Here is an 89,795-nt window from a genome sequence, read left to right on the forward strand (position 1 = left end):
GTGGGGGGGGACGGATTCGAACCATCGAAGGCGGAGCCGGCAGATTTACAGTCTGCTCCCTTTGGCCACTCGGGAACCCCCCCAGGGGYTTTATGCTTTCACAAGCAAAACTCAGAATGTTTTCCCAACACGTTTTCTAAGTTGTTCTCACCGCTAATTAAAGCGTYGAGAGTTRTATGGTGGGGGGGGACGGATTCGAACCATCGAAGGCGGAGCCGGCAGATTTACAGTCTGCTCCCTTTGGCCACTCGGGAACCCCCCCAGGGGGCACTTTTATCACCTTCCTAAGAAGATAAACCTAAGTGATGCTTTCCCAACGCGTCACTCAAGTGCGGAGCGCATCATAGCAAAACCGTAAATGCTGTAAAGAGTTTTCTTGGTATTTTAAATCGAATGCTGACTTTTTGGGCAAAGGTGATAGTAAATAACCATTTTGGTAGAAAGGGAATGCTCTAAACGTTTGGTTTGTTTTCTATTATTTACACTACTTGACGTTATCTATAGTTAGGAAGAGGTACTATATTGAAAGTTCATATTTTGAAGATTTAGAAAATGAAAAATAAAATAATCATAAAGATCTTAGCGTTGTCTATTCTCGTTTCAGCCTCATCGACGCAAGCAAAGAGACCTTCGGGTCCTCAGGCTGTGACGGTCATTACCGAAGAGGTTCAAATTCACCAGATTTCTCAATCATTAACGCTAGTTGGTAAGTTAGAGGCTAAGCAGGCAGTTGTTATCTCACCTGAGGTTGCCGGTAAAGTGACACAAATACCGGTATCAGCGAATCAGAAGGTCAAGCAGGGTCAATTGTTAATTCAGCTAAATGATGACAAGGCAAAGGCTGCTCTTAACGAAGCGCGTGCTTATTTAAACGATGAAAAACGTAAGTTGGCGGAATTTGAACGCTTAGCTAAGCGTAATGCCATTACTCAAACCTCAATCGATGGTCAAAAAGCGAGTGTTGAAATTGCTCAAGCCCGCTTAGATGCGGCTAAAGCGAATCTAAAAGATCTTAATATATCCGCTCCATTCTCCGGCACTATCGGCTTTATTGATTTAAGTCGAGGCGAATTAGTTTCTGCGGGTAGCCAGCTAGTCACTCTCGATGACTTATCTGTGATGCAGTTAGACCTTCATGTACCAGAACGTTACCTTTCTCGCTTAAGTCAGGGTATGAAGGTGGAGATCACGACTTCAGCTTGGGGCAACCAAAGCTTTGAAGGTGAATTGGTTGGTATTGATTCACGTGTGAATATGGAAACACTTAATTTGCGCGTTAGAGTTCATTTTCAAAACCCTGAAACTCTTCTTAAACCTGGCATGTTAGCGTCTGCAAGTATGGCCTTCCCAGTAATAGAAGCGCCCATTATTCCGGCGCAAGCATTGGAATACTCAGGTACTAAGCGCTTTGTCTACGTGATTGGCGATGATAATAAAGCTAAACGAACGGAAGTGGTCCTTGCCGAGCGTGTCGAGAATCAAGTGGTTATTGCAGAGGGCGTAGAGATTGGCGAGAAGATCGTTGTTCAAGGGATTGTTAACATGCGTGATGGTGTGTCGGTAAAAGAGCTGAATATTGAAGAGAGTGCATTGGAAAAGGAAACTAACTAATGTTGTTATCTGATATATCGGTGAAACGCCCCGTAGCAGCATTAGTGCTTAGTATGCTGCTATGTGTCTTTGGCATCGTATCATTCTCTAAGTTGGCCGTAAGAGAGATGCCCGACATTGAGTATCCGGTCGTTTCAATTAATACGACTTATAAAGGGGCATCTGCAACCATTGTAGAGAGCCAAATCACCACAGTCTTAGAGGACCAACTCTCAGGCATTAGTGGTATTGACGAGATTGTTTCTACAACGCGAAATGGCTTTTCTCGTATCACCATCACCTTTGATCTCGGTTATGACCTAAATTCAGGCATCAGTGATGTTCGAGATGCGGTAGCAAGAGCTCAGCGTTCACTGCCCGATGAAGCCGATGACCCACTGGTATATAAAAATAATGGCTCTGGTGAACCGTCCATATATATTAATCTAAGCTCATCTGAGATGGACCGTACTCAGCTCACCGATTACGCTGAGCGTGTGCTAATAGACAGGTTCAGTCTTATCTCAGGCGTGAGTTCATCGAATTTATCGGGTGGCTTGTACAAGGTTATGTACGTCAAACTTAAACCCGAAGTAATGGCTGGCCGAGGTGTTAGTGCTGGGGATATTACCTCTGCACTACGTCGAGAGAATATCGAGAGCCCAGGCGGTGAAGTGAGAAATGACTCAATTACCATGTCTGTTCGCACGGTTCGCGCCTACAGTAAAGCAGAAGATTTCGAATATTTGGTGGTCAAGAGAGCCAGTGATAACTCCCCAATTTATCTAAAAGATGTTGCTGATGTGTACCTTGGCGCTCGAAATGAAAACGCCTCATTTAAAGCCAATGGTGTGGTTAACTTGAGCATTGGTATTGTTCCTCAATCGGATGCCAATCCACTTGATGTGGCAAAGCTAGTTCGCAAAGAGGTGGACGATATTCAACAGTTCTTGCCTAAAGCGACAAATTTGGTGATTGATTATGATGCGACGATTTTCATTGAACGCTCTATAACTGAGGTTTACACCACGCTGTTTATTACTGGCGGCTTGGTAGTGCTGATCCTGTATATCTTCATTGGGCAAGCTAGAGCAACGCTTATCCCAGCGATTACCGTTCCCATCTCATTGATATCGTCATTTATAGCGGCGTACTATTTTGGTTTCTCAATCAACCTTATCACGTTGATGGCACTGATCCTTTCGATTGGTCTGGTGGTGGATGATGCTATCGTCGTGATTGAAAATATCTATCACCATATTGAACAGGGAGAGACACCACTGCTTGCCGCCTATAAAGGAGCAAGAGAGGTAGGCTTTGCGGTTGTCGCGACGACAATGGTTCTTGTGATGGTTTTCTTGCCGATTTCATTTATGGACGGCATGGTAGGGCTATTGTTTACTGAGTTCTCGGTACTGCTTGCGATGTCGGTGATCTTCTCATCTCTGATCGCTTTAACCTTGACCCCAGTATTAGGTAGTAAGATTCTAAAAGCCAATGTGAAGCCAACGCGCTTTACTCTATTGGTTAATCGCGTATTCGCTTTCTTAGAGAGTAAATACCGTGGTTTATTGCAATATGTCATCCGATTTAGGTGGCTCGCACCCATTGTTATTGTTGCTTGTTTGGGAGGCAGCTTTGCCTTGATGAAGCAAGTGCCTGCACAACTTGCTCCAACCGAAGATAGAGGGGTGATATTTGCCTTTGTTCGTGGAGCAGATGCAACCAGTTACAACCGAATGTCAGCCAACATGGACATCGTGGAAGAGCGTTTAATGCCACTTCTAGAAGAGAACTACCTTAAATCATTTAGCGCAGAAACCCCGGCTTTTGGTGGCAATGCCGGTGACCAAACGGGCTTTGTTGTCATGGTATTAGAAGATTGGAATGAGCGTGATGTGACTGCGACAGAAGCGCTTGCTAAGGTGAGAAAGGCACTGTCGGGCATTCCTGATGTGCGTATTTTCCCATTCATGCCGGGCTTTAGAGGCGGTTCAAGTGAGCCTGTTCAATTTGTACTGGGTGGCGCTGATTACGAAGAGCTGCAACAGTGGGCGAATAAGCTCAAAGATCTGGCTGAAGACTCACCAATGATGAACGGCACCAACATCAACTTCTCAGAGAAAACCCCTGAACTGGTGGTGAATGTTGATAAGCAGCGAGCCGCAGAGCTTGGCATTAGTGTTTCAGAAATATCTGAGACTCTAGAGATCATGCTTGGTGGGAAAACTGAAACGACCTTTGTTGAGCGTGGTGAAGAGTACGATGTCTACCTTCGTGGCGATGAAAATAACTTCAACAATGCAGCAGATCTTAGCCAGATCTATCTACGTACTAATCAAGGCGAGTTGATTACGCTTGATACCGTCACCAGTATTGAAGAAGTCGCATCATCAATCCGTCTATCCCACTACAACAAGCAGAAGTCGATCACATTGACGGCCAACGTTGAGGATGGTTACACACTCGGTGATGCACTAAATTTCTTGGATGAAAAAGCGATCGAGTTGCTACCGTCTGATGTTTCAGTGAGCTACTCGGGTGAGTCAAAAGACTATAAAGAGAATCAATCGAGCACATTGATTGTTTTTGGTTTGGCGATGTTGGTGGCGTATTTAGTTCTAGCCGCTCAGTTTGAGAGTTTCATAAATCCAATGGTGGTGATGTTTACCGTACCTATGGGAATTTTTGGTGGATTCTTGGGGTTGGTTGTTATGTCTCAAGGGCTCAATATCTATAGTCAGATCGGTATGATCATGCTGATCGGCATGGTAACCAAAAATGGCATATTAATTGTCGAGTTTGCCAACCAACTGCGTGACCGAGGTGTTGAGTTTGAAAAGGCAATTGTTGATGCATCGGCACGTCGTCTACGTCCAATCATGATGACAGCATTTACCACGCTTGCAGGTGCTATTCCATTGATACTATCGACAGGTGCAGGTTACGAAAGCCGTGTGGCTGTTGGTACGGTGATTTTCTTTGGTATGGGCTTTGCCACACTGGTGACACTGTTTGTGATTCCTGCGATGTACCGCCTGATTTCAATCACAACACATTCACCGGGCCATGTAGAAGCAGAGCTAAATAAAGCGCTGCAACATGATGTAAAAGCGCGTAGTGCTCATTAATTAAATTTGTCCGCTTGATAGGACTGTAGATACAAAAATGGCTCGCGAATATGCGAGCCATTTTTGTTGGGAATCTTGTTAAAACGATTTCGTTTTAACCGTAAGTCACAGTATAGCGGGTCGGCTTGTGATTCATTGCCAATACGACATTCAATGCTACCGCACCTAATAAAGACAGACCAATCACCATTGGCGATACAAAGAAAACGGACGTGAACAAAATAGCCATATCGATGACCATCTGAGTTTTACCTACTGAAATACCAAATCGGTCTTGGATCACCAAGCACAGTACGTTGAAACCTCCAAGGCTTGAGCGATGTCTAAATAGAATTAGCATACCCAGCCCCATAAGAATCCCGCCTGCGACAGCGCAGTAGACTTCACTGATTGTATCTAGGGTAATAACTAGATAGAGGTGGTCAGCAAAAACAGATACCAGAGCACCGGAAATAGCACTATTAAACGCAAAGCGTTTACCGAATCGTTGCCATGCTAATAGATAGAAAGGGCAATTGATTAGGAAGTACAAAGTACCAAAAGAGATCGAGACAACTTGGCTAAGTAGCAATGCAAGGCCTGTCGTCCCGCCAGTCAGTAAATGTGCGGATTGCAGAAAGAAAACGCCCTGAGCGACTAAAAATGTGCCGGTGAGAATAGCGATCCAATCTTCTTTACGTGAGTGTTTTTCCATCAACTTGATTTTCTTCAGGGATATAATGGGGCGAATAGTAGAGAAAAGATGATCTTTTCGGTAGATAGAGAGGGTAAATTAGGGTAAACCTATGTAATTAACGTTTTACAGGGTGTAAAACAGAAATTTGACACTAACTCGGCTGATATACGAGGTTAGTCGCGCAAGCATGATAAACCTTGTAGGCCATTATGAATAAACTGCATGATAAAAAATGATTTTACTCTTTATGATATAGATCAAATTATGTAGAATGCTTTTCATCAATTCGACCTACGTAAACGTTTGCGCATGGTCGTTATGTGCTTTTTTTGAAACTTTCAGTACTATCTGAGTCAGGAGATACAGATGCTAACACGTGACATGAATATTGCAGATTATGATGCAGACCTATTTGAAGCGATCCAAGAGGAAACGGTTCGCCAAGAAGAACATATTGAGCTTATCGCTTCAGAAAACTACACAAGCCCACGTGTAATGGAAGCACAAGGTTCTCAACTTACCAATAAATACGCTGAAGGTTACCCAGGTAAGCGTTACTACGGTGGTTGTGAGTATGTTGATAAGGTAGAGACATTAGCAATTAATCGTGCATGTGAGCTATTTGGCGCAGAGTACGCAAACGTGCAGCCTCACTCTGGTTCTCAAGCAAACAACGCTGTTTACATGGCACTGCTTAAGCCTGGTGATAAAGTTCTAGGTATGAGTCTTGCTCACGGTGGTCACCTAACTCACGGTTCACCAGTTAACTTCTCAGGTAAGCTTTACGATATCATCCCTTACGGTATCGATGAGAAAGGCCAAATCAATTACGAAGAGATGGAAGCTCTAGCGGTTGAACATAAGCCTAAGATGATCATCGGTGGTTTCTCTGCTTACTCTCAAATTTGTGATTGGGCGCGCATGCGTGAAATCGCTGACAAAGTTGGTGCATATTTCTTCGTTGATATGGCTCACGTTGCTGGTCTGATTGCTGCAGGTGTTTACCCAAACCCAGTACCGCACGCTCACGTTGTAACAACAACAACACACAAAACGCTAGCGGGTCCTCGTGGTGGTCTAATCCTTTCTTGTGAAGGTGAAGATCTGTACAAGAAGCTAAACTCTGCTGTATTCCCTGGTGGACAAGGTGGTCCTCTAATGCACGTTATCGCTGGTAAAGCAGTAGCGTTCAAAGAAGCACTTGAGCCTGAGTTCAAAGAGTACCAAGCACGCGTTGTTGCTAATGCAAAAGCGATGGTTGCCGGTTTCCTAGATCGTGGTTACAACATAGTTTCAGGTTCAACTGAAAACCACCTGTTCCTTGTTGACCTAATCGACAAAGATATTACAGGTAAAGAAGCCGATGCAGCACTGGGTTCAGCTAACATTACTGTAAACAAAAACTCAGTACCAAACGACCCACGTAGCCCGTTTGTAACGTCAGGTATCCGTGTAGGTTCTCCTTCAATTACTCGTCGTGGTTTCACTGAAGCTGATGCTAAAGAGCTAGCTGGCTGGATGTGTGACATTCTAGACAACATTGGTGATGAGTCTGTTGTTGAAGCAACGAAAGCAAAGGTACTCGAAATTTGTAAGCGTCTACCTGTTTACGCATAATTTCGTTCTAAACGATTCTATTTCTGTGTCAAAGGTGCTCATTTACTAGCGTAAACTCCGCGCCTTTTCCTTGAACTAGATTCGTTTAGTTAGAAACCTGAATTGAAGAGCTTCCAATTAGGAGGCTCTTTTTGTATGTGATGGATATAGAAAGACCAGCTCTTAGTTGAGAGCTGGTCTTTATTTTTTGTGATAAAGAGGAGGCTAATCGCTACTCTTTATTTAGAGATGCTCAGCAATGTGCCTGATTTGCACTGGAACGAGTAATATTTACGGCTTTCATTGAACTTGCCAAGGCCTTCACCATCACAGTAGTCGATATTGATATCACGCATGACTTCGAGTGTTTTTTCTGAAGTAAGAGCAAATTTAGAACCGTCTGAACAGACGATACGGACACGGCCATCATCACTGACTGAATAGATATCAACCTCGGTATTACAAAGCTCGAAAGAGGCTTCTCTAAAGTTATCTTGCTTAGTGTTTGAAGCGCAACCGGCAGTAACAGCAGCGATCACAAGTGCTAATAATCCAAATCTATTCATGATTGTTCCTCGACTATCACAACGGATAGGTAAATGTTATTCCTTAAGTTTCTTAAGCCTATCTATTTAATGGAAGAGTTTCAATCTTGAAGCTGATTAATTTAACGATTAGGCAATAGCTAGCTAGGAAAAGCTGAGACAAAAAAGCCGATGAAATCATCGGCTAGTTTGGGTTTGTTTTGGACGGAAGGTTAACCTGAAATGGTTATTTAACTTCCTTTCCTTGTGCTTGCATATCAGCATGGTAAGACGATCTTACAAATGGGCCACAAGCCGCATGAGTAAAGCCTAGCTCCAAAGCGATTTCTTTAAGCTCATCAAATTCTGCAGGCGGAACATAACGTTCAACGGGTAAGTGGTGACGGCTAGGTGCTAGATATTGGCCTAACGTCAGCATAGTAACGCCGTGTTCACGCAAGTCTTTCAGTACTTGAACGATCTCTTCTTTGGTTTCACCAAGCCCCATCATAACCCCTGATTTTGTTGGGATCTCTGGGTGTTGCTGTTTGAATTTCTGAAGAAGTTGTAGTGACCATTTATAGTTTGCACCCGGACGAGCCTTACGATAAAGGCGTGGTGCAGTCTCTAAGTTGTGGTTGAATACATCGGGTGGATTGTCTTTTAGCAGCTCAAGAGCAATATCCATTCGGCCACGGAAGTCAGGAACTAACGTCTCAATATGGATGTCTGGGTTTTGCTCTCGAATGGCTTTATTACAATCAGCAAAGTGCTTAGCACCACCATCACGAAGGTCATCTCGATCCACTGACGTAACAACAACATATCGAAGCTTCATATCTTTGATAGTTTGAGCCAGTTTCTGTGGTTCATCATTTTCAACAGCGAGTGGACGACCATGGCCAACATCGCAAAATGGACAGCGACGAGTACAGATGGCACCCAAAATCATAAAAGTAGCAGTACCGTGGTTAAAGCATTCAGCAAGGTTAGGGCAAGAGGCTTCTTCACATACCGAGCTAAGATTGTTTTTACGTAAGGCAGATTTAATATCTTGAATACGCTTGCTATCAGAAGGGAGTTTGATCTTCATCCATTCTGGTTTACGTAGAATCTCTTTTTGCTCACTTGGCATGTTCTTAACTGGAATTAATGCCATTTTATCAGCGTCTCTGTACTTAACGCCTTTTTCCATTTGAATTGGTTTGCTCATGCTTTACTACTTCTCGTTAAGGGCTTTAGTGCAAAATTCGACATGCTCATAGTCTAGTAATGCTACGAGTTCTTCTATTAGTTGTTGTTCGACTACTTGTAACTGTTTCGGGCCGCCTAATTGGCTAACCTGAGCCATTTCCATCCCTTGATAACCGCAAGGATTAATACGCAGAAACGGTGATAAGTCCATATCAACATTAAGCGCTAATCCATGAAAAGAGCAGCCTCGACGGATTCTTAATCCTAGTGAGCAGATCTTTTTATTGTCTACGTAGACACCCGGAGCATCGGGCCTAGCCGAGGCATCGATATTGTATGCTTTGAGTGTGTTTATTACGAGATTCTCAATGTGTGTAACGAGATCTCGCACACCTAATTTCTTACGTCTTAGGTTAATAAGAAAGTAAGCCACAAGTTGGCCGGGGCCGTGATAAGTTACTTGCCCACCACGATCACTTTGAACAACAGGAATATCACCGGCTGCTAGGATATGTTCGGCTTTGCCTGCTTGACCTTGGGTGAACACTGGGTTGTGTTCAACGAGCCAAATTTCATCGCTACTTTCATCGGTTCGATTGTCGGTAAACTCATGCATCGCTTGCCATACCGGTTGGTAATCTTGGCGACCAAGTTGTTTTACGACCAATTGATTTCGCATTCCGCTTTCCGTAGTGATTTATAAAGTTATCGCATTATAAACACATTCACTAGTTTGAACTACATATTGATAACGACAAATTAACTGAGTGAAGGTGATACTTTATTATCCGATTGATAAATAACAAAAAAGCAGCCTAGGCTGCTTTCAATATTTTTTTAAAGTTTAAACTTTATTATAGCACCATACGAACGATATCGATTTCACCTAACTCTTTGTATAGAATTTCAACCTGCTCGATAGAGGTTGCAGTGATGTTTATCGATACTGAATTATAAGTGCCTTTAGCGCTTGGTTTCACAGCAGGGCTGTAGTCACCTGGAGCATGGCGTTGAATGACTTCTAATACTAACTCTGGTAATTCAGGTTTAGCGTAACCCATCACTTTAAAAGTGAAAGAACATGGGAATTCAAGCAAGTCTTTTAGCTTTGCATCTGAATTAATGTTCATAATTATGGCGACTCCAAGTTTAAATAGCTTTTAGGGAACGCATATTACTGCCAATTGGTAGTGATCTCAAGGCCGGTAGCATTGCGCATAAAACGAAAAAAGCCGCTACAACACATAGGTGTAAGCGGCTTTTGATTGTAAGTTTAGGTTATATTTAGAATAAACCTTTAAATAGTAATACGAGGTAATCCCAAAGGCGGCTAAATAGACTGCCTTGATTAACATCTTCCAATGCTAAAAGTGGGTATTCAGCAACATCATCACCGTCTAGCTGGTAGAACAGCTTTCCAACTACGTCACCTTTGCTGATTGGAGCTTCAAGCTCACTTTCAAGAACAAAGCTTGCTGTCAGGTTTTTGGCTTGACCACGAGGTAGAGTAACAAACGTGTCGACATCAACACCCAGTGCTACTTTATCTTTGTCACCCATCCAGATCTTTTCTTCAACGAAGGTTTCACCTGCAGTGTGTGGTGCAACTGTTTCAAAGAATCTGAAGCCATAACTTAGTAGTTTTTTGCTTTCAGTTTTACGAGCATTGGCATTTTTTGTGCCCATAACAACCGCAACCAAACGCATTTTTCCTTCGGTTGCTGAGCTTACTAAGCTGTAACCTGCGTTACTCGTATGGCCGGTCTTAATACCGTCAACGTTCATACTCTTATCCCATAACAAACCATTACGGTTATATTGGGTGATGCCGTTGTAGGTGTATTTCTTCTCTGAGTAAATACGGTATTCATCAGGAACATCACGGATAAGTGCTGAACCTAAAAGCGCCATATCATACGGAGTTGAGTAGAGGCTAGAGTTATCTAAACCGTGCACGTTGCCAAAGTGTGTATTAGTCATTCCGATAGAGCTTGCCCAAGCGTTCATCAGATCAACAAAGGCATCTTCAGAACCTGCAATATGCTCAGCCATTGCAACACAAGCATCGTTACCTGATTGAATAATAATGCCGCGATTTAGATCTTCAACAGTGACCGTTGTACCGACTTCGATAAACATCTTTGAAGAGTCAGGGAAGTTTTTCGCCCAAGCATTTTCACTAATAGTTACTTCATCTTTAAGCGATATATTACCGCTTTCAAGTTCCTGACCAATGACGTAACTGGTCATCATTTTAGTTAGGCTTGCAGGAGATAACTTAGTATTCATCTCTTTTTCAGCAAGAACTTTTCCTGAGTGAAAATCAAGAAGCACGAAACCCTTTGCCGCAATTTGAGGCGCGTCAGGAACAACTATTGGGTTTGCAGTAGCAGAAGTCGCTACGACGGAAGAAAGAGCAATCGAGCATGTAAGAATGGTATTACGTAGTGATATTTTTTTCATGATGAATACAAAATTTCTATTTTAACTGTCCGTATCTTAACAGAAACCATCTTTCACACCAGTGTCGCGTGTAAGACAGTGATTATGAAGCCGGATTACTGAGAGGCTGCGTGTTTTTTTATGAACGCAGAGGTATATCCGAGCACCTTAACTTGCTCTAGAGTTTTCTGAGTCAGAGCATAGTCATTAAATGGACCTAAGAATACGCGATGCATTGATTTGTTTGATTCAAGAAAGCTGTCGACAGACAATTTACTTGCAAGCTCATTGGACAGATCGACCGAGCGATCATGATGCTTTGAGGTAGCAACTTGGACGACATAATTAGGCAAAGCATTCTGTTTATGCGCTGATTCTGGTCGTTCAACCGTAATGACTTCAATTTTTACATTGGCAGTCCCGGTATTTACGACTTCAAGCTTATACGCTGCGGCATAGCTTAAATCGATAATTCGACCATCATGGAAAGGGCCGCGGTCATTAACACGAACAACCGTTGTCTTACCATTATCAGTGTTGGTGACTTTAACGTAACTTGGGATTGGCAGCGTTTTATGGGCCGCCGTCATGGAGTACATGTCATAGATCTCGCCATTTGAGGTGAGGTGTCCATGAAACTTTTTGCCATACCATGACGCCTTCCCTTTTTCTTTAAAGCCCTTTGTATCTCTGACTATCTCGTAGTGGTTTCCACGCAGTGTATAATTGCTATTGCCACCTAGGCTGTAAGGCTCATATTGGGGAACAGCATCTTCAATATGCTCGACCGAAATTGGTTTTTGGGGTGCTACATCATTGTCGATACTATAACGACTTGATGAAGAGCAGCCAGCAAGAAGGATACTGATGGCTGCGAATACGATTAACTGTTTCTGGTTCATTAGCTTCTTGATCATTAACTATGTTGCCTTTGAGAATGCATTTCGGTGTGTATGGATAGACATCAACATGCCAAAGCCTGCCATTAGGGTCACCATGGAGGTACCACCATAACTGATTAGAGGCAGAGGAACGCCAACGACAGGTAAAATTCCACTTACCATGCCGATATTTACAAAAACATAAACGAAGAAGCTAAGAGTGATACTTCCTGCCATCATGCGGCCAAAGGAGGTTTGAGCTTGGCTTGCTAGGTATAAGCCGCGGCCCATGATAAACAGATATATGGTTAATAGTGCCAAAATACCTATCATTCCCCACTCTTCAGCAATTACGGCAAAAATAAAATCGGTATGGCGTTCTGGCAAAAACTCTAGTTGAGATTGAGTGCCTTGTAGCCAGCCTTTGCCTGAAATACCTCCAGAACCGATCGCTATCTTACTTTGTATGATGTGGTAGCCAGCACCCAAAGGATCGGACTCGGGGTTAAAAAGGGTCCTTACGCGCACTTTTTGATATTCACGCATTAAGAAAAACCATAAAACTGGGGCAAAAGCACTAACACACACACCCGCAGCGAAGATTATCTTCCAACTGATACCAGCTAAGAAAATAACGAAAATCCCTGAAGCGGCGATTAGAATTGAAGTCCCAAGGTCGGGTTGTTTTGCAATTAATATCGTGGGTACAAACAACATAACCAAAGATATAACGATAGTTTTAAAGCTTGGTGGTAGTGATCGCTTACCTATATAGCTTGCTATCATTAAAGGAACGGCAAGCTTTAGAAGCTCTGAAGGTTGAAAGCGGATAAAACCGAGGTTTAGCCAGCGTTGAGCACCCTTTGAGGACTCACCGAAAAAGAGCACTCCAAACAGTAACACAAGCCCGCAAAAAAAGAGAAAGGGGGCAAGGGATTCATAGGTTCGCGGGGATATCTGAGCAAGTACCACCATGACGCCAAGCGCCAACGCCATGCGCATTGCTTGTCTATCCATCATGGCATAGCTTTGACCACTGGCGCTATACATTACGACGAGGCCAAAGGCCATTAATACCAAGATGCCAAGTAGTAATGGTAGATCGATGTGAAACCTTTGGAAAAAGGCTCGATTTTGCCCTGTTGCAGGATCAAAATTCATTATTCTGTTTCCTTTTGATCGCCAATGATGGCGTGGTCAAAAATACGTCTAACAACTGGGCCACCATTACTTGAACCACCACCTGCATTTTCAAGAACGACTGTAACCACAAACTCAGGGTTGTCGTATGGGGCAAAGCCTGTGTAAAGGGCGTGATCTCGAAGGTGCTCTTCTAATTCGTCAGCGTTATATTCTTGGTCTTCAGCAAGACCAAACACTTGCGCAGTACCGGATTTTCCGGCGGTGACATAGTCCATATTTCTAAAGGCTCGGCGCGCGGTGCCTCGTGTCCCGTGATTAACTAAGCGCATTCCATCTGTCGCAATGTTCCAATAGCGTTCTGGTACACCGGTAATTGGGGGGTAAGTTTCAAAATCTTCAAGTTGCTGAAGGTCGAACTGCTCACCATTATCGATTGTTGCACGAAGTAGGTGAGGGGCGGTCACTTCACCATGATTGATTAATACCGAAGTTGCCTTCGCTATTTGCATTGGTGTTGCTGTCCAATAACCTTGACCAATTCCGACGGGAATGGTGTCACCTTGATACCAAGGAGTGCGGTGGCGAGCCATCTTCCAATCACGAGTTGGCATGTTTGCTTTACTTTCTTCATGGATATCAATGCCGGTATATTCTCCAAACCCGAACATTGCCATCCAACTAGAAAGTCGGTCGATCCCCATGTCATAAGCAATTTGGTAGTAAAATGTATCAACAGATTCTTCAATAGACTTGGTTATATCGACGACACCGTGTCCCCATCGCAACCAGTCTCTAAAGGGACGAGTTTTAGAGTTCGGGATCTTCCAGTACCCAGGATCATTACGTGTTGTCTTAGTTGTGACAACGCCTTCTTGCAAAGCTGCTACTGCGATAAAAGGTTTAACAGTTGATGCTGGTGGGTAGATCCCAAGTGTTGCTCTGTTGACCAGTGGGCGGTTATTGTTTGTAAGTAATGCGTTGTATGCCTTGCTCGAGATACCGTGAACAAAGGCATTAGGGTCGTAACTAGGGCTAGAAACCATGGCCAGCACGCCATTATCTTTCGGGTCTAAAACAATGGCTGATCCACGGCGACCATCAAGTAAATCATGAACATAGAGCTGTAAATTAATATCGAGGTTTAAAACGATGTCTTTACCCGGAACTGGCGGGACATACTTCAACGTACGGATGATTCGCCCACGGCTGTTTACTTCGACTTCTTGGTAGCCTGCGAGCCCATGTAATTTATCTTCGTAGAAACGTTCGATGCCTAATTTACCAATATCACGCGTCGCTTGATAATTTGAGGCTTTCTCTTCTCTGACTAATCTTTTTATATCGCGATCGTTGATGCGAGATACGTAACCGATCACGTGTGTGAGCGCTTTACCATAAGGGTAAAAACGTTTTAAGTTAGCGGTGACAGAGACGCCAGGGTATTTATGTTGATTGACTGAAAACTTGGCTACTTGCTCTTGAGAGAGCTGAGTTAATATAGGCACGGAGTTGAAACGGCGAGTTTGTCGTCTTTCTCGATTGAATGCTTCAATGCGCTCAGGTGTGATTTCCGGTAAAAGAAGCTGCAGCTGAGCAATCGTGTCAGTGAGGTCTTCAACTTTCTCTAACGTGATCTCTAAATTAAAAACAGGTCGATTTTCTGCTAGTAAAATACCGCTGCGATCATAAATGAGCCCACGGTTTGGCGCGATAGGCACCACTTTGATTCGATTATCATTGGATCGAGTTTTGTAGTCTTGAAATTGATTAACTTGAATGTTGTATAGATTAGCGAGCAAAACGCACATCAGCAGGACAATACCTACAAATGAGACAAGAGCACGGCTTTTAAATAGCTGTGCTTCTGCATGGTGATCTCTTATTTGGCTACGCTTACGCAACATTAGTCTTATTCTCGATAATAGCAGCACAGTCGATATTAGCTGTACATGCGATAAAAACAGTACATCTGTTAAAGACGGTACTGTCGATAATCATGGTGTTGTGGTTATGAAGTTACTCTCGATGATAAGGATGGTTAGCGGTAATGCTCCACGCTCTATACAGACTTTCAGCCATTAATACACGGACTAAAGGGTGAGGGAGAGTTAAAGGGGAGAGAGACCAACTCTGCTCTGCTGCTGCTTTACATGCTGGTGCTAACCCTTCAGGTCCACCAATTAATATAGAGACATCACGCGCATCGAGCTTCCACGCTTCTAGCTGTTGAGAAAGCTGCTCGGTATCCCAGCGCTTTCCTGGAATATCTAGAGTAACAATCCGATTGCCCTTTGGTACAGCCGCAAGCATTGCTTCACCCTCTTTTTGTAGGATGCGTGCAATATCTGCATTTTTTCCACGTTTGCCGGCGGTTATTTCAATTAACTCAAGTGGCATATCGTGTGGGAAGCGTCGGCGATACTCTTGAAAGCCTTCTTCGACCCATTTCGGCATTTTTGTCCCAACGGCAATCAGCTGTATTTTCACAAATTAGCCCCAGAGTTTTTCTAGTTGGTATAGATCGCGGTGCTCTTCTTGCATCACATGCAACATAGTAGACCCCATATCAACAACGACCCATTCACCTTCTTTCTCGCCATCCATTCCAAGCGTTTCTAAGCCTGCAAGTTTAACTTGATTTGCGACATGCCCAGCAATAGAGGCTACATGGGTTTTTGATGTACCAGTACAGATGATCATGTAGTCGGTAATACTTGATTTACCTTGTACATCGATAGTTTTAATGTTCAGTGCTTTCATGTCATCTGCTTTATCAGCAAGAAAATTATTTAGTTCTTCGCGTAACAAAAGATCATCCTCAAAGGTAGTGATAGGTATTTTTTCGACCGAGCAGTATAGCACGCTTTTAATGGCAGACCGCTAGATTGATAGAAGGCTGACATATCTCTAAGCTTAACTGATGCAATGTTGGCCAAGGTGAGGTCTCATATTGAGTCTTGGTCAAAATCTCACACTGTGCAAGAAGTCTCAACCTTTGCTGTAAACTTGAAATGGGCATTCTTGATAGTGCGCTATTATAAAGCGGGCGCTTAGACTGCCAGATACGATGCTTGTCGAACACTTGACCTGCCGGTGCTGTTTTGAGTTCGAGTTGCAACTTTAATAACAACATCAACTCTTTTTGAACGGAACGTATTAAAATAACGGGCTCGACTGTTTCTGCTTCGAGTTGTCGTAGAATTCGTTGCGCACGTTTTGCTTTGCCTGCAAGAAGGGCGTCTACCCAATGAAATGGTGTGAAATGGTTGTGGCGGCTTAACGACTCTTCCAAACGAATAAGAGTAAGTTGACCGTCTGGATAGATAAGCGCCAGTTTTTCTAAGCTTTGAGATAGGGCAAAAAGGTTACCTTCATGCCACTGTGCAAGCATTTGTCTCGCTTCAATGTCAGCGACTAAACCTAGAGCTTGGCATCGAGCCTGAACAAATTGTGGCAACCGTTGTATATCCGGCGTTAAGCAGCTTACCCAACAGCCTTGCGTATTATAAGTTTTGAACCATTTTGCGTTCTCTTGAGCTTTGGTTAGCTTGCTTCCAATAATAATCAAAAGAATATCAGAATGAAGGGATGATGCTAGCTCAACGAGCTCTTTAGAGTGCGAAGCGCTGACGCCTGCTTCAGGGACTTCAATCTCGATGACCTGTCGACTGGAAAATAGGCTGAGTGCGTGGCAACAGTCATGAACATCATTCCAGTTGAGGCTATTATCAAGCGTAAAGCGGTGATGTTCATCAAAGCCTTCAGACTGAGCCTTAGTTCTGATCGCCTTGTGAGACTCTTGAATCAGTAATGGTTCATTACCAAACAGCAAATAGACAGAATGAAGTTGTCTATTAAGTTGGTCGGCTAATTTGTCTGCATAGATCCGCATTGATAAAACCTACTGCTCGGTATTGGTGTCAGTATCAATTTCGATATTTTCTTCGAACTCAAGAGTTGCTTCCTCGGTTACAACTTTTTTGTCATCAAGAGTTTGCAGCTGACGATTAAATACTTCAGTAATACATTCATCTTCGTAAGTTTTGCTGTTTGGAACAAATTGCTCTTCAAGACAGCGCTCATGAAGCTCAATATCAGCTCTTAAACGAGCCATTTGGCGAATAATTTGAGTTGATGCAAGCTTACGCATTTCATCTTCAATCATGTCACGTTCAACTGATTTTGCTAATGCAGTTAACGGGTTATCGAGGTAGCTACGAGTGACACTGGTTGAAAAAGTTTTCTCGCCGACTTCAGGAATAGTGACTCGGTATGAAGCATAAAATGTGAGCTCTATTTCAGCGGCACGAGTATTTTGGTAAAGAGAAAGTGTACGCTCCCCAACACCTTCACCTAGCAAGTGGATATTTGGTGTATCTTCACTTGGAGTTACTAGCTCAACATCGTTAAGGCGGAATTGGTTTTTAACTACACGTGTGAAGGTGCTGTATTGATCATAACTGGTGACAGAAATGGTTGATAGCTCTTCTGGTACGGAGTAGTCGCCTCTTAATTGAAATCCACAAGCGGAAAGAAGGCTCGCGGTTAATACGATACAAGCGAGTTTAAATGAGTTAGAAGTCAGGCGCATTTGTAGGAGGCTCTCATTAATTAAAAAACTTATCTAATTGCTCGTGTTTCGTAAGACGAATCGAGCGATTAGATAAGTAAGCAGAGTGAGTGAACACCCTGCTTGTTTTATATAGTTTTCGACTAAATTAGTTAGCAACGATATTTAGAAGCTTACCTGGTACGTAAATCACTTTACGGATAGTTAAACCATCTAAGAATTTAATTGCATTCTCATCGTTCAGACCAAGCTCTTTCACTGCTTCTTCTGTAATATCAGCGGCAACCTGAAGTTTCGCACGAAGTTTACCATTGATCATCACAACAATAGTTTTCTCGTCTTCAACTAAGGCTTTCTCATCGAATGTTGGCCATGTTGCTGAATCTACATTTGATTCACCAAGAGCCATCCACATTTCGTAAGAGATATGCGGTGTCATCGGGTAAAGCATACGAACAACGGCTTTCAGTGCTTCATCAAGAATTGCACGGTCTTGTGCATTAGCTTGAGGCGCTTTCGCTAGTTTGTTCATTAGCTCCATGATGGCAGCGATTGCCGTGTTGAAGGTCTGACGGCGGTCAATATCATCCGTCACTTTCGCGATAGTCTTATGAACATCACGACGAAGTGCTTTTTGGTCGCCAGACAGTGAAGCAACATCTACAGATTCAGCCGCACCTTTTGAAGAGTGTGCATGAACCAGTTTCCAAACACGTTTCAGGAAGCGGTTAGCACCTTCAACGCCTGACTCTTGCCACTCAAGTGTCATATCCGCAGGGGATGCAAACATCATAAATAGACGAACGGTATCCGCGCCGTATTTATCAACCATCTGTTGTGGATCGATACCGTTGTTTTTCGACTTAGACATTTTAATCATGCCTGAGTGCGCAACGTTACGACCTTGGTTGTCTACTGCTTTTTCAATTCGACCTTTACCATCACGTTCGATTTCAACATCTGTTGGAGCAATCCACTCCTTAGTGCCTTTGTCGTTTTCGTGGTAGAACGCATCTGCCAGTACCATGCCTTGGCAAAGTAGCTTCTTGTATGGTTCGTCAGACGTTACGTAACCTGCGTCACGTAATAATTTGTGGAAGAATCGAGAGTAAAGCAAGTGCATACATGCGTGCTCGATACCGCCAATATATTGGTCAACAGGTAGCCAGTAGTTTGCTTTTTCTGGGTCTAGAATATCATCAGCTTGTGGAGAACAGTAACGAGCGTAGTACCAAGATGATTCCATGAAGGTATCAAATGTGTCGGTTTCACGTAGTGCAGGCTCACCGTTGAACGTCGTTTCTGCCCAAGATTTATCTGCTTTGATTGGGCTTGTAACGCCATCCATCACAACATCTTCAGGAAGAATAACTGGAAGTTGATCTGCTGGTACTGGGTGAACTTGACCGTCTTCCGTTGTGACCATTGGGATTGGAGCACCCCAATAGCGCTGACGAGATACGCCCCAGTCACGTAGACGGAAATTGACTGTTTTCTTGCCTTTGCCGTCTGCTTCTAATTTCGCTGAAATAGCATCGAATGCAGCTTGGAATTCAAGACCGTCGAACTCACCAGAATCAAACAATACGCCTTTCTCAGTATAAGCCGCTTCAGAAATGTCTAGTTCAGAACCATCTTGTGGTTTGATTACTGGAATGATGTCGATACCGTATTTCGTTGCAAATTCGTAGTCACGTTGATCGTGAGCAGGAACCGCCATTACCGCACCTGTGCCGTAATCCATAAGAACGAAGTTAGCGACGTAAACAGGAACAACGCGACCGTTAAGAGGGTGGATAGCCGTTAGGCCGGTATCCATACCTTTTTTTTCCATTGTTGCTAATTCAGCTTCTGCAACTTTGGTGTTGCGACACTCTTCAACGAATGCTGCAAGCTCAGCGTTGTTCTCAGAAGCTTTCTCTGCAAGAGGGTGACCAGCAGCGATACCTACGTAAGATACGCCCATTAGCGTATCAGGACGCGTGGTGTACACTTCTAGAGGCGCTTCTTCACCGTTAACGGCGAAAGATAGCTCAACACCTTCAGAGCGACCAATCCAGTTGCGTTGCATGGTTTTCACCATTTCAGGCCAACCGTCAAGATTGTCTAGGTCATCAAGTAGCTCTTGAGCGTACTCAGTGATCTTAATGAACCACTGTGGAATCTTTTTTTGCTCTACTGGTGTATCACAACGCCAGCAGCAGCCGTCTTCTACTTGCTCATTAGCAAGTACAGTTTGGTCATTTGGACACCAGTTAACAGAAGAGGTCTTTTTGTAAACTAAGCCTTTCTCGTAAAGCTTAGTGAAGAACTCTTGTTCCCAACGGTAGTACTCAGGGGTACATGTCGCGAATTCACGGCTCCAATCGTAACCAAAGCCTAAAAGTTTAAGCTGGTTTTTCATGTATTCGATATTTTCATATGTCCACGGCGCAGGAGCAGTGTTGTTCTTCACTGCTGCATTCTCTGCTGGTAGGCCAAATGCATCCCAACCGATTGGTTGCATTACATTTTTACCCTGTAGGCGCTGAAAACGAGAAACCACATCACCGATGGTGTAGTTGCGCACGTGACCCATGTGCAGTCGACCACTTGGGTAAGGGAACATGGAGAGACAGTAGAATTTTTCTTTATTTGGGTCTTCACTTACAACAAAGGTCTTGTTGTTGTCCCAGTGCTGCTGAACTTTTTGTTCAATATCTTGCGGGTTATATTGCTCTTGCATCGATGATATCCGGTTATCTTGGAATTTGTGAGTTCGGTTAGAACAGATACGAGTAGATCGACATAGAATACCTAAAGGAGCGAAGTACAACAATAGCCAATCTGCTTGAAGGGGTCTGTTATGCCAAAACATAAAGCTGGTTACGAAGAGATGTTCGAAGAAGTTGTCGATACATTGAAAAGTAGCCCTGAAGAAATTAACCATGTTTTTGAAACGTCGGCTAAGGTAGTCAGTGCTGCTAACGACATGACTAAAGATGAATTATCCTTGATCTCTGCTTATCTAAAGTACGATTTTAAGGAGTTTGCTGACAACTATGAAGAGAGCAAGGGCAGCCCATTTTCACTAATGATCTCAGATTCGATTTGGCAAGGGCTACTAGATATTACGGACCGAACTAAAGTTGAATGGGTGGAGTTATTTCAAGATCTTGACCATCAAGGGCTGTATCAAGCTGGGGATATGATAGGACTTGGGATACTAGTGTGTGATGAGTGTGGGCACAAGGTGCAGTACAACCACCCGACAACGGTTATTTCATGTACAAAGTGTGGTCATACAGGATTTAGTCGCCAAGCATTAAAACCTTAGCTTTTAAACTCCGAGTGTTTCAATGCAGTTAGTCGATGCCTTACTTTGAGTTTTAAATAGTAAGGCACCGACAATACTGTGTATCGTCAGTGCCTTATTTTCAATATTCCATTTATGAATTAACTTTCGTTACGAGTGCTCAATTTACGCGCAGTGATTCCTGCCAGAACTAAACTGACTAAAACCCAAATATACAACGGCCACGTTCCAAGGTTTCGATACGGAGTTTGACCAGAGGTAGAGTGCATAGTGGCTTTTAGAACGACTGTTTCAAATTGTTCAACCTGTTCAATGATATTACCTTTGTAATCAGTTACTGCAGTGACACCATTATTGGTTGAACGTATTAGCGGCTTGCCCAGTTCACGGGCTCGCATTCTCGCTATTTCCATGTGCTGTAAAGGTCCAATTGAATCGCCAAACCAAGCATCGTTAGAAAGAGTCAGAATAAAGTCGGTGTCATCGGTGATGTTTTGTCTGACCTGCTCGTTGAAAATAATCTCATAACAGAGCGCTGGAGCCATGTGGCGGCCATTTGCAACAATATTTGGCTGAACAAAGTCTCCTCTACTGAATGAAGACATAGGCAGATTGAAAAACGGTGCTAATGGTCTGAGTATACTTTCAAAAGGAACGAACTCACCAAACGGCAATAGATGATGCTTGTGGTATCGCTCACTTGGGTCATAGCTGTATTCTCCGTACGGTGTCGCACCAATGGCAAGTACACTGTTATAGAAATCGTTATTATCACCCTTGTTAACGACACCAGTGATAATTGCACTTTGATTTTGTTTTGCCGACTCGTCTAGGTTTCGTAGAAACGATGGAATTTCAAATTCAAAAGCAGGGATTGCCGCTTCAGGCCAAATGATGACGTCAGCGTCCCAGTTTTCACGACTATAATCGACGTACTTCATAATGGTTGGCCAACGTTGACTCGGCAGCCATTTACTCGCTTGATCTACATTTCCTTGGATCAGTGCGACTTTCGTTGTTTGATCTGGATTTGGAACAACCCAATCTACATTTCTAAGTCCAAAACCCGAGAATAAAACCACAGTCGGAATCAGTAATATTGACCATGAGCGCTTTAAAATAGCAAACGCAAATGCTGCCGAAGATAGAATAAGCAGTAAGGTGATAAGTTCAACGCCACCGATCGGTGCAAAGTTTGCCAGTGGGGAGTCTATTTGACTGTAGCCAAGCCATAACCACGGAAACCCAGTCATTACCCAGCCTCTGAGCCAATCAGTAATTAGCCATAACGCGGGTGCAGCTAGAAAGAAGCGATGCAGACTAGCTACAGGAAAAAATCGATTCATTGCCCAAGAAAAAAGCCCGCTATAGAGTGCCAAATAGCCAATGAGCAGTGCCATTAATGCAATACCCGCTATTTTAGGCATTCCTCCGAAGACATCTATGCTGATGTGAACCCAGCTAATTCCTGTTGCAAAAAGGCCGATCCCCCAAGCGTAACCAATGAAAAAGCCACGCTTTGGTGATTGCCCCTGAAGCAGCAATAAAAGTAGTAGAGGGCTAACAATGGCCAGTGGCCAAATTTGATAAGGGGCGAATGAAAGGGTTGTTAAAGCGCCAACAAAAACGGCCCCTAAAGGCCGTATTAGGCGATGAATAATCTGGTTAGTCATCTATTGTTTTCTCGGTAAAGCTTTTGCGAAAATATAAAGTAAGTTTACTCTTCCATCGGTTGAGGAAGTGGTTCTTCATCGGGAACGGTAACTTGTAATTGCAGTACGCGACGATTATCAGCGGCTGCTACTTTAAAGGTGTAGTGGTCAATTTCAACCACTTCTCCGCGCGATGGCAAGTGACCTAAAGTGCTCATAACAAGTCCTCCAACGGTATCCACTTCATCATCACTGAAGCTTGTTTGGAAGGTATCGTTAAACTCTTCGATTGTTGTTAGCGCTTTGACAGCAAACGTGTGTTTACTCAGCTTACGAATTTCGACTTCTTCTTCATCATCAAACTCGTCTTCAATTTCACCAACGATCTCTTCTAAAATGTCTTCGATCGTTACCAAGCCAGAGACGCCTCCAAACTCATCAACGACAATCGCCATATGATAACGTTCTTCACGGAACTCTTTAAGCAAACGATCAACACGTTTACTCTCAGGAACAACAACTGCTGGGCGAATAACTTGCTCGATAGTAAAAGGAGCGCTGCCGGAGCCTAAGTATTTTAATAAGTCTTTGGCGAGCAGAATACCTTCAACATGATCTTTATCTTCGCTGATCACTGGGTATCGAGAGTGTGCTGCATCCGTGATGAGGGTTATGAGCGCATCAAGATCATCGCTTTTATCCACGGTGACCATCTGCGAACGAGGTATCATGATGTCACGAACTCGCATTTCAGATATTTCCATAACACCTTCGAGCATATCGCGCGTGTCATGGTCAATTAAATCATTTTCTTCAGAGTCTCGAATTACATCAACCAGTTCTTGACGATCTTTGGGCTCTGCTTGAAAAAGTTGTCCAATACGTCCTAAAAAGGACTTTCTACTCGGACCTTCAGCCTTTTCTTTTTTACCTTCCGGCGAAGGGGGAGGATTCTCTTCGTTCATTGTTTCTCATATCTATAACGCTATCAAAAGTGTGATAGCACACATGATGCCTGCGAAATTTAGCGCACTCGAAGGCATATATTAATAACTATGTTTAGTTTTTAGCAATCTTTACGACTACTTTAAAGCTTCTCATCTATATATGGGTCGTTAAAGCCCATAGATATTAAAAATTCGGTCTCTAGAGACTCCATCTCTTCTGCTTCTTCATCATTAATATGATCATAACCTAGCAGATGCAAGCTACCATGTACAACCATATGCGCCCAGTGTGCCATCAAAGGCTTATTTTGTTCCTGAGCTTCTTGCTCGACGACTTGGCGACAAATAATCAAGTCTCCAAGAAGGTCCAGCTCAATACCTGGTGGCGCTTCGAATGGAAAAGATAGCACGTTTGTTGGCTTGTCTTTTCCTCGGTATTGATGGTTCAGTTCATGGCTCTCTTGCGTATCTACGATACGAATTGTGACTTCAGCTTGAGATTGAAAGTTTGTCACAGCTTTGCTTAACCACAGATGAATATCAGCCTCAGAAGGCAAACCTTTTTCATCTTCTACTGCGACCTGTAGATCTAGTTCAATGCTCATGACTTGTTTGGCTCTTGTACTTTTGACGATGCCTGTAAAGAAGTTTGAGATGCTGTTGCTTCTGCTAATGACGCTTCACGCTCTTCGCGACGGCGTTTTTCATACTCTTTACGCTCTTTCTGATCTTGTGTTTCCCATTTTTCGTAAGCATTTACGATACGAGCTACGACAGGGTGGCGAACAACATCATCGGCCAGGAAGAAGTTAAAGCTTATCTCATCGACATCATTTAATACTTCGATAGCGTGTCGTAATCCAGAGCGTGCGCCGCGAGGTAAATCGATTTGCGTAACGTCACCGGTAATGACGGCACGTGAATTAAAGCCAATACGAGTTAAGAACATTTTCATCTGTTCAACGGTAGTATTTTGGCTTTCATCAAGAATGATAAAGGCATCATTTAATGTACGTCCGCGCATATAAGCAAGAGGCGCTACTTCAATAACGTTACGCTCTATCAGCTTCTCTACTTTTTCAAAACCAAGCATCTCGAACAGAGCATCATAAAGGGGACGTAGGTACGGGTCGACTTTCTGGCTAAGATCACCAGGAAGAAAACCTAGCTTCTCGCCTGCTTCAACCGCAGGACGAGTAAGTAAGATTCGACGGATCTCTTGTCGTTCGAGCGCATCGACAGCCGCCGCAACAGCAAGGTATGTCTTACCTGTACCTGCTGGCCCTATACCAAAACTAATATCATGGGTGACCATGTTGACCAGATATTGGCCTTGATTTGGCGTACGAGGTTTAATGACACCTTTTTTGGTCTTGATAAAGACTTCTTTACCATGATCCAGAGTTGACTCTTCTGTTTGCTCAAGGATGCCTGACTGTTTCACATTTAGGTGAATATGTTCTGGTTCAATATCAGGGATATTGCCACGAACTGGCGTTGTATCGACATAAAGTGTTTTTAGGATATCAAGTGCAGCTGCAGCGGTATGAGGCTTGCCAACGATGGTGAAGAAGTTATTTCGATGGTTGATTTCAACGCCCAGTCGACGTTCTAAATGCTTGATATTGTCATCGAAAGGACCGCATAAACTAGCCAGTCGGCGGTTGTCTGAAGGTTCTAGATTAATTTCTAGTGTAACGATTTTATTGCTCAATGTTGCCTCACTGTCTGATCATGATAAAGAAGCCCAATCCACATTAGGCTTCTTTTGACATTTTAGCTTATGGTGTAAAAGTCGCTACACCTAGATCGTCTTCTCTGCGGGTCTTTTCTATCATTTCTGACGGAGAGGTCACATTGCGAAGATCCATTTCACTCTCAGATCTAATAAATTCACCACGTAAAGAGTTCGTCATCACGTCGGTAATTTTCACATCAACAAACTGTCCAATAAGATCGGCAGAGCCTTCGAAGTTTACCACTCGGCTATTTTCGGTGCGTCCACGAAGCTCCATAAGATTTTTCTTCGATGGACCTTCGACCAGAATACGCTGTTCAGTACCAAGCATTAGGCGAGAGAAACGCATAGCTTGGCTGTTAACTTGCTGCTGCAGTTCCCACAAACGATCTTTCTTAGTTTGTTCAGGAATGTCGCATGGGTAATCAGCTGCAGGTGTGCCAGGGCGAGCTGAGAAGACGAAGCTAAAGCTCATATCGAAATCGACTTCTTTGATAAGCTTCATAGTGTCTTGGAAATCCTTATCGCTCTCACCTGGGAAAGCAACGATAAAGTCAGAACTAATTTGAATGTCTGGACGCGCTTTACGCAGCTTACGAATAATTGATTTATATTCGATAGCAGTGTGAGGGCGCTTCATCATAGTAAGAATACGATCACTACCACTTTGTACGGGCAAGTGTAAAAAGCTAACTAGCTCTGGGGTATCTTCATAAACAGCGACGATATCGTCAGTAAACTCAAGCGGATGGCTTGTTGTAAAACGAATACGATCAATACCATCGATAGAAGCAACAAGACGAAGCAGATCCGCAAAAGAGCAGATATCACCATCGTGCATAGGGCCACGGAAAGCGTTAACGTTTTGCCCTAGTAGGTTGACTTCACGTACACCTTGTTCTGCCAGTTGTGCCACTTCAAAAAGAACGTCATCCATTGGACGGCTAACTTCTTCGCCACGCGTGTACGGTACTACGCAGTACGTACAGTACTTAGAGCAACCTTCCATGATCGATACGAATGCAGTTGCGCCATCAGCTCTTGGCTCTGGTAAGTTATCGAACTTTTCAATTTCTGGAAAAGAGATATCCATTACTGGCGCTTCGTTTGACAGCGATGATGCGATCATCTGTGGTAAGCGGTGCAGTGTTTGTGGGCCGAAAATAACGTCGACAAATGGTGCTCGTTTACGAATGTGATCGCCTTCCTGAGTTGCTACACAACCGCCGACGCCAATAACGACGCCTTCTTTTTTATCTTTTAGTGTTTTCCAACGACCAAGCTGGTGGAATACTTTCTCTTGCGCTTTTTCACGAATAGAACAGGTATTGAGTAGAAGTACATCTGCCTCGTTTGGATCTTCGGTTAGTTCGTAGCCATTGGCAGCATTCAAGAGGTCAGCCATTTTTGATGAATCGTATTCGTTCATCTGACAACCCCAAGTTTTAATTAGTAGTTTCTTACTCATCTCTGTTCGCTCGATCGTTAGTTTAAATTAAGGGAGCAAATCGCCCAGTACTTTTCCACCCTTAACACACCTGAAAAACGGGTTTGGGCGGAAAGCCGCGTATTGTACTGCTTTCAATACAGGCTGACCAGTGGTTAGGCAAAATCAAACAATCCAGAATATGAGATATAAATAACCACTAATGAAGTTATCTAATGAGGCTTCCATTATGGTGATGAAAACGTACAATAAATTTTCAGCGAATAGCTTTGTTTTATGACGGTGTTGGTTAATAGCATATGAAAAAGTACGAAATTGCAGTGGTGGGTGGTGGTATGGTCGGTGCCGCTGTTGCTTTAGGGTTTGCCAAACAAGGTCGTGAAGTGGTTGTTATCGAAAATAAGCAGCCAGAAAATTATGACGCTGAGCAGCCACATGATATTCGCGTCTCAGCAATTTCTCATGCGTCTGTTTCGTTACTGCAGCGTTTGGGCGCTTGGCAACACACATTAGCAATGCGTGTTTGTCCATACAAACGATTAGAGACATGGGAACATCCAGAGTGCAGAACTCGGTTCCATTCTGACTCTCTTGGATTAACAGAGCTTGGCTATATTGTTGAAAATCGCCTGATTCAGCTCGGCCTGTGGAAAGAGTTCTCTAACCATTCTAATTTAACGGTGCTTTGTCCTGAGCAGCTGAAAGGTATTGAATTTGGTAGCACTAATTTAGTGACACTTGAGTCCGGCGAACAATTCGAAGCTGAATGGGTTATTGGCGCGGATGGTGCAAACTCTCAAGTTAGGCAGCTCGCTGGAATAGGTGTTACTGCGTGGGATTATCGACAGCATTGCATGCTAATCAATGTGGAAACGGAAAAAGCTCAACAAGACATTACTTGGCAGCAGTTTTTGCCATCAGGTCCTCGCTCGTTTCTCCCCTTACCGGGTAAGAATGGTTCACTAGTATGGTATGACTCACCTAAGCGTATCCGTCAGCTTAATGCGATGGACAACGACACACTTAAAGAACAAGTCCTAAGTCACTTTCCTGCTGAACTTGGTGATATTAAGGTGATAGAGAGTGGGTCATTTCCATTAACTCGTCGCCATGCACAGCAGTATATTAAAAATCGATGTATTTTGGTTGGCGATGCCGCGCATACGATTAACCCTTTAGCAGGGCAGGGAGTCAATCTTGGTTTTAGGGATGTCGTCGCGTTACTCGATGAAACGGAAGAGCAGGTGATTGCTTCCGAGCACTTAGTTAAGTATGAGAAACAGCGTCGTCGTGACAACTTGCTAATGCAGACAGGAATGGATGTTTTCTACAAAGGATTTCGCTCTCAAAATCCAGTAACCAAATTAGTGAGAAATGGCTTGCTGAAATTGGCAGATAATTCTGGTGCGCTTAAAAATGAAGTATTGAAATATGCGGTTGGTTTGAAGTAGAGCTACTTTGTAAATCTGCATGATTAACAGATATAAAAAAACGCTGCAAGAGGCAGCGTTTTTTGTACTCGTTGTAATTAAGTAATGATTACTTAGTTACACGTAGTACAGGATTTTCGCCAACAGTTACAGAACCAGAAAGCTTGTTTAGCTCTTTGATTTCGTCCATGTTAGAGATAACAACAGGTGTTAGTGTTGATTTCGCTTTCTCTTCTAGAAGCGCTAGGTCGAAAGTGATGATAGTGTCACCAGCTTTAACAGATTGACCTTCTTCAGCAACACGAGTGAAGCCTTCGCCTTTTAGTTCAACAGTATCGATACCGAAGTGAACAAATAGCTCAACGCCATCGTCAGACTCAATTGAGAATGCGTGGTTAGTTTCAAAGATCTTACCGATAGTACCGTTAACTGGAGCTACCATTTTGTCGCCAGCTGGCTTAATCGCGATACCGTCACCAACGATTTTCTCAGCGAAAACCACATCTGGCACATCTTCGATATTTACGATTTCACCTGAAAGAGGTGCGATGATTTCGATTGCACCAGCATCAGCGCTGTCATCAGATACAAGCTTCTTAAGTTTGTCAAACAGACCCATTGTGTCATGCTCCTAACGTTTAGTTTTATTCTGTCGAAATATAGTATACCAATCATAAACAATAGACGACTACTTTTAGTCGCCTATATCTATTTGTCGCTTATGATAATGGGTATAAGCAGATTATTGAGTTTTTTCCGCAATGAACTTATCTACACACGCTTCAATTTCAGCAGCGGTTGGTAGAGAAAGTGCTTCTTCAGCCATTTTCTTCACTTCAGCGAAGTTAGAGTTACGGATAACTTTCTTCACTTTAGGGATAGAGATACCGCTCATTGAGAACTCATCTAGACCCATACCAAGAAGAAGCAGCGTTGCACGCTCATCACCCGCTAATTCACCACACATACCAGTCCACTTGCCTTCTTTATGAGAAGCCTCGATTACTTGTTTGATAACAAGAAGAACCGCTGGAGATAGTGGGTTGTAAAGGTGAGAAATCATCTCGTTACCACGGTCAACTGCTAGTGTGTACTGAGTTAAATCGTTAGTACCGATAGAGAAGAAAGCCACTTCTTTTGCAAGGTGGTGTGCGATTGCCGCTGCAGCTGGTGTTTCAACCATAACGCCAATTTCGATCTCTTCATCAAATGCATGACCTTCAGCACGAAGTTCAACTTTGTACTCTTCGATAGCTTTCTTAAGCTCACGAATCTCTTCGATAGAGATGATCATTGGGAACATGATGCGTAGTTTACCGTGTGCAGATGCACGTAGGATACCACGTAGCTGATCGCGTAGAATTTCACGACGGTCCAAGCTGATACGTACTGCACGCCAGCCTAGGAAAGGGTTCATCTCTTGTGGAAGATCCATATAAGGAAGATCTTTATCGCCACCGATATCCATAGTACGGATAATCACTGACTCACCGTTCATTGCTTCAGCGACTTCTTTGTAAGCAACGTATTGCTCTTCTTCAGTAGGAAGTGCTGTACGGTCCATAAATAGGAATTCAGTACGGTACAGACCAACACCTTCGCCACCGTTACGTAAAATACCATCACAGTCTTTTACCGTACCGATGTTGCCACAAACTTCTACACGGTGTCCGTCTAGAGTTTCAGCGTGTAAGTCTTTAAGTTTTGCTAGCTCAGTCGCTTCTGCTTCAAAATCAGCTTTGATTTTTTTAGCTGCGTCTAGTTCAGCTTCAGAAGGATTGATGATGATTTTATTATTCATCGCATCTAGCACAAGCATGTCACCGTTCTTAACTTGCTTAGTGATATCGTTAGTACCAACGATAGCTGGAAGCTCAAGTGAACGTGCCATGATTGAAGTATGTGATGTACGACCGCCGATGTCACATGCGAAACCAAGAACGTAGTCTAGGTTGATTTGCGCAGTTTCTGATGGCGTTAAATCGTAAGCAACTAGGATAACTTGCTCATCGATATCACTTAGTGAAACGATGTTGATGCCTAGTGCATTTTTAACAAAACGTGTACCGATATCGCGGATATCCGTTGCACGTTCTTTTAGGTATTCGTCGTCTAGAGATTCTAGAGCACATGCTTGCTCTTCGATAACGGTGTAAATCGCGTTATCAGCATGCATTTTGTCTTTCTTGATGAGTGCTAGGATTTCTTCCTCTAGCTCTTCATCTTCAAGAAGCATGATGTGACCTTCAAAGATCGCCTCTTTTTCTTCACCGAACGTTTCAAGTGCTTTTTGCTTGACCGTTTCTAACTGTGCTGAGGATTTGTTACGTGCGTCAAAGAAGCATTGAACTTGAGCTTCGACTTGGTCGTCTGAAATAGTGTGAGTATTTAGGACAATTTCATCTTCTTGAAGAAGTAGTGCTTTACCAAAAGCAATACCTGGAGATGCTAGGATGCCTGAAATCATAGCCTTACCTTAAATTGGTCAACTGTAAACGGGAGAGTATAACTAAAAGTGCTAACGATAAGTTGTAGCTCATATATTAACCTATTTCCAATAAAGCCATTTTGTTTCCACAAAATGGCTTTAAAAATAGGAGGCTGGATTAGTGAAGCTGATCCATTAGTGCTACTAGGTGGTCAACAGCTTGTTGAGCTTGAGGGCCTTCAGCTGAAATTGTTACTTTAGTACCTTTAACTAGGCCAAGAGTTTGTAGCTTGAAAAGGCTTTTCGCGCTAGCACTTTTGCCGCTAGAAGTCACAGTGATGTCCGCGTCAAAACTTTTAGCTTCTTTAACGAACTGTGCAGCCGGACGAGTGTGAAGGCCATTTTCTGCTGTGATTTCTACTTGCTTCTCGTACATGTTATTACCCCAATTGATTTATTTTTTGTTAGTTTATTAATCTAGATTTAGCTTAACTCGTTCAACGATTTTCTGCTACCTGAGTAACGTCGTTTGCGTGTCAGAACTGATACTTGATTAAAGTTATGCAATCACGAATTCAATCTATGCTGAAATTCGTCATCGTCTAAATATGTTTATTGCTTCTTTATTTTGAAGCGAAAAATAAAACAGGCTTGATAGTACCAAAGGTGCGGCAAGGATCAACAAAAAAGCCCCTAAAAGGGGCTTTTTTATCTCAAATATTGATTTGACCACATATTACTGTTGGTTCTCTTTCTCACCAAAGATACCTGCAAATAGTGCCGTACTTAGGTAACGTTCACCTGAGCTTGGTAGTACAGTTACAATGGTTTTTCCTTCAAATTCAGGAAGTTCTGCTAGTCTATTCGCTGCGACAACCGCTGCGCCAGAAGAGATACCAGCAAGGATTCCTTCTTCTTCCATTAAACGTTGAGCCATTGCGATAGCTTCTTCAGAAGTTACGGCTTCTACTCGGTCTAAAAGCTCTAAATCTAGGTTTTCTGGAATGAAGCCAGCACCAATACCTTGAATTTTATGCGGAGCAGGTTTGACCTCTTCGCCAGCAAGTACTTGCGCGATGACTGGAGACTCAGCAGGTTCAACAGCAACAGAAGTGATTGCTTTGCCTTTTTCACCTTTAATATAGCGGCTTGTACCTGTGATAGTACCACCAGTACCAACACCTGCAACGAACACATCAATCTGGCCGTCAGTTGCATCCCAGATTTCAGGCCCAGTTGTCTTTTCGTGAATTTGTGGGTTAGCAGGGTTGTTGAACTGTTGAAGTAGTAAAAACTTGTCAGGATTAGCTGCAACAATTTCTTCGGCTTTTGCGATTGCGCCTTTCATGCCTTTTGCCGCTTCTGTTAGCTCAAGTTTTGCACCCAGAGCTTTAAGCAGTTTACGGCGCTCAAGGCTCATTGATTCTGGCATAGTAAGAGTAAGCTTATACCCACGAGCTGCGGCTACGAATGCCAAGGCAATACCTGTATTACCACTGGTTGGCTCAACAAGTTCAACACCCTCTTTAAGTGTGCCTGCTTTTTCAGCTTCCCAAATCATGTTCGCGCCAATACGGCATTTAACACTGAAGCTAGGGTTACGTGATTCTACTTTAGCAAGTACTTTCCCATTACTTACTTTGTTCAAGCGTACAAGTGGAGTGTTACCAATAGTTTGTGAATTGTCTTCGTAGATCTTGCTCATGTCGATGTTCCTTCATTACACGTTTTGTGAATACGTTTAGAAGAATATGCGCTAAGTAAAAAACGGAAAAGGATTAAAAAGTTATAACATATAGAAGCAAAGCAGGTTATTAAGCATATGCGCCAGTAAACAAAGGATTTACTAGCGCGTCAGAGACTTATTGATTTTGCTGTTTATATTCCGCTACCCACATAGCCGTTGCCCCGCACACTGCGACAGGCATAACAATGAGGTTTAGGATTGGAATGGTGGTAAATACGGCAACAAGGGAACCAAAGCTATAGGTTTTAGTTTGATTTTGTTTCAAATTGTTACGCATTTGTTTGAATTCAATTTTGTGATTATCAAAAGGGTAGTCACAATACTGAACTGATAGCATCCATGCGGTAAATATAAACCAAACAAACGGACCAATTGTCTGCCCGAGTGCGGGGATCAATAGAAGAATGAACAGGCCAAGAGCTTTTGGAATAATATAAAGCAGCTTTCGCCACTCTCTTGCAAAAATACGCGGCAAATCTTTAACTAAAGCAAGAAATCCATCTTCATTTATCGCATTACCTATCAAATGCTCTTCTACTTTTTCTGCAAGCAACCCATTAAAGGGCGCTGCAATAAAGTTAGCAAGTGTACTAAAGAAATAGGAGAAAGTGGCTAAGATGGTAATCACAATCAATGGCCAAAGTATGTAGCTTAGCCATGAAAGAAACTCAGGGAGTTGTCCCATCCACTGTGTTACCCAAGCGTCCATATTAGAGAAGAGGTAAAACAGTGCGCCGCCTACGAGAAAAATATTAGCTAATAGCGGAAAAAGAACAAAACGGCGAATGCCGGGTGTTAAGGCTAGCTCTATACCGTAGAAAAAGTAACCGAATCCGGAGCGTTGTGAAGATTTAGAGTCCATTCAAAAATATACCCACTTTATGTTGTAGCCTCTATTCTACTTAACTCTATCAATAAGAAAAGAGGCCTAAATTCTAATGTAGGTTGAACTTATTGCATTAAGTTGTTCTAAATTAGTCGATAGTTTTGGTAGAGTAGCGTTAGTATTCATGTTTTTTCCCTTGATGCGAACGCTATAAACGCTGTTCGGTCACTATTTTTATCATCAAGTTATTGAGAGTTAAGTATGCAGGAATTGCGATTCGTACTTATTATTGTCGGCGCACTGGCGATAGCCGCGTTACTATTTCATGGTCTTTGGACAAGTAAAAAGGAAGGGAAAGCCAAGTTTGGTGATAAACCTCTAGGGAAAGTGAATACCAAGAGTGAAGAGCCTAAAGCCACACCAGAGCGTGGTTTCGCACCCGAAGATGATTTTGAAGTGGTTCGTAAAGAGCGTAAGACACCTAGTTTTGAAGCACAACATGATACGGGCATCGACCCACTGTTTGAAGCTGACCCACTTGTCGATAACTACGAATCGGATGGCGAGTTATTAGTTGATGCTGAAGTTGAGGATGATATTCCTTCTTTCAATGCCATTGGCGATGCTGAAGAAGCGGTATCTAATAAGTTCTCTTCTCCGCTTGAACCTAAAAAATCAGTAGCGAGCCTTGTTGATGAAGCGCCTATGACAGTGAATCAAGACGCAGCTAAACCAGATGAGTCAAATACTGCAGAGGTAGTGTCTGAGCCAGAAATGGAAGTGATTGTTTTAAATGTCCATGCAGCAGGAGACATCCCGTTTGTCGGCACTAAGCTATTTAATAGCATGGAAAAAAATGATTTACGTTACGGTGAGATGGATATATTCCATTATCACGTAGATGCATCAACGAATAGTAAGGTTTTATTTAGTGTGGCGAATATGATGCAACCCGGCACATTAAAGCATGACGACCCTGCTCAATATTCGACAATGGGCATTTCATTCTTTATGACACTGCCATGTTGTGGTGATCCTGAGCAGAACTTTAATTTAATGCTTAGAACGTCGCAGCAAATTGCTGATGACTTAGGTGGAAACGTACTGGATGATGGCCGTAATTTGATGACGCCCGACCGTTTGTCTGCTTATCGTCGTCAAATTCAAGAATTTAAAACAGCCTTACCTGCTTAATGCTAAAATAATCGTATAAGATTTTAAGAAGAGAGGCTCCTTAGTGGGGCCTTTTTTATTGTCGTTATTGAAACAACGAATTACCAGTTTAGAGAATACTATGTCTGATTTAGTCCATGACAAACTAACCACGCTCAAGAACACGCTCCATTACCATGCCGTTAAATACTATGTTGAGGATGCGCCAGAGCTACCCGATGCAGAGTACGACCGTTTAATGAGAGAGTTGCTAGAAATAGAAGAGAAGCACCCGGATCTCGTATCAGTCGACTCTCCAAGTCAACGTGTAGGCGGTAAACCTTTAGATGGGTTTGAGCAAGTGACTCATGAAATGGCGATGCTGTCTTTGGACAACGCCTTTGATGACGCAGATCTCGAAGCATTCCAGAAGCGTGCAAATGATAGATTGAACGCTGAGCGGGTAGAGCAATATTGCTGTGAGCCAAAGCTTGATGGGCTAGCAATCAGTCTACTCTATGAAAATGGGATACTCGTTCAAGCGGCGACACGTGGCGATGGCGCTACGGGTGAAAACGTCACCGAAAACGCGCGGACCATTAAAGCGATTCCACTCAAGTTGCAGGGTGAAGGTTGGCCCGAGCGTATAGAAGTACGTGGTGAAGTCTTTTTACCAAAAGCTGGGTTTGAAAAACTCAACCAAGAAGCGCTTCGCAAAGGCGACAAAGCTTTTGTTAATCCACGAAATGCCGCGGCAGGTAGCCTTCGCCAGCTAGATTCAAAAATTGCAGCAATGAGGCCATTAAGCTTTTACGCATACAGCGTTGGTATTGTTGAAGGTGGGGAGTTATCAAACAGCCATTATCACCGTTTTATACAGCTGAAAGGCTGGGGTTTGCCGATGTGTAGCGAGACAAAGCAAGTAACGTCTCTAGATGACGTGAAAGCTTATTATAAAGACATATTGGAACGCCGTGACGATCTGGAATACGAAATTGATGGCGTTGTTATAAAAGTTGATGCTATTGAACAGCAAGAAATACTTGGATTTGTTGCAAGAGCGCCAAGGTGGGCTATTGCCTATAAATTTCCTGCACAGGAAGAGTTAACGGTATTAAATGATGTCGAGTTTCAAGTAGGTCGAACTGGTGCCATTACGCCAGTCGCCAAACTTGAGCCAGTATTTGTGGGTGGTGTGACGGTCAGTAATGCGACACTGCACAATGCTGATGAGATTGAACGCTTAGGCGTGAAGATCGGTGACACAGTCATCATTCGTAGAGCGGGCGACGTTATCCCACAAATCGCATCGGTAGTACTTGAACGTAGAAGTGATGTTTGTAGAGAGATAACCTTCCCTACACAATGTCCTGTTTGTCAGTCTGATATAGAGCGTGTTGAAGGCGAAGCCGTTGCTCGTTGCAGTGGTGGCTTAATTTGCCAAGCGCAAAGAAAAGAGGCGTTTAAGCATTTTGTCTCTCGCAAGGCACTTGATGTCGACGGTTTAGGGGTTAAGGTCATTGAGCAGTTGGTGGATAAAGAGATGGTATCGACACCGGCTGATCTGTTTAAGCTTTCGGCGGGAGTATTAACTGTACTCGATAGAATGGGGCCAAAATCGGCGCAAAATATCGTTGCTGCGCTGAATAAAGCAAAAGAGACCACACTTTCTCGATTCATCTATTCGTTAGGTATTCGTGAAGTTGGTGAAGCAACAGCGAATAATTTAGCGCAGCACTTTCTTACGCTAGAGGCTATTCAAGTCGCGTCTCACGAGCAATTACTCAAAGTGGACGATATTGGTGAGATTGTTGCAGCGCATATAACAACATTTTTTGCTCAAGATAAAAATGTACAAATTACCGCCGATCTTGTAGAACAGGGTGTTCATTGGCCCGATCTCTCTTTGACTGATGATAGCTCACCAAAACCTTTGGAAGGTAAAGTGGTGGTATTAACAGGCTCACTATCTCAGTTAACCAGAACGGAAGCGAAAGAAGCGCTACAGCAATTAGGTGCAAAGGTGACAGGTAGTGTATCTAAGAAAACAGATATGTTATTCGCTGGCGCAGCAGCTGGTTCTAAACTTGCCAAGGCACAAGAGCTTGGTGTCGAAGTTAAATCAGAACAAGATTTGGTCGATTTAATGGGTTAATCTCAATATAAAAATAGATAAAGATAAAAAAAAGACATCAAATCTAGAGGTTTGGTGTCTTTTTTTATGTCTGAAATATAGTGGTGAGAAATCGAGTTATTCATGCATTTTAAAATAGAGTGACATTGTTCAAACTATTAATTACTGGGTGCTACTCCAAAAGATCTATGCGATCGACTTCAAATTAATTAGACTGAGTGTGATTTTAACTTGTTGTTTTTATTTGACTTAATGATGATTTGTTTAAGTTCATTTTATTTATCGGATCTTGATCACTAACTTGAGGAAAGTTTGGGCTGGCTCATATTTTTTTAGATAAAAATTAAGTTCTCATTGATATTTTTTGATGCAAAGTTAGTCTGTAACTCATGGATACACGGTGTGTATGCAGGAAATAAGAAAATCAAAAATTAATGACTAATTTAGATTTTCGACATAGGAATTGTTTTCTCCCTTCGGCGGCCAACTTAAGGCGAGAAATATAAAAAGCTATATATCCATTTTTTAGGAGTTTTTCCATGGACAACAAAATGTTTAAACGCACTCTACTAGGCGCAGCTGTTGCAACAGCAATTATTGCTGCTCCTGTTACTTTTGCTAGTACGGAATCTGCAGCTGGTGACCAATATGTTGAAGTATTAAATGACTTCGTAGAAGGTGCATCTGTATCTGGTATTATTGTTTCAGATACTCGTTACCGCTCAAAAGATACCGGTGATGGTTATAAAGCTGGTCAAGATTACTCAGATTATAATGTAGCTCTTAACCTATCATCTGGCTTCCATGATGGTTGGTTAGGTGCGGATGTTGGTGGTTACTTCTCTGGTTCTCTATATAACTCTACAGGTTGTAGTGAAATCACACTTTGTGATGGATGGGATCGTAGTGGTGATTCATTGAAAATGACCACAGCAGCTTTGAAATTTAAAACAGGTGAAGCAGTAACGAAAGTTGGTTACATTCAGTCTCACGGTATCGGTACGGTAGGCAATGTATGGTCATTTGTTCCCGGTACATATCGTGGTGCTAGCGTAGTTGCCCCTGCAGGTGATTGGACTCTAGGTTATATTTACGCAGATGAACATAGTGCACCGTGGTGGGAAAATACTACTAAGATGGCTAAGGATGCCGATGGTAACTTTGAAGGTGAAAGTGCATTCAATAACTTACACTCAATTGGTGCAAATGGCGCAATTGGTAGTGTGGCACTTAATCTAGGTTTAGGTTACGCAAGTGTTGGTGCTGGTGAAAGCAATACATCGTACAAATTTAAAGCAGCACTACCACTATTTGAAACCGCTTCAATTGCTTATGACTTCTATGGAGTTAGCTCTGATACACAATATGATGGTTTAGGTGCTACACATGGTCTAACTTACGCTCAAAGCTTCGATGCAGTAACTTGGAACTCTGAGATTCAATATGCAAGTTCTAAGAATGACACTGCAGTAACTCCTCGTACAGTTGGTGCTTACGGTCAAAACAACGGTACATTTAGCCTTTGGTGGAATGCACTATCTGACTTTGATCAATCAGGTCAACTATCTTGGTTCAACAAACTATCTTACAACTTCGGTGACGGCTGGTTTGTAAATGGTGGTGTTGTTGTAAGTACATTGGATGAAGATGTTTCTTCTTACGGTAATGAGTACGCATTTACTGGTGACGTAGGTTACTCACTACAGTCTGGTGCACTTAAGGGGTCTACTCTTAAACTTCACGTAGCACAAGTTAGTCGTGATATGAACGATGGTTCAGATTTCGCGTGGTCTGACGTTCGTTTCCAAGTATTTATCCCATATAACTTCTTATAAGTTTAGTTGTGTGAAAAAAAGCGAGCCTTGGGCTCGCTTTTTTATTTATAGCACTTTCCCGTCAAAAATTTTACAGTACGTTATTGGCACATACTTAATTACGCCTTTTACTGTCTCACACTTTACGATAGGCCCCATCGGACCATGACCAGAGGTTTCCCCCGAAATCGCTAAATGGCTAAATAGTGAACTCGATAGTACAAATATAGCAATTGCTACATACTTCATCGTTTCCTCCTCGTGTGTAACTCTCTCTTACGAGACAAATATAAGCTTAGACTAGGTAGAACCAATACTAATTTTTCACTAGATATTAACTAAAATGATGTGTTTGAGAGTCCTCGTAAGGCATTGATAACGTGAATCTCTTTTCACGGGCGGAAAGACTGAGTCAAATTTCTTATTTGTAATTGCTAGTAATTTAGATACTTAATTTTACGAAATTAGTAATTGATTTTTATTATCAAACAAAAGGTTGGAGATTAAAGAAAGGAAGTAGTGCCGCCAGTTCATTTTGTAACGACACTTTTGTTAAAAAATAGGAAATATATTTCTGTTTTCTATTCTGTAGCTTTGATTTTTAGTGTAATACCTTCAACATCGACAATTGTAATTCTAGATCCCTTCATAATGTTACTTTCAGATCGTGCCATCCAGCTGGTGCCATTTAGTTCTATTCGGTTTTTACCTGCTACAATATCTTCCTCTAACACAAGAGTCTGTCCAACCAGCTGCTTTTGCTTTTGGTTTAAGTCTCGGCTTTGGTCATCTTTAGTATCTGCTTTTAACTGTCTGCGCCACCAAAGCCAGGTGGTAATGAGTGAGAATACGCCAAAGGAGACCCATTGAAGTTGCCAGCTCATTGGTAGGCTAGTGAAAATTACCCCAACGATGAGTGCTGAAATTCCTAGCCATAGGAAGTAACCAGCCGTTCCCAGTAGTTCCATAGCAAGAAGCGCTAGGCCAAAGGCTAGCCAGTGCCAATGATTGATTGAATCTAAGAATTCCAACACGATATCACCTATTTATCTTTAGAAGAGTCAGCTTTAAACATTTCCGCAATTCCAGCAACAGAGCCCATCAAGCCTGTGGCTTCAAGTGGAAGCATTATGATTTTGTTATTTTCAGCTTGGCCAATTGATTTTAGAGCATCAGTATAGCCTTGCGCTATAAAGTAATTAACAGCTTGCATGTCGCCTTGAGCTATTGCTGTCGAGACCATTTCGGTCGCTCTTGCTTCGGCTTCAGCTGCACGTTCACGAGCCTCTGCTTGTAAAATTGCGGCTTGTTTGTCACCTTCGGCTTTTAATATTTCAGATTGTTTGTGACCTTCGGCTTTTAATATTTCCGCTTGTCTTACGCCTTCTGCTGACAAAATATCCGCACGCTTATTACGCTCGGCTTTCATTTGTGCATTCATCGCAGCGGTAAGATCTGCAGGTGGTTGAACGTCCTTAATTTCTATACGAGTGACTTTTACGCCCCATGGGTTTGTGGCTTCATCAACTATCGACAATAGCTTAGTATTGATCATATCTCGTTGACTGAGCATCTCATCAAGCTCCATCGAACCAAGAACAGTACGAATATTGGTTAACGTCAGGTTGCGAATAGCATGGGCTAGGTCGGTAACTTCATAGGCGGCTTTTGCTGCATCGACGGCTTGAATGAAACAGACCGCATCAATGACGACATTCGCGTTATCCTTAGAGATAACTTCTTGTGCTGGGATATCTAGTACACGTTCCATCATGTTGATCTTTTGTCCAACTCGGTCGATGAATGGGACGATGATGTTTAAACCGGGCTGAAGTGTTTGAGTGTACCGGCCAAAGCGTTCAACTGTCCAATTGCTGCCTTGAGGCACTGTTTTAACTGCCGAGGCAATGATGGCAATCGCGACAAATATGAAAAAGCCAATGGTGATTAGAGAGTCAATAGGCATAACAATTCCTTATGGGGTCTGTTGTATAGTTTGTCACCTATACTAGCGCAGTTTCAATATGGAGTTGTGAAGAGAATCGTGATTTTTTAATGACTTAAGGCCAAAGTCACGACCTTAAGACATTATTTGATGAGTATTGAATAGTTCTGTTGAATTGGTTGTTAATAGAGCAGTGAATAAAGCTGACGTCGATATTTTCCTGCGATTGCACTGGTTTGGCCCAGTGCACTTAAAATGTCCATAATTGTTTTCTTCAACTCACCATCGTGAACATTCAAATTTGATTTTAAATGTCCCCATAAAAGTTCTAGCCCTTCCTCTGATCGGCTCACTTGGTGGTATTGGAGTGCAAGTTCACAAACAGTCGCGTAATCATTTGGGTCTTTGGCTAGTGAAGACTCAAGTGCTTGAATTTCAGGGCTATCAGCCGCTTGCTTATGAAGTTCTAGCTTTGCTATTAGGGTTTTATAATAGTTGTCTTGATATTCTAGTGGGATAATAGCTAACTGCTCCTCAGCTAAATCGAACTGCTGTGTTTCAAGCAAGCTTTCAGCGATCGCTAGTTTTACTTCTGGCTTTGATTTTATCTCATCACTTAGCTCATTAAACAGTGCTAATGCTTGTTCATATTCGTTTGTTTGCATTAGCTCAATAGCTTTATTGAGGTTCAGTTCATCTTGGCTAGGAAGATGTTTTGCAAGCATCTGTTCAATGGCGGCAATTTCCTGAGGACCACCCATTCCATCCACTGCTTGGCCATTGATAAATAGTGCAATCGTTGGCAACGCTTGCACACCAAATTGAGAAGCGATCGCTTGTTCTTGTTCACAGTTAAGAAGTGCTAACGTATATGCGCCGTTGTATTGCTGAGTGAGCGCTTGAAGCTGCGGAATGATCTGCGCACTATCTTGGCTCATTGGTGCCCAGAAGTGAATAAGAACTGGGGTTGTTGTCGAGCCTTCAAGAATCTCTCTGAAGTTTTGCTCATTCATTTCAACAATATAAGGTGATTGCATTTGTCGCTATCCTAGGTGATCCGATCTATTGCTAATAGAAATAGGGTCTAAAAGGTGATTTATCAAGGGGAAACCAAAAATGCCGCTTAAACAAGCGGCATATAGGGAGTCACTATTTTCGGATACAGCAATTGTTGGGGCTGTAATAGATAGGGCCTTGGAGGCAAGCTAAAACAAAATAAACAAAGTTAGTGTAACGCATACACCAAGCATATTGAGCTGAGTTAATGTCATTGAATTTTTCACCTGATCTAATGTTTTATGTAACATTTTTGTATGTTTCATAAACAATATGACAGAGATCTATGACGGTTTCATTACAGGTCAAATTTTAAGCCGCTTTTTGTAGTAGTTTATCAAGCCAACGATTTGGAAGTAGCCTCTTTAATACCGCGAATACTTTGGTTGGTGTTGTTACCCGATAACGAAGCTTTGGCCTAGGTGATTCCAGTGCGTGAATTAAAGGGGGTATACATGCCTCGGGAGGAAGTACGAAGGCATTGCTAGATGTATCGTTATTTAGCCTAGACTTTTGCAGGGCATAAGCTTCATGATGGACGCTATTTATCGGATCTATCCACTTTTCAAATGCTTTAAGTGCATTGGCTCGAAACTGAGTCTCTATCGGTCCGGGCTCAATCAATGAAATATGAATATTTGTTCCTGAAAGTTCAAGCCGCAATGTATCACTCCAACCCTCAATGGCGAACTTAGATGCGTTATAGGCACCTCGATACTTCATTGCGGCAAAGCCAAGTATTGAACTGTTTTGAATAATTCGGCCTTCTCCATTATTACGCATAGCTGGGAGAAGTAGAGTTGTTAGTTGGTGCCAGCCGAAGAAGTTGGCTTCAAATTGCGCTCGAAGTGATTGTGTTGGAAGATCTTCAATGGCACCGGGTTGTCCGTAGGCACCATTGTTAAACAAAGCGTAAAGTTGATGGTTTGATATGTGTAAAACGGATTCAACAGCGGTGTTGATGGATTCTTCATCACTAAGATCAAGCTGAATGCAAGTGATGCCTTGCTGAATTAGACGCTCTACATCTTGCTTTTGGCGACATGACGCAATCACCTTATATCCGCGTTCTTTAAGAGTTTTTGCTGCTGTTAGCCCAATGCCAGAAGAACAGCCTGTTATTAATACCCATCGACTCATTTGAAATACACAGTAGTAGAAAACAACGGATAGAATAGTCGATTAATTATAAGGTTGTAATAGGTTTTTAAAAGCAGGCTCTATACGTGAATAATTAAAATGAAAGCCAAGGTCAGTTAATTTTTTAGGCTTGCATCGAGTGCTATCTAAAAGAAGTGTTGAGCTTTCGCCAAGCAATAAACGAATGAGCCATTTGGGTGTAAACAAAAAATGTGGGCGGCCTAAGGTTTTAGCGAGCATTCGACTGAAGTGAGCATTCGTTACCGGGTGAGGGGCAGTAAGGTTAAATGGACCGTCGGCATGTGGAGTATCAAGCAAGTGGATGATAGCGCGAACCATATCAGTCATATGGATCCATGGCATATATTGCTTTCCTGAGCCGATTGAACCGCCAATGCCACATTTATAGGCTGGTAGCATTTTTAATAGTGCTCCGCCTGTAGGGTGAAGTACTAAACCCGTTCGAATTATGCATACTCGAGTGTGTTCAGAGCGTGCCCGTTTAGCGATGCTCTCCCACTTCTCACAGACTTGGTGCGGAAAACCTGATTGATTGACATGTAAAGACTCATCAAAAGGATGAAATTGTTGATCGCCGTAATAGCCAACAGCTGAACCACTAATAAAGATAGAGGGAGGGGTTGTACTTGCGTGGATAAGTTCGACTAATCTTTCAGTTATGCTCCAACGGCTATGAGTAATATGTTTTTTTTGAGTTTTTGACCAACGCTTACTCGCGATAGGTTCGCCAGCAAGATTAATAATGGCATCAAAGCCATTGAGGTCGTGAAGATCATCAAGAGAAGTGAGAAATGAAAGAGTGGTATCGTTTATATGAGAAAGTCGTTTTTTTGCGTGCTCTACATCGCGTGTTAGAGCCACTATTTCATAAGAGGCTAAATGCTTTAGCAACTCTTGACCGATAAAACCTGTGCCACCTGTAATTAATAGCTTCATTAGGCCTCCTGCTTTCATAAGTATAGTAACGTTATGTTATATGCCATAGTTTCGTGCCATTCATGGGGTTAATAACAGTTAACGTTACAATAAATATCAGTTTTATTTCCACCTCGTTACGTTAATCACATCATACATCAATTCTATTTGCCATGATGATAAAGCTCATTTATTTCATGGAGATTGAATGAACGGTCTAGTCGCACTATTTAAGTCAATGCTCACAAGCTTCAGAGACCTTTTACCCATCATTGCTGTTATCAGCTTTTTCCAGCTAGTGGTATTGCAAGAACCTTTACCTAATCTTATTTCGATTGTCTTTGGATTGGCGCTTGTCGTCCTGGGTTTAACGTTTTTTATTTTTGGTTTAGAGATGGGGCTATTTCCCATTGGTGAATCCATGGCACAAGCCTTCGCGCGTAAGGGGAGTGTATTCTGGCTATTGGTTTTTGCTTTTTGTTTGGGGTTTGGTACTACGGTAGCTGAACCTGCGTTGACGGCTGTAGCAAACGAAGCGGCCGAGGTCGCGGCAGAAGGGGGGGTCATTACTAATTCTGACGAGGAGATGGATTCCTATGCGAGCGGGCTGCGTTACACCGTTGCTCTATCTGTTGGTTTTGCAATTTTGATTGGTGTATTAAGAATCCTTAAAGGGTGGCCAATACACTATATGATCATTGGTGGTTATATTGGTGTCGTTATACTCACAGGTTTTGCTCCAGAGCATATTATTGGCATTGCTTACGACTCAGGCGGCGTGACAACGTCAACCATTACTGTCCCTTTGGTCACGGCTTTAGGCGTCGGTTTAGCCTCTGCAATTAAAGGTCGAAACCCAATGCTTGATGGGTTCGGCTTAATCGCTTTTGCCTCTTTATTACCAATGATGTTTGTTATGGTTTATGGAATGGTGCTGGGATGATCACAGTTGACCATTTTATAAATACGTTTGTAGATACCATCATCAATGTCATTCCTATTGTCACCATATTATTTGGCTTTCAAGCTGCGGTGCTGCGTCGTCCTGTCAATAACTTACCTCATGTATTATTAGGCTTTGTTTATGTTCTTTTAGGTCTGTCTTTATTTCTTATTGGTTTAGAGCTCGCTTTGTTCCCTTTGGGGGAAACAATGGCACAGCAACTTACCGCTCCTAAATTTCTCAATGAAGTTCGAATTTCCCTCGGAGAAAAACTCTCTTGGATTGATTACTACTGGGTCTACTTGTTTGCATTTCTTATTGGCTTTAGCACGACGGTCGCTGAGCCATCTTTGATTGCCGTTGCAATAAAGGCCAATAAAGTTTCCGGTGGCAGTATTAGTGTGAACGGCTTAAGAATTGCAGTAGCTCTAGGCGTGGCATTTGGTATTGCACTTGGAAGCTATCGAATTGTTGTTGGGGATCCAATTCATTATTACATCATTGGTGGTTACGCCATTGTTGTTATTCAGACCTTTTACGCGCCTAAGTTAATTATTCCACTCGCGTACGACTCTGGCGGAGTGACAACGTCTACAGTGACGGTTCCATTAGTGGCAGCGTTAGGGCTAGGTCTAGCATCAACGGTCCCGGGACGAAACCCTGTTATTGATGGGTTCGGGTTAATTGCATTTGCAAGCCTATTTCCAATCATTTCGGTTATGGCGTACGCACAAATTACACAAGCATTAAATAAAACGAAAGTATCAAAGGAGAAATCAGATGCGCTTTAAACTCATACTAGCGTTTGTTGAAGATAGTAGAACCGATATCGTCCTTGATGCGGCTAGGAACGCAGGTGCGACAGGAGCGACGGTTATAAATAATGCCAGAGGGGAGGGGCTCAATAAAAAACGTACTTTCTTTGGCTTAACCTTAGAGGTTCAAAAAGATGTACTGCTGTTTGTTGTTGAAGAACACTTGTCTAGGCACATTTTAGAAACGATCAGTGAGGTCGGTGAATTTGATGCCGAATCAGGTCAAGGTATTGCAGTTCAAATTGATGTGGAAGATGCGGTCGGTGTCGCTCATCAAATGGAAACATTAACCAAAGTTGTCGAGGATGAATTATGAATAAACATGAAAAAATTCGAGTGCGGGACGTTATGGCGAATACCTACGTCATGGTGGATGGCTTAACGACGGTGAATGAGGCAATTACGTTAGCTAGACAAGGTTTAGTTAAAGCTTTGATTGTTAATAAGCGCCATGACGACGATGAGTTTGGTATCGTGTTGATGAATGATATTGCTAAAAAAGTTCTGGCTAGAAACCGCTCTCCCTTAAGAACCAATGTATACGAAATTATGACCAAACCAGCGTTGTCTGTTGATCCAGATATGAATGTTAAATATTGTGCTCGTCTGTTTGAGCGATTTGGTATCAGCCGTGCGCCAGTGATTGAAAATGGCGAGGTGATTGGTATGGTTAGCTACAATAATATTGTGGTTAATGGCATGGCAAGAGATGACGAACGGCTAAATAGAATTTAGAATATGCCTCATATTATTTGAGGAGAGATATCAATGGAATTATTTTTTGCATCCGATTTACATGGAAGCTTGCCTGCGACTCAACGAGTATTAGAAAAATTTGAACAGTCAGGTGCAGATACTTTAGTTTTACTAGGGGATGTTCTTAATCATGGGCCAAGAAACCCTATACCTGAGGGCTATGCTCCTGCTGATGTAGCGACGCTGCTCAATCAGTATGCCGATTCGATCATTGCAGTGAGAGGAAACTGTGATAGCGAAGTGGATCAAATGTTGCTGAGCTTTCCAATGATGACAGACTATACATGGCTGTTATTAGAGTCAGGGCAACGAATGTTTATCACCCATGGGCACTTATATAACTCAACAAAGCGTCCACCATTAAAGATTAATGATCTTATGGCATTTGGACATACCCATATCCCAGTCGCTGAAAAAGATGATGGTATTATCTTGTTTAACCCAGGCTCGGTTACATTTCCAAGAGATGGTCATCCGGCAAGTTATGGTTTGTATTCTGACGGTGAGTTACAAGTGATTAGTTTTTCAGGTGATGTAATATCAGCGTGTAAATGCACATGTTAACATCATTTATGATTATTTAGAGTAAACTCCTAACCCAAGCTCGTTTAATTGGATAGTCACGTTTGGTGACTGCATTATTTAGATAACGAGCTTGATACCAACCGCAAACGTTAGGATCTCAAAGCAAACCTTGATGGTTTTATTACTCCTTTTTAGAGCGATGTGAGCGCCAATACTGCCCCCTAAAAAAGAGCTGAGCAGTAGAATTGGGATCCATTGCCAATAAATGGGCGCGCCTGCCGCTGCAATGCTCATTCCGCCAATACCATTCCAGACGATTCCCACGCACAACATCGTATAAGCGACGGATTGCTTATAGCTTAAACCAAACCAGCGAACTAAAAATAGAGTAACCAGTAAACCAGATCCCGCCGTCAATGAACCGTTAATAATGCCTATTGTGAAGAGTCCTAGCGCACCAATAAAAAAACCGATGGGTGTTCGGTTGGTGGGTTCTTCAATGTGACCTAACGATTTTTTTAGGCGGGAATATATACCTAAGCACAAAATCATTACACCAAGTGTTTTTGTTGCAATAGCTTCAGGAATTAGTAACACAACATTGGCGCCAAGAATGACGCCGAAACAACCAGTAATCGTAATGAAGAGTGCAAGTCGAAGGTTGCATGTCTTATTTTTTATATGGGTGTAAGCAGCGCCAAGCCCTAACGCAACACTGGCGATTTTGTGGGTGCCAAGAGCGATAGAAAAGGGCAGACCTAGAAAAATAAGCAGAGGGAATTGGAGTAATCCTGCGCCACCTCCAGACAGAGAGGCTAGGGTATTGGCAATGAGTGACCCAATAAAAAGAATGGAAGCATCGAAAATGTTCATTGAGATCCTTCTCAGGCTTGCTTAGTCTAAAAACAAAAGGGAGACAATCGTCTCCCTCTAACTGCTAATAGTCATAATTGTTTAATTGGTAAACAATACCGTTGAACCGTGACTCAGACTAGTCAGTAGCAGCGTTTTATCGTTGACGATGTCAATTCGGCGACTCTGTTGAGCATCCATTTTGAATAGTTGGGTGATGAGCTTTAATTGATCTTCAGTAAAGTCTTTGGTCTGTGCCGATGAAACATCCTTAAACTCTTTTGGTGAAACTAATAAATAGTTATCACTGATATCCCATTCACCCGTTTCTGATATGTTAATCATCGTTTCAGCATCGCTATTTTCGACCATAAGTCGAACAAGAGACACGCGAATGTATGTGCCGTTTGGCAGGTACTTAACGTTTGAGTTTACTTCAGCACGTCGTAATGGTCCGACAGAATCCTCAACTGTGTGAGAGATCTCTGTGATCATTCGTGATTGCCACTCATGAGAAGTAAGAACCTGTTCCACTTTAAGGTCACTTCCCCAGTATAACCAGCTACTAAATATAACCGATGCTGCAAGAATTATGGCAGCGACTTTTTGAGTCATCATTTTATCCATTACTTACACACCTTCTTGATATTAGGGTTATTCCAAATGATACGAACGCTCTTGTTGTTGGCTGAGCTTTCTATGTTATGAATGTAGTTCAAAACGATCTGATCATTTTGACCGCCGGTGGCAATAATCTGACTTGGTACTAGCTCACCGTTGTGTACTTCTAAATAATTATTAACGCACGCTTCAAGAGAAGGTAACCATTGCCCCATTTCTGGGTGGTTCATTGGTGTCATAACAGGAACATCCTGAAACGTAGCGAGTTCTCTAAACTTAGTCTCACTAGGCGTTGTAAATAATGTGACAGCCAAAGGTAGGAAAACAGCAATAGCTAATAAAAGGTTGGTAATGAATCTTGTTGGCTTAGCGACTTTGAAGTTAGGCTCAATACGGGGTATCGCCTTATCGTCAGGGGATTCGTTAGCGACGCTGTCTGAAATAGGTGTTGTAATTTCAGCTACGGGGGTATCGTCAACAGCAGTCGAAAAGGTATCTTTAGCGCCAGCTAGAGCGGTGGTGAGTTCAACCGAACAGATCAGTTGGTAGCCGCGCTTTGGTACTGTTTTTACAAACAGAGGTGATTTTGTTGAGTCCTTCAACATTTTTCTCAGCGTTGAAATCGCTTGAGTTAGGCTCGAGTCATCCACTTCAAAACCTTGATCTCGCCAAACAAATTCATGTAACTCGTTACGAGTAATCACTTCGTTTGGTCGCTCACATAGTAACAAAAGAATACGGCTTTCATTGCTACCTAATCGAACTAGATCAGTATCACTTTCTTGATCTACTAATGAGTTGTTATTCGGGTCAAAAGTAAACCGGTCTGCGAGGATAAACTTTGTGCCTATATTGCTCATTGGACTCTTCTTATTTATACAAATTGTTGGGGGTAAACGCTCAGTTTGAATGTCAATGAATGAAACATCAAATGAATGGCTTTAGTTTCTTTGATAAGTTTCGCGCCTAGGATAAACAAAAATCATAAAAAAAACAGTGTTTTTATGATTTTTGACCTTGAATTTACAATTGTCATCCTCATGTTAACTATCAATGCGCCCTCTATAGGGATGTAAATCAATCAATGAAATATACCGAATCACGGAGCTAATATGAGCGATACGGCAACAAGCAATAAAGAAACGCGTGGCTTTCAATCTGAAGTAAAACAGCTACTTCACCTAATGATTCACTCTCTGTATTCAAACAAAGAAATCTTCCTACGAGAGCTTATTTCGAATGCTTCTGACGCATCAGACAAACTTCGTTTCCAAGCGCTTTCAGATTCAAGCTTATACGCTGGTGATGCTGACTTAGGCGTTAAGTTATCGTTTGATGAAAAAGCAAATACATTAACTGTGTCTGATAACGGCATTGGTATGACTCGTGATGACGTTATTGAACACCTAGGTACGATAGCTAAATCGGGCACTGCAGATTTCTTCTCAAAGCTTTCTGAAGATCAAGGTAAAGACTCACAGCTTATCGGTCAATTTGGCGTGGGCTTCTATTCTGCATTTATTGTAGCTGATGCAGTTACTGTTCGTACTCGCTGTGCAGGTCTAGCATCCGATCAGGCTGTTCAATGGCACTCTGCTGGCGAAGGTGATTACACGATTGAAGACATCACCAAAGAAACACGCGGTACCGATATTATTTTACATATGCGCGATGAAGGAAAAGAGTTCCTTTCTGAATGGCGTGTACGTGAGGTCATTAGCAAGTATTCAGATCATATTGGCATTCCAGTTTCTATCTTAACGACAGTGAAAGACGAAGAAGGCAAAGAGACAGAAGAGACAAAGTGGGAGCAGATAAACAAAGCTCAAGCACTATGGACTCGTAATAAGTCTGACATCTCGGAAGAAGAGTACCAAGAGTTCTATAAGCATGTTTCTCACGACTTTGCGGATCCTCTACTGTGGAGCCACAATAAAGTTGAAGGTAAGAACGATTACACAAGCTTGCTTTACATCCCAGCAAAAGCACCTTGGGATATGATGAACCGTGACCACAAGTCAGGTCTTAAATTATACGTACAGCGTGTATTCATTATGGATGACGCAGAGCAGTTCATGCCTTCATACCTGCGTTTCACTCGTGGTCTTATCGACTCTAACGATCTTCCGCTGAACGTATCTCGTGAAATTTTACAAGATAACAAAGTAACACAGTCTCTACGCAACGCTTGTACTAAGCGTGTACTAACAATGTTAGAGCGTTTAGCTAAAAACGAAGAAGAGAAGTACCAAAGTTTCTGGAAAGAGTTCGGTCTAGTACTAAAAGAAGGGCCTGCTGAAGACCATGCAAACAAAGAGAAAGTAGCGGGTCTACTACGCTTTGCATCGACAGAAGTTGAATCTTCGGATCAAACTATTGGCCTTGCTTCTTATGTTGAACGCATGAAAGAAGAGCAAGATAAAATTTATTACCTGACAGCTGATAGCTATGTTGCTGCGAAAAACAGTCCTCACCTAGAGCAATTTAAAGCGAAGGGTATTGAAGTTATCTTAATGTCTGACCGCATCGATGAATGGTTAATGAACTACCTGACTGAATTTGATGGTAAGCAGTTCCAATCAATCACCAAAGCAGGTCTTGATCTGACTAAGTTTGACGATGAAGCAGAGAAAGAACAACAAAAAGAGACAGAAGAAGAGTTCAAGTCTGTTGTAGAGCGTACTCAAGCTTACCTTGGTGACCGTGTAAAAGAAGTTCGCACAACGTTCAAGTTGGCAAATACACCAGCGGTTGTCGTTACTGATGACTTTGAGATGGGCACTCAAATGGCGAAGCTTTTAGAAGCGGCAGGCCAAGAAGCGCCTCAAGTAAAGTACATCTTTGAGCTTAACCCTCAACATGATCTTGTTAAGCGCATGGCTGATGAGGCTGATGAACAAGCGTTCGGTGGTTGGGTTGAAGTTCTTCTTGGTCAAGCAATGCTTGCAGAGAAGGGCTCAATGGAAGATCCGTCTCAGTTTGTAGGCGCGATCAACAAGCTTTTGACTAAAGTGTAATAGCATAATCAGTATGAAAGCTCGCCTAGGCGGGCTTTTTTATTTTTATTGGTTAAAATCGCTGAAATAGAAGTTATTCCACTCCTTTTGTAGGGTAACGGTTGCGTCTAGAGCCATTCTTTAGTCGTAAATCGGATCGAACGTCAAAAATTATGTTAATATGCCCGGCAGAATAACAGGCTATAAGCATTGGTATTCATGACAAAGGGATATTGTTTTAATACGTTATACCGAAACTTATCGTTGCTTAAGGCAATAAAGTTATAAGCTTGGGCTTAATCACGTGAGTTTATTATTTAGTGCCACAGTGAGCTTCGGTATAAATCAATTTTTATCTAAAGAGGAACAAACATGCGCATCATCCTTCTAGGTGCTCCAGGTGCAGGTAAAGGCACACAAGCTCAATTCATCATGGAAAAGTATGGCATTCCACAAATCTCAACGGGTGACATGCTAAGAGCTGCTATCAAAGCGGGCACTGAAATGGGCAAGCAAGCGAAAGCCGTAATTGATGCAGGCCAACTTGTTTCTGATGAAATCATTCTAGGTCTTATTAAAGAGCGTATTGCTCAAGCTGATTGTGAGAAAGGCTTTTTGCTAGATGGCTTCCCACGCACTATCCCTCAAGCTGATGGCTTGAAAGAGATGGGTGTAGAAGTTGACTACGTGATCGAATTTGATGTTGCTGACGCTGTAATTGTTGAGCGTATGGCGGGTCGTCGTGCTCACCTAGCTTCTGGTCGCACTTACCACACAACATTCAACCCACCTAAAGTGGAAGGTAAGGATGATGTAACAGGTGAAGATCTAGTTGTTCGTGATGACGACAAAGAATTGACTGTTCGTGCACGTCTTGGTGTATATCATGAGCAAACAGCGCCACTTATCGAGTACTACGGTAAAGAAGCTGAAGCTGGTAACACTAAGTACCTTAAGTTTGATGGCACTAAGCAAGTTGGCGAAGTAAGTGCTGACATTGAGAAAGCTTTAGCATAAATCGTTAACTGCATTCTTAAGAATTTGTTATATTTAAAGCGACCTTTTTCGGTCGCTTTTTTAATAACTTAGCTATAAAAACTATCAGATAGGACATCATGACTCAGAGACATCAACAAGGTGCATTACTCGTTAATCTTGGCACACCTACAGAAGCGACAACCGTCGAAGTTAAACGATTTTTAAGTCAATTTTTACTCGATAGTCGAGTTGTCGATATGTCTCGTCTTATTTGGTACCCGCTATTAAAAGGGGTCATTATTCCCTTCCGGGCCCCTAAGGTCGCAAAACTGTATCAAGCTGTATGGCAAGAGGGTGGCTCGCCTTTAATGGTCTATTCACAGCGTCAAGCCGTTAAGCTAGAGAAGGCGTTAGACATGCCTGTCGAGTTGGGCATGACCTACGGCAGTCCTAGCATTCAATCTGGCATAGAAGCTTTGCAAGCAAGAGGAGTGGACAGTATTACGGTACTGCCGCTTTATCCTCAGTATTCAGGAACTACGACTGCGGCTGTATCTGATGCATTTGGCGCTGCGTTATCTAAATTGACTGTCGTTCCTAGCTATCAGTTTATCTCTAGTTATCAGCAACACCCACTTTATATCGAAGCGCTCGCTCAATCGGTCAGGAGATCTTGGGAAGAAAAGGGCAGAAGTGACTACTTACTTTGCTCATACCATGGGATCCCTAAGCGTTTTGCCGATAATGGCGATGTCTATCCGCTCCACTGTGAGCAGACAACGCAGCTTCTTGCGAAGGCGTTAGACTTACCAGAAGATAAGATAGGCATGACCTATCAATCTCGATTTGGTCGAGAGGAGTGGCTGAAGCCTTATGTAAAGGATACGCTAGAGGAGTTGCCTAAGAGAGGGTATGCATCTCTCGATATAATTTCACCGGCTTTTTCGGTCGATTGTCTAGAGACGCTTGAAGAGATCGCTCAAGAATGCCAAGAGATTTATAAAGAGTCTGGTGGCGAACTGTTTAATTACATCCCTTGTCTAAATGACGATGATGAACATATTGAAATGATGAAAGAGCTTGTAAAAGGCACTGCCTAAGGTAGTAGCAGGGCGGTTAGCTTAAATTTTATGGAATGAAGCGCTAGATGCTACTTAATTAGCCCATTTTCACCCAAGGCGGTAAATATGTTGGTGGAAGAAGATAGGCCTGTAGCATATAGTATCGATGGATTTGATTTGGTAACAAGAAGTTGGTTTAAAGAAATGAAACGTTGGTATCTTTTATATTGTAAACGAGGTGATCAGAAGCGTGCGAAGCTACATCTCGAAAATCAAGCTGTTGAGGTTTTTTATCCTGAGGTAGAGTTGGAAAAAATAACTCGTGGTAAGAAAACAATTAAAAAAGAGCCACTTTTTCCATCGTATATGTTTGTACGTTTTGATTTTGAAGCAGGACCATCCTTTACAACAGTTCGTTCTACCCGTGGTGTGGTTGATTTCGTCCGCTTAGGGAGTCAGCCTCAAGAAGTTCAAGGGGATTTGATATACACCCTCAAAAAGCTTGAGCAAGAGAACGATGAGATCGAAGCTGTTAATTTACCTCTAAAAGGGGAAGCGGTAAGTGTTGTTGGTGGCCAATTCTCAGGTATTGACGCAATTTATCAAGAGTCAGATGGTGAGTTAAGATCCATATTATTGGTCAAAATGATCAGTAAAGTAGTCCCTATTAGTATTGATAATAAAGATTTAGATTTGAATTGATTACATTTTAGTTCGACTTAACCCATTGATAAAAATAAAAAAGGCACCTTTAGGTGCCTTTTTTAGTTAATGATGGCTCTATCTACATTAATTAGTACGAATCGTTATGAACAGCTTGAACCGCACGACCTGATGGGTCAACACAGTTTTGGAATGACTCATCCCATTCAATTGCTTTCGCAGATGAACATGCTACAGATGGCCCACCAGGTACACACTCAGCTGCTGACTCTAGCGGGAATAGCTCTTCAAAGATTTCACGGTAAGCGTACCCCTCTTTTGTTTGAGGCGTGTTGTATGGAAAACGGAATGCTGCTGTTTCCATCTGCTTATCAGTCACCTTCTCATCGGCCGTTGCTTTTAGTGTATCGATCCACTCATAACCAACACCATCAGAGAACTGCTCTTTTTGACGCCAAGCGATAGCTTCAGGTAAGTAGTGTTCAAAACATTCACGTAGAATATGTTTTTCCATTTTACCGTTGCCACACATTTTGTCTTCAGGGTTTAAACGCATCGCAACGTCGATAAACTCTTTATCTAAGAATGGTACTCGTCCTTCAACGCCCCATGCTGCTAAAGACTTGTTTGCACGAGCGCAATCGAACATGTTCAGTGCTAACAGCTTACGAACGGTTTCTTCATGGAACTCTTTAGCGTTTGGCGCTTTGTGGAAGTATAAGTAACCACCAAAGATTTCATCAGCGCCTTCGCCAGAAAGAACCATCTTAATACCCATAGCTTTGATCTTTCTTGCTAGCAAGTACATAGGTGTAGAGGCACGAATCGTCGTTACATCGTAGGTTTCAATGTGATAAATAACATCACGGATTGCATCAAGACCTTCTTGAATTGTGTAGGTCATCTCATGGTGAACCGTGCCAATTTGATCCGCAACTTCGCGAGCTGCGATAAGATCTGGTGCGCCTTCTAAACCAACAGCAAATGAGTGTAGTTGTGGCCACCAAGCTTCAGATTGACCATCATCTTCGATACGCATTGCGGCAAAGCGTTTAGCTACGGCTGAAGTAATCGATGAGTCTAGTCCACCAGATAACAATACACCGTAAGGTACATCTGTCATTAATTGACGCTTAACGGCGGCTTCAAGCGCTTCCGTAAGGTCTTCTTTACTGGTTGAGTTGCCTTGTACTGCTGCGTATTCGTTCCAGTCTCTTGTGTAGTAACGCTGTGGCTCAGAGTCGCCAGAGGTGTAGTAGCTGCCAGGAGGGAACTCACTGACCGTTTTACAAACCGACACAAGCGCTTTCATTTCCGACGCAACGTAGTAGTTACCGTGCTCATCATAGCCTTGATAAAGAGGAATGATACCAATATGGTCACGACCTACTAAGTATTGGTCTTTCTCTTCATCGTATAAAACAAATGCGAAAATACCGTTTAGCTCTTCTAAAAGCTCAGAACCGTACTCTTGGTATAGCGCCAAGATAACTTCACAATCTGAATCTGTTTGGAAGTCGTATTTATCTTCGTAACGAGCACGGATCTCTTTGTGGTTATAGATCTCGCCGTTTACTGCAAGTATGTGTTTTTTATCGTGGCTATAGAGAGGTTGAGCACCGCTGTTTAGCCCTACGATGGCTAGACGCTCGTGTGCCAAAATAGCGTTATCTGAAGCATAAATCCCTGACCAATCGGGACCACGGTGGCGTAATTTTTTAGACATCTCTAACGCAACTGGACGAAGCGCACTTGCATCGCTTTTAATATCTAATATGCCGAATATTGAACACATACAACTTCCTTTTAAATTATGTTTAACCTGTTAATAGCAATTTGCCATTTTGGTTAAGAAAAGCAACAGTTAAAGAGAAAGAAAATGAGAAATAGCGCGTGTGGATGGAAATCATTCACTTTAATGGTGTTTGTGGTAGATTTTTTCTAATGGGTGAGGGTGTGGTAGACAATAAACGCGAGATACAGAGTACCTCGCGTTGATTAACGAGACTAATGCTGAGTAGAGGCCTCGTCTACTGTGATAAAGCTAGGCTCTAATTTTTCACAAACGTGACGAGCAAAACCGCTGCCTGCTTCATTATAAATATTAAATGCAGCATCAACACCATGTTCGACCAATAGATCCAGTTGGTCAGAATATTCAGCAATAGCGGCAATTTGTCCTTGGTAATTACGGGATTGAAGTTGCTCTAATGCAATTTGATTACCTTGGTGGTGTGGCATAGCAAGCAACACGAGCTTTACATTAGCGGTATCTAGAATTCGCTCCCAGAAATCCGGGTCTGTCGCGTCGCCGGAAATCACATTTCTTCCTTCTGAACGATGCTCTAAAGCCGCTTCTTCTTTGACTTCCACACCAAGGCTTATTTTCCCATAACGGGTAATGAGCTCATCATAAGCACCAGATCCGATTCGGCCCATTCCAAGAATTAATATTTGAGCGTTGCCCGGGTTGATCAGTTGGTCACGGTTATGAAGTTTCTCGGCAGCATGCTCTTTTAGCCAGCGACCAGAGCGTTGGTATAGCTCATGGCCCTTTCTATTGATTGGTGCAGCGATTATAAAAGATAGCGATACCGTGAGTGCAAGAGCCACTAAAATATCGCTAGAAATCCAGCCTCGACTGAAAGCCAAACCGCCAACAATCAGACCAAACTCACTAAAGTTCAATAGGGATAAAGATGTGAGTAGTGAGGTTCTAACTCTGAATTTGTAGGAATTAAGAATTAAGAAATATAGAGCACCGTTAATCGGCAGAATGAGCATAAATAGCAGAGAGAGCCCAATAGCTGACATGGTCGGCTGACCTGATAGCCCAATATTTAAGAAGAAGCAGACGAGTAGTAGCTCTTTAATGTTAAAGAGCGATTTAGAGAGCTCAGAGGCTTTTTTGTGCCCAGCTAGCAGCATGCCAATAAGCAGTGCGCCTAAGTCTGCCTTAATGCCGACTAAGTCGAATAACCCTGCGCCAAGAACTAAGCAGATGAAAATGCCGCAAAGGACTAGCATTTCACCATGACCAACTTTATCAAGTAAGCGGTAAAACAGCGGTCTTAACAGAGGAAGGGCGAAGAGTCCAATGGCATACCATTCAGGGATTTTTCCAGTCGATACGGTTAGAAACACAACCGCGAAGATATCTTGCATAACAAGAATACCAATCGCGAGTGTTCCATAAGTTGAGTTCATCTCACCTTTTTCTTGCAGTGTCTTGACCGCAAAAACTGTTGAGGAGAAGGAGAGTGCGAAAGCGAGAAGGACAATTTGTTCAAGCGCAATATTAGCGAGGCTAGAGACACCAAGAAATTTAAAAACGAGCAATGCGGCACTAAAAGATAGTGTTGAAAGAAGGTTGTGAACCGTTGCTCCTGCCCATATTTCTTTGGACAATAAAATCTTAACATCTAGCTTTAACCCAATGGTGAAAAGAAGCAGGGTTACACCGAGATCGGCCAATGTAATGATTGTTTCATTGGTTTGGTAGCCAAAAGCATGAAGAGCAAATCCTGCTAATAAGAAGCCAACAAGTGGGGGGAGGTTGCATTTAAGTGCTAAAAAGCCTGCGATGAACGCAGTGGTAATAAATATAATTTCCATATGATTGGTAGCTATCCTAGATGGCAAAAAGGCTGTGAGAAATCACAGCCTTGAAGTGTACATCAATTAGTTGCACTTTGAGTAGTGACTAATGACGTTAATCTTCTAATAGTTTTTGTAACAACACCCCGTTTAGCATCGAGCGCTTGATCATTGCAAAGGCACCAATAGTCGGTTGATTATCGACTAACGAAGCGACGATTGGCAATGAGCGATGGAATGTCGTTAAAGATTGGTTTTCAACATTACGACGGATCGCAGGGAAAAGAATATCTTCACAAGCGGTAATGTCACCAGCAATGATCACTTTTTGTGGGTTAAACAAGTTGATGGTGATTGCTATTGCTTTACCTAGCTGATTGCCAACCCGAACAAGACTTTGAGTTGCGAGTTCATCACCTAAGTTAGCATGCTTACAAACATCTTGGATAGTGACTCTATCTAGTTTAGTCAGGCTAGATTCATAACCTTGTGCGATTAGCTTAGTCACACGATCTGTGATTGCAGGGTTTGAAGCGACTGTTTCTAAACAGCCAAAGTTGCCACATTGACACTGTTCACCGAGTGGATCGATTTGAATGTGCCCGATCTCACCAACATTTCGATTAAAACCAAGAAAAACTTGGCCGTTCACTATAATACCGGCACCAGTACCGCGATGAACACTGACTAGAATGGAGTCTTGGCAGTCTTTTGAAGCACCAAAATAGTGTTCAGCAAGTGCAATGCCACGTACATCATTGCCGACAAAACACTCAACATTAAACTTGTCTTTGATAATGCTACCAAGCGGTAAATTATCAATGTCGGTATTTGGCATGTACTCAACGATCCCTTTTTCAGGATCGACTAACCCGGGTAGGGCAATGCCAATTGCGATAAGTTGGTTTGTAATCGAACGGTGGCTGTCGATGAATTGACTTAAATGCTTAACCAAGCCATCGGTAAGTTCGTTTTGATTGGTATAAAGAAGCTCATGATGTTCAGTCACGAGCTCGTTACCACCTAAGTTATATAGGCTAAATTGTACGTAATCACGGCCTAACCTTACCGCAACGGAATGGAAAGGTTCCACTTCGGTGGTTAAAGATATTGCTCGGCGTCCACCGGTTGATGCTTGTTGCGCGACCTCTTTAATTAAGCCGCGCTCAAGAAGTTGACGGGTGATTTTGGTAACACTTGCGGGTGCTAGTTGACTAACATCAGCAACCTGTATCCTAGATATAGGGCCTTTCTGATCGATAAGTCGATATACTGCTGCGCTATTTAGTTGTTTAACTAAATCTACGTTACCTATTTGTCCGCCATTCATTATTAATTTTGCTCGTATTGTCCGTTAACAACAGTCGCTTGAACATTAAAGTCTCTATCAAAAACAGCTAGGTTAGCGACCATGCCTTTTTTAATTCGGCCAAGTTGGTCATCAACACCTATTGCTGCAGCTGGGTATAGCGTAGCCATACGAAGAGCTTCATCCAAAGCGATACCGACATGCTCTACTGTATTTTGAACTGCTTCAATCATAGTCAGTGCAGAGCCGCCAAGTGTGCCGTTTTCATCAACACACTTGCCATCACGGTAATATACTTTCTTGCCGACAAAAATAAAGTAATCCATCTCAGCGCCTGCCGGAGCTGTGGCATCGGTCACTAATACGAGCTTTTCACCCTTAATTTTGTGAGCAATTCGGATGTTGGCGTAGTCAACGTGAAAACCATCAGCAATGATTCCAGCGTAGACTTCAGGCGTATCGTAAATAGCACCAACAACACCTGGTTCACGACCAACCATTGGCGTCATGGCATTGAATAAGTGAGTTGCAAAGGTAATACCAGAATCGAACCCTTGACGTGCTTCAGCGTAAGTTGCATTAGTATGACCAATGGCGACCACAACCCCTGCTTTTTTAAGGCGCTCTATATGCTCTGGCTTATTTTTCTCAGGAGCCAATGTAACTTTAGTGACCAAATCAGCATTGTCACAGATGAGGTCAATCATGCTGTCATCTGATGGGCGAATGTGATCAACGCTATGAATGCCTTTTTTTAGAACATTTAGGTATGGACCTTCAAGGTGAAGACCTAGAGATTGGTTTTGATACTTCTCGTGGTATTCACGTGCCGCGATAATTGAGTTCTTCATGTCTTCGTCAGAAGAGGTGATCAACGTAGGTAAAAAGCTGGTACAGCCAGATTTAAGGTTAGCTAGATGCATCGTTTGCATTGTATCAGCCGTGATTTCATCGTTCAGCATGACGCCGCCACAACCATTTAGTTGCAAATCGATAAAGCCAGGACTTAGGTTTGCGCCTTGCAAATCTTTAGTATCGATCCCCGACGGTAATTCTGATAGTGGGCATATCGTGTCGATCAGGCCTTCGTTAATAATAACGGCATGATTAACAAGCACATCGCTGCCGGTAAAGATTTTACAATTCGTTAGCGCATACATGATTAGCTAATCCTTATAGTTTGAAATTATGTAAATTTTATTGAACTTAATTGAAAACAAATTGGTTAAGGTAAACTTCTTTTTTGTCGTTCAATTAGGTTGGAAATTTAGTTAGCAAACGGTGTGAAATAACGGAGCGTATCTATTGCAGGTGCTTTATATTTAATGCGTTAATTTGCATTAAGTCGCATCTTAAAAAGCGATTAAAACCCTTTGTTCTATTGCCCTGAGCTATATACATAGAATGTTAAGAACACAGAAATATTAACGTTATTTTTCCATTTTTTTGAATTGTAAAATAAGTTTTATGATCTAGCTAGCAAAAACCTTGGTATTTGGTGATTTCTGGTGATTAGGATCACAAATGATAAGGTTTTAATTTGCGGAGCAAAATTAATGTCATAAACTGAAAGCGACTAAATTGAGTGACCGAAATAAGTCGCTCGCATAAAATATTAAATCCTATAGGGGGAACTTAAGGTGAATATTCTTGGATACGCGCAAAAGTTAGGTAAAGCTCTAATGCTGCCTATCGCAACGCTGCCAATCGCGGCATTGCTATTACGTCTGGGTCAACCAGATCTACTAGATATCGCATTCATGGCATCAGCTGGTAACGCAATCTTCAGCCAACTACCATTGTTGTTTGGTCTGGGTATAGCTATCGGTCTTTCTAAAGACGGTAACGGTGCAGCAGGTCTTGCTGGCGCAGTTGCTTACTTTGTATTGACTGCAACAGCAACAAACATCGACGCAAGTGTAAATATGTCATTCTTCGGCGGTATCTTCGCAGGTATCATCGCTGGACACTCTTACAATGCATTCCACGTAACACGTCTTCCTGAGTGGCTAGCATTCTTCTCTGGTAAGCGTCTAGTTCCAATTATGGCTGGTCTGTTTGCTTTAGTTGCTGGTGCAATCTTTGGTGTTGTATGGCCCGCTGTTCAATCTGGTCTAGATACTCTTGCTCACGCTGTTTCTACTTCAGGCGCAATTGGCCAATTCGTTTACGGTACTCTTAACCGTGCACTTATCCCTGTTGGTCTTCACCACGTATTGAACTCTTACTTCTGGTTCGGCATGGGCTCTTGTCAAGAGATCATCGTTGCAGCTGAAGGCTTCACTCAACTTTGTATTGACCCTGCACTTGCTAAAACGCTTGTTGTTAATCAAGAGTACACATTTGAATTTGCTAACTCAGTAAATCCAGAAATCGTTGCAACTGTTAAAGAAGTAACTGACGTAGTGAAAACTGGCGACTTACACCGTTTCTTCGGTGGCGATAAAGGCGCTGGCGTGTTCATGAACGGTTTCTTCCCTGTAATGATGTTTGGTCTACCTGGTGCAGCTCTTGCTATGTACCTAGCAGCTCCTGCTGAGAAACGCAGCCAAGTTGGTGGTGCACTATTCTCTGTAGCATTCTGTTCATTCCTAACTGGTATCACAGAGCCTCTAGAGTTCATGTTCGTATTCCTAGCTCCTGCTCTATACGCAATGCACGCTGTGTTTACTGGTCTATCTCTAGTTGTTGCTAACATGTTTGGTACGCTACACGGTTTCGGTTTCTCTGCTGGTCTTATCGACTTCGTATTGAACTGGGGTCTAGCAACTAAACCATTCGTACTACTACTGATTGGTCTAGCATTCGGTGCTCTATACTTCTTCACATTCAGCTTCGCAATCCGCGCATTTAACCTTAAATCGCCTGGCCGTGAAGATGATGACGAAGCAGCTGCTCCTGCTGGTGACGCTCCAAAAGGTGACGTTGCACGTCAATACCTAAAAGCTCTAGGTGGTCACGATAACTTAACGTCTATCGACGCATGTATCACACGTCTACGTCTAACTCTTAAAGACCGCTCTATCGCTGATGAAGCAGTACTTAAGAAGCTAGGTGCTAAAGGTGTTGTGAAACTTGGTGAAAACAACCTTCAAGTTATCCTAGGCCCACTAGCTGAAATCGTTGCTGGCGAAATGAAAGCAATCGGTGCTGGTGAAGACCTATCTGAAGTTAAACTTCCTTAGTCGATAATTACGACAAGTAAGTAAAATTGAAAGCCTCCCTATATGGGAGGCTTTTTTGTGCCTACGCGAATATTTAGATTCGCTAGATTTGAATGAAGATCGCTCTAATGTTCATCGAATCGATGACTAATTGATAATTTAGTGCGAGTTCTTATTGTGTAAAGGTCCAGAATTGTGGATCATGAGCGGCTATATATTCTGAACAATACTAAACAATATTGAGGTGCTATAGATGACTGAAGCTGAGGCTCGTCCATCGAATTTCATTCGCCAGATCATTGATAAAGATTTAGCGGATGGCAAACACACTAGCGTGCATACTCGTTTCCCACCGGAACCGAATGGCTATTTGCATATTGGACACGCTAAATCCATCTGTTTGAACTTCGGTATTGCTCAGGACTATCAGGGACAGTGTAATCTACGCTTTGATGATACAAACCCTGAAAAAGAAGATGTTGAATACGTTGAGTCTATTAAGAATGACGTAAGCTGGTTAGGCTTTGATTGGTCTGGTGATATCTGCTATTCATCAAACTACTTCGACACTCTTTACGATTACGCTGTAGAACTGATCAATAAAGGCTTAGCTTATGTTGATGAATTAAGCCCTGAGCAGATCCGTGAATATCGCGGCACATTGACAGCGCCTGGTAAAGCGAGCCCGTATCGCGATCGTAGCCCTGAAGAGAACCTAGCGCTATTCGAAAAAATGCGTAACGGTGACTTCAAAGAGGGAACTGCGTGTCTACGCGCTAAGATCGACATGAGCTCATCGTTCATGGTGATGCGTGATCCAGTTATCTACCGTGTACGTTTTGCTCATCATCATCAAACAGGTGATAAGTGGTGCATTTACCCAATGTATGACTTTACACACTGTATCTCGGACGCAATTGAAGGCATTAGCCACTCTCTTTGTACGCTTGAGTTCCAAGACAACCGTCGTTTATACGATTGGGTTTTGGACAATATTTCTATTGAGTGTCAGCCTCGTCAATATGAATTCAGTCGCCTTAATCTAGAATATACGGTGATGTCTAAACGTAAGCTTAATCAACTTGTTGTAGACAATCTTGTTGAAGGTTGGGACGACCCGCGTATGCCTACGATTTCTGGCCTACGTCGTCGTGGCTTTACTCCTGGTTCAATTCGTGAATTCTGTAAGCGTATCGGTGTTACCAAGCAAGAGAATATGATTGAGTTTGGTTCACTAGAGTCTTGTATTCGTGATGATCTTAATGAAAATGCCCCTCGTGCAATGGCTGTTCTTGAGCCCGTCAAAATTGTTATTGAAAACTTTGATGATGCTAGTGTTGAAACGTTAACCGTTGCTAATCACCCAAATAAGCCAGAGATGGGTACTCGCGAAGTTCCATTTACGCGTGAAATCTGGATTGAGCAAGACGATTTCCGTGAAGAAGCAAACAAGAAATACAAGCGTTTGGTTTTAGGTAAAGAAGTTCGTCTACGTGGTGCTTATGTGATCAAAGCAGAACGTATTGAGAAAGATGCTGAAGGTAATATCACGACGATTTTCTGTTCTTACGATAATGAAACATTAGGTAAGAATCCATCTGATGGCCGTAAAGTGAAAGGCGTTATTCACTGGGTTTCTGCTGATAAAGCATTGCCTGCAGAGATTCGTCTATACGATCGTTTATTTACGGTTGCTAACCCAGCAGCAGAAGATAACTTCTCTGAGACGATTAACCCTGAGTCACTAGTGAAGATGAATGGTTTTGTAGAAGCTAGTTTAGCATCGGCTAAAGTGGAGGAAGGCTATCAATTTGAGCGTACTGGCTATTTCTGCGTAGACTCTAAAGATTCGAGTGCAGATGCTTTAGTGTTTAACCGCACGGTTGGTTTACGTGATACTTGGGCTGGCTAAGCTCGTACTTTCGCTAAATACCCAACAATAAAAATGCCAGCATATATATGCTGGCATTTTTCATTCTGCTTAAAACTCTATTTAGCTTTATGAGCGTCAGCTCTGTCTTTACAGTCGCCACTCGCACATTTACCGTAGAGATAAAGGCTGTGGTTAGTGAGTACGACATTAAATTTCTTTGCAATTTCCTTTTGGCGTTCTTCAATAAGGTCATCGGCAAACTCGATTACAGTTCCGCAATCTAGGCAAACTAAATGGTCATGGTGTTCTTGAGTCGATAGTTCAAAAACTGATTTTCCACCTTCAAAGTGATGGCGGGTTACGATACCAGCGTCATCAAATTGGTTAAGAACACGGTAAACCGTTGCTAAACCAATTTCCTCACCAAGATCGATCAGCTTTTTATATAAATCTTCAGCACTGATGTGCTGACAAGCTGGTTGTTGCAGTATCTCTAAAATCTTTAGCCTTGGTAGGGTTATTTTAAGACCCGCATTTTTTAGCGCTTGGTTATTGTCTGACATATACTTTCCTGTTGATGCTCTGCGGTCGTAACAGAATCCAATATTCCTATTATTATAAGGCACTGTCCCTCAACAATAAACCGTCAAGTTCAAAGGGTTATTACGAATGCATGATAAACGTTGCAAAAATAGCCATTAAACATATCCGACCAGTATCCTTTATGTGACAATTCAAGTCACTTATAGCGAAGTTGGCATCGGCATGGACGCATTTTTATCAAAAGTATATAAGCCAGAAATAGTTAGGTTTGCCCTTAATATTTGGCCACCATTTTGGGGCCCTGGCATTAAGATTCTGTCAATCAGTGATGACTTCAGAGAAGTTAGCATGAAACTCAAGCTTAGATGGTGGAATAAGAATGCTAACAGAACTCAGTATGGAGGCAGTATTTTTTCGCTAACTGATCCAGTTTACTCGTTAATGCTCATGGGTATATTAGGTGAACAGTATTTTGTTTGGGACAAAGAGGCGAGCATTAGCTTTATCAAGCCTGGTGGTAGCGACCTATACGCTGACTTCATGATTTCACAGCCTCAACTAGATTCAATCTTCGAGGCGACGATGAATGGAGATAAATGCTTTCCAGAATTTGTTATTCACGTTAAGGATAAAAATGGTGAGATTGTTTCTGAGGTGCAGCGAAAGCTTTACGTAAGAAAAAAACCAAAGTTTCGGAGTGAGTAGGTTGTGGGTAACCATCAACGAAAAAAGAACAATAAAAAACCTCCAAGAGTGGAGGTTTTTTGATAATCAACAGAAGTGATTAACCTTCGAGTTCAGCTAAACACATCTCTTCGTGGATTTGAGAAACCCATGCGCTTACTCGTGAGTCAGTCAGTTCAGGTTGACGGTCTTCATCGATGCATAGACCAACAAATTGACTTTCATCGCCTTCAACTAGAGCTTTTGATGCTTCGAACTCATAACCTTCAGTCGGTGTATAGCCAAGGATTGTTCCGCCTTTAGCTTCTACGATATCGCGAATGGTACCCATAGCATCGCAGAAGTACTCAGCGTAATCTTCTTGATCGCCACAGCCAAATAGCGCAACGAGTTTAGTTGAGAAATCAATGCCTTCTAATTCAGGGAAGAAATCATCCCAGTCACATTGAGCTTCACCGTAATACCAAGTAGGAATACCAAGAAGAAGCAGATCAAAGTTATCAATATCTTCTTTACTGCTTTTTGCAATGTCTTGAACGTGAACTAGTTGTTTACCTAGTTGCTTTTGAATCATCTTTGCAACAGCTTCAGTGTTGCCGGTGTCGCTACCAAAGAAGATACCTACACTTGCCATAGAATCATTACCTTAAATATTAATCTTAATCGGGTGACAATGAGATGGTGTTTACCCTAGTCCCGTACCTTCCCAGCTAATTTGGATCAACCCTTTAGTGATGAATCCAGCACAGCCAAGGAACAGAACTAGCCATACAATACGACGCCCAAATGGTGGAACATTACCCTGTTTGAGAACATCTTTTATCGCCATACCAATGAGGAAGAAGACAGATGCAAAAAGTAAGTCTAAGCCAATAGACTCGAGTATGTTCATATAGTCGTAGAGCATGATTTCCCTTTATGCCAATTTACTTGCGCGCACTATACCATTGTTAAACGTTAATGTTAATGGATGCTATTTACCAAGATCTCAGTTCAAATAGATAAAACAACCTATATAAAGTTTCGAATCACGCGAAGCACTTCTTTGGGCTTTTCTGCATGAAGCCAGTGACCGGTATTCGAAATAATGTGAGCTTTGGCGTTTGGAAATTGCTGTTGTATTTGGGGTTGGTGCTCTGAGAGCAAGTAATCAGACTGTGCGCCTTTTACAAATAGAGTCGGTGTTTCAATTGGTGAGATAGGGTGCCAGCCAAGAATTTCCCAGTAATTGGTAAGAATAGACTCAACATTGAAACGCCAAAGCATCGTGCTTTCTTGACGATAGAGAGACTTACTCAAAAACTGTTTTACACCATCAATCTCTATATGTTCGGAAAGAAGTCCCATAGCCTCACTTCTACTAGCCGGCTTTGCATCAATTACGGCTTGTAAGCCATTGAGTACGTTCTCGTGACGATGGACTTTGTAAGAAACAGGTGCCATGTCCAAGACGACTAACTTTTTAATTTTCTGACGACCTATGTCGGCAACTTTCATCGCGACTTTTCCACCCATTGAATGGCCAATAAGAGTAACGTCTGAGAGATTTAGGTGGTTAAGGAGCTTTAAGACATCGTTGGCCATGCTCTGATAATTATGTTCTTCAGAGTGAAAGGAGAGTCCATGGTTTCGTAAATCGATGCTTAAAACTTGATGATCATCGACGAGATCACGAGAAAGAAGCCCCAAATTATCTAAGTTACCGAACAAGCCATGGAGTAAAACGAGAGTTTGGCCGGAGCCTTCGAGTTTATAGTTGAGTAGTTGAGACATTTTTATCTTATTCATGATTGGTTTGACGTAGAGTATCAGCAAAGATCTCGCTATAATCCCCAAGAGTTTAAACATAGAGATTGTGAAAAGCGAATGAAAACAATTGAGGTTGATGAAGAACTATACCGTTATATTGCTAGCCAGACTCAGCATATAGGTGAGAGCGCGTCGGATATATTACGTCGTCTTCTAATTGAAAATGATGCTGCGACTCCGGTTGTCCAACATAAAACACCCGTTGAGCCTAAAGGTATTGTCGTTAGTAAAGATGTGGAAAAAGCACCAGTCGTTGATAGCATTAAAGAGATGCGTTCGCTGCTGATATCAGATGAATTTGCAGGCTTAAAAAAAGCAATCGATCGCTTTATGTTGGTACTATCAACATTGCATCGCATTAACCCAGCGAGCTTCTCGGAAGCGACACAGGTCAAAGGTCGCAAGCGTGTTTATTTTGCTGATAATGAACAAACACTGCTGGCAAATGGCAATACAACCAAACCTAAAGCGATTCCAAGTACTCCGTTTTGGGTTATCACTAATAATAATACAAGTCGAAAACGACAAATGACTGAGCAGCTGATGACGAGAATGAACTTTCCAGCTGACTTAATCGAAAAGGTAACGAATACCATTTAGAATTTTTATAAGAGCCTCACAGTAATGCGCTTAGTTAGCAAAATATTGTGAGGCTTTTTTATTGTTTTAAAATTACTAAGAAAGGACGTCACTAATGGCTATGCACCCAAGAGCAGGAACAAAAGCAATACAACAAGATTTGCATAACATTCCAGCTTTAGTTTCAAATTATTTTTTACTTCAGCCTAGCGCTGGAAACGATGATCAAAAAGTACTGTTTGGTACGTCAGGTCACCGTGGCTCGGCTGATAAATCAACATTTAACGAAAATCATATCTTAGCGATCGCTCAGGCGGTTGCGGAAGTAAGAGCACAATCGGGTACAACAGGCCCACTCTTTCTAGGTAAAGATACTCACGCACTTTCTGAGCCTGCATTTCTGACGGCAATCGAAGTCCTTGTAGCTAATGGTGTTAAAGTCATTGCTCAGGAAAATAACGGTTATACGCCGACTCCAGGTGTATCACACGCTATCTTGACTCATAATCTGAAGCATGATGCTAAAGCTGACGGTATCGTGATTACGCCATCTCATAATCCTCCGCAAGATGGTGGTATTAAATACAACCCAACTCACGGTGGCCCGGCTGAGGCTGAGCTAACACAAGCAATTGAAGATCGTGCTAATCAGTTGATTAGCCTTAATCTTGAAGGTGTTAAACGTCTGCCAATTGCACAAGCAAAGGCATCTGACTTATTCGTAGAGCTTGATTTGGTTAAACCATATATTGACGATCTAGTGAACGTAGTCGATATGGAAGCGATTCAAAAGTCTGGGCTTAAAATTGGCGTCGATCCACTGGGTGGTTCAGGTATTGATTACTGGCGTCAGATTGGTCAAGCGTATGATCTTGATTTAACGCTTGTTAGCGAAGCTATTGACCCTTCGTTCCAGTTTATGTCGCTTGATAAAGATGGCGTTGTTCGCATGGACTGCTCATCTCCATACGCGATGGCTGGATTGCTAGAATTAAAAGATGATTACGATTTAGCGTTTGGTAATGATCCTGATTACGATCGCCATGGCATCGTAACGCCAAAAGGGCTAATGAATCCAAATCATTTCTTAGCTGTTTGTATTGATTATCTATACCGTAATCGTGAAGGCTGGGGTAAAGATGTCGCTGTTGGTAAAACGCTAGTTTCTAGTGCGTTGATTGACCGTGTCGTTGCCGATTTAGGCCGCGAGCTGTGCGAAGTACCTGTTGGCTTTAAATGGTTCGTAGATGGCTTATACAGCGGTCAGTTTGGCTTTGGTGGTGAAGAGAGTGCGGGCGCCTCTTTCTTACGTAAGGACGGAACGCCGTGGTCAACGGACAAAGATGGCATCTTATTGTGTCTTCTTGCCGCTGAAATTACTGCTGTTACTGGTAAGAACCCACAGGATTATTACGAAGAGTTAGCAGCCAAGCACGGCGCATCTAAGTATAACCGTATCCAAGCTGTAGCAAATGGTCCACAAAAAGACATATTGAAGAAACTGTCAGCGGAAATGGTATCTGCAGAGATGCTAGCAGGTGAGCCAATCACTGCTCGTTTAACACACGCCCCAGGTAATGGTGCCGCGATTGGTGGTCTTAAAGTGACGACAGAAAATGGTTGGTTCGCTGCGCGTCCTTCTGGCACAGAAGATATTTATAAAATCTACTGTGAAAGTTTTAAAGGTGCAGAGCACTTAGCCCAAATAGAAGCAGAAGCGCAACAGATTGTTAATCAAGTATTTGCAGATGCAGGCTTGTAAAGCGATCTACTAACAAGAGGCGACCTAGTGGTCGCCTTTTTTGTATCTGACAAACTAGGCAATGTTTAGCATAGAGAATGCTAGTTAGGCCAAGTATCGGGAACGACAAACCAAAACTGACCATTTACTGTTTGAGCATGAATGAAGCGGTCTATCGGCTTTTTCATAACGTGATCAGACTCATTGATATCTGTGTGGTCGGTGATACCTGTTGCCCAATATGGTTTTTTTAATTCGTATAACGGTTCCTGGATTTGCTCCCACTGATGTTGATAACACCAGTATCCGGATATTTGAGACGAGTTTAGCTCAAATCCCAAGCACTCTTTAGGAATTGTTTCTGGTGAAAAAGGGTTTATGTACAAACGCCCTTGAATAAGAAGATGCTCTAATAATGCGCCTAAATGTGGGTAATGTTGCGTAAATTCATCAACTTTACTCATTTTAAGTTGGTGCGATAACATTCTATCAAGCTTCTTATCTAACTGATCCTGCGCATTTGGCCCATACCAAATACCTTGATGAAGAAGATAGAACTTTATTGCAACTTCCCAATGCTCAAACTGATTCATTTCTTGGTTACGAAGAATTAAATCGATAGCACCTAGAGTTTGACCTGACGATGCGTTTATCTGAACTTCATCAATCTCGATGCTATATCGCTGTGTATTTTCTATCAACGTTGTACATAAGTGCTGATAAAGAAACCCTAGTCTAGGGTTTCCCACATATCGTTCCAATGGTGGGACTGATATTGGTTCTAGATGACGAAAATCGACAAAGGGAGGGCGCAGTTCAAATAGTGAAGGCGTTGATGCAATCCATTGGTAAAAGTATTGAAGTTGATTCATCCCTAATCCTGATTATCACTCTAAGCTTCCATTGTACCCATAACAGAGTTAAGTATACACTTTGGCCAAACTAGAATTATTCGGAATGAACAATGAACAATCTTCAGCTGGAAACAATCCTCAATAACAAGCTATCGCCTCAGCTTATTAAAGATTACTGCCCTAACGGTCTTCAAGTTGAAGGTAATGCGCAGATAAAACGCGTGGTTACAGGTGTTACAGCCTCACAAGCTCTTGTCGATAAAGCGGTTGACCTAAACGCTGATGCATTAATCGTACATCATGGCTACTTCTGGAAAGGTGAGCCTGAATCAATTCGTGGTATGAAAGGTAAGCGCATTCGTAGCCTAATTAAAAATGACATAAACTTATATGGCTACCACTTACCCTTAGATATCCACCCAGAGCTTGGTAATAACGCGGAATTGGCGAGATTACTTAATATTGATGTCGAAGGCGGCCTGGAAGGTCATGCCCAGTCTGTTGCTATGTATGGCCGTTTAAAGAAGCCTATAAGTGGTTCAGAACTTTCACAAAAAATCACTCAAGTTCTAAATCGCACTCCGTTACACATTGCCCCTGATAACGCTGACAAGTTGATTGAGACGGTTGGTTGGTGTACTGGTGGAGGGCAAGATTACATTGAGTTAGCAGCGCAAAGTGGATTAGATGCCTTTATATCAGGGGAGATTTCAGAGCGAACGACTTATACCGCACGTGAGCAAGATATCCATTACTTTTCGGCGGGCCATCATGCGACAGAACGCTACGGTATTAAAGCATTAGGAGAGTGGTTGGAAAAAGAACACCAGATTGAAGTGATCTTTGTTGATATTGATAACCCCGTCTAAGAGCTATATTTGAAAGAAAGTAAAAAAGCTTGCCGAATAGGCAAGCTTTTTCTTTATATTTAACTGAAGTTGGTCGTTATATAAATACAACGAAACAGTAATTAGTCACGCTCATGTAGAGGTTGGAAATCACGTTTCTCTTGACCAGTATACAGTTGGCGAGGACGCCCGATTCGGTTTGTTGGATCACTGTGCATTTCGCTCCAGTGAGCTATCCAACCAACAGTACGAGACATTGCGAAGATAACGGTAAACATTGAAATAGGAATACCAATCGCTTTCAGGATGATGCCTGAGTAGAAGTCTACGTTCGGATACAGTTTTTTCTCAACGAAATATTCGTCAGAAAGAGCAATGCGTTCCAGCTCCATTGCAACATCAAGCAGTGGATCGTCAATGTTAAGCTCTTTAAGCACGTCGTGACATGCTTCACGCATAACCGTTGCGCGAGGATCGTAGTTCTTATAAACACGGTGACCAAAGCCCATTAGGCGGAATGGATCGTCTTTATCTTTCGCTTTTGCAACATACTCTTCAATATTATCTAGGCTGCCAATCTCTTCTAGCATACGTAGACATGCTTCGTTAGCACCACCGTGAGCTGGTCCCCACAGAGATGCGATACCCGCAGCGATACAAGCAAATGGGTTAGCACCTGATGAACCGGCTAGACGTACCGTTGACGTTGAAGCATTTTGTTCGTGATCCGCGTGTAGCGTGAAGATCTTGTCCATTGCGCGAGCAACAACAGGGTTTACTTCGTACTCTTCACATGGGTTTGCAAACATCATGTGTAGGAAGTTCTCAGCATAGCTCAGTTCATTTCTTGGGTAGATGAACGGTTGACCAATTGAGTACTTGTAACACATTGCCGCTAGTGTAGGCATTTTTGACAATAGACGATAAGCCGCGATTTCTCGGTGCGTATCGTTATTTACATCAAGTGAATCATGGTAGAACGCCGCAAGTGCGCCAACAACACCACACATAACAGCCATTGGGTGAGCATCACGTCTAAAGCCGTGGTAGAAACTAGCAATTTGCTCATGAACCATAGTATGGCGTGTTACTGTGCGTTTAAAGTCTTCGTATTGCTCACGATCTGGGGCTTCACCATAAAGAAGTATGTAACATACTTCTAAGTAGTCTGCATTATTCGCTAATTGATCAATTGGGAAACCGCGGTGTAATAGAACACCTTTGTCACCATCGATGTAAGTGATTTGAGACTCACAAGATGCAGTGGCAAGAAAACCAGGGTCGAATGTGAAATATCCATTTGAACCAAGTTTACGAACATCGATTACTTCAGGGCCGACAGTCCCGTCCATAATTGGTAGCTCGATTGGCGCTAAACCTTCAATGTGAAGGGTCGCTTTCTTATCCGCCATAACATTCTCCTTTGTTTATTATTAATCCATCCAGGATGTTTATGTGCATTTTTTTACGTGTCTTCGCCTTCAAAGTCAATTTTTCTCCTTCGATGTGTGCGCTTTACGCAATTTTTTATAGCAAATAAGTTAAAAGTCTGTTCTATGTAGCAAAAATTGTTACATCAATTGTATTAGAATGTTGCCGGTCGTATAGTTAAGCTGAAATTTTCGGTGAAATCCTTATAAATTCAAGGCTGGAAACAATTAAGAGGTAGGTTTTCTAGTGTTGCTGTTAACATTTTATTTACAATTAACTGGTGCGATTATCACCTTTTTTGTTGTTTTGATGTTAACTTTTGTCGGTTTTCGCACGAGATTCGTTAATAACAATAAATGCTCAATGGAGCTGAGTGAGCAAGCCCGTGAATGAAAGAAAGTCAAGACCTGTTAATTTAGATTTGCAGACAGTTAGCTTTCCAATAACTGCAATCGCATCTATCCTGCACCGTGTTGCTGGGGTGATTACGTTTGTTGCTATCGGAATATTACTATGGCTATTGTCTCTATCCCTCGAATCCCCGCTTGGATTCAAAGAAGCCAGTGACCTCGTCAGTGGCTTTTTTGTGAAGTTTATTTTGTGGGGAATCGCTACTGCCTTGGCCTACCATATTGTTGGTGGCATCCGTCATTTGATGATGGATTTTGGCTATTTTGAAGAACTCGATACTGGAGCTTTAAGTGCTAAAGTCGCTTTCGCTGCCACTGCCGTTCTATCACTTCTTGCAGGAGTCTTAGTATGGTAAAGCATGTTTCGTCATTCGGACGTAATGGGGTGCACGATTTTCTATTGATTCGTGCCACTGCCATTATTATGACCCTTTATACCGTCTACCTAGTTAGTTTTTTTGCGTTCTCTGGTGATATCTCTTATATCTCTTGGACCCAATTCTTCGGTAGTGCATTTACCAAAATATTCACAATGCTAGCGTTAACATCAGTGTTGATTCATGCGTGGATTGGTTTATGGCAGGTTCTAACTGACTATATTAAGTGCTCAAAATTACGTGGAGGGTTACTATTCGTAGTTGTAATCACTCTATTGAGTTACTTCTTTTCTGGTTTTTCAATTTTGTGGGGTGCGTAAGTGACTATTCCAGTTCGTGAATTCGATGCCGTAGTAATTGGCGCTGGTGGTGCAGGTATGCGCGCTGCACTACAAATTTCTGAGCAAGGTCTATCTTGTGCCTTGCTGTCTAAAGTGTTTCCAACTCGCTCTCATACTGTTTCTGCACAAGGCGGCATTACAGTAGCACTGGGCAATGCCCATGAAGATCATTGGGAACAACACATGTACGACACGGTCAAAGGCTCTGATTATATCGGAGACCAGGATGCGATTGAGTACATGTGTAAAAATGGCCCTGAATCTGTCATTGAATTAGAAAAAATGGGCTTACCATTTTCTCGTTTTGATGATGGCACTATTTATCAGCGTCCTTTTGGCGGTCAATCAAAGAATTTTGGTGGAGAGCAAGCTGCTCGTACTGCAGCAGCAGCTGACCGTACTGGTCACGCCTTGCTTCATACATTATACCAACAGAACATTAAGCATAAGACGACGATTTACTCGGAGTGGTATGCGCTTGATTTAGTGAAAAACGAAGACGGTGCCGTATTAGGTACAACCGCTCTATGTATGGAAACCGGTGAAGTTTGCTACTTCAAAGCGAAAGCAACGATTTTAGCAACCGGTGGTGCAGGTCGAATCTACGCTTCAACGACTAATGCGCATATCAATACTGGTGACGGTGTTGGTATGGCAATTCGCGCTGGCGTGCCAATGCAAGATATCGAGATGTGGCAATTCCACCCGACAGGTATCGCAGGCGCTGGTGTATTAGTGACTGAAGGTTGTCGTGGTGAAGGTGGTTATCTTCTTAATAAAGACGGCGAACGTTTTATGGAGCGTTATGCACCAAATGCTAAAGACTTAGCAGGCCGTGACGTTGTTGCCCGTTCAATGATGATTGAGATTCGAGAAGGTCGCGGTTGCGATGGCCCTTGGGGACCACACATTAAGCTTAAACTAGACCACCTAGGTAAAGAAACTCTCGAGTCTCGCTTACCTGGTGTATGTGAATTATCTCGTACATTTGCACACGTTGATCCTGTTAAAGAACCTATTCCAGTTATCCCTACTTGTCACTACATGATGGGTGGTGTTCCAACTCAAGTCTCTGGTCAAGCGATTAAGCAAGACGAATCTGGTGCTGATGTTGAAGTTCAAGGCTTGTTTGCTTGTGGTGAGATTGCTTCTGTTTCCGTTCATGGTGCAAACCGTCTAGGTGGTAACTCACTACTTGATTTGGTTGTATTTGGTCGAGCAACAGGGCTTCACCTAGGTGAAACGCTAAAGAAACAAGAAGAAGCGAAACCGGCAACAGATGAAGATATTACACGCTCATTAGCACGTTACAATCGTTGGGAAAATAGTACCGACGGTGAAGATCCAGCGGTTATTCGTAAAGATCTTCAACAGTGTATGCAAAACAATTTCTCAGTTTTCCGTGAAGGCGACGCTATGGCGAAAGGTCTTGCCGAGCTTAAAGTCATCAGGGAGCGTTTGAGTAACGCTCACTTGTCGGATAAGTCGACAGAATTCAACACTCAACGTATTGAGTGTCTAGAGTTAGAGAACTTAATGGAAACGGCATTTGCTACCGCTGTTGCGGCAAACTTCCGTACAGAAAGTCGTGGTGCTCATGCTCGATTCGATTTCCCTGACCGTGATGATGAACAATGGCTATGCCACTCTATTTATAACCCTGAGACAGAAAGTATGTCTAAACGTGGTGTAAATATGGAGCCGATCCATCGTGAAGCATTCCCACCTAAAGCTCGTACGTACTAAGGAGCGGACCAGATTATGAAATTGAATTTCTCTTTGTACCGTTATAATCCTGATACGGATCAAAAACCGTACATGAAGGACTATGAGCTAGAGGTTGATGACGGCTCAGACATGATGTTGCTAGATGCTTTGATTTTGCTAAAAGAGCAAGATAACAGCATCTCATTTAGACGTTCATGTCGTGAAGGTGTTTGTGGTTCTGATGGACTTAACATGAACGGTAAGAATGGTTTGGCATGTATCACACCTTTATCCGCTCTGATGGATCAAAGCACAATCGTGATTAGACCACTACCGGGTTTACCTGTTGTTAGAGATTTAATCGTAGATATGACGCAGTTTTACGATAACTACTCTAAAGTTAAACCATTCTTGGTGTCGGACGATGCTTTACCACCATCACGCGAGAACTTACAAAGCCCAGATGAACGCGCACATTTAGATGGTTTGTATGAGTGCATTATGTGTGCATGTTGTACAACATCTTGTCCGTCATTTTGGTGGAATCCAGATAAGTTTATTGGACCTGCTGGGCTACTAGCTGCATATCGTTGGTTAATTGATAGCCGTGATACAGCGACAGATGAACGTTTATCTAATCTTGATGATGCATTTAGCGTTTTTCGTTGCCATGGCATCATGAATTGTGTAAGTGTTTGTCCTAAGGGATTAAATCCGACGAAAGCTATTGGTCACATTAAGACCATGTTAGTGAATCGCTCGGTTTAAATGATGAGATTGTCGCCCTGTAATAGGGCGACGAATACTGGCTCGGCTCGACCGACGCAAACGTGAAAACTACTGGTTAAGGGAAAATATGCAGAACGGCGTGATGAAGGCATGGCTCGAGTCTTCACACTTGGCTGGCGCCAATGCAACTTATGTAGAGGAACTCTACGAAACGTATCTAAGTGATCCCGATCTGGTCAGTGAGGAATGGAAACGTGTATTTGAAGATCTGCCAACGCAATCTTCAGAAGTGGTTGAACAACCGCATTCACGTGTTCGTGACTACTTCAGACGACTCGCTCAAGAGACTAAGCATTACAATGTCCAAGTTAGTGATCCTGATGTCGATGTTAAACAAGTAAAAGTACTACAGCTTATCAATGCTTTCCGTTTTCGAGGGCATCAAGCTGCAAACCTAGACCCTCTTGGTTTATGGATTAGGCCTGCTGTTGCAGACCTAGACCCTTCGTTCCACAATCTTACCGAAGAAGATTTTGATGAAACCTTTAACGTTGGTTCTTTTGCTATCGGGCAAGAGACAATGGTTCTTCGAGATCTCTATAAAGCACTGAAGCAAACCTATTGCGGATCTATCGGTGCAGAATACATGCACATGACGAATACAGAGCAAAAACGTTGGATACAACAACGTTTAGAGTCTGTTTCTGGTCAGCCTTCCTTTAATCGAGATGAGAAACAAGCTTTTCTAGAAGAGCTAACTGCTGCTGAAGGTTTAGAGCGCTACTTAGGTGCTAAATTCCCGGGCGCGAAGCGATTCTCTCTTGAAGGTGGTGATGCGCTAATCCCAATGACTAAAGAGCTGATACGCCATGCTGGTGGTCAGGGAATGCGTGAAGTCGTCGTTGGTATGGCTCACCGTGGCCGACTTAACATGTTGGTCAATGTATTAGGTAAAAAGCCACAAGATCTTTTTGATGAATTCGCTGGTAAACACGATGATACTTGGGGTACTGGTGATGTTAAATATCACCAAGGTTTCTCTGCTGATTTCGCAACACCAGGTGGCGATGTTCACTTAGTATTGGCATTTAACCCATCGCATCTAGAGATTGTGAACCCAGTAGTTATCGGGTCAGTAAGAGCACGTCAAGACCGTCTAAATGATAAAGACGGTAGTGTTGTTCTTCCTATTACCGTGCATGGCGATTCAGCAATTGCAGGGCAAGGTGTAGTACAAGAGACATTCAACATGTCTCAGACACGCGGTTTCCGTGTTGGCGGTACAATCCGAATCGTTGTGAACAACCAAGTTGGTTTCACAACATCAAACCCTCGTGACACTCGTTCAACGATGTACTGTACTGATATCGCTAAGATGGTTCAGGCACCGATTTTCCACGTTAATGCAGATGATCCAGAGGCTGTTGCTTTTGTTGCTCGTTTAGCTTTGGATTATCGAAATGAATTTAAACGTGATGTGGTAATCGAACTCGTTTGTTATCGCCGTCACGGCCATAACGAAGCTGATGAGCCGAATGCAACTCAGCCTCTTATGTACCAAAAAATTAAGAAACATCCGACACCACGCAAGCTTTACGCTGATGTGTTAATCGATCGTGGTGAGTTTGATATTGAAACAGCGACCGAGTTGGTTAATGGTTATCGTGATGCTCTAGACCATGGCGAAGTTGTTGTGAAAGAGTGGCGTCCGATGGCTCTTCACTCTGTGGATTGGTCACCGTATCTTGGTCATGATTGGGATATGGAATGGGACAGCAAGATCGATGTTGAGCGCTTAAAAGAGCTTGGAAATCGCATTTGTCAGTACCCAGAAAGCCATAAACTTCAAAGCCGTGTTAACAAGCTTGTAAATGATCGCGTTGCGATGGTTAGTGGTGAGAAACGTGTTGATTGGGGTATGGCTGAAACAATGGCCTACGCTACCTTAGTGGATGATGGAAAACGTATTCGTATATCAGGGCAAGATTCTGGTCGTGGTACATTCTTCCACCGTCATGCTGTATTGCACAACCAAATTGATGCAAGCACTTACGTTCCGTTAAGTAATATTCATGACAAACAAGGTCCGTTCCAAGTCTATGACTCGGTGCTTTCAGAAGCTGCGGTACTTGCCTTTGAATATGGTTACGCAACCGCTGAACCTGGCGGATTAACGTTATGGGAAGCGCAATTTGGTGACTTTGCCAATGGTGCTCAAGTTGTAATTGACCAATTCATCTCTTCGGGTGAGCAGAAGTGGGCACGTTTGTGTGGCCTAACAATGCTTCTTCCTCATGGTTATGAAGGTCAAGGCCCTGAACACTCATCTGCACGTTTGGAGCGTTATTTACAGATGTGTGCAGAGCAAAACATGCAGATAGTTGTGCCATCTACACCTGCGCAGGTTTATCACATGCTTCGCCGTCAGGTAGTACGCCCTATGCGTCGTCCTCTGATCGTAATGTCACCAAAATCTTTGTTGCGTCATCCTCTGTGTACCTCTTCGTTTGAAGACTTGGCTGAAGGAACATTCCAAGCCGCGATTGGTGAGGTTGATGACTTAGAAGCGAGCAACGTTAAGCAGGTTGTTTTCTGTTCAGGTAAAGTTTATTACGACTTACTAGAGCAACGTAGAAACAACGAACAAGACGATATTGCTATCGTACGTATTGAACAGCTATATCCTTTCCCATTAGAAGAAGTTCAGGCTGCGATTGCGGCTTACTCGAATGCGAAAGAGTTTGTTTGGTGCCAGGAAGAGCCGCAAAACCAAGGTGCTTGGTATAGCAGTCAACATAACTTCCTTGCCGCAATCCCTGCTGGCGGCAAATTACGATACACAGGTAGACCAGCATCAGCTTCGCCAGCAGTTGGCTATATGTCGGTGCACTTGAAGCAGCAAAAAGCATTGGTTGAAGATGCTTTGACTATTAATCCCGAAGTTTCGAAATAAGAACTAGAAGTAAAAGGAAGACACTAATATGACTATTGAAATTCTGGTTCCAGACTTACCTGAATCAGTAGCAGATGCGACAGTCGCCACATGGCACAAAAAGCCAGGCGAAGCTGTGGCTCGCGATGAAGTTATCGTTGATATTGAAACAGACAAAGTTGTTCTAGAAGTTCCAGCTCCTGAAGCTGGTGTTTTAGAAGCAATTATCGAAGAAGAAGGTGCTACGGTACTGTCAAAACAGTTGATCGCTAAGTTAAAGCCGGGTGCTGTAGCTGGTGAACCAACTGCTGATACTACGGATGAAACTGAATCTTCACCGGATAAACGCCACAAAGCATCATTAACAGAAGAAAGTAATGACGCACTTAGCCCTGCGGTACGTCGCCTATTAGGGGAGCACAATTTAGAAGCTTCTCAGGTGAAAGGTTCTGGTGTTGGTGGTCGAATCACACGTGAAGATATTGAAGCGCACCTTGCCGCTGCAAAATCAGCACCTGCAACAGCAGAAGCGCCTGTACAAGAAGCACCTGCTGCGGCACGTAGTCAAAAACGTGTACCAATGACTCGCTTACGTAAAACGGTAGCTAACCGTCTGTTGGAAGCGAAAAACAGTACGGCTATGTTAACGACGTTCAACGAAGTTAATATGAAGCCTATTATGGAATTGCGTAAGCAATACCAAGAGCAGTTTGAAAAACGTCACGGTACTCGTCTAGGCTTTATGTCTTTCTACGTGAAAGCTGTAACGGAAGCGCTAAAACGCTACCCAGAAGTTAATGCTTCCATCGATGGTACTGATATTGTTTATCATAACTATTTCGATATTAGCATGGCAGTATCAACGCCACGTGGACTGGTTACGCCAGTACTAAAAGACTGCGATACTTTGGGCTTTGCAGATATCGAGAAAGGTATCAAAGAGTTAGCGATTAAAGGTCGCGACGGTAAGCTAAAAGTTGAAGAGCTAATTGGTGGTAATTTTACTATCACTAATGGTGGCGTATTCGGTTCACTTATGTCGACACCAATCATTAACCCACCTCAATCGGCTATCTTGGGTATGCATAAAATCCAAGATCGTCCAATGGCGGTTGATGGAAAGGTAGAGATTCTACCTATGATGTACCTAGCGCTATCTTACGATCACCGTTTGGTTGATGGTCGTGAATCAGTTGGCTTCTTAGTGACCATTAAAGAGCTACTAGAAGATCCTGCACGTCTGCTATTAGACGTTTAGTATCGCTAAAAAGTCGAGTTAGCCTTGTTAACTCGACTGATAAAATTTAAACGGCTAGGCTAGCTCAACGGTCTGGCCTTCATTTAAGTCTCTATTTATGCCCAAGTAAATAGCGTTTTAATGAGAAGACCCTACAGACGTTTCGCATCACACAGCGGCGTTATGGAAATAATAAATCCCTTAAGGGATAAACAAATGGAAATACACAATGAATTTGCATGAATATCAAGCCAAACAGCTGTTTGCAGAATTCGGTTTGCCTGTACCAGAAGGCTTCGCCTGTGATACAGCCCAAGAAGCTTTTGAAGCGGCTGGCCGTATCAGCACAGAAAAGAAAGTCGTTAAGTGTCAGGTACATGCGGGTGGCCGTGGTAAAGCAGGTGGTGTTGAACTGCATGACACAAAAGAAGGTGTTAAAGAGTTTGCTCAAAAATGGCTTGGTAAAAACCTAGTAACGTTTCAAACAGATGCAAAGGGTCAGCCTGTAACTAAGATCCTTGTTGAAGAAGCATCTAACATTGACAATGAATTGTACCTAGGTGCAGTTGTTGATCGTGCGACTCGTCGTATCGTTTTCATGGCATCGACTGAAGGTGGTGTGGATATTGAAAAGATTGCTGAAGAGACACCTGAGCTTATCCATCAAGCTGCGATTGATCCACTAGTTGGCCCTCAGTCGTATCAAGGTCGCGAACTAGCGTTCAAATTAGGTCTTAAAGGCGATCAAATCAAACAGTTCGTTAAGATCTTCTTAGGTCTTGGTAACATGTTTGCTCAGTACGACCTTGCTTTGTTAGAGATTAATCCACTTGTCGTAACGAAAGAAGGTGACCTTCTTTGTCTTGACGGCAAGATTAACATTGACTCAAACGCAATGTACCGTCAGCCAAAACTACGTGAAATGCACGATCCTTCTCAAGAAGATGAGCGTGAAGCGCATGCTGCTCAGTGGGAACTAAACTATGTAGCTCTAGACGGAAACGTCGGTTGTATGGTTAATGGTGCGGGCCTTGCGATGGGTACAATGGATATTGTAAACCTGCACGGTGGTAAGCCTGCTAACTTCCTTGATGTAGGGGGCGGCGCAACAAAAGAGCGTGTAGCTGAAGCATTTAAGATCATCCTATCGGATGACAATGTTAAAGCGGTACTGGTAAACATCTTTGGTGGTATCGTTCGTTGTGACATGATCGCAGAAGGCATTATCGGCGCGGTTAAAGAAGTCGGTGTTGAAGTACCGGTTGTTGTTCGTTTAGAAGGCACTAACGCTGACCTTGGTCGTGAAGTTCTTGCTAATTCTGATGTTGATATCATTGCTGCTGTGTCTCTTACAGATGCTGCTCAAAAAGTTGTTGCTGCTGCGGAGGCTAAATAATGTCTGTACTAATTAACAAAGACACTAAAGTAATCTGTCAGGGTTTCACTGGTGGACAAGGTACTTTCCACTCTGAGCAAGCAATTGCTTATGGTACTCAAATGGTTGGTGGTGTTTCTCCTGGTAAAGGTGGTCAAGTTCACCTAGGCCTACCAGTATTCAACACTGTTCGCGATGCAGTTGAAGCAACAGGCGCTACAGCGACTGTTATCTACGTACCTGCACCTTTCTGTAAAGATGCAATCTTAGAAGCAATTGATGCTGGCATCGAGCTGATTGTTACGATTACAGAAGGCATCCCTACAACAGATATGGTTGATGTCAAAGTGAAGCTAGATGAAACTGGCGTTCGCATGATCGGCCCTAACTGTCCGGGTGTTATTACTCCTGATGAGTGTAAAATTGGTATTATGCCAGGTCACATTCATAAGAAGGGTAAAGTTGGTATCGTATCTCGTTCAGGTACACTGACTTATGAAGCGGTTAAGCAAACTACTGATGAAGGTTTCGGCCAATCGACTTGTGTCGGTATTGGTGGCGACCCAATCCCAGGTTCAAACTTTATTGATATCTTGAAGTTGTTCCAAGAAGACCCTGAAACTGAAGCAATTGTAATGATTGGTGAAATAGGTGGTACAGCAGAAGAAGAAGCGGCAGATTACATTAAAGCGAATGTTACTAAGCCTGTTGTTTCTTACATCGCAGGTGTAACTGCTCCTCCAGGTAAACGTATGGGCCACGCTGGCGCAATCATCTCTGGTGGTAAAGGTACTGCTGAAGATAAGTTTGCAGCTCTTGAAGCTGCGGGCGTTAAGACTGTTAAATCTCTAGCTGAGATTGGTAAAGGTCTACGTGAAGTTACCGGTTGGTAAACTAATCAAACCCTAATAAAAAACCGAGCGATTAAGCTCGGTTTTTTTGTGCCTGATACTTTTAGTGATAGTTTTTATCCTTAAAGAACCATCGCGGCGATCCAGCCAAAAATAATCAGTGGGATGTTGTAGTGAATAAATGTAGGTACTACCGTTTCCCAAATATGCTCATGCTGACCGTCAGCATTCAGTCCCGATGTTGGACCTAATGTTGAATCAGAAGCTGGCGAGCCGGCGTCACCAAGCGCAGCTGCTGTACCGACTAATGCAATGGTTGCCATTGGTGAGAAACCAAACGCAGCAGCTAATGGCACGTAAATCGTCGCTAGAATTGGAATAGTAGAGAACGATGAGCCGATTCCCATTGTTACTAATAGGCCAACAACAAGCATTAATAATGCTGCGAGTGGTTTATTGTCACCGATAGTTGTAGACAGAGCTTCAACCAACGATTCAACGCCACCTGTCTGCTTCATTACTGCTGCAAATCCAGCCGCAGCAATCATTATGAATCCGATCATAGCCATCATATGAACGCCTTTAGTAAAGACGTCTTGAGTCTCTTTCCAAGCGATAACGCCGCCAAAAGTGAATACCATAAAGCCAGCTAAAGCGCCGATGATCATAGAGCCAGTCGAAAGCTGTACAGCTAGGGCAACAACGATACCAACACAAGCGACCAAAATACTCTTCATATGAATGCTTTTAGGCTCTTCATTAACGTGAGTTAGTGCTGTCTCTTTATATTCGCGTGGCTTTCTATAACTAACTAAAATAGCCGTCAATAGACCAAACACCATGCCAAGCGCAGGTAGAATCATTGCAGTAGGAACTTGAGAAGCAACAACACCTTCTAGACCGTTATCATGTAAATTCTTAAGCAAAATGTTGTTTAGGAAAATACCACCGAAGCCGATTGGAAGAATCATATAAGGTGTGACAAGACCAAAAGTAAGAACACACGCAACCATACGGCGGTCCATCTTTAGTTTTGCAAATACGCCCAGTAGAGGTGGAATTAAAATTGGAATAAAGGCGATATGAACGGGGATGACATTTTGTGATGACATCGTTACCAAAATAAGCGAAGCAAGTACCGCGTATTTTAGTCCAGTGCTAGCCGTACCGTTCTCTTTGCCATTAATTCGCTTAATCACGTTTTGTGCAAGTAGGTCAGTAATACCAGATTTAGAAATAGCAACAGCGAAAGTACCTAGCATAGCGTAACTCAATGCAATAGTTGCACCGCCACCCAAGCCACTTTCGAAAGCAGAAACTGCGTCATTTAAACTCATGCCAGATACAAGACCGCCAACAATGGCACTGAATGTCAAAGCAACAACGACATTCACGCGCATCAAAGCGAGTATCAACATGATACAGACAGAAATTACAACAGGATTCATAGTTTTCTCGGTTAGTTGTGTTTGTTTTTAATTATTATTGTCAACAAGTGGCCAGCCGCCTAGGGCTTTCCATTTATTAACGATGCCACAAAAAAGCTCGGCGGTTTTTTCGGTATCGTATAGCGCTGAGTGGGCTTCTTTGTTGTCGAAATCCATCCCTGCAGTTTTACAAGCTTTGGCTAGAACGGTCTGGCCATAAGCAAGGCCACTTAATGCGGCGGTATCAAAAGTTGCAAAAGGGTGGAATGGGACTCTTTTTAACTTGCTACGTTCGCTCGCAGCCATAACAAAATTATGATCAAAAGTAGCGTTATGAGCGACGATAATTGCGCGGCTGCAATTTGCATCTTTTTGCTCTTTGCGGACTAGCTTGTAGATTTCTTTTAATGCATGCTCTTCAGACACTGCGCCTCTTAACGGGCTGAAAGGGTCTATAATTCCATTAAACTCAAGTGCAGCTTTCTCAAGGTTTGCACCTTCAAATGGTTCAATATGGAAGTGAATAGTTGAAGCAGGTTGAAGATCACCGTGTTCATCCATTTTCAATGTTATTGCACAGATTTCTAATAGCGCATCTGTTTCAGAATTAAAGCCTGCAGTTTCGACATCAATGACCACGGGGAAATATCCGCGAAAGCGTTTATTGAGAGTTAATGTTTCATTTTCTACAGTCATAATTATTTTAGTTGGATGAACAAGCCGTGCATTATTGCAGATTCTTGCATTGAGCAAAACCGAAGAATCTAAGAATGAAACGGAATTTACTGTGATAACTGGCTAGAATTTTGCATTCTTTGGAGAAGGAAATTACAACGGCAATCAATCGCCGTTGCTCAGTAGTATGAAGAGAACAGTAAATATGAAGAAATGGGCCGCGATTAGCGCTGTATTAATGACAAATGTAATGGTTTCTCCAACGGCTTTTGCCTTGGATAAACGTTATGTTGCTACGCCCATACAGTCTACATGGCAGATGATTGCGAATACGCCTTTAGAGTGTCGTTTAGTTCATCCAATCCCAAACTATGGGGATGCGGAGTTCTCATCAAGAGCAAGTAAAAAAATCATTCTAGATTTTGAGTTGAAAATGCGTCGTCCAATGGGGGAGACAAGGAATGTTAGTCTTGTTTCTTTGCCACCATCATGGCGTCCGGGAGAGAGTGCAGAACGCATCACCAACATTAAGTTCTTTAAACAGTTTGACGGCTACATTGGAGGTCAAACAGCTTGGGGGATATTAGGCGAACTAGAAAAGGGGCGTTACCCGACTTTCAGTTATCAAGATTGGCAAAGCCGTGATCAGCGTATTGAAGTTGCGTTATCATCAGTGCTATTCCAACAAAAATACAATGTATTTAGTGACTGTATCGCCAACTTATTGCCTTACAGCTTCGAAGATATCGCGTTTACTATTTTGCATTATGATCGTAGTAGTGTTCAGTTAAATAAGGCGTCTCGAAAACGTTTAGCTCAAATAGCAGAGTACATTCGACACAACCAAGATATCGATTTAGTTCTGGTTTCAACATACACGGACTCCGTTGATAGCCGAAGTGTCAGTCAAAACCTATCCGAGCAAAGAGCCGAGGTTTTACGTGATTACTTTGAATCTCTTGGCTTGCCTGAAGACAGAATTGAAGTGCAAGGCTACGGTAAGCGTCGCCCAGTTGCCGATAACTCGTCTCCTATCGGAAAAGATAAGAACCGCCGTGTGGTTATCTCGCTAGGACGAACACAGGTATAGCGGTAAGTCTAACTAGTTAGTTCAGCTTAAACATTGAAATGAGATTACAGTTAGTTGCCGAGTCTAGGTGACTAACTTGTTTTGCGATGTAAGGGTTTGGGTGACGCTTGAGAAATTCAATCAACGCTTTTTTGCAGCAACCTAATGAGTCGATATACGATTCACACTGACTATTTGCACACTGAGGAACAAGGGAAAGTACTTTCTCTGAAGCGAGTTGCAAATACTTTAGCTCATATTTTTCATCGCCTATTGTTCGCCAAAATTTTGCCATGTTATGGCAGGAGATGACAGACACAATAAGTCGCTCTTCAATTTCTATATCTTCGACATGTGTCAGCTGGTCACTTATGGTTAAGGCTTGTTGGTAGTGAAGAATACTTCTTAGGTGATCACTTTGCTGCATGGCTACGTCAGCAAGCAGTGTATGTTCTTCCCACTCTCTCACACTCATGATTGTTTCTCTTTTGATTAAATGCAAATGAGAACCATTACTATCACTAAATTAATAAAAAGGCAACGCTAGGTCACCTAATTGGGTATGAGTCTCAAAGATTAGCTGCCTAATCCTTCAGATGCACTTTTACTTTGAATAAGTTCAATCATGTAGCCATCTGGGTCTTTAACAAAAGCAATCTCAGTGGTTCCACCTTTGACTGGACCTGGTTCACGAGTAATAACACCACCTGCCGCTCTTATTGCTTCACAAGTCGTGTATATATCGTCAGCTCCAATTGCGATATGACCAAAGGCATTACCTAGCTCATAGTCACTGGTTCCCCAATTGTAGGTTAGTTCGATAACTGAGCCTTGCGATTCGTCACCATAGCCGACGAATGCCAGTGTGTATTCATACTCTTTGTTTTCATTGGTTCTAAGCAGGGTCATCCCCATAACTTTTGTGTAGAACTCAATGGATTTATCTAAGTCTCCAACACGTAGCATCGTGTGAAGAATTCTTCCGTTTGACATAGTGGGCTCCTAGCTTTCTGGGTATATTTTTTCTTTAAATTCGCAGAGATCTTCGATCATACAGCTACCACAACGTGGTTTTCTGGCTATACAGGTGTAGCGACCATGTAAGATAAGCCAGTGGTGTACATCAACTTTAAATTCTTTTGGAACAACTTTAAGGAGTTTTTTCTCGACATCATCGACGGTTTTTCCCATCGCAAACTTGGTTCGGTTAGATACACGATAGATATGAGTATCAACAGCGATTGTAGGCCAACCAAAAGCGGTGTTGAGAACAACGTTGGCCGTTTTACGCCCAACACCAGGAAGGGCCTCAAGCGCTTCACGATTCTCAGGGATTTCACTATTGTGCAGCTCAACCAGCATTCGGCAGGTCTTGATGACATTTTCAGCTTTTGAATTAAACAGCCCGATGGTTTTGATGTACTTTTTCACACCATCTACACCCAAGTCGAGGATCGCTTGTGGCGTATTCGCAATAGGGTAGAGCTTATCTGTTGCTTTGTTTACGCTGACATCAGTCGCTTGAGCAGATAATAATACGGCAATCAAAAGCTCAAAAGGGGTATCCCAGTTAAGCTCGGTTTGAGGATTAGGGTTATCGTCCCTAAGGCGAGTTAAAATTTCTGCGCGCTTTTCGTTATTCATTTTAGTTTCGCTTACATCTTAATTAATGGCATCACAGGCATTAGTTTGTAACTCGTGCTCGCTCGATGGCCGCTTTTTTCGCTTTAGGTTTGCGAGATGCCATTTGTGAATCGATGACGTTTTTTATCGCAATGATGAAACCCACACCAATAAAAGCACCAGGAGGAAGAAGTGCTAATAAAAAGCTATTATCGAACTGGAATATTTCAATTCGAAGTGATTGAGCCCAAGAACCTAATAAAATATCCGCACCATCAAACAGTGTACCGTTACCAAGCACTTCACGTATTGCGCCTAGTAAAACTAGAACGGCTGTCATCCCAAGCCCCATCCACAGACCATCTAAAGCCGAGGGAAGAACACTGTTTTTAGATGCAAAAGCTTCAGCTCGGCCAATGATCACGCAGTTAGTCACAATCAGTGGAATAAAAATGCCCAGAGACAAATATAAACCGTAGGTATAGGCGTTCATGAGTAACTGAACACAAGTAACTAGAGAGGCAATGATCATAACGAAGACAGGAATACGAATCTCTTTATGGACGTATTCTCTAAGTAAAGAGACCGCTACGTTTGAGCCTACAAGCACCAATAGTGTTGCAATACCCAGCCCTAATGCATTTGTGACGGTCGAAGAGACTGCCAATAATGGACAAAGCCCAAGCAATTGAACGAGGGCGGGGTTGTTATCCCAAAGGCCATTTTTCATTAGCTCTTTATGATCACTCATTAGAACCTCCACAGTTGAATGCTTGGCTGGTGAGTTGTTGATGGTTCTCATTGACAAAAGAAACTGCATTTTTAACTGCGCCCACAACCGCTCTAGGCGTTATCGTTGCACCAGTAAACTGATCAAATTGACCACCATCTTTACGGACTTTCCAAATATCTTGATTCGTATCAGTCACTGTTTTTCCGACAAAGCCTAAGATCCAATCGCTAATACGTAGGTCAATTTTATCGCCAAGTCCCGGTGTCTCTTGATGAGATAAAACACGTGTACCTGTAATGTTCCCTTGCTGGTTAATACCAACAATCACTTTTATAGCACCGTTATAACCATCAGGAGCAATAGCTTCAATGGCAATAGCACTAGGTTGCCCATTTAATGTAGCAAAATAGGCTGGCATTGGATCATTCGTACCAAGGGCTGAATGAGTGACCAAGCTACACGATTGATATAGATCGTTATCATGGAGTGATTCCGGGATCACTTGATTCAAAATAGTGAGTAGCTGAATTTTTTCTTGCTGACGAATGGTATCTTTCGTCAGGTGGTGAGTCACTGCAACGAGCCCTGTTGTTGCGCAGGCAAAAATTGCCAGTGTCAGTCCGTTTTTACGAATCGCCGCTAACATAATTTTCCTTAATGCCCATAGGTACGTGGTTTGGTGTAGTAGTCGATCATAGGTACGCACATATTAGACAGTAATATTGCGAATGCGATACCGTCTGGGAAGCCGCCCCAGCTACGGATGACGAAGACTAAGAACCCAATGAAGGCACCGAAAACGATACGTCCCTTCACTGTTGTAGAGGCTGATACAGGGTCGGTGGCAATGAAAAATGCCCCGAGCATGGTTGCTCCCGACAGTATATGAAGAATTGGGCTTGCCGTTTCTCCTGGAGTTATCATGAAGAAGAAGCTACTCACGATAATCAAACTGGCTAAGAATGAGACTGGAATATGCCAGTCAATAACTTTGAGTTTTATAAGCAGTAAACCGCCAGCGAGATAGGCAAGATTTACCCACTCCCAACCAATCCCAGCAAAGCCATGAAATTGAGGCTGCTTCATTGCTTCTGATGCAGTGCTACCCGAATGAAGCGCTGTCTTAAAAGCGTCTAAAGGTGTTGCCATAGTCACGCCATCGATACCCGTACGAATCTGGGCGAGAGACAATCCTTCATGGTTAAAACCGCTAAATATAAGTGAAAATGCATCGATAAAGTAAACAGGATCTTGGTTTAACTCTACAGGTGTAATCCACGAGGTCATTTGTACTGGAAAGGAAATGAGTAGTACAACATAGGCCACCATGGCAGGGTTGAAGATGTTTTGCCCGATACCGCCATAGAGATGCTTTGCAATAATAATCGCGAAGATGAGACCGATAACGATGATCCACCATGGTGAATAGGGTGGGATAGCAACAGCAAGCAACCAAGCTGTGACTAACGCACTGTAATCACGTAAAGCAGACAAAGGGTGGCGCTTTCTAATCAGCAAGACCGCTGTTTCAAGTAGGACGGCAACAATGAGAGCAAGCAATAGCTGGATAATAGTGCCCCAACCAAAGAAGTAAGTTTGTGCCACAAGGCCGGGTAGCGCCGCGAGCATTACCCACTTCATTAAATCTGGGGTGCTTTTTTTGCTATGCGTATGTGGGGAGCTGGCGATAAAAAAGGCCACTACTGTTTCTCCTCAGAATTATTTTGTTCATTCGGTATCAGCTCTTTTTGTGCTTTACGAGCTTTGGCTCTGGCAATGGCAGCGGCGACAGCGGCTTTTTTAGGGTCGTCTTCGCTAGAGTTAGCCGGTTCAGGTTTAATGGACTCTTCAGCTTTGCTCTGCTCTGCCTTACGAGCTTTAGCTCTGGCAATGGCAGCGGCGACAGCTGCTTTTTTAGGATCGTCTTCGCTAGAGTTAGCCGGTTCAGATTTAACGGACTCTTCAGCTTTGCTCTGCTCAGCCTTGCGAGCTTTAGCTCTAGCAATGGCAGCGGCGACAGCGGCTTTTTTAGGGTCGTTTTCGCTAGAGTTAGCCGGTTCAGAGTTAACGGATTCTTCAGCTTTGCTCTGCTTTGCCTTACGAGCTTTGGCTCTAGCAATAGCAGCGGCGACAGCGGCTTTTTTAGGGTCGTCTTCGCTTGAGTTAGTTGGTTCAGGTGTAACAGCTTCTCCAGCGGTACTCTGCTCAGCCTTTCGAGCCTTGGCTCTAGCAA

Annotated in this window: 83 protein-coding genes, 2 tRNA genes and 1 pseudogene; 32 read left to right on the forward strand and 54 right to left on the reverse strand. The window is 42.7% G+C overall.

Annotation, left to right across the window (positions count from 1 at the left end):
- Position 1 precedes the first annotated feature (1 nt).
- Together L4D20_RS22060 and L4D20_RS22065 are read right to left on the reverse strand one after the other, a co-directional pair.
- Positions 2-83 (reverse strand) — tRNA-Tyr (locus tag L4D20_RS22060).
- 94 nt (positions 84-177) lie between these two features.
- A tRNA-Tyr gene (locus L4D20_RS22065) sits at positions 178-262 on the reverse strand.
- A 290-nt stretch (positions 263-552) separates the two neighbouring features.
- Here L4D20_RS22065 and L4D20_RS22070 point away from each other — a divergent pair.
- Together L4D20_RS22070 and L4D20_RS22075 are read left to right on the forward strand one after the other, a co-directional pair.
- Positions 553-1,611, forward strand: a complete 1,059-nt coding sequence (locus L4D20_RS22070; RefSeq protein WP_428803739.1) for an efflux RND transporter periplasmic adaptor subunit — start codon at positions 553-555, stop codon at positions 1,609-1,611.
- Positions 1,611-4,721: a multidrug efflux RND transporter permease subunit gene (locus L4D20_RS22075; RefSeq protein WP_428803740.1), complete on the forward strand. Its 3,111-nt coding sequence runs from the start codon at positions 1,611-1,613 to the stop codon at positions 4,719-4,721. The genes L4D20_RS22070 and L4D20_RS22075 overlap by 1 nt, the downstream gene beginning before the upstream one ends.
- Before the next feature lie 94 nt (positions 4,722-4,815).
- Here L4D20_RS22075 and L4D20_RS22080 read toward each other — a convergent pair whose 3' ends face one another.
- Positions 4,816-5,415 carry a YitT family protein gene (locus L4D20_RS22080; RefSeq protein ID WP_428803741.1) on the reverse strand — a complete coding sequence of 200 codons (600 nt, stop codon included), beginning with the start codon at positions 5,413-5,415 and terminating at the stop codon, positions 4,816-4,818.
- Positions 5,416-5,763: 348 nt separating this feature from the next.
- Between L4D20_RS22080 and glyA the strand changes: the two genes are divergently transcribed.
- Positions 5,764-7,014, forward strand: coding sequence for a serine hydroxymethyltransferase (glyA, locus tag L4D20_RS22085; RefSeq protein WP_428803742.1), 1,251 nt, complete (start codon positions 5,764-5,766; stop codon positions 7,012-7,014).
- Positions 7,015-7,232: 218 nt separating this feature from the next.
- On the opposite strand, the gene L4D20_RS22090 is transcribed toward glyA, so the two are convergent.
- The 13 genes from L4D20_RS22090 to leuS form a co-directional block, all read right to left on the reverse strand.
- Positions 7,233-7,559: a hypothetical protein gene (locus L4D20_RS22090; RefSeq protein ID WP_428803743.1), complete on the reverse strand. Its 327-nt coding sequence runs from the start codon at positions 7,557-7,559 to the stop codon at positions 7,233-7,235.
- A gap of 205 nt (positions 7,560-7,764) precedes the next feature.
- Positions 7,765-8,730, reverse strand: a complete 966-nt coding sequence (lipA, locus tag L4D20_RS22095) for a lipoyl synthase (protein WP_428803744.1) — start codon at positions 8,728-8,730, stop codon at positions 7,765-7,767.
- A 6-nt stretch (positions 8,731-8,736) separates the two neighbouring features.
- On the reverse strand, positions 8,737-9,390 hold the full coding sequence (gene lipB, locus L4D20_RS22100) for a lipoyl(octanoyl) transferase LipB (protein ID WP_428803745.1): 654 nt from the start codon (positions 9,388-9,390) through the stop codon (positions 8,737-8,739).
- A gap of 175 nt (positions 9,391-9,565) precedes the next feature.
- Positions 9,566-9,844, reverse strand: a complete 279-nt coding sequence (gene ybeD / locus L4D20_RS22105; protein ID WP_428803815.1) for a DUF493 family protein YbeD — start codon at positions 9,842-9,844, stop codon at positions 9,566-9,568.
- A gap of 151 nt (positions 9,845-9,995) precedes the next feature.
- A complete protein-coding gene (locus tag L4D20_RS22110) occupies positions 9,996-11,174 on the reverse strand; it encodes a serine hydrolase (protein ID WP_428803746.1) in 1,179 nt (392 codons plus the stop codon).
- A 95-nt stretch (positions 11,175-11,269) separates the two neighbouring features.
- Positions 11,270-12,055 carry a septal ring lytic transglycosylase RlpA family protein gene (locus L4D20_RS22115; RefSeq protein ID WP_428803816.1) on the reverse strand — a complete coding sequence of 262 codons (786 nt, stop codon included), beginning with the start codon at positions 12,053-12,055 and terminating at the stop codon, positions 11,270-11,272.
- 18 nt (positions 12,056-12,073) lie between these two features.
- Positions 12,074-13,195, reverse strand: coding sequence for a rod shape-determining protein RodA (gene rodA, locus L4D20_RS22120; protein ID WP_428803747.1), 1,122 nt, complete (start codon positions 13,193-13,195; stop codon positions 12,074-12,076).
- The gene (gene mrdA / locus L4D20_RS22125; RefSeq protein WP_428803748.1) at positions 13,195-15,081 is read right to left on the reverse strand and encodes a penicillin-binding protein 2; all 1,887 of its coding nucleotides are present in this window, start codon (positions 15,079-15,081) and stop codon (positions 13,195-13,197) included. The genes rodA and mrdA overlap by 1 nt, the downstream gene beginning before the upstream one ends.
- 112 nt (positions 15,082-15,193) lie before the next feature.
- Complete coding sequence (gene rlmH / locus L4D20_RS22130; RefSeq protein ID WP_295904781.1) at positions 15,194-15,664, reverse strand: 23S rRNA (pseudouridine(1915)-N(3))-methyltransferase RlmH; 471 nt, start codon at positions 15,662-15,664, stop codon at positions 15,194-15,196.
- Between the two features lie 3 nt (positions 15,665-15,667).
- Positions 15,668-15,985 carry a ribosome silencing factor gene (gene rsfS / locus L4D20_RS22135; RefSeq protein ID WP_428803749.1) on the reverse strand — a complete coding sequence of 106 codons (318 nt, stop codon included), beginning with the start codon at positions 15,983-15,985 and terminating at the stop codon, positions 15,668-15,670.
- 58 nt (positions 15,986-16,043) lie between these two features.
- Entirely contained in the window at positions 16,044-17,069 is a 1,026-nt protein-coding gene (holA, locus tag L4D20_RS22140) for a DNA polymerase III subunit delta (RefSeq protein WP_428803750.1), read from the reverse strand.
- Between the two features lie 9 nt (positions 17,070-17,078).
- Positions 17,079-17,768: an LPS-assembly lipoprotein LptE gene (locus tag L4D20_RS22145; protein ID WP_428803751.1), complete on the reverse strand. Its 690-nt coding sequence runs from the start codon at positions 17,766-17,768 to the stop codon at positions 17,079-17,081.
- 127 nt (positions 17,769-17,895) lie between these two features.
- On the reverse strand, positions 17,896-20,472 hold the full coding sequence (leuS, locus tag L4D20_RS22150) for a leucine--tRNA ligase (RefSeq protein WP_428803752.1): 2,577 nt from the start codon (positions 20,470-20,472) through the stop codon (positions 17,896-17,898).
- 120 nt (positions 20,473-20,592) lie between these two features.
- Between leuS and L4D20_RS22155 the strand changes: the two genes are divergently transcribed.
- Complete coding sequence (locus tag L4D20_RS22155; protein ID WP_428803753.1) at positions 20,593-21,063, forward strand: zinc ribbon-containing protein; 471 nt, start codon at positions 20,593-20,595, stop codon at positions 21,061-21,063.
- A gap of 119 nt (positions 21,064-21,182) precedes the next feature.
- Here the strand turns inward: L4D20_RS22155 and lnt are convergent, their stop codons facing one another.
- The 5 genes from lnt to miaB form a co-directional block, all read right to left on the reverse strand.
- The gene (gene lnt, locus L4D20_RS22160; protein ID WP_428803754.1) at positions 21,183-22,715 is read right to left on the reverse strand and encodes an apolipoprotein N-acyltransferase; all 1,533 of its coding nucleotides are present in this window, start codon (positions 22,713-22,715) and stop codon (positions 21,183-21,185) included.
- 44 nt (positions 22,716-22,759) lie between these two features.
- Positions 22,760-23,659, reverse strand: coding sequence for a CNNM family magnesium/cobalt transport protein CorC (gene corC / locus L4D20_RS22165; protein WP_428803755.1), 900 nt, complete (start codon positions 23,657-23,659; stop codon positions 22,760-22,762).
- A 122-nt stretch (positions 23,660-23,781) separates the two neighbouring features.
- Positions 23,782-24,246 (reverse strand): rRNA maturation RNase YbeY, encoded by a 465-nt coding sequence (gene ybeY / locus L4D20_RS22170; protein ID WP_428803756.1) that lies wholly within the window; start codon positions 24,244-24,246, stop codon positions 23,782-23,784.
- Positions 24,243-25,355, reverse strand: a complete 1,113-nt coding sequence (locus tag L4D20_RS22175) for a PhoH family protein (RefSeq protein ID WP_428803757.1) — start codon at positions 25,353-25,355, stop codon at positions 24,243-24,245. Before L4D20_RS22175 ends, ybeY begins: the two co-directional genes overlap by 4 nt.
- 67 nt (positions 25,356-25,422) lie before the next feature.
- Positions 25,423-26,847 (reverse strand): tRNA (N6-isopentenyl adenosine(37)-C2)-methylthiotransferase MiaB, encoded by a 1,425-nt coding sequence (gene miaB / locus L4D20_RS22180; protein ID WP_428803758.1) that lies wholly within the window; start codon positions 26,845-26,847, stop codon positions 25,423-25,425.
- 278 nt (positions 26,848-27,125) lie between these two features.
- Here miaB and L4D20_RS22185 point away from each other — a divergent pair, with 278 nt between their 5' ends.
- Positions 27,126-28,277 carry a 2-octaprenyl-3-methyl-6-methoxy-1,4-benzoquinol hydroxylase gene (locus L4D20_RS22185; protein WP_428803759.1) on the forward strand — a complete coding sequence of 384 codons (1,152 nt, stop codon included), beginning with the start codon at positions 27,126-27,128 and terminating at the stop codon, positions 28,275-28,277.
- An 88-nt stretch (positions 28,278-28,365) separates the two neighbouring features.
- On the opposite strand, the gene crr is transcribed toward L4D20_RS22185, so the two are convergent.
- The 5 genes from crr to cysZ form a co-directional block, all read right to left on the reverse strand.
- Positions 28,366-28,875, reverse strand: coding sequence for a PTS glucose transporter subunit IIA (gene crr, locus L4D20_RS22190; RefSeq protein ID WP_017034689.1), 510 nt, complete (start codon positions 28,873-28,875; stop codon positions 28,366-28,368).
- A gap of 123 nt (positions 28,876-28,998) precedes the next feature.
- Complete coding sequence (gene ptsI / locus L4D20_RS22195; protein ID WP_428803760.1) at positions 28,999-30,723, reverse strand: phosphoenolpyruvate-protein phosphotransferase PtsI; 1,725 nt, start codon at positions 30,721-30,723, stop codon at positions 28,999-29,001.
- A gap of 139 nt (positions 30,724-30,862) precedes the next feature.
- Positions 30,863-31,120: an HPr family phosphocarrier protein gene (locus L4D20_RS22200; RefSeq protein WP_428803761.1), complete on the reverse strand. Its 258-nt coding sequence runs from the start codon at positions 31,118-31,120 to the stop codon at positions 30,863-30,865.
- Positions 31,121-31,420: 300 nt separating this feature from the next.
- Positions 31,421-32,389, reverse strand: coding sequence for a cysteine synthase A (gene cysK / locus L4D20_RS22205; protein ID WP_428803762.1), 969 nt, complete (start codon positions 32,387-32,389; stop codon positions 31,421-31,423).
- A gap of 157 nt (positions 32,390-32,546) precedes the next feature.
- Positions 32,547-33,293: a sulfate transporter CysZ gene (cysZ, locus tag L4D20_RS22210; RefSeq protein ID WP_428803763.1), complete on the reverse strand. Its 747-nt coding sequence runs from the start codon at positions 33,291-33,293 to the stop codon at positions 32,547-32,549.
- 225 nt (positions 33,294-33,518) lie between these two features.
- Between cysZ and zipA the strand changes: the two genes are divergently transcribed.
- The 3 genes from zipA (at position 33,519) to L4D20_RS22225 (ending at position 38,378) form a co-directional block, all read left to right on the forward strand.
- A complete protein-coding gene (gene zipA, locus L4D20_RS22215; protein ID WP_428803764.1) occupies positions 33,519-34,451 on the forward strand; it encodes a cell division protein ZipA in 933 nt (310 codons plus the stop codon).
- Between the two features lie 100 nt (positions 34,452-34,551).
- Complete coding sequence (ligA, locus tag L4D20_RS22220) at positions 34,552-36,564, forward strand: NAD-dependent DNA ligase LigA (protein WP_428803765.1); 2,013 nt, start codon at positions 34,552-34,554, stop codon at positions 36,562-36,564.
- Positions 36,565-37,082: 518 nt separating this feature from the next.
- Entirely contained in the window at positions 37,083-38,378 is a 1,296-nt protein-coding gene (locus tag L4D20_RS22225) for a porin (protein WP_428803766.1), read from the forward strand.
- A 45-nt stretch (positions 38,379-38,423) separates the two neighbouring features.
- On the opposite strand, the gene L4D20_RS22230 is transcribed toward L4D20_RS22225, so the two are convergent.
- The 6 genes from L4D20_RS22230 to L4D20_RS22255 all read right to left on the reverse strand — a co-directional run bounded on the left by L4D20_RS22230 (position 38,424) and on the right by L4D20_RS22255 (position 43,455).
- Positions 38,424-38,606, reverse strand: coding sequence for a hypothetical protein (locus L4D20_RS22230; RefSeq protein WP_428803767.1), 183 nt, complete (start codon positions 38,604-38,606; stop codon positions 38,424-38,426).
- Between the two features lie 332 nt (positions 38,607-38,938).
- Positions 38,939-39,391 (reverse strand): NfeD family protein, encoded by a 453-nt coding sequence (locus L4D20_RS22235; protein ID WP_428803768.1) that lies wholly within the window; start codon positions 39,389-39,391, stop codon positions 38,939-38,941.
- Positions 39,392-39,399: 8 nt separating this feature from the next.
- Positions 39,400-40,323 (reverse strand): SPFH domain-containing protein, encoded by a 924-nt coding sequence (locus L4D20_RS22240; RefSeq protein ID WP_428803769.1) that lies wholly within the window; start codon positions 40,321-40,323, stop codon positions 39,400-39,402.
- 161 nt (positions 40,324-40,484) lie between these two features.
- The gene (locus L4D20_RS22245) at positions 40,485-41,339 is read right to left on the reverse strand and encodes a tetratricopeptide repeat protein (RefSeq protein WP_428803770.1); all 855 of its coding nucleotides are present in this window, start codon (positions 41,337-41,339) and stop codon (positions 40,485-40,487) included.
- A gap of 331 nt (positions 41,340-41,670) precedes the next feature.
- Positions 41,671-42,498 (reverse strand): SDR family oxidoreductase, encoded by an 828-nt coding sequence (locus L4D20_RS22250; RefSeq protein ID WP_428803771.1) that lies wholly within the window; start codon positions 42,496-42,498, stop codon positions 41,671-41,673.
- A gap of 42 nt (positions 42,499-42,540) precedes the next feature.
- Positions 42,541-43,455, reverse strand: coding sequence for a TIGR01777 family oxidoreductase (locus tag L4D20_RS22255; protein ID WP_428803772.1), 915 nt, complete (start codon positions 43,453-43,455; stop codon positions 42,541-42,543).
- Positions 43,456-43,642: 187 nt separating this feature from the next.
- Here L4D20_RS22255 and L4D20_RS22260 point away from each other — a divergent pair, with 187 nt between their 5' ends.
- From L4D20_RS22260 to yfcE, 5 genes are read left to right on the forward strand one after another with little or no spacing between them, the layout of a single operon-like run.
- Entirely contained in the window at positions 43,643-44,377 is a 735-nt protein-coding gene (locus L4D20_RS22260; protein WP_428803773.1) for a DUF1538 family protein, read from the forward strand.
- Entirely contained in the window at positions 44,374-45,168 is a 795-nt protein-coding gene (locus L4D20_RS22265; RefSeq protein ID WP_428803774.1) for a DUF1538 domain-containing protein, read from the forward strand. Before L4D20_RS22260 ends, L4D20_RS22265 begins: the two co-directional genes overlap by 4 nt.
- The gene (locus L4D20_RS22270; protein WP_428803775.1) at positions 45,158-45,508 is read left to right on the forward strand and encodes a P-II family nitrogen regulator; all 351 of its coding nucleotides are present in this window, start codon (positions 45,158-45,160) and stop codon (positions 45,506-45,508) included. The genes L4D20_RS22265 and L4D20_RS22270 overlap by 11 nt, the downstream gene beginning before the upstream one ends.
- Positions 45,505-45,927, forward strand: coding sequence for a CBS domain-containing protein (locus tag L4D20_RS22275; protein WP_428803776.1), 423 nt, complete (start codon positions 45,505-45,507; stop codon positions 45,925-45,927). Before L4D20_RS22270 ends, L4D20_RS22275 begins: the two co-directional genes overlap by 4 nt.
- Before the next feature lie 33 nt (positions 45,928-45,960).
- On the forward strand, positions 45,961-46,512 hold the full coding sequence (gene yfcE / locus L4D20_RS22280) for a phosphodiesterase (protein ID WP_428803777.1): 552 nt from the start codon (positions 45,961-45,963) through the stop codon (positions 46,510-46,512).
- 78 nt (positions 46,513-46,590) lie between these two features.
- On the opposite strand, the gene L4D20_RS22285 is transcribed toward yfcE, so the two are convergent.
- From L4D20_RS22285 to L4D20_RS22295, 3 genes are all read right to left on the reverse strand, one after another.
- The gene (locus tag L4D20_RS22285) at positions 46,591-47,346 is read right to left on the reverse strand and encodes a sulfite exporter TauE/SafE family protein (protein WP_428803778.1); all 756 of its coding nucleotides are present in this window, start codon (positions 47,344-47,346) and stop codon (positions 46,591-46,593) included.
- Between the two features lie 81 nt (positions 47,347-47,427).
- On the reverse strand, positions 47,428-47,940 hold the full coding sequence (locus tag L4D20_RS22290; RefSeq protein WP_428803817.1) for a regulatory protein ToxS: 513 nt from the start codon (positions 47,938-47,940) through the stop codon (positions 47,428-47,430).
- 11 nt (positions 47,941-47,951) lie between these two features.
- Positions 47,952-48,806: a winged helix-turn-helix domain-containing protein gene (locus L4D20_RS22295; protein WP_428803779.1), complete on the reverse strand. Its 855-nt coding sequence runs from the start codon at positions 48,804-48,806 to the stop codon at positions 47,952-47,954.
- Positions 48,807-49,058: 252 nt separating this feature from the next.
- On the opposite strand from L4D20_RS22295, the gene htpG reads away from it, so the two are divergent.
- The 4 genes from htpG to rfaH all read left to right on the forward strand — a co-directional run bounded on the left by htpG (position 49,059) and on the right by rfaH (position 53,683).
- Complete coding sequence (htpG, locus tag L4D20_RS22300) at positions 49,059-50,963, forward strand: molecular chaperone HtpG (protein ID WP_428803780.1); 1,905 nt, start codon at positions 49,059-49,061, stop codon at positions 50,961-50,963.
- 351 nt (positions 50,964-51,314) lie between these two features.
- Positions 51,315-51,959, forward strand: coding sequence for an adenylate kinase (adk, locus tag L4D20_RS22305; RefSeq protein ID WP_428803781.1), 645 nt, complete (start codon positions 51,315-51,317; stop codon positions 51,957-51,959).
- 98 nt (positions 51,960-52,057) lie between these two features.
- Positions 52,058-53,020 carry a ferrochelatase gene (hemH, locus tag L4D20_RS22310; protein ID WP_428803782.1) on the forward strand — a complete coding sequence of 321 codons (963 nt, stop codon included), beginning with the start codon at positions 52,058-52,060 and terminating at the stop codon, positions 53,018-53,020.
- Positions 53,021-53,185: 165 nt separating this feature from the next.
- Positions 53,186-53,683, forward strand: a complete 498-nt coding sequence (gene rfaH, locus L4D20_RS22315; protein WP_428803818.1) for a transcription/translation regulatory transformer protein RfaH — start codon at positions 53,186-53,188, stop codon at positions 53,681-53,683.
- A gap of 91 nt (positions 53,684-53,774) precedes the next feature.
- Here rfaH and asnB read toward each other — a convergent pair whose 3' ends face one another.
- The 4 genes from asnB to nagA form a co-directional block, all read right to left on the reverse strand.
- A complete protein-coding gene (gene asnB, locus L4D20_RS22320; protein ID WP_428803783.1) occupies positions 53,775-55,439 on the reverse strand; it encodes an asparagine synthase B in 1,665 nt (554 codons plus the stop codon).
- A gap of 212 nt (positions 55,440-55,651) precedes the next feature.
- Positions 55,652-57,259 (reverse strand): cation:proton antiporter domain-containing protein, encoded by a 1,608-nt coding sequence (locus tag L4D20_RS22325; protein WP_428803784.1) that lies wholly within the window; start codon positions 57,257-57,259, stop codon positions 55,652-55,654.
- Positions 57,260-57,356: 97 nt separating this feature from the next.
- Positions 57,357-58,571, reverse strand: a complete 1,215-nt coding sequence (gene nagC, locus L4D20_RS22330; RefSeq protein ID WP_428803785.1) for a DNA-binding transcriptional regulator NagC — start codon at positions 58,569-58,571, stop codon at positions 57,357-57,359.
- A 2-nt stretch (positions 58,572-58,573) separates the two neighbouring features.
- The gene (gene nagA, locus L4D20_RS22335) at positions 58,574-59,710 is read right to left on the reverse strand and encodes an N-acetylglucosamine-6-phosphate deacetylase (protein ID WP_428803786.1); all 1,137 of its coding nucleotides are present in this window, start codon (positions 59,708-59,710) and stop codon (positions 58,574-58,576) included.
- A 480-nt stretch (positions 59,711-60,190) separates the two neighbouring features.
- Between nagA and nagE the strand changes: the two genes are divergently transcribed.
- Positions 60,191-61,735, forward strand: a complete 1,545-nt coding sequence (gene nagE / locus L4D20_RS22340; protein WP_428803787.1) for an N-acetylglucosamine-specific PTS transporter subunit IIBC — start codon at positions 60,191-60,193, stop codon at positions 61,733-61,735.
- A gap of 232 nt (positions 61,736-61,967) precedes the next feature.
- Positions 61,968-63,626 carry a glutamine--tRNA ligase gene (glnS, locus tag L4D20_RS22345; RefSeq protein ID WP_428803788.1) on the forward strand — a complete coding sequence of 553 codons (1,659 nt, stop codon included), beginning with the start codon at positions 61,968-61,970 and terminating at the stop codon, positions 63,624-63,626.
- A gap of 77 nt (positions 63,627-63,703) precedes the next feature.
- On the opposite strand, the gene fcrX is transcribed toward glnS, so the two are convergent.
- On the reverse strand, positions 63,704-64,150 hold the full coding sequence (fcrX, locus tag L4D20_RS22350; protein WP_428803789.1) for a ferric iron uptake transcriptional regulator FcrX: 447 nt from the start codon (positions 64,148-64,150) through the stop codon (positions 63,704-63,706).
- A 202-nt stretch (positions 64,151-64,352) separates the two neighbouring features.
- Between fcrX and L4D20_RS22355 the strand changes: the two genes are divergently transcribed.
- Positions 64,353-64,835, forward strand: a complete 483-nt coding sequence (locus L4D20_RS22355; RefSeq protein WP_428803819.1) for a DUF4442 domain-containing protein — start codon at positions 64,353-64,355, stop codon at positions 64,833-64,835.
- Positions 64,836-64,914: 79 nt separating this feature from the next.
- Here L4D20_RS22355 and fldA read toward each other — a convergent pair whose 3' ends face one another.
- From fldA to L4D20_RS22370, 3 genes are all read right to left on the reverse strand, one after another.
- Complete coding sequence (gene fldA / locus L4D20_RS22360) at positions 64,915-65,448, reverse strand: flavodoxin FldA (protein WP_428803790.1); 534 nt, start codon at positions 65,446-65,448, stop codon at positions 64,915-64,917.
- Between the two features lie 51 nt (positions 65,449-65,499).
- On the reverse strand, positions 65,500-65,721 hold the full coding sequence (locus L4D20_RS22365; protein WP_428803791.1) for a DUF2788 domain-containing protein: 222 nt from the start codon (positions 65,719-65,721) through the stop codon (positions 65,500-65,502).
- Positions 65,722-65,825: 104 nt separating this feature from the next.
- The gene (locus L4D20_RS22370) at positions 65,826-66,587 is read right to left on the reverse strand and encodes an alpha/beta fold hydrolase (protein WP_428803792.1); all 762 of its coding nucleotides are present in this window, start codon (positions 66,585-66,587) and stop codon (positions 65,826-65,828) included.
- A 93-nt stretch (positions 66,588-66,680) separates the two neighbouring features.
- On the opposite strand from L4D20_RS22370, the gene seqA reads away from it, so the two are divergent.
- Both seqA and pgm read left to right on the forward strand, forming a co-directional pair.
- The gene (gene seqA / locus L4D20_RS22375) at positions 66,681-67,223 is read left to right on the forward strand and encodes a replication initiation negative regulator SeqA (protein WP_428803793.1); all 543 of its coding nucleotides are present in this window, start codon (positions 66,681-66,683) and stop codon (positions 67,221-67,223) included.
- Between the two features lie 94 nt (positions 67,224-67,317).
- Positions 67,318-68,964, forward strand: a complete 1,647-nt coding sequence (pgm, locus tag L4D20_RS22380) for a phosphoglucomutase (alpha-D-glucose-1,6-bisphosphate-dependent) (protein WP_428803794.1) — start codon at positions 67,318-67,320, stop codon at positions 68,962-68,964.
- Between the two features lie 80 nt (positions 68,965-69,044).
- Here pgm and L4D20_RS22385 read toward each other — a convergent pair whose 3' ends face one another.
- On the reverse strand, positions 69,045-69,815 hold the full coding sequence (locus L4D20_RS22385; protein ID WP_428803795.1) for a DUF1853 family protein: 771 nt from the start codon (positions 69,813-69,815) through the stop codon (positions 69,045-69,047).
- Between the two features lie 92 nt (positions 69,816-69,907).
- On the opposite strand from L4D20_RS22385, the gene L4D20_RS22390 reads away from it, so the two are divergent.
- The gene (locus L4D20_RS22390) at positions 69,908-70,666 is read left to right on the forward strand and encodes a Nif3-like dinuclear metal center hexameric protein (protein WP_428803796.1); all 759 of its coding nucleotides are present in this window, start codon (positions 69,908-69,910) and stop codon (positions 70,664-70,666) included.
- A 101-nt stretch (positions 70,667-70,767) separates the two neighbouring features.
- Here L4D20_RS22390 and L4D20_RS22395 read toward each other — a convergent pair whose 3' ends face one another.
- On the reverse strand, positions 70,768-72,057 hold the full coding sequence (locus L4D20_RS22395) for a citrate synthase (RefSeq protein WP_428803797.1): 1,290 nt from the start codon (positions 72,055-72,057) through the stop codon (positions 70,768-70,770).
- Between the two features lie 392 nt (positions 72,058-72,449).
- On the opposite strand from L4D20_RS22395, the gene sdhC reads away from it, so the two are divergent.
- The 8 genes from sdhC to sucD all read left to right on the forward strand — a co-directional run bounded on the left by sdhC (position 72,450) and on the right by sucD (position 82,077).
- Complete coding sequence (gene sdhC, locus L4D20_RS22400) at positions 72,450-72,842, forward strand: succinate dehydrogenase cytochrome b556 subunit (protein WP_428803798.1); 393 nt, start codon at positions 72,450-72,452, stop codon at positions 72,840-72,842.
- Complete coding sequence (gene sdhD, locus L4D20_RS22405) at positions 72,836-73,183, forward strand: succinate dehydrogenase, hydrophobic membrane anchor protein (protein ID WP_428803799.1); 348 nt, start codon at positions 72,836-72,838, stop codon at positions 73,181-73,183. Before sdhC ends, sdhD begins: the two co-directional genes overlap by 7 nt.
- Entirely contained in the window at positions 73,184-74,950 is a 1,767-nt protein-coding gene (sdhA, locus tag L4D20_RS22410; RefSeq protein ID WP_428803800.1) for a succinate dehydrogenase flavoprotein subunit, read from the forward strand.
- Between the two features lie 15 nt (positions 74,951-74,965).
- Entirely contained in the window at positions 74,966-75,679 is a 714-nt protein-coding gene (locus L4D20_RS22415; RefSeq protein ID WP_428803801.1) for a succinate dehydrogenase iron-sulfur subunit, read from the forward strand.
- Between the two features lie 88 nt (positions 75,680-75,767).
- Positions 75,768-78,593, forward strand: coding sequence for a 2-oxoglutarate dehydrogenase E1 component (gene sucA, locus L4D20_RS22420; RefSeq protein WP_428803802.1), 2,826 nt, complete (start codon positions 75,768-75,770; stop codon positions 78,591-78,593).
- 28 nt (positions 78,594-78,621) lie between these two features.
- Positions 78,622-79,830, forward strand: a complete 1,209-nt coding sequence (gene odhB, locus L4D20_RS22425) for a 2-oxoglutarate dehydrogenase complex dihydrolipoyllysine-residue succinyltransferase (protein ID WP_428803803.1) — start codon at positions 78,622-78,624, stop codon at positions 79,828-79,830.
- Positions 79,831-80,038: 208 nt separating this feature from the next.
- Positions 80,039-81,205, forward strand: a complete 1,167-nt coding sequence (gene sucC / locus L4D20_RS22430; protein ID WP_428803804.1) for an ADP-forming succinate--CoA ligase subunit beta — start codon at positions 80,039-80,041, stop codon at positions 81,203-81,205.
- Complete coding sequence (sucD, locus tag L4D20_RS22435; RefSeq protein WP_428803805.1) at positions 81,205-82,077, forward strand: succinate--CoA ligase subunit alpha; 873 nt, start codon at positions 81,205-81,207, stop codon at positions 82,075-82,077. The genes sucC and sucD overlap by 1 nt, the downstream gene beginning before the upstream one ends.
- Before the next feature lie 80 nt (positions 82,078-82,157).
- Here sucD and L4D20_RS22440 read toward each other — a convergent pair whose 3' ends face one another.
- Both L4D20_RS22440 and rnt read right to left on the reverse strand, forming a co-directional pair.
- Positions 82,158-83,483: a Na+/H+ antiporter family protein gene (locus tag L4D20_RS22440; protein ID WP_428803806.1), complete on the reverse strand. Its 1,326-nt coding sequence runs from the start codon at positions 83,481-83,483 to the stop codon at positions 82,158-82,160.
- Positions 83,484-83,510: 27 nt separating this feature from the next.
- A complete protein-coding gene (gene rnt / locus L4D20_RS22445; protein WP_428803807.1) occupies positions 83,511-84,158 on the reverse strand; it encodes a ribonuclease T in 648 nt (215 codons plus the stop codon).
- A gap of 184 nt (positions 84,159-84,342) precedes the next feature.
- On the opposite strand from rnt, the gene motY reads away from it, so the two are divergent.
- The gene (gene motY / locus L4D20_RS22450) at positions 84,343-85,227 is read left to right on the forward strand and encodes a flagellar protein MotY (protein ID WP_428803808.1); all 885 of its coding nucleotides are present in this window, start codon (positions 84,343-84,345) and stop codon (positions 85,225-85,227) included.
- Between the two features lie 16 nt (positions 85,228-85,243).
- On the opposite strand, the gene L4D20_RS22455 is transcribed toward motY, so the two are convergent.
- The 7 genes and pseudogenes from L4D20_RS22455 to L4D20_RS22485 all read right to left on the reverse strand — a co-directional run.
- Positions 85,244-85,681, reverse strand: a complete 438-nt coding sequence (locus L4D20_RS22455; RefSeq protein WP_428803809.1) for a DUF2753 family protein — start codon at positions 85,679-85,681, stop codon at positions 85,244-85,246.
- Positions 85,682-85,782: 101 nt separating this feature from the next.
- On the reverse strand, positions 85,783-86,199 hold the full coding sequence (gene gloA, locus L4D20_RS22460; protein WP_428803810.1) for a lactoylglutathione lyase: 417 nt from the start codon (positions 86,197-86,199) through the stop codon (positions 85,783-85,785).
- Positions 86,200-86,208: 9 nt separating this feature from the next.
- Complete coding sequence (gene nth, locus L4D20_RS22465; RefSeq protein ID WP_428803811.1) at positions 86,209-86,850, reverse strand: endonuclease III; 642 nt, start codon at positions 86,848-86,850, stop codon at positions 86,209-86,211.
- A 40-nt stretch (positions 86,851-86,890) separates the two neighbouring features.
- The gene (locus L4D20_RS22470) at positions 86,891-87,580 is read right to left on the reverse strand and encodes an electron transport complex subunit E (protein WP_428803812.1); all 690 of its coding nucleotides are present in this window, start codon (positions 87,578-87,580) and stop codon (positions 86,891-86,893) included.
- Positions 87,573-88,208 (reverse strand): electron transport complex subunit RsxG, encoded by a 636-nt coding sequence (gene rsxG / locus L4D20_RS22475; RefSeq protein ID WP_428803813.1) that lies wholly within the window; start codon positions 88,206-88,208, stop codon positions 87,573-87,575. The genes L4D20_RS22470 and rsxG overlap by 8 nt, the downstream gene beginning before the upstream one ends.
- An 8-nt stretch (positions 88,209-88,216) precedes the next feature.
- The gene (gene rsxD / locus L4D20_RS22480; RefSeq protein WP_428803814.1) at positions 88,217-89,263 is read right to left on the reverse strand and encodes an electron transport complex subunit RsxD; all 1,047 of its coding nucleotides are present in this window, start codon (positions 89,261-89,263) and stop codon (positions 88,217-88,219) included.
- Positions 89,263-89,795, reverse strand: a pseudogene (locus L4D20_RS22485) (electron transport complex subunit RsxC); the annotation flags it as partial. The pseudogene L4D20_RS22485 and the gene rsxD, both read right to left, overlap by 1 nt.

The organism is Vibrio kyushuensis, assembly GCF_050337325.1.
GTDB classification, from domain to species: domain Bacteria; phylum Pseudomonadota; class Gammaproteobacteria; order Enterobacterales; family Vibrionaceae; genus Vibrio; species Vibrio kyushuensis.

Excerpts from the sequence above, each read along its gene's own strand:
- L4D20_RS22090 (WP_428803743.1), bottom strand. The coding sequence starts at position 7,559 with ATGAATAGATTTGGATTATTAGCACTTGTGATCGCTGCTGTTACTGCC.
- nth (WP_428803811.1), bottom strand. The coding sequence starts at position 86,850 with ATGAATAACGAAAAGCGCGCAGAAATTTTAACTCGCCTTAGGGACGAT.
- L4D20_RS22240 (WP_428803769.1), bottom strand. The coding sequence starts at position 40,323 with ATGCCTATTGACTCTCTAATCACCATTGGCTTTTTCATATTTGTCGCG.
- L4D20_RS22355 (WP_428803819.1), top strand. The coding sequence starts at position 64,353 with ATGGACGCATTTTTATCAAAAGTATATAAGCCAGAAATAGTTAGGTTT.
- L4D20_RS22200 (WP_428803761.1), bottom strand. The coding sequence starts at position 31,120 with ATGTACGAGAAGCAAGTAGAAATCACAGCAGAAAATGGCCTTCACACT.
- odhB (WP_428803803.1), top strand. The coding sequence starts at position 78,622 with ATGACTATTGAAATTCTGGTTCCAGACTTACCTGAATCAGTAGCAGAT.
- lipB (WP_428803745.1), bottom strand. The coding sequence starts at position 9,390 with ATGCGAAATCAATTGGTCGTAAAACAACTTGGTCGCCAAGATTACCAA.
- L4D20_RS22080 (WP_428803741.1), bottom strand. The coding sequence starts at position 5,415 with ATGGAAAAACACTCACGTAAAGAAGATTGGATCGCTATTCTCACCGGC.
- rsxG (WP_428803813.1), bottom strand. The coding sequence starts at position 88,208 with ATGTTAGCGGCGATTCGTAAAAACGGACTGACACTGGCAATTTTTGCC.
- adk (WP_428803781.1), top strand. The coding sequence starts at position 51,315 with ATGCGCATCATCCTTCTAGGTGCTCCAGGTGCAGGTAAAGGCACACAA.
- rnt (WP_428803807.1), bottom strand. The coding sequence starts at position 84,158 with ATGACTGTAGAAAATGAAACATTAACTCTCAATAAACGCTTTCGCGGA.
- sdhD (WP_428803799.1), top strand. The coding sequence starts at position 72,836 with ATGGTAAAGCATGTTTCGTCATTCGGACGTAATGGGGTGCACGATTTT.
- crr (WP_017034689.1), bottom strand. The coding sequence starts at position 28,875 with ATGGGTCTGTTTGACAAACTTAAGAAGCTTGTATCTGATGACAGCGCT.
- nagC (WP_428803785.1), bottom strand. The coding sequence starts at position 58,571 with ATGAATGGCGGACAAATAGGTAACGTAGATTTAGTTAAACAACTAAAT.
- seqA (WP_428803793.1), top strand. The coding sequence starts at position 66,681 with ATGAAAACAATTGAGGTTGATGAAGAACTATACCGTTATATTGCTAGC.
- L4D20_RS22290 (WP_428803817.1), bottom strand. The coding sequence starts at position 47,940 with ATGACTCAAAAAGTCGCTGCCATAATTCTTGCAGCATCGGTTATATTT.
- L4D20_RS22370 (WP_428803792.1), bottom strand. The coding sequence starts at position 66,587 with ATGTCTCAACTACTCAACTATAAACTCGAAGGCTCCGGCCAAACTCTC.
- glnS (WP_428803788.1), top strand. The coding sequence starts at position 61,968 with ATGACTGAAGCTGAGGCTCGTCCATCGAATTTCATTCGCCAGATCATT.
- L4D20_RS22250 (WP_428803771.1), bottom strand. The coding sequence starts at position 42,498 with ATGAGTCGATGGGTATTAATAACAGGCTGTTCTTCTGGCATTGGGCTA.
- leuS (WP_428803752.1), bottom strand. The coding sequence starts at position 20,472 with ATGCAAGAGCAATATAACCCGCAAGATATTGAACAAAAAGTTCAGCAG.
- L4D20_RS22230 (WP_428803767.1), bottom strand. The coding sequence starts at position 38,606 with ATGAAGTATGTAGCAATTGCTATATTTGTACTATCGAGTTCACTATTT.
- L4D20_RS22415 (WP_428803801.1), top strand. The coding sequence starts at position 74,966 with ATGAAATTGAATTTCTCTTTGTACCGTTATAATCCTGATACGGATCAA.
- L4D20_RS22260 (WP_428803773.1), top strand. The coding sequence starts at position 43,643 with ATGAACGGTCTAGTCGCACTATTTAAGTCAATGCTCACAAGCTTCAGA.
- L4D20_RS22365 (WP_428803791.1), bottom strand. The coding sequence starts at position 65,721 with ATGCTCTACGACTATATGAACATACTCGAGTCTATTGGCTTAGACTTA.
- lnt (WP_428803754.1), bottom strand. The coding sequence starts at position 22,715 with ATGACTAACCAGATTATTCATCGCCTAATACGGCCTTTAGGGGCCGTT.
- glyA (WP_428803742.1), top strand. The coding sequence starts at position 5,764 with ATGCTAACACGTGACATGAATATTGCAGATTATGATGCAGACCTATTT.
- miaB (WP_428803758.1), bottom strand. The coding sequence starts at position 26,847 with ATGAGTAAGAAACTACTAATTAAAACTTGGGGTTGTCAGATGAACGAA.
- L4D20_RS22245 (WP_428803770.1), bottom strand. The coding sequence starts at position 41,339 with ATGCAATCACCTTATATTGTTGAAATGAATGAGCAAAACTTCAGAGAG.
- lipA (WP_428803744.1), bottom strand. The coding sequence starts at position 8,730 with ATGAGCAAACCAATTCAAATGGAAAAAGGCGTTAAGTACAGAGACGCT.
- asnB (WP_428803783.1), bottom strand. The coding sequence starts at position 55,439 with ATGTGTTCAATATTCGGCATATTAGATATTAAAAGCGATGCAAGTGCG.
- rfaH (WP_428803818.1), top strand. The coding sequence starts at position 53,186 with ATGAAACGTTGGTATCTTTTATATTGTAAACGAGGTGATCAGAAGCGT.
- L4D20_RS22155 (WP_428803753.1), top strand. The coding sequence starts at position 20,593 with ATGCCAAAACATAAAGCTGGTTACGAAGAGATGTTCGAAGAAGTTGTC.
- ybeY (WP_428803756.1), bottom strand. The coding sequence starts at position 24,246 with ATGAGCATTGAACTAGATCTACAGGTCGCAGTAGAAGATGAAAAAGGT.
- L4D20_RS22110 (WP_428803746.1), bottom strand. The coding sequence starts at position 11,174 with ATGAAAAAAATATCACTACGTAATACCATTCTTACATGCTCGATTGCT.
- fldA (WP_428803790.1), bottom strand. The coding sequence starts at position 65,448 with ATGGCAAGTGTAGGTATCTTCTTTGGTAGCGACACCGGCAACACTGAA.
- htpG (WP_428803780.1), top strand. The coding sequence starts at position 49,059 with ATGAGCGATACGGCAACAAGCAATAAAGAAACGCGTGGCTTTCAATCT.
- L4D20_RS22225 (WP_428803766.1), top strand. The coding sequence starts at position 37,083 with ATGGACAACAAAATGTTTAAACGCACTCTACTAGGCGCAGCTGTTGCA.
- ligA (WP_428803765.1), top strand. The coding sequence starts at position 34,552 with ATGTCTGATTTAGTCCATGACAAACTAACCACGCTCAAGAACACGCTC.
- L4D20_RS22440 (WP_428803806.1), bottom strand. The coding sequence starts at position 83,483 with ATGAATCCTGTTGTAATTTCTGTCTGTATCATGTTGATACTCGCTTTG.
- L4D20_RS22395 (WP_428803797.1), bottom strand. The coding sequence starts at position 72,057 with ATGGCGGATAAGAAAGCGACCCTTCACATTGAAGGTTTAGCGCCAATC.
- L4D20_RS22270 (WP_428803775.1), top strand. The coding sequence starts at position 45,158 with ATGCGCTTTAAACTCATACTAGCGTTTGTTGAAGATAGTAGAACCGAT.
- L4D20_RS22275 (WP_428803776.1), top strand. The coding sequence starts at position 45,505 with ATGAATAAACATGAAAAAATTCGAGTGCGGGACGTTATGGCGAATACC.
- sucC (WP_428803804.1), top strand. The coding sequence starts at position 80,039 with ATGAATTTGCATGAATATCAAGCCAAACAGCTGTTTGCAGAATTCGGT.
- L4D20_RS22385 (WP_428803795.1), bottom strand. The coding sequence starts at position 69,815 with ATGAATCAACTTCAATACTTTTACCAATGGATTGCATCAACGCCTTCA.
- hemH (WP_428803782.1), top strand. The coding sequence starts at position 52,058 with ATGACTCAGAGACATCAACAAGGTGCATTACTCGTTAATCTTGGCACA.
- L4D20_RS22265 (WP_428803774.1), top strand. The coding sequence starts at position 44,374 with ATGATCACAGTTGACCATTTTATAAATACGTTTGTAGATACCATCATC.
- L4D20_RS22070 (WP_428803739.1), top strand. The coding sequence starts at position 553 with ATGAAAAATAAAATAATCATAAAGATCTTAGCGTTGTCTATTCTCGTT.
- L4D20_RS22455 (WP_428803809.1), bottom strand. The coding sequence starts at position 85,681 with ATGAGTGTGAGAGAGTGGGAAGAACATACACTGCTTGCTGACGTAGCC.
- holA (WP_428803750.1), bottom strand. The coding sequence starts at position 17,069 with ATGCGGATCTATGCAGACAAATTAGCCGACCAACTTAATAGACAACTT.
- sucD (WP_428803805.1), top strand. The coding sequence starts at position 81,205 with ATGTCTGTACTAATTAACAAAGACACTAAAGTAATCTGTCAGGGTTTC.
- pgm (WP_428803794.1), top strand. The coding sequence starts at position 67,318 with ATGGCTATGCACCCAAGAGCAGGAACAAAAGCAATACAACAAGATTTG.
- gloA (WP_428803810.1), bottom strand. The coding sequence starts at position 86,199 with ATGTCAAACGGAAGAATTCTTCACACGATGCTACGTGTTGGAGACTTA.
- mrdA (WP_428803748.1), bottom strand. The coding sequence starts at position 15,081 with ATGTTGCGTAAGCGTAGCCAAATAAGAGATCACCATGCAGAAGCACAG.
- L4D20_RS22255 (WP_428803772.1), bottom strand. The coding sequence starts at position 43,455 with ATGAAGCTATTAATTACAGGTGGCACAGGTTTTATCGGTCAAGAGTTG.
- zipA (WP_428803764.1), top strand. The coding sequence starts at position 33,519 with ATGCAGGAATTGCGATTCGTACTTATTATTGTCGGCGCACTGGCGATA.
- fcrX (WP_428803789.1), bottom strand. The coding sequence starts at position 64,150 with ATGTCAGACAATAACCAAGCGCTAAAAAATGCGGGTCTTAAAATAACC.
- L4D20_RS22115 (WP_428803816.1), bottom strand. The coding sequence starts at position 12,055 with ATGAACCAGAAACAGTTAATCGTATTCGCAGCCATCAGTATCCTTCTT.
- L4D20_RS22285 (WP_428803778.1), bottom strand. The coding sequence starts at position 47,346 with ATGAACATTTTCGATGCTTCCATTCTTTTTATTGGGTCACTCATTGCC.
- ptsI (WP_428803760.1), bottom strand. The coding sequence starts at position 30,723 with ATGATTTCAGGCATCCTAGCATCTCCAGGTATTGCTTTTGGTAAAGCA.
- yfcE (WP_428803777.1), top strand. The coding sequence starts at position 45,961 with ATGGAATTATTTTTTGCATCCGATTTACATGGAAGCTTGCCTGCGACT.
- L4D20_RS22390 (WP_428803796.1), top strand. The coding sequence starts at position 69,908 with ATGAACAATCTTCAGCTGGAAACAATCCTCAATAACAAGCTATCGCCT.
- sucA (WP_428803802.1), top strand. The coding sequence starts at position 75,768 with ATGCAGAACGGCGTGATGAAGGCATGGCTCGAGTCTTCACACTTGGCT.
- L4D20_RS22295 (WP_428803779.1), bottom strand. The coding sequence starts at position 48,806 with ATGAGCAATATAGGCACAAAGTTTATCCTCGCAGACCGGTTTACTTTT.
- motY (WP_428803808.1), top strand. The coding sequence starts at position 84,343 with ATGAAGAAATGGGCCGCGATTAGCGCTGTATTAATGACAAATGTAATG.
- corC (WP_428803755.1), bottom strand. The coding sequence starts at position 23,659 with ATGAACGAAGAGAATCCTCCCCCTTCGCCGGAAGGTAAAAAAGAAAAG.
- L4D20_RS22325 (WP_428803784.1), bottom strand. The coding sequence starts at position 57,259 with ATGGAAATTATATTTATTACCACTGCGTTCATCGCAGGCTTTTTAGCA.
- cysZ (WP_428803763.1), bottom strand. The coding sequence starts at position 33,293 with ATGGACTCTAAATCTTCACAACGCTCCGGATTCGGTTACTTTTTCTAC.
- rodA (WP_428803747.1), bottom strand. The coding sequence starts at position 13,195 with ATGAATTTTGATCCTGCAACAGGGCAAAATCGAGCCTTTTTCCAAAGG.
- cysK (WP_428803762.1), bottom strand. The coding sequence starts at position 32,389 with ATGAGCAAGATCTACGAAGACAATTCACAAACTATTGGTAACACTCCA.
- L4D20_RS22470 (WP_428803812.1), bottom strand. The coding sequence starts at position 87,580 with ATGAGTGATCATAAAGAGCTAATGAAAAATGGCCTTTGGGATAACAAC.
- L4D20_RS22185 (WP_428803759.1), top strand. The coding sequence starts at position 27,126 with ATGAAAAAGTACGAAATTGCAGTGGTGGGTGGTGGTATGGTCGGTGCC.
- nagA (WP_428803786.1), bottom strand. The coding sequence starts at position 59,710 with ATGTATGCGCTAACGAATTGTAAAATCTTTACCGGCAGCGATGTGCTT.
- L4D20_RS22075 (WP_428803740.1), top strand. The coding sequence starts at position 1,611 with ATGTTGTTATCTGATATATCGGTGAAACGCCCCGTAGCAGCATTAGTG.
- L4D20_RS22145 (WP_428803751.1), bottom strand. The coding sequence starts at position 17,768 with ATGCGCCTGACTTCTAACTCATTTAAACTCGCTTGTATCGTATTAACC.